80 protein-coding genes and 3 pseudogenes (1 of these 83 running past the window's edge) are annotated in these 87,820 nt (G+C 61.5%); 41 read left to right on the forward strand and 42 right to left on the reverse strand.

Annotated features, from left to right (window positions below):
• Positions 1–46 carry the beginning of a hypothetical protein gene (locus AC07RO_RS10835; protein WP_282371993.1) on the reverse strand. 155 nt of this gene lie to the left of the window's left edge, so only the first 46 of its 201 coding nucleotides appear in the window; it begins with the start codon at positions 44–46; its stop codon lies off the left edge, out of view.
• Between the two features lie 35 nt (positions 47–81).
• Here AC07RO_RS10835 and AC07RO_RS10840 point away from each other — a divergent pair, with 35 nt between their 5' ends.
• Entirely contained in the window at positions 82–381 is a 300-nt protein-coding gene (locus AC07RO_RS10840; RefSeq protein WP_495085992.1) for a hypothetical protein, read from the forward strand.
• Positions 382–428: 47 nt separating this feature from the next.
• Here AC07RO_RS10840 and AC07RO_RS10845 read toward each other — a convergent pair whose 3' ends face one another.
• Positions 429–833: a DoxX-like family protein gene (locus tag AC07RO_RS10845; RefSeq protein ID WP_495085993.1), complete on the reverse strand. Its 405-nt coding sequence runs from the start codon at positions 831–833 to the stop codon at positions 429–431.
• The gene (locus tag AC07RO_RS10850) at positions 830–1,282 is read right to left on the reverse strand and encodes a thiol-disulfide oxidoreductase DCC family protein (RefSeq protein WP_495085994.1); all 453 of its coding nucleotides are present in this window, start codon (positions 1,280–1,282) and stop codon (positions 830–832) included. Before AC07RO_RS10850 ends, AC07RO_RS10845 begins: the two co-directional genes overlap by 4 nt.
• A gap of 345 nt (positions 1,283–1,627) precedes the next feature.
• On the opposite strand from AC07RO_RS10850, the pseudogene blaOXA reads away from it, so the two are divergent.
• The 11 genes and pseudogenes from blaOXA to AC07RO_RS10905 form a co-directional block, all read left to right on the forward strand.
• Positions 1,628–2,389, forward strand: a pseudogene (gene blaOXA, locus AC07RO_RS10855) (class D beta-lactamase); the annotation flags it as partial.
• A gap of 72 nt (positions 2,390–2,461) precedes the next feature.
• A complete protein-coding gene (locus tag AC07RO_RS10860; protein WP_495085995.1) occupies positions 2,462–2,959 on the forward strand; it encodes an HIT family protein in 498 nt (165 codons plus the stop codon).
• Positions 2,960–3,149: 190 nt separating this feature from the next.
• Positions 3,150–4,058: a glutaminase B gene (gene glsB, locus AC07RO_RS10865; protein WP_192174060.1), complete on the forward strand. Its 909-nt coding sequence runs from the start codon at positions 3,150–3,152 to the stop codon at positions 4,056–4,058.
• A gap of 262 nt (positions 4,059–4,320) precedes the next feature.
• Positions 4,321–7,740, forward strand: a complete 3,420-nt coding sequence (locus AC07RO_RS10870; RefSeq protein WP_495086037.1) for a PAS domain S-box protein — start codon at positions 4,321–4,323, stop codon at positions 7,738–7,740.
• A gap of 192 nt (positions 7,741–7,932) precedes the next feature.
• Entirely contained in the window at positions 7,933–8,100 is a 168-nt protein-coding gene (locus AC07RO_RS10875; protein WP_463583197.1) for a hypothetical protein, read from the forward strand.
• 6 nt (positions 8,101–8,106) lie between these two features.
• Positions 8,107–8,538: a type II toxin-antitoxin system YafO family toxin gene (locus AC07RO_RS10880; protein ID WP_495085996.1), complete on the forward strand. Its 432-nt coding sequence runs from the start codon at positions 8,107–8,109 to the stop codon at positions 8,536–8,538.
• Between the two features lie 101 nt (positions 8,539–8,639).
• On the forward strand, positions 8,640–9,275 hold the full coding sequence (locus tag AC07RO_RS10885) for a CGNR zinc finger domain-containing protein (RefSeq protein ID WP_495085997.1): 636 nt from the start codon (positions 8,640–8,642) through the stop codon (positions 9,273–9,275).
• 142 nt (positions 9,276–9,417) lie between these two features.
• Entirely contained in the window at positions 9,418–10,335 is a 918-nt protein-coding gene (locus AC07RO_RS10890) for a DUF72 domain-containing protein (RefSeq protein WP_495085998.1), read from the forward strand.
• The gene (locus tag AC07RO_RS10895; protein ID WP_407073251.1) at positions 10,332–11,126 is read left to right on the forward strand and encodes an endonuclease/exonuclease/phosphatase family protein; all 795 of its coding nucleotides are present in this window, start codon (positions 10,332–10,334) and stop codon (positions 11,124–11,126) included. Before AC07RO_RS10890 ends, AC07RO_RS10895 begins: the two co-directional genes overlap by 4 nt.
• A 23-nt stretch (positions 11,127–11,149) precedes the next feature.
• The gene (clsB, locus tag AC07RO_RS10900; protein ID WP_495085999.1) at positions 11,150–12,382 is read left to right on the forward strand and encodes a cardiolipin synthase ClsB; all 1,233 of its coding nucleotides are present in this window, start codon (positions 11,150–11,152) and stop codon (positions 12,380–12,382) included.
• Positions 12,379–13,380 carry a lysylphosphatidylglycerol synthase domain-containing protein gene (locus tag AC07RO_RS10905; protein WP_346625357.1) on the forward strand — a complete coding sequence of 334 codons (1,002 nt, stop codon included), beginning with the start codon at positions 12,379–12,381 and terminating at the stop codon, positions 13,378–13,380. The genes clsB and AC07RO_RS10905 overlap by 4 nt, the downstream gene beginning before the upstream one ends.
• A 487-nt stretch (positions 13,381–13,867) precedes the next feature.
• On the opposite strand, the gene AC07RO_RS10910 is transcribed toward AC07RO_RS10905, so the two are convergent.
• The 3 genes and pseudogenes from AC07RO_RS10910 to AC07RO_RS10920 form a co-directional block, all read right to left on the reverse strand.
• Positions 13,868–14,419 carry a methyl-accepting chemotaxis protein gene (locus tag AC07RO_RS10910; protein WP_495086038.1) on the reverse strand — a complete coding sequence of 184 codons (552 nt, stop codon included), beginning with the start codon at positions 14,417–14,419 and terminating at the stop codon, positions 13,868–13,870.
• Positions 14,405–15,181: pseudogene (locus AC07RO_RS10915) on the reverse strand (PAS domain-containing protein); the annotation flags it as partial. The gene AC07RO_RS10910 and the pseudogene AC07RO_RS10915, both read right to left, overlap by 15 nt.
• Positions 15,182–15,352: 171 nt before the next feature.
• Entirely contained in the window at positions 15,353–16,279 is a 927-nt protein-coding gene (locus tag AC07RO_RS10920; protein WP_346625356.1) for a MurR/RpiR family transcriptional regulator, read from the reverse strand.
• Between the two features lie 246 nt (positions 16,280–16,525).
• On the opposite strand from AC07RO_RS10920, the gene AC07RO_RS10925 reads away from it, so the two are divergent.
• From AC07RO_RS10925 to AC07RO_RS10980, 12 genes are all read left to right on the forward strand, one after another.
• On the forward strand, positions 16,526–18,463 hold the full coding sequence (locus tag AC07RO_RS10925) for a bifunctional 5-dehydro-2-deoxygluconokinase/5-dehydro-2-deoxyphosphogluconate aldolase (protein ID WP_495086000.1): 1,938 nt from the start codon (positions 16,526–16,528) through the stop codon (positions 18,461–18,463).
• A gap of 60 nt (positions 18,464–18,523) precedes the next feature.
• Positions 18,524–19,477 (forward strand): myo-inosose-2 dehydratase, encoded by a 954-nt coding sequence (gene iolE / locus AC07RO_RS10930; RefSeq protein ID WP_495086001.1) that lies wholly within the window; start codon positions 18,524–18,526, stop codon positions 19,475–19,477.
• 2 nt (positions 19,478–19,479) lie between these two features.
• Positions 19,480–20,289: a 5-deoxy-glucuronate isomerase gene (gene iolB / locus AC07RO_RS10935; protein WP_423574969.1), complete on the forward strand. Its 810-nt coding sequence runs from the start codon at positions 19,480–19,482 to the stop codon at positions 20,287–20,289.
• Between the two features lie 26 nt (positions 20,290–20,315).
• A complete protein-coding gene (locus tag AC07RO_RS10940) occupies positions 20,316–21,815 on the forward strand; it encodes a CoA-acylating methylmalonate-semialdehyde dehydrogenase (RefSeq protein ID WP_346625352.1) in 1,500 nt (499 codons plus the stop codon).
• 223 nt (positions 21,816–22,038) lie between these two features.
• Positions 22,039–23,970 (forward strand): 3D-(3,5/4)-trihydroxycyclohexane-1,2-dione acylhydrolase (decyclizing), encoded by a 1,932-nt coding sequence (iolD, locus tag AC07RO_RS10945; RefSeq protein WP_495086002.1) that lies wholly within the window; start codon positions 22,039–22,041, stop codon positions 23,968–23,970.
• Positions 23,971–24,001: 31 nt separating this feature from the next.
• Entirely contained in the window at positions 24,002–25,021 is a 1,020-nt protein-coding gene (locus AC07RO_RS10950) for a Gfo/Idh/MocA family protein (RefSeq protein ID WP_495086003.1), read from the forward strand.
• 534 nt (positions 25,022–25,555) lie between these two features.
• The gene (locus tag AC07RO_RS10955; RefSeq protein ID WP_495009525.1) at positions 25,556–26,482 is read left to right on the forward strand and encodes a sugar ABC transporter substrate-binding protein; all 927 of its coding nucleotides are present in this window, start codon (positions 25,556–25,558) and stop codon (positions 26,480–26,482) included.
• Between the two features lie 79 nt (positions 26,483–26,561).
• On the forward strand, positions 26,562–28,124 hold the full coding sequence (locus AC07RO_RS10960; protein ID WP_495086004.1) for a sugar ABC transporter ATP-binding protein: 1,563 nt from the start codon (positions 26,562–26,564) through the stop codon (positions 28,122–28,124).
• 109 nt (positions 28,125–28,233) lie between these two features.
• Complete coding sequence (locus AC07RO_RS10965) at positions 28,234–29,256, forward strand: ABC transporter permease (protein ID WP_495086039.1); 1,023 nt, start codon at positions 28,234–28,236, stop codon at positions 29,254–29,256.
• Positions 29,257–29,604: 348 nt separating this feature from the next.
• Complete coding sequence (locus tag AC07RO_RS10970) at positions 29,605–30,009, forward strand: TraR/DksA family transcriptional regulator (RefSeq protein ID WP_122537744.1); 405 nt, start codon at positions 29,605–29,607, stop codon at positions 30,007–30,009.
• A gap of 718 nt (positions 30,010–30,727) precedes the next feature.
• Positions 30,728–31,831 (forward strand): methyl-accepting chemotaxis protein, encoded by a 1,104-nt coding sequence (locus tag AC07RO_RS10975; RefSeq protein ID WP_495086040.1) that lies wholly within the window; start codon positions 30,728–30,730, stop codon positions 31,829–31,831.
• Positions 31,832–32,097: 266 nt separating this feature from the next.
• Positions 32,098–33,561: a T6SS phospholipase effector Tle1-like catalytic domain-containing protein gene (locus AC07RO_RS10980; protein ID WP_495086005.1), complete on the forward strand. Its 1,464-nt coding sequence runs from the start codon at positions 32,098–32,100 to the stop codon at positions 33,559–33,561.
• A 96-nt stretch (positions 33,562–33,657) separates the two neighbouring features.
• On the opposite strand, the gene AC07RO_RS10985 is transcribed toward AC07RO_RS10980, so the two are convergent.
• Entirely contained in the window at positions 33,658–33,894 is a 237-nt protein-coding gene (locus tag AC07RO_RS10985) for a DUF2789 family protein (RefSeq protein ID WP_192174044.1), read from the reverse strand.
• A gap of 405 nt (positions 33,895–34,299) precedes the next feature.
• Here AC07RO_RS10985 and AC07RO_RS10990 point away from each other — a divergent pair, with 405 nt between their 5' ends.
• On the forward strand, positions 34,300–34,767 hold the full coding sequence (locus AC07RO_RS10990) for a hypothetical protein (protein ID WP_192174043.1): 468 nt from the start codon (positions 34,300–34,302) through the stop codon (positions 34,765–34,767).
• 105 nt (positions 34,768–34,872) lie between these two features.
• Here the strand turns inward: AC07RO_RS10990 and AC07RO_RS10995 are convergent, their stop codons facing one another.
• The 6 genes and pseudogenes from AC07RO_RS10995 to AC07RO_RS11020 form a co-directional block, all read right to left on the reverse strand.
• Positions 34,873–35,238, reverse strand: a complete 366-nt coding sequence (locus tag AC07RO_RS10995) for a Na+/H+ antiporter subunit G (protein WP_192174042.1) — start codon at positions 35,236–35,238, stop codon at positions 34,873–34,875.
• Positions 35,235–35,513 carry a K+/H+ antiporter subunit F gene (locus AC07RO_RS11000; RefSeq protein WP_192174041.1) on the reverse strand — a complete coding sequence of 93 codons (279 nt, stop codon included), beginning with the start codon at positions 35,511–35,513 and terminating at the stop codon, positions 35,235–35,237. Before AC07RO_RS11000 ends, AC07RO_RS10995 begins: the two co-directional genes overlap by 4 nt.
• Entirely contained in the window at positions 35,510–35,998 is a 489-nt protein-coding gene (locus AC07RO_RS11005) for a Na+/H+ antiporter subunit E (protein WP_282372397.1), read from the reverse strand. The genes AC07RO_RS11000 and AC07RO_RS11005 overlap by 4 nt, the downstream gene beginning before the upstream one ends.
• Entirely contained in the window at positions 35,995–37,674 is a 1,680-nt protein-coding gene (locus AC07RO_RS11010) for a monovalent cation/H+ antiporter subunit D (RefSeq protein ID WP_192174039.1), read from the reverse strand. The genes AC07RO_RS11005 and AC07RO_RS11010 overlap by 4 nt, the downstream gene beginning before the upstream one ends.
• On the reverse strand, positions 37,671–38,015 hold the full coding sequence (locus AC07RO_RS11015) for a Na+/H+ antiporter subunit C (protein ID WP_065986226.1): 345 nt from the start codon (positions 38,013–38,015) through the stop codon (positions 37,671–37,673). The genes AC07RO_RS11010 and AC07RO_RS11015 overlap by 4 nt, the downstream gene beginning before the upstream one ends.
• A pseudogene (locus AC07RO_RS11020) lies at positions 38,015–40,957 on the reverse strand (monovalent cation/H+ antiporter subunit A). Before AC07RO_RS11020 ends, AC07RO_RS11015 begins: the two are co-directional and overlap by 1 nt.
• Positions 40,958–41,227: 270 nt before the next feature.
• On the opposite strand from AC07RO_RS11020, the gene tusA reads away from it, so the two are divergent.
• A complete protein-coding gene (gene tusA / locus AC07RO_RS11025) occupies positions 41,228–41,482 on the forward strand; it encodes a sulfurtransferase TusA (protein ID WP_282372422.1) in 255 nt (84 codons plus the stop codon).
• Positions 41,483–41,570: 88 nt separating this feature from the next.
• Positions 41,571–42,719: a 4-phosphoerythronate dehydrogenase PdxB gene (pdxB, locus tag AC07RO_RS11030; protein ID WP_495086006.1), complete on the forward strand. Its 1,149-nt coding sequence runs from the start codon at positions 41,571–41,573 to the stop codon at positions 42,717–42,719.
• A gap of 54 nt (positions 42,720–42,773) precedes the next feature.
• On the opposite strand, the gene AC07RO_RS11035 is transcribed toward pdxB, so the two are convergent.
• Positions 42,774–42,950, reverse strand: coding sequence for a PA1571 family protein (locus tag AC07RO_RS11035; RefSeq protein ID WP_346631040.1), 177 nt, complete (start codon positions 42,948–42,950; stop codon positions 42,774–42,776).
• A gap of 172 nt (positions 42,951–43,122) precedes the next feature.
• Here AC07RO_RS11035 and AC07RO_RS11040 point away from each other — a divergent pair, with 172 nt between their 5' ends.
• Complete coding sequence (locus AC07RO_RS11040) at positions 43,123–44,901, forward strand: ABC transporter transmembrane domain-containing protein (RefSeq protein WP_495086007.1); 1,779 nt, start codon at positions 43,123–43,125, stop codon at positions 44,899–44,901.
• A 21-nt stretch (positions 44,902–44,922) separates the two neighbouring features.
• Here AC07RO_RS11040 and ppnP read toward each other — a convergent pair whose 3' ends face one another.
• Together ppnP and AC07RO_RS11050 are read right to left on the reverse strand one after the other, a co-directional pair.
• On the reverse strand, positions 44,923–45,210 hold the full coding sequence (gene ppnP / locus AC07RO_RS11045) for a pyrimidine/purine nucleoside phosphorylase (protein ID WP_192174033.1): 288 nt from the start codon (positions 45,208–45,210) through the stop codon (positions 44,923–44,925).
• 90 nt (positions 45,211–45,300) lie between these two features.
• A complete protein-coding gene (locus tag AC07RO_RS11050; protein WP_282372406.1) occupies positions 45,301–45,843 on the reverse strand; it encodes a 3'-5' exonuclease in 543 nt (180 codons plus the stop codon).
• A 547-nt stretch (positions 45,844–46,390) separates the two neighbouring features.
• On the opposite strand from AC07RO_RS11050, the gene AC07RO_RS11055 reads away from it, so the two are divergent.
• Positions 46,391–47,221, forward strand: coding sequence for a substrate-binding periplasmic protein (locus AC07RO_RS11055; protein ID WP_192174031.1), 831 nt, complete (start codon positions 46,391–46,393; stop codon positions 47,219–47,221).
• 122 nt (positions 47,222–47,343) lie between these two features.
• Here the strand turns inward: AC07RO_RS11055 and AC07RO_RS11060 are convergent, their stop codons facing one another.
• Positions 47,344–47,511 (reverse strand): DUF2897 family protein, encoded by a 168-nt coding sequence (locus AC07RO_RS11060; RefSeq protein WP_065986232.1) that lies wholly within the window; start codon positions 47,509–47,511, stop codon positions 47,344–47,346.
• A 175-nt stretch (positions 47,512–47,686) separates the two neighbouring features.
• On the opposite strand from AC07RO_RS11060, the gene pyrF reads away from it, so the two are divergent.
• Complete coding sequence (gene pyrF / locus AC07RO_RS11065; protein WP_282372423.1) at positions 47,687–48,385, forward strand: orotidine-5'-phosphate decarboxylase; 699 nt, start codon at positions 47,687–47,689, stop codon at positions 48,383–48,385.
• Positions 48,386–48,431: 46 nt separating this feature from the next.
• On the opposite strand, the gene AC07RO_RS11070 is transcribed toward pyrF, so the two are convergent.
• Positions 48,432–49,571 carry a glycerophosphodiester phosphodiesterase gene (locus AC07RO_RS11070; RefSeq protein WP_495086008.1) on the reverse strand — a complete coding sequence of 380 codons (1,140 nt, stop codon included), beginning with the start codon at positions 49,569–49,571 and terminating at the stop codon, positions 48,432–48,434.
• Positions 49,572–49,938: 367 nt separating this feature from the next.
• Here AC07RO_RS11070 and AC07RO_RS11075 point away from each other — a divergent pair, with 367 nt between their 5' ends.
• From AC07RO_RS11075 to AC07RO_RS11090, 4 genes are all read left to right on the forward strand, one after another.
• Positions 49,939–50,871, forward strand: coding sequence for a 2-hydroxyacid dehydrogenase (locus tag AC07RO_RS11075; protein ID WP_495086009.1), 933 nt, complete (start codon positions 49,939–49,941; stop codon positions 50,869–50,871).
• Between the two features lie 60 nt (positions 50,872–50,931).
• Complete coding sequence (locus AC07RO_RS11080) at positions 50,932–51,696, forward strand: SDR family oxidoreductase (RefSeq protein WP_282372411.1); 765 nt, start codon at positions 50,932–50,934, stop codon at positions 51,694–51,696.
• Positions 51,697–51,828: 132 nt separating this feature from the next.
• Positions 51,829–52,518 carry a fumarylacetoacetate hydrolase family protein gene (locus AC07RO_RS11085; RefSeq protein WP_495086010.1) on the forward strand — a complete coding sequence of 230 codons (690 nt, stop codon included), beginning with the start codon at positions 51,829–51,831 and terminating at the stop codon, positions 52,516–52,518.
• Between the two features lie 96 nt (positions 52,519–52,614).
• Positions 52,615–53,520 carry a helix-turn-helix transcriptional regulator gene (locus AC07RO_RS11090; RefSeq protein WP_495086011.1) on the forward strand — a complete coding sequence of 302 codons (906 nt, stop codon included), beginning with the start codon at positions 52,615–52,617 and terminating at the stop codon, positions 53,518–53,520.
• Positions 53,521–53,686: 166 nt separating this feature from the next.
• Here AC07RO_RS11090 and AC07RO_RS11095 read toward each other — a convergent pair whose 3' ends face one another.
• A complete protein-coding gene (locus tag AC07RO_RS11095; RefSeq protein ID WP_495086041.1) occupies positions 53,687–54,565 on the reverse strand; it encodes a LysR family transcriptional regulator in 879 nt (292 codons plus the stop codon).
• Positions 54,566–54,654: 89 nt separating this feature from the next.
• Here AC07RO_RS11095 and AC07RO_RS11100 point away from each other — a divergent pair, with 89 nt between their 5' ends.
• Entirely contained in the window at positions 54,655–55,365 is a 711-nt protein-coding gene (locus tag AC07RO_RS11100) for a CTP synthase C-terminal region-related (seleno)protein (RefSeq protein WP_495086012.1), read from the forward strand.
• A gap of 4 nt (positions 55,366–55,369) precedes the next feature.
• Positions 55,370–55,696, forward strand: a complete 327-nt coding sequence (locus tag AC07RO_RS11105; RefSeq protein ID WP_495086042.1) for an antibiotic biosynthesis monooxygenase family protein — start codon at positions 55,370–55,372, stop codon at positions 55,694–55,696.
• 232 nt (positions 55,697–55,928) lie between these two features.
• Here the strand turns inward: AC07RO_RS11105 and AC07RO_RS11110 are convergent, their stop codons facing one another.
• From AC07RO_RS11110 to AC07RO_RS11120, 3 genes are all read right to left on the reverse strand, one after another.
• On the reverse strand, positions 55,929–57,347 hold the full coding sequence (locus AC07RO_RS11110) for a short-chain fatty acid transporter (RefSeq protein ID WP_495086013.1): 1,419 nt from the start codon (positions 57,345–57,347) through the stop codon (positions 55,929–55,931).
• Between the two features lie 220 nt (positions 57,348–57,567).
• Positions 57,568–58,224: a CoA transferase subunit B gene (locus AC07RO_RS11115; RefSeq protein ID WP_192174022.1), complete on the reverse strand. Its 657-nt coding sequence runs from the start codon at positions 58,222–58,224 to the stop codon at positions 57,568–57,570.
• A gap of 90 nt (positions 58,225–58,314) precedes the next feature.
• The gene (locus tag AC07RO_RS11120) at positions 58,315–59,016 is read right to left on the reverse strand and encodes a CoA transferase subunit A (protein WP_037013408.1); all 702 of its coding nucleotides are present in this window, start codon (positions 59,014–59,016) and stop codon (positions 58,315–58,317) included.
• Positions 59,017–59,146: 130 nt separating this feature from the next.
• Between AC07RO_RS11120 and AC07RO_RS11125 the strand changes: the two genes are divergently transcribed.
• The 3 genes from AC07RO_RS11125 (at position 59,147) to AC07RO_RS11135 (ending at position 62,451) form a co-directional block, all read left to right on the forward strand.
• Complete coding sequence (locus AC07RO_RS11125; protein ID WP_495086014.1) at positions 59,147–60,070, forward strand: LysR family transcriptional regulator; 924 nt, start codon at positions 59,147–59,149, stop codon at positions 60,068–60,070.
• A 153-nt stretch (positions 60,071–60,223) separates the two neighbouring features.
• Positions 60,224–61,594, forward strand: coding sequence for a GntT/GntP/DsdX family permease (locus tag AC07RO_RS11130; protein ID WP_192174020.1), 1,371 nt, complete (start codon positions 60,224–60,226; stop codon positions 61,592–61,594).
• A 581-nt stretch (positions 61,595–62,175) separates the two neighbouring features.
• Positions 62,176–62,451, forward strand: a complete 276-nt coding sequence (locus AC07RO_RS11135) for a hypothetical protein (RefSeq protein WP_192174019.1) — start codon at positions 62,176–62,178, stop codon at positions 62,449–62,451.
• 10 nt (positions 62,452–62,461) lie between these two features.
• Here AC07RO_RS11135 and ssuE read toward each other — a convergent pair whose 3' ends face one another.
• From ssuE to AC07RO_RS11220, 17 genes are all read right to left on the reverse strand, one after another.
• The gene (ssuE, locus tag AC07RO_RS11140) at positions 62,462–63,043 is read right to left on the reverse strand and encodes an NADPH-dependent FMN reductase (RefSeq protein ID WP_192174018.1); all 582 of its coding nucleotides are present in this window, start codon (positions 63,041–63,043) and stop codon (positions 62,462–62,464) included.
• Between the two features lie 365 nt (positions 63,044–63,408).
• Complete coding sequence (locus AC07RO_RS11145) at positions 63,409–64,491, reverse strand: polysaccharide biosynthesis/export family protein (RefSeq protein ID WP_495086015.1); 1,083 nt, start codon at positions 64,489–64,491, stop codon at positions 63,409–63,411.
• Between the two features lie 166 nt (positions 64,492–64,657).
• Complete coding sequence (locus AC07RO_RS11150; RefSeq protein ID WP_495086016.1) at positions 64,658–66,070, reverse strand: undecaprenyl-phosphate glucose phosphotransferase; 1,413 nt, start codon at positions 66,068–66,070, stop codon at positions 64,658–64,660.
• 13 nt (positions 66,071–66,083) lie between these two features.
• Complete coding sequence (locus tag AC07RO_RS11155; protein ID WP_495086017.1) at positions 66,084–67,307, reverse strand: glycosyltransferase family 4 protein; 1,224 nt, start codon at positions 67,305–67,307, stop codon at positions 66,084–66,086.
• A 95-nt stretch (positions 67,308–67,402) separates the two neighbouring features.
• A complete protein-coding gene (locus AC07RO_RS11160; RefSeq protein ID WP_282372445.1) occupies positions 67,403–68,443 on the reverse strand; it encodes an acyltransferase family protein in 1,041 nt (346 codons plus the stop codon).
• A gap of 9 nt (positions 68,444–68,452) precedes the next feature.
• Positions 68,453–69,571 carry a glycosyltransferase family 4 protein gene (locus AC07RO_RS11165; RefSeq protein ID WP_423575028.1) on the reverse strand — a complete coding sequence of 373 codons (1,119 nt, stop codon included), beginning with the start codon at positions 69,569–69,571 and terminating at the stop codon, positions 68,453–68,455.
• A 150-nt stretch (positions 69,572–69,721) separates the two neighbouring features.
• Entirely contained in the window at positions 69,722–71,044 is a 1,323-nt protein-coding gene (locus AC07RO_RS11170; protein WP_192174012.1) for a hypothetical protein, read from the reverse strand.
• A 100-nt stretch (positions 71,045–71,144) separates the two neighbouring features.
• A complete protein-coding gene (locus AC07RO_RS11175; RefSeq protein ID WP_495086018.1) occupies positions 71,145–72,398 on the reverse strand; it encodes a glycosyltransferase family 4 protein in 1,254 nt (417 codons plus the stop codon).
• Positions 72,395–73,396, reverse strand: a complete 1,002-nt coding sequence (locus AC07RO_RS11180) for a glycosyltransferase (RefSeq protein ID WP_192174010.1) — start codon at positions 73,394–73,396, stop codon at positions 72,395–72,397. The genes AC07RO_RS11175 and AC07RO_RS11180 overlap by 4 nt, the downstream gene beginning before the upstream one ends.
• A gap of 106 nt (positions 73,397–73,502) precedes the next feature.
• A complete protein-coding gene (gene rfaH / locus AC07RO_RS11185; protein ID WP_192174009.1) occupies positions 73,503–74,027 on the reverse strand; it encodes a transcription/translation regulatory transformer protein RfaH in 525 nt (174 codons plus the stop codon).
• A gap of 5 nt (positions 74,028–74,032) precedes the next feature.
• A complete protein-coding gene (locus AC07RO_RS11190; RefSeq protein WP_495086019.1) occupies positions 74,033–74,833 on the reverse strand; it encodes a WbqC family protein in 801 nt (266 codons plus the stop codon).
• A gap of 27 nt (positions 74,834–74,860) precedes the next feature.
• The gene (locus tag AC07RO_RS11195) at positions 74,861–77,077 is read right to left on the reverse strand and encodes a polysaccharide biosynthesis tyrosine autokinase (RefSeq protein ID WP_495086020.1); all 2,217 of its coding nucleotides are present in this window, start codon (positions 77,075–77,077) and stop codon (positions 74,861–74,863) included.
• Positions 77,078–77,530, reverse strand: coding sequence for a low molecular weight protein-tyrosine-phosphatase (locus tag AC07RO_RS11200; protein ID WP_192174006.1), 453 nt, complete (start codon positions 77,528–77,530; stop codon positions 77,078–77,080).
• Complete coding sequence (locus AC07RO_RS11205; RefSeq protein ID WP_192174005.1) at positions 77,520–78,449, reverse strand: glycosyltransferase family 2 protein; 930 nt, start codon at positions 78,447–78,449, stop codon at positions 77,520–77,522. The genes AC07RO_RS11200 and AC07RO_RS11205 overlap by 11 nt, the downstream gene beginning before the upstream one ends.
• Positions 78,450–78,466: 17 nt before the next feature.
• Positions 78,467–79,981 (reverse strand): lipopolysaccharide biosynthesis protein, encoded by a 1,515-nt coding sequence (locus tag AC07RO_RS11210; RefSeq protein ID WP_495086021.1) that lies wholly within the window; start codon positions 79,979–79,981, stop codon positions 78,467–78,469.
• 42 nt (positions 79,982–80,023) lie between these two features.
• Positions 80,024–81,145 (reverse strand): DegT/DnrJ/EryC1/StrS family aminotransferase, encoded by a 1,122-nt coding sequence (locus AC07RO_RS11215; RefSeq protein ID WP_192174003.1) that lies wholly within the window; start codon positions 81,143–81,145, stop codon positions 80,024–80,026.
• A 104-nt stretch (positions 81,146–81,249) separates the two neighbouring features.
• Positions 81,250–82,035, reverse strand: coding sequence for a hypothetical protein (locus AC07RO_RS11220; protein ID WP_282372458.1), 786 nt, complete (start codon positions 82,033–82,035; stop codon positions 81,250–81,252).
• Positions 82,036–82,950: 915 nt separating this feature from the next.
• On the opposite strand from AC07RO_RS11220, the gene AC07RO_RS11225 reads away from it, so the two are divergent.
• The gene (locus AC07RO_RS11225) at positions 82,951–84,759 is read left to right on the forward strand and encodes an aminopeptidase P family protein (protein ID WP_495086022.1); all 1,809 of its coding nucleotides are present in this window, start codon (positions 82,951–82,953) and stop codon (positions 84,757–84,759) included.
• 43 nt (positions 84,760–84,802) lie between these two features.
• Here AC07RO_RS11225 and AC07RO_RS11230 read toward each other — a convergent pair whose 3' ends face one another.
• Both AC07RO_RS11230 and AC07RO_RS11235 read right to left on the reverse strand, forming a co-directional pair.
• Positions 84,803–85,396, reverse strand: a complete 594-nt coding sequence (locus AC07RO_RS11230) for a 2-hydroxychromene-2-carboxylate isomerase (protein ID WP_192174000.1) — start codon at positions 85,394–85,396, stop codon at positions 84,803–84,805.
• Positions 85,397–85,460: 64 nt separating this feature from the next.
• Positions 85,461–86,201: an SDR family oxidoreductase gene (locus AC07RO_RS11235; RefSeq protein ID WP_495086023.1), complete on the reverse strand. Its 741-nt coding sequence runs from the start codon at positions 86,199–86,201 to the stop codon at positions 85,461–85,463.
• Positions 86,202–86,297: 96 nt separating this feature from the next.
• Here AC07RO_RS11235 and AC07RO_RS11240 point away from each other — a divergent pair, with 96 nt between their 5' ends.
• On the forward strand, positions 86,298–86,870 hold the full coding sequence (locus AC07RO_RS11240; RefSeq protein ID WP_495086024.1) for a TetR/AcrR family transcriptional regulator: 573 nt from the start codon (positions 86,298–86,300) through the stop codon (positions 86,868–86,870).
• Here the strand turns inward: AC07RO_RS11240 and AC07RO_RS11245 are convergent.
• A complete protein-coding gene (locus AC07RO_RS11245; RefSeq protein ID WP_495086025.1) occupies positions 86,867–87,157 on the reverse strand; it encodes a hypothetical protein in 291 nt (96 codons plus the stop codon). The two genes, AC07RO_RS11240 and AC07RO_RS11245, sit on opposite strands and share 4 nt — an antisense overlap.
• Between the last annotated feature and the right edge of the window lie 663 nt (positions 87,158–87,820).

Raw genomic sequence — 87,820 nt, forward strand, 5'->3', positions numbered from 1 at the left:
AGCCTGTCTTCAGCCCATTCGCTTCAAGTAGGATGTTTCGGGGCATTTACATCGCTCGTCAACGCGCAAGGAAGCGGAAATATGACTCACGCCAGACGCAATAAAACACTCAGCGGCTCCTTCGTATTCGCTGGCTTTGCGTACGGCGTATTGCTGTTTTTCTTAGTTCTCATCTGGTTTTTGCCTGAGCGTGCGCAAGTGATCGCACATTTTCGGGCCTATATGTTGCCCGTTATTTTATTCGGGGCGACGGGGAGCATTGTGTATCGCGAGGGCAAGGGGACCGCTGAGAAAGCAGGAAAGTGCTTGATGGCATTGGCCTACTTGTCCTGTGGTGCCTTTTTCGGCTTGTTCATCTATACATTCCTGACCGGCAAGTAGTCCGCTATCGTTCCAGGCGGACAGTCGTCACCTAAAGTTCTTACTGTTCAGCAGCGTTCCCGACTTCCCCAAGTTGACTGATCCCTTGTCCTTGTAGCCCACGCGATGGCACATAACGCCATTCCCGCCACATTCAACGTGACCGGATTGAACGCGTCCAAAAGCATCGAAGGTTGCATAACGGCTACGTCCACCAGCAGCCCGAGCAGGATGAGTCCGCTGAGCAGCAGCGGCCAGTGGAGCCGAGGTAGAAGAAGCAACACTGCGGCCAGGACCAGTTCTGCCACACCCGCCGCCTGGACCACCCATGTTGCGTGTTCCAGCCCGTGAGCCTGCAACAGCATCTGCTCGCCGGGACTTAATGCGATGAGCTTCGGCACCAGGCCGTGGTAAGCGAACATGAAGGCCAGACTGCCGCGTGCCAGCCAGTGAACCTGGCGGATCCTGTTCACGAAAATTCCTTGAGGAAGCGCCGTTGATGGTCAGGTGTTGGCAGCAGGCACACCTCGTGTTTGCCAAACAGACGATAGCGGTTTAGTGCGACGCGGTCGTACGCCCAGTCGCGAAACCACTGTGGAAAAATACGCAGCACCCGAAACATTGGCCACCCTCCCGGCAACAGAGTAACCACTTCGAAGAATGCCTCCGAGCGCACCCAGTAATGTTGGTCGCGAATGACCGCCATGGTGTCGAACGCATCGACGGGCAACCCTGCCCAGGCCAGCAGAGCCTCGCCTTCGGGCGACTGCACCGATGCCAGTCGAACGCGATGATGACGGTCGTGCCGGATCAGAAACTTCGCCCAGCCGTTACACAGTTTGCAGACGCCGTCGAACAGCACCACGGTTTCACCAGGGGCCAGAAACGGCGCGGGGGCGGGGCGGACCAATGAGACAGGCATGCTGGATTCTCTGCGGGGGCGATGGAAGCATTGTATGGCGCGCTGTCGTAGCGTTTCCAGTCAAGGCAAAGGAGTCGTCTGTGCGACCACATGCCTTCGATTCGATTTTGATGCGCGGAGTAGAATTTCGCTTACCTTGCACTTGATCCGGTCTGCTATGAGTGGGCCGTCGAACAGGCTTGAGGAAAGCTGATGTTGGATAAGCGGCTCGGAGAGAGTCTGCGTGAACTGCGGAGTCATATTTCCCACGCAGGAGAGGCTCTTGCATCACCGCCTAAAGGAATAGAGTTCATGTTTATGCGCCGCGTTGCGTTAGGTTTACTGATTACGGGATTCAATATCTAGGCAGCATTAGCCGGGACTATTTGCACGATCGTCGCTGATACAAGCAGTGGTGAGCTGTTGCTTGAAGAGGGTGATTGCAGCAGTCGAGTGACCCCCGCCTCAACGTTCAAGATCGCCATCAGCCTGATGGGCTTCGACGCAGCCTTTTTGCAACACGAGCATTCCCCTAACTTGCCCTACCGTCCCGGCGATCCTGACTGGGGCGGAGCCGCCTGGCTGGAGCCGACAGATGCAGCTCGCTGGTTTCAGTATTCCGTGGTGTGGTTCTCTCAACGCGTTACGCATGCGCTTGGAGAGGCGACGGTCAAGCGATATGCCGAGTCATTCGATTACGGAAATACCGAGCTGACGGGGGATCCGGGGGAAAACAACGGCCTTGACCGTGCCTGGATCAGCTCCTCGTTGAAAATCTCTCCTCGCGAACAGATCACCTTTCTGAACAGACTGGTGAACCGTCAACTGTCCGTGAGCCCTCATGCCTACGATATGACGAGCCGCATCTCGCAAATTGCGCTGCGGCCAGATGGTTGGAATGTTCACGATAAAACAGGCACAGCATTTCCTCGGATGGGAGACGGCAAAAGCGATGAGGCTCATGGATACGGATGGTTCGTCGGTTGGGCGACGAAGGGCGAACATTCCCTGGTTTTCGCCCGTCTCGCTCAAGATGACCACGCGCAGCCGGTGCCCGCAGGACTACGGGTTCGTGATGCGTTAATGGATGAGTGGCCCGAGCTGGCCAGATCGCTGGTGAAGCGATGAGTGAAACGCGGCGGGCCGGGCGGCATCCGTCTTGACCGTTATAGAGCTGTCATCAGCGTACAGGGCCACCTTATGCATATACCCCCTAGCTTCGTCATCCACGAAACCACCCATTGGCTCATCAACCACCGCCTGGACAGCCACCTGCCGGGCTACCTGATGCTCAGCGCCAAGCAGATGACCCACTCGCTGGCAACCTTACCCATCGAAGCCCTAGCCGAGCTAGGTCCATTACAGGCGAAAATCCAGCAAGCCATCGAAACCCACCTGCACCCCAAACGCCTCTACATTGGCCGTTTCGGCCATGACGCGGGTCACTCCATTCACTTCCATTTCATCCCGATCTACCCGTGGGTCGAGGCGTTGTTCTGGCAGGACGAACGCTACAGATCGCTGCAAACCTTCGGCTCGCTTCCTGACGGTTCCAACCAAACCGACGGCGCAGAACTGACCCTGTTCGTGTGGCGAGAGTTCTGTGAGCGTCCTGATCCGCCATCCATAGAAGGCCCATCTGTTGACCTAGCCATCGCGGCGCTGCGGCAAGCATTCACTCCCGACACCTCGATCTGATGGCAGGGCAAACTTCCCAAAAAATCCGCCCCATAAGCGCTGTCGGCCGGCCAACGCTTGCCAACCCAAAAGTGCACACCCACTCGCAACAAAAACCAAAATCCTGTCCAATTGTGTGATCTCACCCCTCCAGCATTCGTCATGAACCCTAACCCCTGCTGCCGTCAGGGGATCAACGCCAGGACCTTCCATGCAAACGCTGTTGAACGAGATTCTCGACGAAGTGCGTCCCTTGATCGGCCAGGGCAAGGTGGCTGATTACATTCCCGCGCTGGCCGATGTGCCGGCGCAGCAGTTGGGCATTGCCGTGTATGGCAACGATGGCACCTATTACTGCGCCGGCGACGCGCTGGAGCCGTTTTCGGTGCAGAGCATTTCCAAGGTGTTCAGCCTGGTTCAGGCGATCGGCCATTCCGGTGAGGCCATCTGGGAGCGCCTGGGTCATGAGCCGTCGGGTCAGCCGTTCAACTCGCTGGTGCAGCTGGAGTTCGAGCGCGGACGGCCGCGTAATCCCTTTATCAATGCCGGCGCTTTGGTGATTTGCGACATCAACCAGTCTCGTTTTGCCGCCCCCACATTATCGATGCGCGATTTCGTGCGGCGGCTGTCGGGCAATCCTCACGTCTTGATCGATGCCCGGGTGGCGGATTCCGAGTATCAATTTCGCGCACGCAACGCGGCGATGGCGTACCTGATGCAGTCCTTCGGCAACTTTCATAACGAGGTCGAAACCGTGCTGCGCAGTTATTTCAGTTGCTGCGCGCTGAAGATGAGCTGCCTCGATCTGGCCCGGGCGTTCTGCTTCCTGGCGAACAACGGGTTCTGCAAACACAGCGGTGAGCAAATCCTGACGCCGCGCCAGACTCAGCAAGTGAACTCGATCATGGCCACCAGCGGGCTGTATGACGAAGCCGGCAATTTCGCCTACCGCGTGGGGTTGCCCGGCAAGAGCGGGGTAGGGGGCGGAATCGTGGCGATCGTGCCGGGGCAGTTCACTGTGTGCGTATGGTCGCCGGAGCTGAATGCCGCCGGGAATTCCCTCGCCGGAATGGCGGCGCTGGAGTTGCTGAGTTCGCGAATAGGTTGGTCTGTTTTCTGACAGCCTGCGTCGTCGTTTCACGTTTGCGGAATCATTCAAAAGAATGACCTGCGCGCGCGTTGGTCGCTTTTCCGAAAAAGCTGATTCAAGCCGTGTCGAGGGCGAAGAGTTACCCGATACAATGCCGCTTTACCCTGTCCAGTTCGAACCAGTCTGCGGGATGCCGTGGCGATGTCGGGAGATCCGTTTGACTACTGTTCCAGTCGATCCTAGCGGCGATGAGCGCCTGTCTCATGTGCTGAACGCCAGTGAGCGGCTGGTGATGGCGGAATCAGTGGACGAGGTCGTCGCCGTGCTCCGCGACGTGGCCCGTGCCACGGTCGGCGCGGATGGCGTTGCGGTCATTATTCAGGATGAGGGACGCTGTTCTTATATTGCGGATGATGCAGTCTCACCGCTCTGGCAAGGTCAGACCTATCCGGCCGACCACTGCGTTTCGGGATGGGTCATACGTCGCGGCGAGACGATTGCGATCCGTGATGTCCGGCTCGATCCACGCATCCCGCAGGACGCCTACGCGCCAACCTTCGTCCGTAGCCTGGTCATGGCACCCATCGGTCGACCCGTTCCGGTCGCGGCGCTCGGCGCTTATTGGTCGCAGGTCCGCAGTCACGACGACGACACGGTCAAGCGCCTGGAAAGCCTGGCGCGGCTGGCAACCATCGCGATCGAGAACGCACGGCTGACCCAGGCACGCAATCGCGCGGCTGCGCTCGGGGCCGCGCAGAACCGTATCCTTGAACTGGCTGTTGAAGAAACGCCGCTGAATGTTGCCCTGGACGCGATCGTCCGCGAGGTGGAGGCGCTGTCGCCGTCCCGCTTCCTGGGCAGCATCCTGCTTCTGAGCGAGGAGGGCGGTCAGCTGCAGCATTGCGCCGGACCGAGCCTGCCCCCTCCGTTTATCAACGCTGTGGAAAACATCACCGTCAGCCCAGGTGCTGGTTCAGGCAGTCGCGCGACGACCCCGAACCCACTGGCGTCCGTGTCCGACATTGCCCATGACCTGCAGTGGGCCGAGTTCCGGGCGCAGGCCATCGGCCACGGTTTGCACGTCTGCGCGTCAATCCCCATCCGGTCGGCGCAGGGCGCCATGCTCGGTACGTTTGTCATGTATCACGCCGATCTGCGCGAGCCGTTATCGGCGGATCTCGAGATCTGCGATTTCGTGGTCAAAACGGTGGGCCTCGTCGTGCACCGTGCGCGAGCCGAGGACGCAATCCGCAGCAGCGAGGCGCGCTACCGCCAGATCGTCGAAGGCGCCGAGGACTTCGCGATCATCACCTTCGACACGAAAGGTGCGGTTACCGGTTGGAACATCGGCGCCCAGCGCGTGATCGGCTACCGTGCCGACGAAGTCATGGGGCGTGGGGGCGATCTGTTCTACACCGAGTCGGACCAGGCCGAGCGAGTGTTCCAGGGCGAACTCGAACTCGCCATGGCGCGGGGGCGGGCCATCAACGAACGCTGGCACGTTGATAAGAATGGTGCGCGCTTCTGGGGCTCCGGATTGATGATGCCGCTGGCCACGGAGCAGGGCGGCTTCGTGAAAATCTTCCGCGACCGCACGGCCGAGCACCAGGCCGAAGCGGCGCTGCAAGAGAGCGCGGCGCGACTGAGCTTTTTTGATGAGCTCGACAGCCGCCTTTTCAATATTCGCCGGGCCGAAGACGCGATGCTTGTCGCCACCGAGATGCTCGGGCGCAGGCTCAACGTGTCGCGCTGCGCCTACGCGGATGTCGACGTCGACAATGACCGCTTCTGGATTCGCAGCGACTACAACGCGGCTGGCATTCAGAGCTCGGCCGGAACCTACAGCCTCGACCTTTTCGGCCCACGGGCGGCGGCGGACATGCGCGAGGGCCGCACGCTGATCGTGCGCGACGTGGGCGCAGAGCTCGGCGCCAGCGAGGGCCTGGAGATGTTTCGGGGCATTGGCATCGACGCGATCATCTGCTGCCCGCTGGTCAAGAATGGCCGGCTGACGGCCATGATGGCGGTTCATCAGGATCAGCCTCGCGACTGGTTGCCCTCGGAAGTCCTGCTGGTCAGGGAAGTCGTCGAGCGCTGCTGGGCGCATGTCGAGCGGGTGGGCGCCGAGATGCGAATGCGCGAAAGCGAAGAGCGCCTGCGCCTTGCCGTCGAACACGCCGACATCGGTTTCTGGGACGTGGACATCGTTCACGACACGCTGATCTGGCCGCCCAGAACCAAAGCGATGTTCGGCATCCAGGCTGACGTGCCAGTCACGATTCAAGACTTTTACGACGGCTTGCACCCCGAGGACCGGGACGCCACGATCGCGGCGTTCAAGGCGGCCAGCGACCCCGAACGCCGCGCGCTTTATGACGTCGACTACCGCACCGTCGGCAGGGACGATGGCGTGATTCGCTGGGTGGCCGCCAAGGGGCGTGGCGTGTTCGACGCCGCCGGCCGCTGCCTGCGTGTCACCGGCACGGTGGTTGAGATCACCGCCCGCAAGGACGTCGAGGAAGAGCTGCGCGAACTCAATGCCACGCTCGAAGGGCGGATTGCCAAGGCCATCGCCGAGCGGGAAGAAGTCCAGGAAGCGCTGCGCCAGAGTCAGAAGATGGAAGCCATGGGGCAGCTGACCGGCGGTGTGGCCCATGACTTCAATAACCTGCTCACGCCCATCGTCGGCACCCTCGATATGCTCCAGCGCCGAGGCGTGGGCGGTGAGCGTGAGCAGCGTTTGATCTCCGGCGCCGTACAATCGGCCGATCGCGCCAGGACACTTGTGCAGCGGTTGCTGGCCTTCGCGCGCCGTCAGCCGCTGCAGCCGGTGTCGGTCGACGTGGCGAAGCTGGTGAATGGCATGGGCGATCTCGTCGCCAGCACAACCGGGCCGCAAATCCGGGTCGTCGTCGATGCGCCACCTGATCTGCCAGCCGCGATCGCGGACCCGAACCAGCTTGAGATGGCGCTGCTTAATCTCTCCGTGAACGCGCGCGACGCCATGCCTGAAGGCGGGACGATGCGGATCTCGGCGAGCACCGAGTGGGTGTGCACGGGTCACCGCTCCAGGCTGCCGACCGGTGACTACCTCTGCCTGTCCGTCGCGGACACCGGCATTGGCATGGATGCCTCCACGCTCGCCCGGGCGGTGGAACCGTTCTTTTCCACCAAGGGCGTCGGCAAAGGCACGGGGCTGGGTCTGTCGATGGTGCATGGCCTGGCGTCCCAGCTGAACGGTGCACTGACGATTCAGAGCTCGCCGGGTCTGGGGACAAACGTAGAGCTGTGGCTGCCACGCGCCATGACCCTGCCGGCAGCCGCTTTGCGCATCGACGAGGCGCCGGACCGACGCTCCCTGCGCGGGATCGCACTGCTGGTCGACGATGAAGAGCTGGTGCGCGCCAGCACGTCATACATGCTGGCCGACCTGGGCTACCGCGTGATCGAAGCCTCCTCCGGCGAGGAAGCCTTGCAACTGCTGAGCACCGGGCAGCCTGTCGACCTGATCGTCACGGACCACCTCATGCCGGGCATCAGTGGTACCGACCTGGCCAGACGGGTCCGAAACGCCCGGCCCGGGACTGCAATCTTGCTGGTCTCAGGGTATGCCGAACATGAAGGGCTTGATCCGGACCTGCCGCGCCTGACCAAACCGTTCCGCAAGAGCGAGCTGGCGGCAAGTCTGGCGCAGCTTGGAGGGGCGTGCTGAGGCGGTTGTGAGATTGAGGTTGGCGGGATTTCAAGAGGTTGCAAAGTTGACCGAACGGTTCCCGATGTCTGGAGGTATCCTTTCGCAGATGGGGCATGGCCGCTGAAACATGATGATATTCGCTGCTTCATTGATCAAATTTAAGGTAGGGCGTAGCATCGGCGATGCAATTACTCATGAGGGAGAGCCGCAATGGCTACGATCCAGCAGAAGCGATCTGAACCGGTCGCCGATCGACCAAAACCCCGCGTTAGCACGAGCGGCGTGAGCCTGACCGAAGCACTGAAACAGGCGATCAAAGCCAGTGATGAAAAAAACGAATACTTTGTTCAGCATGGCAAACTGCCGCTGACTAAGTGAGGGGCTTTGTATCCACGCGTTGAAGTAACAGAGCTCTTCAGAGAGGGTGTCTCCGATTGGGGTGTCATCTACACTGCTTTCTACAACTATAAGCTTTGCGGCATTTTACCCAATGAATTCGGCCGCGACGGCTACATCCACCCCCTCCCGCTGCACCACATCCAGTTCACCGTTGACCCTGCCATCACCGCTCGATGGGCGAAGATTAGCGACCCTTTTTATCGCACTGTTCGCCGGGGCGTAGAGGCAGATCGGGACCACTGGCTCGTTTATGCGTTTGACGAGCCTGGCGGCAGATACCTCTTGGTTGATCTTTACGGCCCGGATGCTCACCAGTGTCCTGAGCGTGACCCCTACTTGCGAGATTTGAAAGTCGAAATTGTCGACCCTTGGCTCAAAGGCGTCCTTAGGTGTTATGAGCCTCCGGAAGATGACTGACCCGGTTTGCTCATTCCTCCTCCCCCACAACCGTCCGAAACACCAGCAATCCCTCACTTCTCTGTCATCATTCCCTCGTCGCTGCACACTGAGGGCATGCCATGTCTGTCGGACAACTGAAGATCAATGCCATCCGCCTCGTTGGCGGGGCCGCGGTGCTGGATTACCTCAATACCTGTGACGGCCGCCGCCCGGGCACGGGGTTGCGGGAGGTTGTCGACAAACTGAGCAACCTGGAGGACATCGTCCACTGGTTCTTCCATGCCGGGATTATCGATGCTGAAGAGCATCAGCACTGTATGGCCGTGGTGGGGCGTTCTTCCTGGCACACGCTCACGGCGTTTCAACAGTTGATCGATTTTCGCGAAGCGCTGTATCGGCTGTTGCTGCCCATGGCGCTGGACGATGACACCGACCCTGCCAGCCTTCATGGGTTGAATCAGGCGCTGGCCGACACTGCCGACCAGCGCCTGCTGGTGTTGACCCCGGCGGGTGTGATCTGGCGCTGGCGTGTCGGTGAAGACCTGAGCTCGATGACGGCCGGGTTTATCGGTCGTCTCGCGGTTCAGGCGGCGACGTTGCTCACCTCCGGCGATTTGGCCCGGCTCAAAGCCTGCGCCACGCCGGACTGCGACTGGCTGTTTCTCGATACCTCAAAAAATGGTCGCCGCCGCTGGTGCCAGATGAATATCTGCGGCGCGCGAGAAAAGATCAAAAGGGCCTCGGCCGAGTCCTGAGGGCGGGCGGTGGCGCAGCCTGCGGCAAATTGCGCCGCAACGCCGGCAAAAAGCCAGGGAACCTGCCACGGTCTCAAGCTTCTTATCTCTAGTTCACCAGTGTCGGGGCAGGTGCCGCGGCAGGACATCAGAGAGCACAGGCATGGGCGACATTCGTATCGGCATTTCAGGCTGGCGTTACACGCCATGGCGCGGGGATTTCTATCCCGACGGCCTGACGCAGAAAAACGAGTTGAAATTTGCCTCCAGAGCCGTGAACAGCATCGAAATCAATGGCTCGTTCTATTCGCTGCAATCGCCTGAGCTGTACGCGCGCTGGTACGACGACACGCCAAAGGGATTTGTTTTTAGCGTCAAGGGCCCGCGCTACATCACCCATGTCCGCCGCCTTAAAGAGATCGACGAACCCGTCGCCAATTTCTTCGCCTCCGGTGTTTTTCAGCTCAAGGAAAAACTGGGGCCGATCCTCTGGCAGTTCGCGCCCAACTTCAAATTCGACGCCGATCGCTTCGAGCATTTTCTGAAGCTGCTGCCCCACGACGGTAAAGCCGCCAAGGCCTGCGCCAGCAAATGCGCAGAGCGCTTGCAGCGGCCGGGTTATCTGGACATTCCGGCGCGCCTGAAGCTGCGTCACGCCGTTGAAATCCGCCATGAAAGCTTTCTGGTGCCTGAGTTCGTCGCGCTGCTGCGCAAATACAAGGTGGCGCTGGTGGTGGCGGACACCGCCGGCAAGTGGCCCCATGTGGAAGACCTTGCCACCGATTTTGTCTACGTGCGCCTGCATGGCGACAAGGAACTCTACGCCAGCGGCTATTCCGACGAGGCGATCAGGCACTGGGGCGACCGCATCGATGCCTGGCAACGGGGCGCGCAGCCCAAGGATGCTCAACTGATCGTGGACAAAGCCCCGCGCGCGCGGAAGTCCCGCGACGTCTTTTGCTATTTCGACAACGACATCAAGGTCCGCGCCCCCTACGACGCGCGCCGGTTACTTGAACGTTTCAATCTCACTGAAAACCTGGAAGTTGCGCCAGGCGATTTGCATGGAGCCACGTTGTGACCAGTGCCCTGATCCCCGAAGACCTCAACGGCCGACGACAAAGCGCGTCGGCCTCGGTCACCCTTAACGTGCTGACGATGAACATGCACATGGGCTTCGGTTTCCTCAACAAACGCTTCATCCTCCCGGAGCTGCGCGACGCAGTGCGCTCGGTGTCCGCCGATATCGTCTTCCTGCAGGAAGTCCACGGCGAGCATCAGGACCATGCGCAGAACGTGAAGAACTGGCCGACCACCTCGCAGTACGAATTCCTCGCCGACAGCATGTGGAAGGATTTCGCCTACGGCCGCAATGCCGTGTATCCCCACGGCCATCACGGTAACGCGTTGCTGTCCAAGTACCCGATCCTCCGTCACGACAACCTCGATATTTCGATCCACGGCACCGAAGAACGCGGCCTGCTGCATTGCGTGCTGGACGTGCCGCATTTTGGCGAGCTGCACGCGGTGTGCGTGCACCTGGGCCTGAAAGAGGTCCATCGCCAGCAGCAGCTGAAGTTGATCGCCGATCTAGTGGGGCGTCTGCCAGCCGATGCGCCGGTGATCGTCGCCGGAGATTTTAATGATTGGCGGCAGAAGGCCGATGACGTGTTGAATCCTGCCGGGCTGCGCGAGGTCTTTGTTGAATCCTTTGGTGCGCCGGCGAAAAGCTTTCCGGCGCGCTTTCCGTTGCTGCGGCTGGACCGCATTTACGTGCGCAACGCGCACATCCGGTCGCCCAGGGTGATGTCCAATCGCCCCTGGTCGCACCTTTCCGATCATGCGCCTTTGGCGGTGGAGGTAACGCTATGAGGGGTATGAGAGCGATGGGCGCCATGTGCGGCCTTTGGCGCGACGGCAACTCGGTGGAGTTGTTGATCAATGGCGAAGACTTTTTCGCCCGGGTGTTCGACGCCATTCGTGCGGCGCGCGAAGAGGTGCTGATCGAGACGTTCATCATTTTCGAAGACCGGGTGGGCGAGGGCTTGCAGCAGGCGGTGATTGCTGCCGCCAGCCGTGGCGTGCGCGTGGTCATCACGGTGGACGACTACGGCACCAGCGACCTGAGCACGGCCTTCGTCAGCAAGATGATCGAAGCCGGCGTGCAGATTCAGCTGTTCGACCCGCGCCCGAAACTGATGGGCATGCGCACCAACCTGTTCCGGCGCCTGCACCGCAAAGTGGTGGTGATCGACGGCGAGACGTCGTTCATGGGCGGGATCAACTACAGCGTCGACCACATGGCCGACACCGGCATCACTGCCAAGCAGGACTACGCCGTGCTGGTGCGCGGGCCGATTGTTGCCGACATCTATCGCTCGACGCTGAGCATGCTCGGCCCGGCCGTGCGCAAAACCTTTACGCCGCTCAAGCCGGTGACGCGTCAGGCCGGCAGCGCTCGCATGCTCCTTGCCGAACGCGACAACCGCCATCACACCACCGACATCGAAGAGCAATACCTGCTGGCGATGCGCAACGCGACTCAGCGCATCACCATTGCCAACGCCTACTTCTTCCCCAGCTACCGGTTCTTGCGTGAACTGCGCAACGCAGCCCGACGCGGGGTAAAAGTCACGCTGATTCTTCAGGGCAAACCGGACATGCCCTTCGTGCGCGTGTGCTCGCGCCTGACCTACACCTGGCTGCTGCGCGAAGGCGTGGTCATCCACGAATACAAACAACGGGCGTTGCACGGCAAGGTCGCCTTGATCGACCACGAGTGGTCAACCGTCGGTTCCAGCAATCTCGACCCGTTGAGCCTTGCGCTAAATCTGGAAGCCAACCTGTTCATCCGCGATCACGCCTTGAACCAGCGCTTGCACGAACACCTGCGCGACCTGGCCGTGGCCCACAGCAAACAAGTCAACCTCAAGGGCCTGGCGAAAGGGCAGTGGTGGCGTGCGCCGATGATTTTTCTGAGCTTCCACTTCCTGCGGCACTTCCCGGCGATTGCCGGTCTGTTCCCGGTGCACGGCCCACGCCTGAACCCCCTGCGCGCGCCGGAAACCCTGCCGGAAGCCGCTGCGCTTAAAAATGAAGTACCGGCCGATCAGGAGAAATCCCTATGACCGGTGTCTCCCAAGCTTCCACACACGAGCAGAAACCGGCCGACACGGGCAAGAATCGTCCGTGGCTGACGTGGGCCAAGCGCGCCTTCACGCTGTTCTTCTTCATCGCCGTGCCGGTGTTGTTGTTCACACTGATGAAAAACCTCGACTGGAACGAGGTGATGCACGCGCTGGAGTCCTACAAGCTCAGCACCCTGGCGCTGGGCTTCGTCATCGCTGCGGGCAGTTATCTGACGTATTGCTGCTTCGACGTCCTGGCCCGGCGCTACACCGAACACAAACTGGCGGTGAAACAGATCATCCCGGTGACCTTCGTGTGCTACGCCTTCAACCTCAACTTGAGTTCATGGGTCGGCGGCATCGCGCTTCGCTATCGGCTGTATTCGCGGCTGGGCCTGGACGTGCCGACCATCACCCGCATCCTCAGCCTGAGCCTGATCACCAACTGGCTGGGCTACATGCTGCTGGCCGGGTTTGTGTTCGCGGGTGATTTCGTTGACCTGCCCGAAGGCTGGAAGATCGGCGACACCACGCTGCAACTGATCGGCTTCGTCCTGCTGGCCGTCTGCCTGGCGTACTTCCTGGCCTGCCGCTTCTCCAAGAAACGCACCTGGACCGTTCGCAAGCAACAGTTTGTGCTGCCATCGCTGAATCAGGCCATGCGCCAGGCCTTGCTGGGCGCATTGAACTGGGGATTGATGGCGCTGCTGATCTACGTGCTGCTGCCGGAAAAAGCCTTCTACCCGGCCGTGCTCGGGATCCTGCTCATCAGCAGCATCGCCGGCGTCATCGCCCACATCCCTGCCGGCCTCGGCGTGCTCGAAACCGTCTTCATCACCCTCATGCAACACCAATTCAGCAAAGGCCAACTGCTGGCTGCGCTGATTGGCTATCGGGTGATCTATTTCCTCATCCCGCTGATGATTGCGCTGGTGGTTTACGTTGTTTTGGAAAAACGGGCGAAAGCCATGCGGCTCAGGAATGAAGAGCAGTTGTGAGTGGGAAGGGTGACGCGGGAGCTCGGGGACTGATGAATTTGCAGTGAGGCGTCGTAAATAAATGAGTCGCTCAATTCAGTCCAAAAAAAGTGTTGCCCGGACTGGCCCCTTCCCGGCTGAAGCCAGTCCTACAAAAAGCAGCGCGTGCAGTCAGTGGCATCGGCTCTGACTGTAGGACCGGCTTCAGCCGGGAAGCTTTTGCTTTTGATCTCATACAGAGAAGGTTCAAACACCGCCAATCGCGACTTGGGTGCAGGCTGAACGCAGACGACGCGGAGTGGGCCGAGCCGCATGGATGCGGCGAGAGCGCCGCTAGGACATGGATGTCCGTTCGGCGCGGGCCCACGGAGCGTCGTCGGAGTGAGGGTATTCCGACGAAGGAGGAACCCAACCAGGAGCACAAGCCCTTGGTTACTTGGGGCTTTATCAAGTAACTCGCCGAAGGCGAAACAGTCTGTCCCCAGACAGACGCTCTTGACCTTAAGGGTCAATCCCGCCCGGCAAACATCCTCACGGCATCCACCGCATCATTCGTCCCCGAACTGATCTGCACAATCGCATCCCCCGCCTGATCCGCCAGATCCACACCCTTCACCGCCGTACTCCGCGTATTGTCCATACTCACAATCGCCTGACGCGTCTCGGCCTGAATCACCTGAATCATCTCCGAAATCTCCTGCGTCGACCGGCTCGTGCGCCCCGCCAACTGCCGAACCTCATCGGCCACCACCGCAAAGCCACGGCCCTGATCACCGGCCCGGGCCGCCTCGATTGCCGCATTCAACGCCAGCAAATTCGTCTGATCCGCAATACTGCGAATCGTATTCACGATTGCCGTAATCTGCTCCGAGCGCTCACCCAACTGACCAATGATCCGCGACGAATCATCAATGTTCTGCGAAATCTGACGCATCTCACTGGCCGCCTGCTGAATCACCAGGGTGCCCTGCTCGGCGTACTTCTGCGTCTGCACCGAAATGTGATACGCCTGGGCAGCGCTGTGGGAATCCTGCTCGTGCTTTTCGATGCGCGCGGTCACGTCCGACGCAAACTTGACCACCTTCCACAGCTTGCCAGCGGCGTCGTACACCGGGTTATAGGACGCTTCCAGCCAGAGCGTCTGGCCGTGCTTGCCGACGCGCTTGAACTGATCGCTGAAAAACTCACCCTTGTTCAACCGACGCCAAAAGTCCTGATACTCGGTGCTTTTGGTGAACTCAGGGGGGCAGAGCAACTTGTGGCTTTTACCCAGCAGCTCTTGCCGGCTGTAGCCCAGCAAGCGCAACAGGTTGTCGTTGGCAGCGATGATCGTGCCGTCCAGATCGAACTCGATGACTGCCATGGCGCGGTCGATGGCCTGCAGCTTATTGTGGGCTTCGCTCTCGGCTTGAAGTTTGGCGGTGACGTCCATCGCGTATTTGACCACCCGGGTGACCTTGCCGTCCGAGTCCCTGACCGGGTTGTAATTGGCCTCCAGCCATACGGTGCTGCCATCGCCCGCCACGCGCTGGAACGTCGACGACACGAACTCTCCATTACGCAAGCGCGACCACAGCTGGGCGTACTCGGGGCTGCGCGCGTGTTCGGGGGTGCAGAACATGCGGTGCTCTTTACCGATGACCTGCTCGGGCCGGTAGCGCATGGTCTTGAAGAAGTTGTCGTTTGCCTTGAGCACCACACCGTTCAGATCGAATTCGATGCTGGCCATCGAGCGATTGATCGCCTCCAACAGACTGGCCTGATGGGCGACGGTCAGTTGCAGGTCCTGGATGATTTTATTCTTGGACGAGTCGAAAAACATGATGGCGGCTCAGGCAAGTGATTGAGGTGTGGTCCTGATCCATGACCTTGCGAGCGAGAAGCAGCTCAGATGCGTGTTCCATTTGCAGTGCACCCGATCATTACGCAGGTGATGTTAAAAAGCTATGCCGAACTTGTACAGCTCGTCGGGTTTGTACAAGGTTGTCGGTTATCAGTCATCGAAACCGGCCTGTTCGGCGATTTCGTCCACCTTCAGCTCCAGGCGATAGGCCACGGCAATGAACAGCGCCTGGCATAAACACAGCGTGGCACTGAGCGAGCGAAAGGCGAACGAGCTGCCTTCGTTGACCAGCAACACGGCATTGGCGCGCTTGGCCAGGGGAGAAAGGTTGCTGTCAGTGATGATCAACGTCTTGGCCTGATGATGCTGGGCGATGCGCAGGCAGTGCTGGGTTTCCTTGCCGTAGGGCGTGAAGCTGATGGCGATCACCAGATCGTTGGCGCGCACGCTGCGCATCTGCTCGCGGTAGCTGCCGCCGAGGCCGGAAATAAGGTGGATGCGCTTGTTGGTGTGCTGCAGGTTGTAGACCAGATAGTCGGCGACGGCGAAGGAGCGTCGCACCCCGACCACGTAGATGTTGTCGGCGTTGACCACCAGGTCCACGGCTTTCTCGAAGGCCTCGTCGTCCAGTTCCAGCGCCAGCCGCTCCAGCCCCGACAGCGTAGCGTTGACGCATTCCCGGGCCAGGTCGCCCGCGCTGGCCTTCTGGGATTTATTGGCGATCATGCTGCGAATGCGTTGCTGGTAATTCTGCACCGGCGTGGCTTTGTGGGTGTAGGCCTCGCGGAACAGCGCCTGCATTTCGCTGAACCCGCTGAAGCCGAAGCGCTGGGAAAACCGCACGATGGCCGACGGATGCACTTCGCATTCCCGGGCGATGTCGCTGATGCGGTCGACCATGATCCGGTCGCTCTGCTGGCTCATGTAACTGGCAATGCGCTTGAGCTGGCGCGGCAGGCTCTCGTATTCGGCCGTGATCAGCTTGAGCAGTGCATCGGCGGTCTCCGGCGCAGCGGTGACGGGCGTTGCGCCGTCGGCTCCGGTTTCGGGCGAGCCTGGCTGATCGAGGCTGGACATACGTGCGAATCCTTTGGCAGGTGGTGGCGTGGCGGATTGTCCGGGAGGACAGGCGGCCAGTTTTGCAGGCTGCGACCTGCAATGCAAAGTGGAATAAATATTCCACATGAAAATAATTTAGAAAAATTCATTGATCAAGCCCGGGCGCCGTTCTAGTCTGCATCCACGAACTCGCTTGCAAGCACCTCGCTTGTGGGCAAGGGCATCAGCAATCAAACCCATAACAATAAAAGAAGAGGGGCCGGCATGGGCCAGACTCGTTTTGCCACCGGGCGTCAGCTGGACGTGATTTGTCTCGGGCGCCTGGGCGTCGATCTCTATGCGCAGCAGATCGGCGCGCGCCTTGAGGACGTCAGCAGTTTCGCCAAATACCTCGGCGGCTCCTCCGCCAACATCGCGTTCGGCACCGCACGGCTGGGCGTGAAGTCAGCCATGCTGACCCGCGTCGGCGACGACCATATGGGCCGGTTCCTGGTGGAATCCCTGGCGCGGGAGGGCTGCGACGTCAGCGGCATCAAGGTCGACGCCGAACGCCTGACCGCCATGGTCCTGCTCGGCATCAAGGACCGCGAAACCTTCCCATTGGTGTTCTACCGCGAGAACTGCGCCGACATGGCGCTGCAGCCTGAAGACATCTATGAAGCGCAGATCGCCTCCAGCAAGGCGCTGTTGATCACCGGCACGCATTTCTCCACCGATCAAGTGTTCCGCGCCAGCAGTCAAGCGCTGGACTACGCCGAAAAACACAACGTTAAACGCGTCCTCGACATCGATTACCGCCCGGTGCTGTGGGGCCTGGCCGGCAAGGCTGACGGCGAAACCCGCTTCGTCGCCAACGACACTGTCAGCCAGCACGTGCAACGCATCCTGCCGCGCTTCGATCTGATCGTTGGCACCGAAGAAGAATTCCTCATCGCTGGCGGCTCGACCGATTTGCTCAGCGCCCTGCGCCGGGTTCGCGAGCTCAGTGCCGCGACGCTGGTGGTGAAGCTTGGGCCCCAGGGCTGCACGGTGATTCACGGGGCGATTCCGGCGAAGCTGGAAGACGGCGCGATTTACCCCGGCGTACGGGTGGAAGTGCTGAATGTCCTCGGCGCAGGCGATGCGTTCATGTCCGGTTTCCTGAAGGGTTGGCTCAACGACGAGAGCGACGAGCGCTGCTGCCAGTTGGCCAATGCCTGCGGCGGTCTGGTGGTGTCGCGGCATGCCTGCGCGCCAGCCATGCCGACGCTGGTCGAGCTGGAATACCTGTTTAACAGCCCGGTGCCGATCACTCGACCCGATCAGGACGCGGTGCTGCAACGTCTGCACCGGGTCAGCGTGCCCCGTCGCGAATGGCAGCCGCTGTTCATCTTCGCCTTCGATCATCGCGGGCAACTGGTCGAACTGGCGCAAAAGGCCGGGCGCGATCCGGCGTGTATCGGCCAGCTCAAGCAGCTTTTCGTGCAAGCGGTGGCGCGGGTTGAGGCCGATTTGGAGAAGCGCGGCATCGCCGCCGATGTCGGCGTGCTGGCGGACCAGCGCTTTGGTCAGGATTCACTGAATGCGGCCAGCGGGCGCGGCTGGTGGGTGGCACGTCCGGTGGAAGTGCAAGGCTCGCGCCCACTGGCGTTCGAGCACGGGCGCTCGGTGGGCAGCACTCTACTGGCCTGGCCTCAGGAACAGATCATCAAGTGCCTGGTGCAATACCACCCGGACGACGAACCGATGCTGCGCCTGGAACAGGAAGCGCAGTTGTTGGGCCTGTATCAGGCAGCGCTGGCCAGCGGTCATGAACTGCTGCTGGAAGTGATTCCGCCGAAGGATCATCCTTCGACCCATCCGGATGTCATCTACCGTTCCCTCAAGCGCCTCTACAACCTCGGCATTTACCCGGCCTGGTGGAAAATCGAATCGCAGTCCGCCGAGGTCTGGGAACAGCTCGATGCGCTGATTCATGAGCGTGATCCGTACTGCCGGGGTGTGGTGTTGCTGGGGCTGAACGCGCCCGCCGAAACCCTGGCGGTCGGCTTTCGTCAGGCGGCGAAAAGCACCACCTGCCGTGGGTTTGCCGTAGGCCGCACGATTTTTCATGAACCCAGCCGAGCCTGGCTGGAGGGCGAAATCGATGACGCGGACCTGATCACTCGGGTACAGAGCAACTTCGGTTTCCTGATCGAGTCCTGGCGCGACGCCCGGGCTTGAAGTCCGAACCCGCGGACTGTGTGTTCAGTTGAACGTGATAACAACAATAAAGGTGCAGCCATGCCCGCTTCTGCAATCCGAATTGGCATCAACCCGATTTCCTGGAGCAACGACGACCTCCCGGCCCTCGGTGGCGAAACGCCCCTGAGCACCGCGCTCAGCGAGGGCAAGGAAATCGGCTACGAAGGCTTCGAGCTCAACGGCAAATTCCCCAAGGACGCCCAAGGCGTGGCCGATGTGTTGCGCCCCTATGACCTGGCGCTGGTGTCGGGCTGGTATTCCGGTCGGCTCGCCAGCCGTTCGGCGGCCGAGGAAATCGACGCCATCGCCAGCCATGTCGAACTGCTCAAGCACAACGGCGCCACGGTGCTGGTCTACGGCGAAGTGGCCGATTCGATTCAGGGCCAGCGCATCCGACTGGTCGAACGACCGCGCTTCCACAGCGCCAGTGCCTGGCAGGCCTACGCCGACAAGCTCACCGAGCTGGCCCGGTTCACCTTGTCCCAAGGCGTGCGTCTGGCCTATCACCACCACATGGGCGCGTACGTGGAATCGCCGGAGGACATCGACACGCTGATGGCGCTGACTGGTGATGAAGTCGGCCTGCTGTTCGATTCCGGTCACTGCTACATGGGGGGCGGCGAACCGCTGCAGGTGCTGAGCACACACATCGAGCGCATCTGCCATGTGCATTTCAAGGACGTGCGCAAGCCGGTGGTGCAGCTGGCGCGCAACAACTTGTGGAGCTTTCCGGACTGCATCGTCAACGGCACCTTCACCGTGCCCGGCGATGGCGACATCGATTTCGCCGCGCTGCTGGAGGTGCTGATGCAAGCGGATTACCAAGGCTGGCTGGTGGTCGAGGCGGAACAGGACCCGGCCGTTGCGCCGAGCTATGCCTACGCGAAGAAGGGCTACGAGACCCTGCGCCATTTGCTGGCCGCCGCGCAGTTGAACAGCGCGGCTGAACAACAGAACGCACCTCAACAACCGCCTGAACAGAGGAGCCTGTGAACATGAATCTCTTGGTCAAGAGCAAGGCTGAAGGGCGCGATGTCGTCGCGCTGGCCGACGGCGTGCTGACGTACGTCGGCTTCTCCGCCCACCGATTGAGCGTCGGCGAACGTCTGCCGGTGAATGCGGGCGACAAGGAAATCTGTCTGGTGCTGCTCAGCGGTCGCATCAGCGTCAGCGGCGAGGCGCCGGGGCAGGGCGGTTTCAACTGGGAAAACCTCGGTGATCGGCAATCGGTGTTCGAGGACAAATCGCCCTTCGCGGTGTACCTGCCGCCGGGCAGTCAAGCCGAAGTCACGGCGTTGAGCGCGGTGCAGATTGCCGTGTGCGCTGCGCCGGGCGATGCCTCCAAAGACCTGCCGGCGCGCGTGATCACCCCCGACACGATGAAACGCAGCGTGCGCGGCCGGGCGGCCAACACCCGATACGTCTGCGACATCCTTCCCGATTCTGAACCGGCGCATTCGCTGCTGGTGGTAGAGGTGCGCACGCCCTCGGGCCACTCGTCGAGCTACCCGCCCCACAAGCACGACACGGATGATTTGCCGCACCAGAGCTTCCTGGAAGAAACCTATTACCATCAGGTCAACCCGCCCCAGGGCTATGTGTTCCAGCGCGTGTACACCGACGATCGCAGCATCGATCAGGCCATGGCCGTGGAGAACAACGATCTGGTCACGGTGCCCAAGGGTTACCACCCGGTCAGCGTGCCGTACGGCTATGAATCCTATTATTTGAACGTGATGGCCGGGCCAAAGCGCGCATGGCAATTCCACAACGATCCGCAGCACAGTTGGCTGCTGGATCTGTAACCCAATATTTTTTGAAGGAGCCCGTCATGAGCAATGCCCCGATCATCGGCCACTACATCAACGGCCAGATTCACGACAGCGCCGAGCGTTTCAGTGATGTGTTCAATCCGGCTACCGGCGCCGTGCAGGGCCGGGTGGCGCTGGCGGAACTGAAGACCGTCGATGAAGCCGTTGCCGCTGCCCAGGCGGCGTTTCCCGCTTGGGCGGATCAGTCGTCCCTGCGGCGTGCGCGGGTGATGTTCAAGTTCAAGGAACTGCTTGACCAGCACCACGACGAGCTGGCGGCCATCATCTGCCGCGAGCACGGCAAGGTGTTTTCCGATGCCAAGGGCGAAGTGGTGCGTGGCATCGAGATCGTCGAGTTTGCCTGTGGCGCGCCGAGCCTGCTGAAGAGCGACTACAGCGACAACATCGGTGGCGGCATCGACAACTGGAACCTGCGTCAGCCACTGGGCGTTTGCGCCGGCGTCACGCCGTTCAACTTCCCGGTGATGGTGCCGCTGTGGATGATCCCCATGGCGCTGGTCACCGGCAACTGCTTCATCCTCAAACCGTCCGAGCGCGATCCGTCGGCGAGCCTGTTGATGGCGCAGTTGCTGAAACAGGCGGGCCTGCCCGATGGCGTGTTCAACGTGGTGCAGGGCGACAAGGTGGCCGTGGACGCGCTGTTGCAGCACAAGGGCATCGAGGCGATTTCGTTTGTCGGCTCCACGCCCATCGCCGAATACATTCATCAGCAGGGCACGGCCCACGGCAAGCGGGTGCAGGCCCTCGGCGGTGCGAAAAACCACATGATCGTCATGCCCGATGCCGATCTGGATCAGGCCGCCGACGCGTTGATCGGCGCGGCCTACGGTTCGGCGGGCGAGCGCTGCATGGCGATCTCCATTGCTGTGGTGGTAGGAGACGTGGGGCAGAAACTCATCGACAAACTGCTGCCGCGCATTGATGCGCTCAAGGTCGGCAACGGCATGAACGCCGATTCGGACATGGGCCCGCTGGTCACGGCGGTGCACAAGGCCAAGGTCGAGGGCTACATCGCCCAGGGCGTGCAGGAAGGCGCCAAGCTGATCGTCGACGGGCGCAACTTCAGCGTGCCGGGCGCGGAACAGGGGTTCTTCGTCGGCGCCACGCTGTTCGATGACGTGACGCCGGAAATGACGATCTATAAGGAAGAAATCTTCGGGCCGGTGCTGGGGATCGTCCACGTGCCTGATTTTGCCTCGGCGGTGGAGCTGATCAACGCCCACGAATTCGGCAACGGCGTGTCGTGCTTCACCAGCGACGGCGGCATCGCCCGGGCCTTTGCCCGCAACATCAAGGTCGGCATGGTGGGCATCAACGTTCCGATCCCGGTGCCGATGGCCTGGCATTCCTTCGGCGGCTGGAAGCGCTCGCTGTTCGGCGATCATCATGCCTACGGCGAAGAAGGCCTGCGCTTTTACAGCCGCTACAAAAGCGTCATGCAGCGCTGGCCGGACAGCATCGCCAAGGGCGCGGAATTCAGCATGCCGACGGCGAAGTAGGGGAACAACGTTAATCGTTTGCTGAACGCGGTCAATGTGGGAGCGAGCTTGCTCGCGAAGGCGGCTGTATGGCCACTGGGAATGTGCCAGACGGACCGGCCCCTTCGTGAGCAAGCTCACTCCCACAGGGATCATCGCTGAGTCTGAATATTCAGCCCAGTCAGCCAAGTCCGCTAACCATTCCCAGGGCTTTCATCACCGCCAATAACAATAAGGTGCAAGCATGACCACGACTCGATTGACCATGGCCCAGGCCCTGGTGAAGTTTCTCGATAACCAGTACGTCGAAGTCGACGGCGTGCAGAGCAAGTTCGTCGCCGGGGTGTTCACCATTTTTGGTCACGGCAACGTGCTCGGTATGGGCCAGGCGCTGGAGCAGGACCGCGGCGACCTCATCGTTCATCAAGGCCGCAACGAACAAGGCATGTGCCACGCTGCCATGGGGTTTGCCAAGCAACACCTGCGCCGCAAGATCTACGCCTGTACCTCATCGGTCGGCCCCGGCGCCGCCAACATGATCACCGCCGCAGCCACCGCATCGGCCAACCGCATACCGCTGCTGTTGCTGCCCGGCGATGTCTACGCCAGTCGCCAGCCTGATCCGGTGCTGCAACAGATCGAACAGTTCCACGACCTCAGCATCAGCACCAACGACGCCTTCAAGGCCGTAAGCAAATACTGGGACCGCATCAACCGCCCCGAGCAACTGATGAGCGCGGCCCTCAACGCCATGCGCGTGCTCACCGACCCTGCCGAAACCGGCGCCGTCACCCTGGCGCTGCCCCAGGACGTACAAGCCGAGGCCTACGACTACCCCGATTCCTTCCTGCAAAAACGCGTGCACCGCATCGACCGTCGTCCGCCCACCGAAGCGATGCTCAGCGACGCCGTGGCGCTGCTCAAGGGCAAACGCAAACCGCTGCTGATCTGTGGCGGCGGCGTGCGTTATTCCGGCGCGGCCGCCGAGCTGCAGGCGTTTGCCGAGCGCTTCGGCATTCCGTTCAGCGAAACCCAGGCCGGCAAGAGCGCCATTGTTTCCGCCCATCCGCTGAACATGGGCGGCATCGGCGAGACGGGCACGCTGGCGGCCAATACCCTGGCGCGGGAAGCGGACCTGATCATCGGCGTCGGGACCCGTTACAGCGACTTCACCACCGGCTCGAAATCCCTGTTTCAGAACCCTGAGGTGCAGTTCCTCAACCTAAACGTCGGCGCCTTCGATGTGCAGAAGCTCGACGGCGTGCAGGTGCTGGCCGATGCGCGGCTGGCGCTTCGGTCCCTGGCGGATCAGTTGAGCGACTACCGCGCGCAGTGGGGCGATCAGCCGCGCGACGCAAGGACTGCGCTGGAGGCGGAAGTGGATCGGCTGTACGCCGTGGAATACCAGACCGAAGACTTCGAGCCGGAAGTCAGCGGCCACCTTGACCCGCAGGTGCTGCGCGACTTCATCGAGATGACCGGTTCGTGCCTGACCCAGAGCCGCGTGCTGGGCGTGCTCAACCAGCAATTGCCCGCGGACGCGGTGATCGTCGCGGCGGCCGGCAGTCTGCCCGGGGATCTGCAACGGGCGTGGCGCAGCACCAGTGTCGACAGTTATCACGTCGAGTACGGCTATTCGTGCATGGGCTATGAGGTCAACGCCGCGTTGGGCGTGAAAATGGCGGCGCCCCAGCGGGAGGTGTACGCCCTGGTGGGCGACGGCTCCTACATGATGCTGCACTCGGAACTGGCCACCTCGATTCAGGAGCGGCGCAAGATCAACGTAATACTGCTCGACAACATGGCCTTCGGTTGCATCAATAATTTGCAGATGGGCAACGGCATGGGCAGTTTCGGCACCGAGTTCCGCTACCGCAATCCCGAAACCGGTCAGCTGGATGGTGATTTCGTGCCGGTGGATTTTGCGATGAGTGCCGCGGCGTATGGCTGCAAGACCTACAAAGTCAGCAACGCTCAAGAGCTGGAAGCGGCACTGGCCGATGCGCGCAGGCAGACCGTTTCGACGCTGATCGACATCAAGGTACTGCCGAAAACCATGATCCACGGCTACCTGTCGTGGTGGCGCGTGGGCGTGGCGCAGGTGTCGACCACCGTTACCACCGCCGAGGCGTACGAGCGGCAAAAAGCGGCGTTGGCCAAGGCCCGTCAGTATTGAACACGCTTCTGCAGGGACAGGACATTCACCCATGAAAATCGGACTCATCGGCTACGGAAAGGGCGGGCGCTATTTTCACGCACCGCTGATCGCCAGCCTGCCCGGCGTGACCTTTGCCGGCGTGGTCACCCGCTCGCCGGAACGCCGGCAGGACCTGCGGAACGACTACCCCAAAGTCCCGGCCTTCGACAGCCTCGCCGATCTGGTCGCGGCCGGGGTCGATGCGGTGGTGATTTCGACGCCGCTGGCCTCCCGGCGGGCATTGATCCTTGAAGCCATCGAACTCGGCGTACCGGTCGTCAGCGACAAGCCATTTGCACCGGATGCCCGGGCGGCGCAGGAACTGGTGGACGCCGCCGAACGCCGAGGCGTGCTGTTGGGTGTGTACCAGAACCGCCGCTGGGACTCCGATTTCCTCACCGTGCGCAAACTGATTGATCAGGGCGTTCTCGGCGACATCAGCCGTTTCGAGTCCCGAGTCGAACGCTATTCGCCCACGTCGGCTGGCAAGGAAAGCGGCGGCGGCATTCTGCGGGATCTCGGCAGCCATCTGGTGGATCAGGCGCTGCTGCTGTTCGGGCCGGTGAAGCGGGTGTACGCCGAGCTTGAGTTCGCGACCCCTGGGCAGAAAGTTGATCACGGCTTCTTCATGTCACTGACCCATGCCAACGGCGTGGTTTCGCACCTCTGGGGCAACTGCCTGCAAAACGCCCAGGGCCCGCGATTTCGGGTCAACGGTTCACAGGGCTGCTATACCGTCGAGGGCCTCGACGGTCAGGAGGCTGCCGCACTGGCCGGGTTGTCACCCAAGTCCGAAGGCGAACGCTGGGGCGTGGAAGAACACCGACGCTGGGGCTGGTTTGAGCAGGGCGAGCACCGCGAGCGGGTCCCGTCGGAGCGTGGCTGCTGGACCGAGTTTTACCGGCAATGGCAGGAGGCGGTGATGAATCAGGGGCGTAATCCTGTGGATGCAAACGATGCGGTGGCCTCGGCCAGGGTGCTGGATGCCGCAAGAATCAGCGCGATGGAGGGCAGGGTGGTGGTGCTGTGAAAAGCACACGCAGATGCCTTGTGAGGCACTGCGCTACACCCACCAACAGCCCAGACGGGGCGCACCAAAACGAAAATAGAAATTAATTCTAAAAGCTGTTGAAGTAGAAATTATTTTCCAATAGAGTCATTTCCAGGTTGCCGACGATCGCCGTCAGCGCCTGGTGTCGGGTCTCCCGACAGCAGGCCGAACGAGCGACACAAAAACAAGAAAGCCAATCGCAGACAGGTACCGCCGATGAACATCTTCAGATCAGCCGCCAAGGCTTGCCGTCCCTTCTTACTCGCGCTTCCCGCCATTCCCCGAGCTGTTTCCCGCACATTCATCAACGCTGCCCCCGCGTTCGAATCCGCCCTCGAAACCATCGCCCACGTACTCTGCGTCGAAAGTCGCGGCGTTGTGGTGTGCGGGGCATCGGGCGGCTCGGTCGCGCACCTTTCAGACGCGGCGTCTTCTGCTCCGCGCTAAACGCCAGCACCTCCAGCAGTCGTTATCCCGCTATTACAACAACAAGAATCTGGAGAAAGACCGTTCATGAATACCCCACTCCGTTTCACCTCACTCGCCCTGGCCCTGATGCTGAGCAGCGGCGTCACCCTGGCGGCCGACCTGAAGATTGGCGTGTCCATGTCTCAGTTCGACGATACGTACCTGACCTACATGCGCGAGGACATGGACAAGAAAGTCAAAGCCATGGGCGGTGTCGACCTGCAGTTCGTGGATGGTCGCAATGACGTGAACAAACAGCTCGATCAGGTGCAGGAGCTGATTGGCAAGAAGGTCGACGCACTGATCGTCAACCCCGTCGACACCGAAGCCACCGTGAAGATCACCAAGGCGGCCACGGATGCTGGCATTCCGCTGGTCTACGTCAACCGCCGTCCGGACGATCCGAAGCTGCCCGCAGGCGTTGCCTCCGTGACCTCCGACGACAAGGAAGCCGGGCGCATGCAGATGGAATACCTGGCCAAGAAAATGGACGGCAAGGGCAACGTCGTCATCTTGCTCGGTGAACTGGCGAACAACTCGACCCGCGACCGCACGGCAGGCGTGAAAGAAGTCCTGAAAAACTACCCCAACATCAAGGTCACCCAGGAGCAGACCGGCGCCTGGCAGCGGCAGAAAGGCATGGACGTCACCAATGACTGGCTGACCCAGGGCCGCGACTTCAAGGCGGTCATCTCCAACAACGACGAAATGGCCATCGGTGCGGCCATGGCCCTGAAGCAGGCCGGCAAAAAAGGTGAGGTGTTTGTTGCCGGTGTCGACGGTACTCCGGACGGCCTGAGCGCGGTCAAGAAAGGCGACCTCTCGGTCTCGGTGTTTCAGGACGCCAAAGGGCAGGGCGAGGGCGCCATCGATGCGGCCGTGAAATTGGCGAAGAAGGAAACGCTGCCCGAACAGGCCATCGTGATTCCCTTCAAGCTGATCACCCCGGACAACGTCAGCACCTTCAAATAACCGCTCACCTCACACCGACTGACTCCCGGCCGAGCGCCGCCGTGCCTCTGCCGCCCTGTCACTCGAGGAGCCTGTGACCATGTTCGCTTCCGCAACCGCTTCGGCTTCAAACAATCCACCCGCTTCCGGGATGGCGAGCGACGCCGAACACCCTTATCTGCTGGAAATCACCAACATCAGCAAGGGCTTTCCCGGGGTGGTGGCGCTGGACAACGTGCAACTGCGCGTGCGGCCCGGCAGCGTGCTGGCGCTGATGGGCGAGAACGGCGCGGGGAAGTCCACGCTGATGAAAATCATCGCCGGCATCTACCAGCCCGACACCGGCGAAATCCGCCTGCGCGGCAAGCCGGTGGTGTTCCAGTCGCCGCTGGCGGCGCTGCAATCGGGCATCGCCATGATCCATCAGGAGCTCAACCTGATGCCGCACATGAGCATCGCCGAAAACATCTGGATCGGCCGCGAGCAGCTCAACGGCCTGCACATGGTCGATCACCGCGCGATGCACCGCTGCACGGCGGAATTGCTCGAACGCCTGCGCATCAACCTCGATCCGGAAGAAATGGTCGGCAACCTGAGCATCGCCGAACGGCAGATGGTCGAGATCGCCAAGGCCGTTTCCTACGACTCCGACGTCTTGATCATGGACGAGCCGACCTCCGCCATCACCGAGACGGAGGTGGCCCACCTGTTTTCGATCATTGCCGACCTGCGCGCCCAGGGTAAGGGCATCATCTACATCACCCACAAGATGAACGAAGTGTTCGCCATCGCCGATGAAGTGGCGGTGTTCCGCGACGGCGCCTACATCGGCCTGCAGCGGGCCGACAGCATGAACGGCGACAGCCTGATTTCCATGATGGTCGGCCGTGAACTGACCCAGCTGTTTCCCGAACGCGACCAGCCCGTCGGCAAGCTGCTGCTGTCGGTGCGCGACCTGGCGCTGGACGGCGTGTTCGAGGGCGTGTCGTTCGACCTGCACGCGGGCGAAGTACTCGGCATCGCCGGGCTGATGGGATCGGGGCGCACCAACGTCGCTGAAACGATCTTCGGTATCACCCCGAGCACGCGCGGGGACATTTTCCTCGACGGCACGCCGATCCGTGTCAGCGACCCGCACTTCGCCATCGAGAAAGGCTTTGCGCTGCTCACCGAAGACCGCAAGCTCAGCGGCCTGTTTCCGTGCCTGTCGGTGGGTGAAAACATGGAAATGGCCGTGCTGCCCCATTACGTCGGCAACGGTTTCGTCCATCAGAAAGCCCTGCGCGTGCTGTGCGAAGACATGTGCAAAAAACTGCGGGTGAAGACGCCGTCCCTTGAGCAGTGCATCGACACGCTGTCCGGCGGCAATCAGCAGAAAGCCCTGCTGGCGCGCTGGCTGATGACCAACCCGCGGGTGCTGATTCTCGATGAGCCGACCCGTGGCATCGACGTCGGCGCCAAGGCCGAGATTTACCGGCTGATTTCCCTGCTCGCCAGCGAAGGCATGGCGGTGATCATGATTTCTTCCGAACTGCCGGAAGTGCTGGGCATGAGCGACCGGGTCATGGTCATGCATGAAGGCGAAATGATGGGCACCCTCGACCGCGCCGAGGCCACCCAGGAACGGGTCATGCACCTGGCGTCCGGAAACCCTGTTCACTGACTCCCTATTCACACGATCGCTGGCGACAGAAGCGCCGATTCAAGCACTGCGCCACGCCCCAGTGGCATGCCCCGGTCGGGTCGAACAAGAACAAGAGGCACACATGAAGATGAACGCGATGCTGGACAACAAACCCGCGCTGGCGCCTCGCAAACACAAGCGCCGGCTGCCCACCGAACTGAGCATTTTTCTGGTGCTGATCGGCATCGGCCTGATTTTCGAGCTGTTTGGCTGGATCGTCCGCGATCAGAGCTTTCTGATGAATTCCCAGCGGCTGGTGCTGATGATTCTGCAGGTGTCGATCATTGGCCTGCTGGCCATCGGCGTGACTCAGGTCATCATCACCACCGGCATCGACTTGTCGTCAGGCTCGGTGCTGGCGCTGTCGGCGATGATTGCCGCCAGCCTGGCGCAATCGTCGGACTACACCCGGGCGGTGTTTCCGTCGCTGACCGACCTGCCGGTGTGGGCGCCGGTCATCGCCGGGCTTGGGGTGGGGCTGCTCGCGGGAGCGATCAACGGCAGCATTATCGCCATCACCGGCATCCCGCCGTTCATCGCGACGCTGGGCATGATGGTGTCGGCGCGGGGCCTGGCGCGCTATTACACCGGCGGTCAGCCGGTGAGCATGCTGAATGATTCCTACACCGCCATCGGCCAGGGCGCCATGCCGGTGATCATTTTTCTGGTGGTCGCGGTGATCTTTCACATCGCCCTGCGTTACACCAAATACGGAAAATACACCTACGCCATCGGCGGCAACATGCAGGCGGCGCGCACCTCGGGGATCAACGTCAAGCGTCATCTGGTGATCGTCTACAGCATCGCCGGTCTGCTGGCCGGGCTGGCGGGCGTTGTCGCCTCGGCGCGGGCGGCCACGGGGCAGGCCGGGATGGGCGTTTCCTACGAGCTGGACGCCATTGCGGCGGCGGTGATCGGCGGCACCAGCCTCGCCGGTGGCGTGGGGCGGATCACCGGCACGGTCATCGGCGCGCTGATTCTCGGAGTCATGGCCAGCGGCTTTACCTTCGTCGGCGTCGATGCCTACGTGCAGGACATCATCAAGGGCCTGATCATCGTCATCGCCGTGGTCATCGATCAGTACCGCAACAAGCGCAAGCTCAAGCGCTGAGTCGTTCAGGTGTCATCAAAGAGGGCCTGTTCGCAGGCCCTTTTCGTTTTTCATCGATTTGAACCGATCAGGCCACGGTCGGTCAGACACCATCTGCCTCGTTTCGAGGACGCCCGGGCTGGGCGAAGGGTGCGATCAAACCCCGGCGCGACCCAATGCCACCGGGTATTCAAACCCTTGTTGGACGAATCCTGATCAATTATGTTGCCGAGTACCGAACCCGGCCTTAGACTGCCGCCCCTCGTAAATTGAGTGCCAAGCGGCGCTTCGAGACTACGGCGCGTTTAATGCCAGGTTGAGGCGCACCTTTGAGATCGCCTTAATGCACGTTTTTTTATAGAGAAATCAATGACCAAGGAAAAGTTGCTGGCGATGCCGGCCGATGACTACATGAACGCCGAGCAGCACGCGTTCTTCGTCGACCTGTTGCAAGCCATGAAAGTCGAAATCCACGAGCGCATCGAGCAGAGCCGTATCGCGATCGAAAGCCTGGACACCCCGGCTGACCCGGCCGACGCCGCTTCCGTGGAAGAAGAGCGCCACTGGCTGGTGAACGTGATTGACCGCGATCAGCGCATGCTGCCACAGCTGGAAATGGCCTTGAGCCGTATCGCTGACGACAGTTTTGGCTGGTGCGAAGACAGCGGCGAGCCCATTGGCCTCAAGCGCCTGCTGATCAGCCCGACCACCAAGTACTGCATCGAAGCTCAGGAACGTCACGAGCAGATCGACCGCCACCAGCGTCAGGCGTGATCCCTCGGGTTCGACCGCCCGCAACGGGTGGTCGAGCCGTTCCATTGCGTACCCTTTACGCGCTGACTGCGTAAGCCCCTTCCTTCGCCGCACATTCCGACCGACTACCACCAATGACTCATGGCGCATGGCCGCTATTTGGGCGTTTAATGCTTTCACAATAATGAAAGCAGGGCAGGTCCCGGACATGGATGCGAAAGGTCGTCACGCCGCAACACCCTCTCAACCCGCTCACGGGGCTCTCGACAAGCGGACCGCCGCCGGTTCGCGCTGGCTGACGCCCGGCCTGCAAAGCCTTGGGCTGTGTCTGCTGTTCGCGGCGATGGTCTGGGGTGGTGTGTCGGTTTACGTGTGCCTGCTCATTGGGCTGTTGATCCTATGGTTGCCAATTTTGTTACCGTCGCTGTTCGCCGGCCGAACGCCGGTGGCAGCGGAAGAAGCGGGCGAAGACGGCATGACCCGTCTGACCCGCGATCTGTCCCGGAGCACCAGTCACAATGCGCTGTCTGCGGCGGCCGTGGCGTTTTCCGTCAGGCAACTGGCGGGCAAGCTGCAGTCCCAGGTCAACGCGGCCGAGCAGATCGTCAGCAGCGCCGACGTGATGATCGCCACCGAGCGCGCCACTTCCACGCTTAGCCAGCAAGCGCTGACCGCCGCCAGCCAGGCGCGGGAGAGCAGCGGCGCGGGGCTCAGCGTCCTCAATGAATCCATCGGCCTGATGCACCAACTCAGCGAACGGGCCGACAGCAGCCGTGAACTCATCGAAGCCCTCAGCCAGCGCAGCGAAGACATCCAGCGTGTCACGGCAGTGATTCAGTCCATCGCCAGCCAGACCAACCTGCTCGCCCTGAACGCCGCCATCGAAGCCGCGCGCGCCGGCGAACACGGCCGTGGCTTTGCCGTTGTGGCCGACGAAGTGCGCGGACTGGCCGGGCGCACGGCGACGGCGACCAGTGAAGTGGGGGAGATGGTCGTCGATATTCAGCAGCGCACCCGTCAGGTGGTCGAGCAGATTCGGCAGTTATCGGGCGACCTGAGTGGCGGCGTCGCCCAGGTCGAATCCACCGGGCAGCAACTGGCGAACATCGCTCAGCTGGCGGTTGGGGTAGAGCAACAGGTGGGTGAAATCGCGCGGGGCGCCCAGACCAATCAGGAGCAATTGAGCAGCCTGTTCGTGGCCGTCGAGCAAATGCGCAGCGACCTTGCGATCAGCGATGACCAGACCCGGCGCCTGGCGCAGTCGGCGTTGCAGATGGAAGAGCAGGCGGAAACCATCAGCGAGCGCCTGGCCCAGGTCGGCCTGGATGACTACCACCAGCGCATTTATGACCTCGCCCGGGAAGGCGCCAGCCAGATCGCCGCGACGTTCGAGCAGGACATCGATCAGGGCCGGGTTAGCCTGAGCGATCTGTTCGACCGCACTTACCAGCCCATCCCCAACACCTCGCCGGCCAAGTACCAGACGCGCTTCGACCGCTACACCGATCAAACGCTGCCGGCCATTCAGGAACCGCTGCTGACGCGTCATGAGGGTCTGGTTTTCGCCATCGCCTGCACGCAGCAGGGTTACGTGCCGACCCACAATCAGGTGTTCAGCCGGCCGCTGACGGGTGATACGGCGGTCGACGCGGTGAACAACCGCAGCAAGCGCAAGTTCGACGACCGCACCGGCATTCGCTGTGGCAGTCACCAGCAGCCGGTGCTGTTGCAGACCTACACCCGCGACACCGGCGAACTGATGCACGATCTTTCCGTGCCCATCGTCGTCAAGGGGCGGCATTGGGGCGGGCTGCGGCTGGGTTATAGGCCGGAGAAAAGCTGAGGATCAAGCTGCAAGCTGCAAGTGAAGAGCAGTTATCAGTGATCGCGCGTCTTGTGGCTTGCCGCTTGAAGCTTGCAGATCTTCGGGGAGCGTCAATTGTACGACTTAGGCCCTTTAATTATTTAACCGTCCGATATTGAAGTAGGACGCGTCTGAAGTGCAGTTCCATCGGTTGACGGAACGTTAACTGCGATCATCCTGTGAGTATATGTCCGAATATGTAACCGCCTGTTCGGGACTCATGTCAGTACTCACGGATGAATCAAATGACAAAAAAAACTATCAGTCACGCGTCGGTCGATTCCCGCGCCGGCGCGCAGCAGGTCACCGTTCGCTTAGGTGTGTTTTTCGACGGGACCGGCAATAACCGGGTGAATAGCCAGATCGGCGCCGACTGCCAGGCCATGGCGGAAGTCTACGGCGGCGTGCATATAAAAGAATGTGGCGGTCGGCACACTGACGCCGGCAGCAGTTACAGCAACAGCCCGACCAATATCGCGCGACTGGCCGGGTTATATAAACAACAGCGCAAGGCAATCGTTAATGCAGACGGCCTGTTTGTGTATGGCGCGGTGTATGTCAGTGGCGTTGGCACGACCTCTGGCGGGCGCGATTCCCGCTTGTCGGGCCAGGGCTTCGGTCGCGGCACCACTGGCGTGGTGGCGAAAGTGTTGCGTGGCATCAAAAAGCTTGCCGATGAACTTCACACGTTTGAAAGCGACAACCCGGGTTGTGTCATCGGGGCGCTGGAGCTGGACGTGTTTGGCTTCAGTCGAGGAGCGGCGTCGGCCCGGCATCTGGCCAACGAAGTGCTGAAAAAATCCCGTGGCGCGCTGGACCCCGTGCTCGACCCCCGCAAATTGCCGCTTTCGGACAGCTTTTCATGGGCCAGTGGCAGCGTGCGGTTGAAGGTCATCGGCCTGTTCGACACGGTCGCCGCCGTGGGCGGGATTTCCGATCTGGGCAGCGTTCGGGATGCGGTCAACAAGCGGGTCAATCTGTTTTTGCCCCCCGGGTGCGCGCAGCAAGTGCTGCACCTGGTGGCCGGCGATGAGCATCGGCGCAACTTCGTGCTCAACAGTGTCAAGCCCGACTGGCCCCAGGAAATCGTACTGCCCGGCAGCCATTCGGACATCGGTGGCGGCTATCAGCCCCAGGAAATGGAGAAAGTCTCGCTGTTCCGGCCTCGCCGCAGCCTGGTCAGCGTCAGCACGCCTTATGACACGACGGATGCCTGGCTGCAGGCCCACGCCGAGCTGTCCACTCTTGATGCGGGGCGTCTGCTCGACCCCACCGATGACAGCGCCTCGCTGGGCGTGGAATGTTTCGAACGGTTCGCCAGCAGCTCACGCGGGGTCAAGACAGTGGTGGCGACGGTGAAGCTGGAGCGACGCGTCTACAACCACCTCGCCCTTGTTTACCTGCGGCTGATGCACGCGCTCGCATGCGACGAGGGCGTGCCGTTCCTGCCCATCAAAGAATCAGCGGAAACAAGCCTGCCACCGGAGTTGCGGCCCATAGCCGCCAAGCTGATCAGCCACGCCAAAGGGGAGGGCGGTGCGTTGAGTGACGCCGAGCAGACGCTGTTGTATCGGCGCTACATCCATCGCTCGGCCCACTGGAACAATGCCCGACGCGACGCGTTGGTCGATGGGTTGTTCGTGCATGCCCCTGCGCTCAATGGCCGGCAGACGTTCACCAATCTTGGTCAACTTGCTTATCCACAGTGAGCGAAATGCATTGAAGCAACGGGTGGCGATGATGGCGAATCCGGCAAAAAAAATGGCGGCCTTGGTAGGCCGCCATTTTTTTGCACGTGCGACGGGTCAGGTCGGGGTGTGCAGCAAGACGTTCAGCTCATCGACGATGGGTGCCCAGTCATCATCCAGCTGGATTTTTTCCTTCAACAGCGCCCCTTGTTGCGGCGACCAGAACTCGGCTTCGGACACTTTCACACCTTCCGGCAGATGATGCCCGGCGACGAACGCGTCGATGCTGGCCTGATCGGACTCCAGCCCCAATTGTTCGAACAACAGCTCAAGCGACGGCGTCATGATTTCCATTTTTTCTCCCGAACGGGTCAAGGACCCGGATTGGCGTGGTCAGTGAGTAACCTTCTGTTGCATGGGAGTGCGCGGGGCAGGCAAGAGTTCTAACTGATTGCCCGAAGGGCCACTGACACACCGCGTGCTTTTAGTGGGACCGGCTTCAGCCGGGAAAGCGTCAGGTGTCACACCGAAGAATTGAGGGCGCCCAAACAGGCCTCTTCCCGGCTGAAGCCAGTCCCACTGAACATCGTCTGACAAAAACCACTTCACACCGTACGAAAGGGATATATCCCGTATAGACTCACTGCCGGTAGAATCCATGCTAACGCCAGCGTCCGGCTTCAGGACGCACCATTTCTCGTTTCTTTCCCGCCCGGTCCGCTGTCCGGGCGGGTTCCTATCTGGTTGGGAGTTTGTACATTGGCAGTAGGTAATCTGGATACCCACGCATTATTCGTGCTCGGAGACGTGCGCGCGAAGTTGGTAAAGCTGTTCCAGGCGCGATTCGTTTATGTCATCGAACAATCCCCTGAAGGCATTTACATGTCGGAGATCGACACCGAAACCGCACTGGTGGTCGATGATAAGCCCGGGCTGGAACTCAAAGTGGGTGACCACTTCCGAGCCGCCGTATTGCCCAGCCGTGAAGGCGGCAAGTTCGAAATCCGCTTCCGCGACATCAAGATGACCATCTACGGTCTGGGCGAATACGCGTTTGTCGAAGTGCCTGAAGGCCACGGCATCGTCTTCAAAGAGTCCCACAGCATTTTCATGGTGTTCGCCGCCCACGAACAGATTCAAACCGGCCTGAGCAAAGTCCTCAAAGCCGCCACCGCCAAAGCCGCCAAATGGCGCAAGGGCGAACTGACGTTCAAAGCCAGCGAGTAAGCACAGCGCTTCAATACGCCTGCACACGGATCGCGCCCACATCCCCCACGCCCAAGCGATGGGTAGCGGGCCCGTCTGCGCCCGGAAAAAACCTTTAGCCCAGGCTCAATGCCCCTGCTGTCTGCCGTCGCTGACCTCGGGTGGCACGTCGTCGCCGGCCATGCGCTTGCGGAACAGCCCGGTGCGTGCCAGCAGCAAAGTGGTCACCGGAACGGTAATGGCCAGCAGGATCGGGATCAGCCACGCGTGCAACACGGGGCCGTCCTTCAGCGCCGAGAAGTAGACGATCGAGGCCAGCGCCACACACCATGCGCCGAGGGTCGAGGCCAGTGCGGGCGGGTGCATGCGCTGAAAAAAGTCCTTCATGCGCAGCAGACCCAGCGCGCCGATCAGGCCGAACAGGCTGCTCAGCACCAGCAGCGCGGCGGTCAGGACTTCGACCCAGAACGGCAGAACCTGCAACGAATTCATTCGATCACCTCACCGCGCAACAGAAATTTGGCCAGCGCGAATGAGCCGACGAAGCCGAACAGCGCGATCAGCAGCGCCGCTTCGAAATAGGTATCACTGGCGTAGCGAATCCCCAGCACCAGCATCATCAGCATCGCCAGGATGTACAGGTAATCCAGCGCCAATACCCGGTCCTGCGCCGACGGGCCTTTGAACAGGCGAATCAGGGTCAGGACCATGGCGATGGCGAACACCGACAGCGTAAAAAGGATCGCGTTTGTGAGCAGGGCGCTCATTGGAAAATCTCCATCAGTGGCCGTTCGTACGTGCTTTTGAAGTGCTCGATGAAGGCCGCTTCGTCGTCCAGATCGAACACATGCATCAGCAGCACGCTGCGATCCAGCGCCAGTTCGGACCAGACCGTGCCCGGCACCACTGTGCAGATCATCGCCAGCGCGGCGAGTCCATGGGCGTCGTGCAGGTCCAGCGGGACTTTGACGAAGGCCGAGCGTGGCGGGCGGCGACCCGCGCGCAGCACTCCCCACGCGACCGCCAGATTGGACACCACCACATCGCGACCCACCAGCAGGAACAAGCCCAGGGCGACGCCGGGTTTGCGGATCCGCGCCGGTGAGGGGCGCAACGGCGCGAAGATGTAGGGCGCGAAAAAACCGAGCAGGGCGCCCAGCAGCAGATTGCCCGGACTCAGGGACAGGTTGAGCAACAGCCACAACCCCCACAGCGACAGTGACAACAGCGGCGCTGGAAACAGACGCTTCATGGCTGCACCTCCGGCGTCGCCGAGGCCGGCCCCGGTATCGGCCTGGCTGCCTTGACCGACAGCACGTATTGCTGTGGATCATGCAGCGCCTGGGCGGTGTCCTGGGTGTAATGCAACAGCGCCTGGGCCTTGAACGTCAGTACGACCGCGCAGCCCACCAGCAAGGCGATCGGCAGGCACTCGTTGAGCCGCAGCAGGGGCGCCGCATGTTCCTGGGGCGTCCAGAAGCGCTTGATGCCGACACGCACGAAGGCAAACAGCGACGTCAGCCCGGAAATAATCAACAGCGCCACCAGCGTCCAGCTGTCAGCTCGAATGGCTTCGGCCTTCGCCACATCAAGGCCCAACGGATTGAGCAGGGCGCTGATCAGCGTCAGCTTGCCGAGGAAGCCCGACAACGGCGGCATGCCGATGATCAACAGCGCGCAGGCAATGAAACTCAAGCCCAGAAACGCCATCGTCCAAGGGATGACGTGGCCGACCACGGCCTTTTGCTCGTCATCCAGATTGGTACCCGGCACCGGGTGCAACGACTCCAGTGCCTTGGGCAACTGGTCGGCGTCCTCGTCGAGGGCGATGTCGTTGGCCGAGCGTGAGCGCTCGATCAGCTCCGCCAGCAGGAACAGCGCACTCAGCGCCAGGGTTGAGCTGACCAGATAGAACAATGCCCCCGCCGTGAGGCTAGGCTGCGCGAAACCGACCGCCGAGAGCAGAATCCCCGCCGACACCAGAATGCTCAGACTGGCCATGCGCTCCAGGCGCTGGGCGGCGACCACGGAAATCGCCGCCACGCTGACGGTGGCCATGCCGCCCCAGATCAGCCAGTCCCCGCCGAAGAACGCCGATGCGCCGGCCTGACCGGAAAACAGCAGCGTCCACAACCGCAGCAGGGTGTAGAAGCCGACTTTGGTCATGATCGCGAACAGCGCCGCCACCGGTGCGCTGGCGGCAGAATAGGCCGGCACCAGCCAGAAATTCAGCGGCCACATGCCGGCCTTGGCCAGAAACGCGACCGCCAGAATGGCCGCGCCTGCGTGCAGCAAGCCCAAGTCGCCCTCCGGCACCTGAGGGATTTTTATCGCCAGATCCGCCAGGTTCAGCGTGCCGGTCACGCCATAGATCAACGCCGCGCCGATCAGGAACAGCGACGAGGCCAGCAGGTTGATGGTGATGTAATGCAGGCCCGCCGACACCCGCGCCCGTCCCGAACCGTGCAGCATCAGGCCATAAGACGCCGCCAGCAGCACTTCGAAGAACACGAACAGGTTGAACAGGTCAGCGGTGAGAAACGCGCCATACAACCCCATCAGTTGAATCTGAAACAGCGCGTGAAAACTCGCCCCCGCGCGATCCCAGCGGGCCAGGGCGAAGAGCAGGGCGCAGAAGGCGACGATGCCGGTCAGCACCAGCATCAGCGCCGACAGGTGATCGACCACCAGCACGATGCCGAATGGCGCCTCCCAGTTGCCCGGCAGGTACACACCGATGGAACCGGTGGTGCCGGTTTTCTGCACCCACATCATCAGCGTGATGGCGATGGCCAGGCCGAGCCCGGTGGAGAACAGGTTGATACGCGCTTTCAGCGGGCGATGTTTCTCGCCGAGCCACAGCATCAGCGCAGCGGTCAGCACCGGCAGCAGGATCGGTGCGACGATCAGTTGGTTCATCACACTCATTCACCCAGCTCCCGGCCGTCGACGTGGTCGTTGCCGGTCAGACCGCGCGACGCCAGCAGCACCACCAGAAACAGCGCGGTCATGGCGAAACTGATGACGATGGCCGTCAGCACCAGCGCCTGGGGCAGGGGATCGGTGTAATTGAGCAAATCCTGGGGCACACCGTCCTTGATGATCGGCTCCTTGCCGATGAACAGACTGCCCATGCTGAAGATGAACAGATTGACGCCGTAGGACAGCAGGCACAGGCCCATGACGACCTGAAAGGTCCGTGGACGCAGGATCAGCCACACGCCGGAGGCGGCGAGCACGCCGATGGCAATGGCAATGACTTCTTCCATCAGATGGCTCCTTGTGAAATCGGGCTGTCGGTCGGGACCGGTTCAATGGGCTGCGGCAGCGAGGTCGGGCGATGGCTGCGCACCGACTGGTGAGCCAGCGCCGTGAGGATCAGCAGGGTCGAGCCGACCACCACCGCGTACACGCCGATGTCGAAAAACAGCGCGCTGGCGATGTGCAGGTCACCCAGTATCGGCAGGACCACGTGTGCGGTGTGGGTGGTCATGAACGGATAACCCAAGGCCATCGAACCCAGCCCCGTGGCCAGCGCGAAGAACAGACCGGTCCCCATCCAGCGCAACGGCCGCAGGCTCATGTTGGCCTCGACCCACTGGGTGCCGGCGACCATGTATTGCAGGATGAACGCCACCGACATCACCAGCCCGGCGACGAAACCGCCACCCGGCTGGTTATGCCCGCGCATGAACAGGTACATCGACACCACGAAGGCCACCGGCAAGAGAAGGCGCACCAGCACCGCCGGCACCATCATGAAGCCCAGTGCCGTGTCGGCGGCATGACGCGGATTGACCAGATCGGTGACCACGTCACGGGCCAGCAAACGCTGTTGGGCCGGCAGGGCGATGCTTTCTTTCGGCGGGCGGAAGCGACGCAGCAGCGCAAAGACCGTCAGCGCCACCACGGCCAGCACGGTGATTTCGCCAAAGGTGTCGAAGCCACGGAAGTCCACGAGCATGACGTTGACGGCATTGGTGCCGCCGCCCTGGGCCAAGGCGCGGCTCAGGTAAAACTCGGAAATGGCGTTCGGCGTCGGCCGCGTCAGCATGGCGTAGGACAACAGCGCCATGCCGCCACCCACCGCCACGGCGAGGACGAAATCGCGGATCCGCCGCACCTTGGCCCGGCGTCGCGCCTGGGAAGGTGGCGGCACGTTTTCGTTGCGTCGCGGCAGCCAGCGCAGGCCCAGCAGGATCAACACCGTGGTGACGACTTCCACCGCCAGTTGGGTCAGTGCCAGGTCCGGCGCGGAAAACCAGACGAAGGTCACGCAGGTCATCAATCCGCAGACGCTGACCATGGTCACGGCCGCCAGACGATGATATTTGGCTTGCCACGCAGCGCCGATGGCGCAGGCAATCGCAATCAGCCAGAGCATCACGAACACCCCGGAGCCCGGAATCTTCGGTCGATCGCCCCAGCTCAGCCCGCTCTCGTACATCGGCACAAAGCCGGCGACCAGCGCGGCCAGCACCATCAGAAACAGCTGCGCCTGCAAGCGACGCGTGGTCAACAGCCCCACCAGTCGGCGGGCGCCGCGCATCTTCAGCACCAGCACGCGCTCGAACATGCGCTTGCCGTTCAGGCGCCAGATCAGCGGCGGCCCGTTCACCTGCTTGCGCTTGATCGGCCCGCGCAGCAGCAGGTACAGAACGATACCGCCGGCCATGGCGATCAGGCTCATGATCATCGGCGCGTTCAGCCCGTGCCAGATCGCCAGGCTGTATTCGGGCAATTCCCCCCCGGCCACTGGCTGCGCTGCGGCGGCCAGCAACGGGCCGACGGAGTGCGTGGGAAAAATGCCGACGATCAGGCAGGCCAGCACCAGCAATTCCACCGGCAGGCGCATCCAGCGCGGTGGCTCGTGGGGCGTGTGGGGCAGGCGCGTGGCTTTCGGGCCGAAGAACACATCGACGGTGAAGCGCAGGGAATAGGCCACGCTGAAAATCCCGGCGATCGTGGCGATCACCGGCAGGGCGATCTCGACCCAGTCGGTCGAGGTGATGAACACCGTTTCCGCGAAGAACATTTCCTTGGACAGGAAGCCGTTCAGCAGCGGCACCCCGGCCATTGACGCGCTGGCGACCATCGCCAGCGTCGCGGTGTAGGGCATCAGCTTGATCAGCCCGCTGAGCTTGCGGATGTCGCGGGTGCCGCTTTCGTGGTCGATGATCCCCGCCGCCATGAACAGCGACGCCTTGAACGTGGCGTGGTTGAGGATGTGAAACACCGCCGCGACGGCGGCCAGCGGGCTGTTCAGGCCCAGCAGCAGGGTGATCAGCCCCAGGTGACTGATGGTGGAATAGGCCAGCAGGCCCTTGAGGTCGTTTTGAAACATGGCCGAATAAGCGCCGATCACCAGCGTGGCGGCCCCTGCGCCGCTGACGATCCAGAACCACTGTTCGCTGCCCGAGAGCGACGGCCACAGGCGCGCCAGGAGGAACACGCCGGCCTTGACCATGGTCGCCGAGTGCAGATACGCCGACACCGGCGTCGGTGCCGCCATGGCGTGGGGCAGCCAGAAATGGAAAGGGAATTGCGCGCTCTTGCTCAGCGCGCCGATCAGAATCAGCGTCAGCAGCACCGGGTACAGGGCGTGGGCGCGAATCGCATCGCCCGAGGCCAGCACGCGATCCAGGTCATAACTGCCGACGACGTGCCCGAGCAGCATCATCCCCACCAGCAGCGCGAGGCCGCCGGCGCCGGTGACCATCAGCGCCATGTAAGCGCCGCGCCGGGCGTCGGCGCGGTGGTGCCAGTAGCCGATCAGCAGGAACGAGAAGACGCTGGTCAGCTCCCAGAAGAACACGATCTGAATGAGGTTGCCGGACATGACCAGCCCGAGCATGGCGCCCATGAACGCCAGAAAGAATGAGAAAAAACGCGGCACCGGGTCGTCCGGCGACATGTGTTAACGCGCATACAGCGACACCAGGGCGCCGATCCCCAGCACCAGCATCGAGAACAGCCAGGCAAAGCCGTCCAGACGCAGGACGAAATTCAGCCCCAGGCTGGGCAGCCAGAAAAACTCTTCTCTGATGACCCCGCCGTGGGCGATTTGCGGATACCACAATGCCACCTGCACCGCGCCGATCAAGGCGATCAGGCCGGCGAGGATGGATTCACTGTTGCGTGCATTGTGCGGCAAAAGCGCCGCCAGACAGCTGCCGACGAAGGGCAGAAGCAGTAGAACTATCAGGGACATAGGTTTCTAATCTGCGGAGAAATGTCAAGGATCATACGTGCAGGGTCCGGGATGACCAAACGCCAAGATGTCGCAGAATCCTACAAAGTTTGTAGGCAGCAGCGTAGTTGACAGTCTGTGTCGCGTAAGGTTGGCGGCTATCTGCCCTACTGTGGGAGCGAGCTTGCTCGCGAAGGGGCCGGGGCAAAGTGCCGATTGGCGACCTGTTCCGATTAGGCGACAATGCCGGCCTGTTTCCGGAGCGCCCCCATGTCTGATTCCATTGCCCCCATGTCTGATTCCATTGAAAGCCCCGCCGTCGATGCCGTGCTCGACGCCACCGGCCTCAATTGCCCCGAGCCGGTCATGATGCTGCACCAGAAGGTGCGTGACTTGCCCCCCGGCGGCTTGCTCAAGGTGATCGCCACCGATCCGTCCACCCAGCGTGATATCCCCAAATTCTGTGTCTTCCTCGGCCACGAGCTGGTGGACAAACAGGCGGGCGACGGCGAGTTCCTCTACTGGATCCGCAAGAAGCTCGACTGATTGGCTGCGTACCGGCTGACGCATTTCGCATCGCGCTGGCTCGGCAGGGCGCTGGCGCCTACACTGCGGCCACTCCAGGAGCCCTGACATGCGCATAGTTGCCGACGAAAACATTCCCCTGCTCGACGCCTTCTTCGCAGGCATCGGTGACATCCAGCGTTATCCGGGCCGCACGCTCGACCGCGCTGCCGTCGCCGACGCCGATATTTTGCTGGTGCGCTCGGTGACCCGCGTTGACCGCGCCTTGCTCGAAGGCACGCCGGTGCGCTTTGTCGGCACCTGCACCATCGGTACCGATCACCTCGACCTCGATTACTTCAAGGAAGCCGGCATTCAATGTTCCAGCGCCCCTGGCTGCAACGCCCGTGGCGTGGTGGACTACGTGCTGGGCAGCCTGCTCACCCTGGCGGAAATCGAAGGCGTCGAGCTTGCCAGCCGCACTTACGGCGTGGTCGGGGCGGGGCAGGTCGGCGGCCGCTTGATCAAGGTTTTGCGCGGCCTGGGCTGGAATGTTCTGGTCTGCGACCCGCCGCGTCAGGCCAGCGAAGGCGGCGATTACGTCAGCCTCGACGAGATCATCGCCCGCTGCGATGTGATCAGCCTGCACACACCGCTGGATAAAACCGGCAACACGCCCACCTGGCACCTGTTCGACCGCGCCCGGCTGCAGCAGCTCAAGCCGGGCGCCTGGCTGATCAACGCAGCGCGCGGCCCGGTGGTCGATAACGTCTCCCTCCGCCAGGTGCTGCTGGAACGTGAAGACCTGCAAGCGGTGCTGGACGTCTGGGAGAAAGAACCGGCGGTCGACGTCGAACTTGCCGAGCTGTGCGTCATCGGCACCCCGCACATCGCTGGCTACAGCCTCGACGGCCGGCAGCGCGGCACGGCGCAGATCTATCACGCCCTGTGTGCGCACCTTGACCAGCCGGCGAGCATCCGTCTTGAAGACCTGCTGCCCAAGCCCTGGCTGGCGCAAGTCACGCTGGACGCTGCCACCGATCCGGTCTGGGCACTGAACGCGCTGTGTCGCGGCGTTTACGATCCACGCCGCGACGACGCGGATTTTCGCCGCAGTCTGGTGGGCGATGCCCAGAGCCAACGCCTGGCCTTCGACGCCTTGCGCAAGCATTACCCGCCCCGCCGGGAAATCGACAGCCTGCAGGTGCGCATCAACGGCGAGTCGGCGGCCTTGCGTCAGATCGTCGAGGCCCTCGGCGCAACGGTTGTGGGTGACTGATCGGCGCCCATAAAAAACCCGGCGCCATGGCCGGGTTGGAATCAAATCTGCACATCAGTCTTGTTTTTCGGGCTGTACCCAGTACTTCTCGCATTCCTGACAGGCCGCCTGAACCATTTCTTCAGTGATCAGGATTTCCTGGCCGTTTCCGTCGAGAATCGCGCCGCCCAGCTGCAGCTCGGGTTGAGGGCGGAACACGGGTTCTTGATTGCTGCTGCTTTGCAAGCTCATGGCCTGTCTCCTCATCAGGTAAGTGCGCATCGATGGTAATCACGACGGCATGACCGCGCCGTGACAGCATTCCTTGACTGACGACGGCCGACGGAGTTCAGCGAAAGCTGACGAGCGTGCGCGGGGAGGGAGGTGTAGGCTCTGCGGCTGATTCGTCTTCCGGGTGTCCTCCATGGCTTCAGTCTTTTCCGGCCGTCAGCGGCATGCCATTCGTCTTGCCCTGCGCATGATCGCGCCGTACCGCAAGCAAGCCATCGGTGCGTTGCTCGCGCTGGTGGTCACCGCCGCCATCACCCTGTCGATGGGGCAGGGCATCCGGCTGATGGTCGATCAGGGTTTCATGACCCGTTCGCCGACGCTGCTCAACGAAACCATTGGCCTGTTCATGGGGCTGGTGGTCGCCCTCGCCATCGGCACCTTTGCCCGCTTCTATCTGGTTTCCTGGATCGGCGAACGGGTGGTCGCCGATCTGCGCAAGCAGGTGTTCGACCATCTCGTCAGCCTGCACCCCGGTTTCTACGAGAACAACCGCAGCTCGGAAATCCAGTCGCGCCTGACCGCCGATACCACGCTGCTGCAATCGGTGATCGGCTCGTCGCTGTCAATGTTCCTGCGCAATGCGCTGATGGTCATCGGCGGGATCATCCTGCTGTTCTTCACCAACCCCAAGCTCACCAGCATTGTGGTCGTGGCGTTGCCCCTGGTGATCGCGCCGATCCTCATTTTCGGGCGGCGCGTGCGCAGTCTGTCGCGGGAGAGTCAGGACCGCGTGGCGGATGTCGGCAGCTACGTGTCCGAGGCCCTGGGGCAGATCAAAACCGTTCAGGCCTACAACCATCAGGAGCAGGATCGGCAGCGTTTCGCGCAGACCGCCGAAGGCGCCTTCGAGACGGCACGCAAGAGGATATTGCAGCGCTCGTGGCTGATCACACTGGTGATCGTGCTGGTGCTGGGCGCGGTCGGCGTGATGCTCTGGGTCGGCGGCATGGACGTGATCGCCGGCCGCATCTCCGGCGGCGAGCTGGCGGCGTTCGTGTTCTACAGCCTGATCGTCGGCAGCGCATTCGGCACCCTCAGCGAGGTCATCGGTGAGATGCAACGGGCAGCGGGCGCGGCAGAGCGCATCACCGAATTACTGCAGGCGCGCAGCGAAATCACTGCGCCTGCCAGTGATCTGCTCACGCTGCCCGAACGCATCAGCGGTCGCCTGGCGCTGGAAAACCTGAGTTTCGCCTACCCCTCACGCCCGGAGCGCAATGCGTTGGACGGCTTGAGCCTGACCGTCGAAGCGGGTGAAACCCTGGCGCTGGTCGGGCCTTCCGGTGCGGGCAAGTCGACGCTGTTCGACCTGCTGCTGCGTTTTTACGACCCGCAGCAGGGACGCGTGCTGATCGAAGGCATCCCCGCCGAACGCTTGGACCCGCTGGACTTGCGCCGCTGCTTCGCCTGGGTGTCGCAAACCCCTGCGCTGTTTTTCGGCTCGGTGGAGGACAACATTCGCTACGGCAACCCGGCGGCCAGCGTCGAGCAAGTGGAGGCGGCGGCGCGGATTGCCCATGCCCATGAATTCATTCAGCTGCTGCCCCAGGGTTATCAAACCCACTTGGGTGACGGCGGCATGGGCTTGTCGGGCGGACAGCGTCAGCGGCTGGCCATCGCGCGAGCTTTGCTGGCCGATGCGCCGATTCTGTTGCTCGACGAAGCCACCAGCGCACTGGATGCCCAGAGTGAGTATCTGATTCAGCAGGCATTGCCGACGTTGATGAAGGGTCGCACGACCCTGGTGATCGCCCACCGACTGGCGACGGTGCAGAACGCGGACCGGATTGCGGTCATGGATCAGGGGAAACTGGTCGCGGTAGGAACCCACCGCGAGCTGATTGCCAGCAACCCGCTGTACGCGCGGTTGGCGGCCTTGCAGTTCAATGCCGGGGTGGAGCAGGTCGGCTGAGTGCCGACCTGAATCTGCGCATCAGTCTTTGCGGTATTCGCAGAGGTAAGCGGTTTCTTCGGTCGCTTCGACATCGAATTTGACGTTCGCCGGGATTTTAAAACTCTCACCGGCGTTGAAGGTTTCCCAGTCATTGGCGCCCGGTAGCAGCACTTTCAGGGAGCCCGAGATCACATGCATGATTTCGCGGTCGCTGGTGCCGAAGTTGTATTTTCCGGAAGCCATGACGCCGATGGTCGCGTCGCCTGCTGCTTGCTTGAAGGCGATGGATTTGACGGTACCGTCGAAATACTCGTTGACCTTGAACATGGCTGATCTCCTTGGGAAGGGCTGGAAAAGGCCGGACAGTATGCCGAACGTACAAAAGGCCGTCATCCGCTTTGAGAGATGCGTCACGCTTCAGCCGGGAATCACCAGCGGTAACAAACGTGCGGTATTGCGCGCGTCCGACAGTGCCCGGTGTTGCTGGCCGTTGAAATGCATTCCCGCCAGTTGCAGCGCAGTGTTCAGGCCGCAGGGTTTTTGCAGGTGACGGGCTTTGGCGAAGCGTTGTTTCAGGTTGATGTGGGGCAGGGTGGCGAGTTCGCTGGTGAGCTGGTGCTGGCGCCAGTCCTGTTGCAGCTGCTGCCGATCGTAATCGCCCCAACTGGACCAGGCGACCAGTCGCTCGCGGTGTTGAGCAATCCAGCGTTCGAACTGTGGCCATACCGCCGGCAGCGTCAAGGCACTGTCGATAAAGCTCTGCTGGATGTGCGTCAGCTCCCGGCAGAAGGGCGTGAGCAACGGGCGGCGCACGGGCCGCACGAAGCGTTCGAAATGGTCGATTTCGCGCCCGTCCTGATTGACCAGCGACGCACCGATTTCAATGATTTCCATTTCCGCCACCGGCCATCCGCCCTCTTCAGTGGTGGCCTCCAGGTCTATCACCAGCCAGTAGGGCATCTCGAACTCCTGTTTCATAACCTGCGGCAGCGCCATGGAGCGTAGCCACATCACGGCCGTCACGTCCAATTGCCCGGCGCGGATGATCCATGATTGGGACTCGCGGCAGGCGGGAAGGTTTGCAGGACCCTCTTCTTTTGTAGCGCCTGACTGGCAAATGGCCGGGACAGCCCTTGCCTGGCTGACGCGCCTCGGCATAAATTGCATGCGGACCCGCTCCTCATATAAAGCGCAGCGCGGTCGATAACGCAAAGGACAAGGACAGCTTCAGCGCTTTATGGTGGGACCGGCTTTAACCGGGAAAGCGTCGGGCGACACCCCACAAAGCGGGTGGCACTCAGTCGGGGTTCTTCCCGGCTAAAGCCGGTCCTGCAAAGACATCGCGCGCACTCAGCCGGGATGTGGGCCAAAAGGGAAAGGGGGCAGCAAGGCGCAAGGAGGGCGAGAGTTGGAACGACAGAGGCGATTTAGCTTCCGTTTGACCGTTGTCTAATTGATCGCGAACGCATAGCTTACGTACTCCGTTTCGCCTGAGGTCCTTGTCTTGATGTCCACGCCGATGCGGATGGCTTTTAAAACCCTGCTGTTCACGACCACAACGCTGTGGGCCTGGCAGGCCGGTGCGACCCAGATCGTGCGAATTGGCGCGGCGCATTTCCCGCCGTACACGATCCGCCCCGAGCGCGGTGAAGACACCGGGCTCTTGCCGCAGATGATCAGCGCACTGAACGCGATGCAGAACGACTACCGCTTTGAAGCGGTGCCCACGTCCATCCCGCGCCGGTTTCGCGATTTCCAGCAGGCGCGCTTTGACATGGCCATTTTCGAAAACCCCGACTGGGGCTGGAAAGGCATTCCCCACGAAGATGTCGACATGGGGCTGGAAGACGCCGAGGTTTTCGTGGCGCACCGCTTGCAGGGCAGGACCCAGACGTATTTCGAGGAGTTGCACGGCAAGCGCCTTGCACTGTTCAGCGGCTATCACTATGCGTTCGCGGGTTTCGACGCCGACCCTAAATTTCTCGCCGACAATTACAACGCCACGCTGACCTATTCCCACGACAGCAACCTGCTGATGGTGCTGCGTGACCGCGCGGACATTGCACTGGTAACGCGCTCCTACCTGAGCACGTTCATGTCGAACAACCCGCAGGACGCCGATCAGTTTCTGGTGTCGGACCGCGTGGATCAGGTGTATCGGCACTACGCGTTGTTGCGCCCGGACGCACCCATCAGCGGCGAACGCTTCAGCGAACTGCTGAAGAAACTCCGAGAGAACGGGGAGATGTTCAAGATCTTTCAGCCGTTTCGTATCGCCGTGACGCCGCAGGCCACTCATCACGCGGTGGCCCAGGGCGAAGGTGCGAAGAGCGACTGACGAAGGCACCTATTACCTGCCGGGAACGCGCAGCGGGTGATGGTGATAAGGCTGAGGCGATGGGGGAGCGCTGAAAACGCGCTCCCACAGCGTGCTTCAGCAGCATTGGTGGGCAGGGTGGTTCAGCGGTCTCGCGCTTCTTTTGCGTCCATCTCGGCATTGCGCTCGTGAACGCGCTTGAGCTGTTCATCGGTCAGGGGCAGTTTCTTCGCTGAATCCTTGAGCATCAGCAGACCGCCGACGATCGAGCCGATTGCAACGACCAGAATTAACCAGGCATACCAGGGCATAACGCTCTCCTTCTTGTGATAAGGCTTGGAGCAGCGGCGCTGTCCAGTGGTTCAATTGTAGGAGATGCACGACGCCTGGCGCGGGTCGGGCAGGCATTTACCGATTGCCGGGTCCCGCCCTGCGGGATGTTCGGCTACAATGCGCGCCGATTTCGACTTGCCAGAGAACCCGCTCATGTCCGCCTGCCAGACCCCCATCATCGTCGCCCTGGATTTCCCGACCCGCGAAGCCGCGTTGAATCTGGCTGATCAGCTGGACCCTAAGCTGTGCCGGGTCAAAGTGGGCAAGGAGCTGTTCACCAGCTGCGCATCGGACATCGTCGAAACCCTCAACGCCAAGGGCTTCGAAGTGTTCCTGGACCTCAAATTTCATGACATTCCCAACACCACGGCGATGGCGGTGAAGGCCGCCGCTGAAATGGGCGTGTGGATGGTCAATGTGCACTGCTCCGGCGGCCTGCGCATGATGGCGGCTTGCCGTGACGTGCTGGATCAGCGCACTGGCCCCAAGCCGCTGTTGATCGGCGTGACCGTGCTGACCAGCATGGAGCGCGAGGATCTGGCCGGGATCGGTCTGGACATCGAGCCCCAAGAGCAAGTCCTGCGGTTGGCGGCGCTGGCTGAGAAAGCCGGGATGGACGGTCTGGTGTGTTCCGCGCTGGAAGCCCAGGCGCTGAAAGCGGCGCACCCGTCACTGCAACTGGTAACCCCGGGCATTCGTCCGGCCGGCAGCGCGGTGGACGATCAGCGTCGCATTCTGACGCCGCGTCAGGCGCTGGATGCGGGTTCTGATTACTTGGTCATCGGCCGCCCGATCAGCCAGGCGGCCGATCCGGCGAAAGCGTTGGCGGCGGTGGTTGCAGAGTTGGCTTGATCCGCTCTTGCAGTTGAATCGCCGGCAAATGCCGGCGGTTCCTGGCTCAAAAACCGCTGCGTTTCAGGATTGAGTCCATGCTTTCCTTCGATGGTCGGCCGTAGAACTTCAGCAGTTCCGAAGCCCGGTTGGTGAAGAACCCGTCCACGCCTTGTTCGCTGATCGCCTTGAAATCCACGGCGTCATCCACGGTGTACGGGTGAACGATCATCCCGCGATCATGGGCCATCTTGTTCATCCACGGCTGCACCAGATCACTGTAGCTCTGGTCCCCGCCGTTCTTCAGCGCTGCCGATGGCCCGGTCCCCACCGCGCCGTGGGCTTTGGCCCAGTCCATCCAGGCGGCAAATTCCTCTTTCGATTTCACCTGCTGGCTGGCGTAGAAGCTGGCCTTGTCCTTGGCCCCCGAGTCCTTGAACGTCTTGCCCGACGCCGTTTCGATGTAGCCATCACCCAGCCACAGCAGCAGGACTTTCGGCGTATCGGGCATGCTCTTCTGCAGCAATTCCAGGCTTGGTTTTTCAAAGGTCTGCAGCACCACGCGGCCCGGCATGTGGGCGACGTTGACATAGCCTTTCTCGGCGGCAGGACGCTGGCTCAGCCAACCACGCTGATCGAGCTTCTTCTTCAAATCCTCTTCAATGCCCGGAAACTGCGCCGGCACCTTGGTTTCGATGTACAGACCGGGCTTGTTCTTGCCGCCTTCGGCGATGTCGATGACCTCGTCCAGCGTCAGAATCTTCAGCCCGACGTAGGTGGCGCGGGCGCGATCGGGGTAGGCCTTGTTGAACCACGAGCCTGCGTCCAGGCGCTTGATTTCTTCCAGCGTGAAGGTGTTCAGCGGGTCCTTGGCCCGTTGCGGGTAGACCTCGGCGATATTGGTGGTGCGCTCCAGCGTGTTGTCATGCAGCGCGATGAGCACGCCATCCCTGGTGCGCTGGATGTCCATCTCCAGGTAGTCCGCGCCCAGCTCGCGGGCCAGCGTGTAGGACGGGACCGTCTCCTCGGGCGCATTGAACGATGCACCGCGATGGGCAATGACCGCCGGCCATGGCACGCCGATCTTCGCCGCCAGCGCCCGACCCGGTTCTTTGCCGGTGTCAGTGGCCGCCAGGGCCACGGCGGATGACAACAACACACCGGCGATCGCGGCGCCGCTCAACGTTCTGGATAATCCTTTCAACATGGTTCTGACGTTCCTTATTGTGCAAGTCCGTTCATGGCGCAGCCGTTGCCGCACCGCGTGGCACATCGTTTTGTTGTGAAAAATCAGGTGCCGCAGGGCTCAAACCTTAAACAGCAACGGGCATGGCGGGCAACCGGGGTTGTCGTTTTGGGGGGAATGGCTGTCGGTTTGATGGAAATAGTTGAGGCCACAGCTGGTCCGTTGATCCGGTATTGGGTGCCTTAAAGTGTCGGCGTTCCGTGTGACGTTAATGGGTCTGCCGGGCTAATGCGCAGCGTCATAACTATGGATTTCCATGTTCGCCCCTGCCCAACCGCTCTCACTCGCGCTACTGTCAGCACCTCGAATTTCGCTTGGCGGAGGGATGATGAAAACGGTGTTGGTGCTGGTTGAAAGCGTGAACATGTATTTACCGATTCTGGAAAGCAGCGGCTTTCGCCTGATTCTGGCGCCGACGCCGGCGATGCGCGCCGAGGCGGTGGCGAATGGCGGTGAGGAGATTGATGCGGTGCTGACCCGTGGGCCGCTGGGGTTCACTGCCGAGGAAATGGCGGCGCTGCCGAACCTTGGGATCATCTGTGTGATTGGCGCGGGCTACGAGCGTGTCGACCTCGAAGCCGCCGAGGCGCGGGGCATCGTGGTGACCAATGGGGCGGGGGTGAACGCCCCGACGGTGGCGGACCACGCGATGGCCTTGCTGCTGGCAGCGGTTCGCGACATTCCCCAGGCCGACGCGTCGGTGCGCCGCAGCGAATGGCGCAAGGTCACACGGCCCTCGTTCTCCGGCAAACGCCTGGGCATTCTCGGCCTTGGTTCGGTCGGGATGGCCATCGCCAAACGCGCGCTTGGGTTTGACATGGTCATCCACTATCACAGCCGCTCACCCCGGGCGGGCGTGGATTTCAACTATTGCGCGACCCCGCTGGCGCTGGCCGAAGCGTCGGACGTTCTGGTGGTCGCGACGCCGGGCGGCGGGTCGACGCGGCACCTGATCGACAAGGCGGCCATCGATGCGTTGGGCGCGGACGGCTTCCTCGTCAACATCGCCCGGGCCAGTGTCGTCGACACCGATGCGCTGATCGACGCGCTTCAGCACGGCCGCCTGGCCGGGGCGGCGCTGGACGTATTCGATGACGAGCCCCACGTCCCCGATGCCCTGAAAGCCTTGAACAACGTGGTCCTTACGGCGCATCTGGCAGGATTGTCGCCGGAAGCATCCCGCGACACGGTGCAAATGGTCGCCGACAACCTGCTGGCGTTCTACGCGGGCAAGCCGGTGCTGACGCCTGTTCACAGCTGATACGCGGTGGGTGCGGCGATATCGACCGCAGAACGCTCTCTGACAAAAAAGGAATCGCCCATGTCTTCATCTTCTGTATTGAAAGTCGCTCTGGTCACAGGCGCCGGCAGCGGTATTGGCCGCGCCGTGGCGCTGCAACTGCTGGCTGACGGCTTTGCCGTGGTGCTGGCCGGACGTCGGCCCGAGCCGTTGCAGGCGCTGGTCGATCAGGCCGAGGCTGCCGGGCAGCAGGCGCTGGCGGTGCCGACGGATGTGCGCGATCCGGCCAGCGTCGAAGCGTTGTTCGCGACCATTGAACGCACATTCGGTCGACTGGACGTTTCGTTCAATAACGCTGGCATCGGCGCACCGGCGGTGCCAATGGATGAGCTGTCGGTGGAGCAGTGGAAGAACGTCATCGACACCAACGTCACCGGGATGTTTTTGTGCGTGCGCGCCGCCTTCGGCCTGATGCGACGCCAGGTGCCTCAGGGCGGACGAATCATCAACAACGGCTCGATTTCGGCGCACACGCCACGGCTGTTCAGCTCGCCCTATACGTCCAGCAAACACGCCGTGCTGGGCCTGACCAAAAGCACCGCGCTGGACGGTCGCCAGTTCAATATTGCCTGCGGTCAGATCGACATCGGCAATGCCCTCACCGAAATGACCGGTCGCATGACCAAAGGCGTTTTGCAGCCCAACGGTGAGCTGCAGGTCGAGCCAACCATGAACGTGCAGCACGTCGCCGAAGCGGTGAGTTACATGGCCGGGCTGCCGTTGTCGGCCAACGTGCTGAACATGACCGTCATGGCCAGTGGTATGCCGTTTGTGGGGCGTGGCTGATCTGTCGGCTCGGCTCGTTGCGTTGAGCTGCGTTGTTTTGTCCAAAACCAAATGGGATCTGTCCAACCCGGCTGAGCGATCAACCGCCACACTCAACCCCATGCCGAGCCACCTTTAATCAAGGACACTGCCATGACCGAGTTCGTTATCGCCCCCGTTGCCACACCCTCCCTGGCGGTCGCCGGGACGTCCAACCGTTTTCCGATTCGTCGGGTGTTCTGCGTCGGCCGCAATTACTCCGATCACGCCCGGGAAATGGGCCACGATCCCGACCGCGAGCCGCCTTTCTTCTTCATGAAGCCCGCTGACGCCGTGGTGCCCGCTGAAGGCCAGATTGCTTACCCGCCGCTCACCGAGGACCTGCATCACGAGATCGAACTGGTCGTGGCGATCGGCAAGGACGGCGTGAATATCGACCCGCAGGACGCCTTGACCCATGTCTGGGGCTATGGCGTCGGCCTGGACCTCACACGCCGCGACTTGCAGGCCCAGGCCAAGAAAATGGGCCGGCCATGGGAGTGGGCCAAAGCCTTCGACGCCTCCGCGCCCGCCACACCGCTGCGCCCGGTCAGCGAGATCGGCCATCCGGAAGCCGGCGCGATCTGGCTGGACGTCAATGGCGAGCGCCGTCAGCGTGGCGATCTGTCTGATCAGATCTGGGCGGTCAGGGACGTGATCGCCTACCTGTCGCAGTCGGTCGGAGTCAAGGCGGGCGACCTGATCTACACCGGCACGCCGGCCGGGGTAGGCGCTTTGCAGCGCGGTGATGTGGTCACCGCCGGGATCGAAGGCATTGCCGAGCTGAATCTGACAATCGGCTGATCCCACGTTACGCCCGCCTGAGAATCCTTTGGTTCGGCTGCCGCCGTTGCCCTACCATGGGGGCAGTCCGAACCCGCGATTTCAGGTGTTTCAGCGATGTCCCATCCCTCCCGCATCCAGACCTATGGCATGCAGCAGCGCAGCGACCGCATGGATTTCTACATCCGTGACAAGTCCGCCCGACCCGCGCTGACGGCGCCCCATCGTCATGACTATTTCCAGATCCAGATCAACCTCGGCGGCGACACCGTGCAGCACATCGGCGGCGCGGTCAGGCCGTTTCCGCGCAACACCCTGGCGTTCATCCTGCCCCATCGCCTGCATGTGATTCCGCACCCGGAAGACGGCAACTTTGTCGTCATCAACTTTTCTCAGGACTTTCTCCTGCAGCATCTGCAGTGCGATCCGATGGACCTTGAAGACGTGCCCGTCGCCGAGGCGCCTGAGCTGGCGCCGTTCCGGTTTCAGGAACATCTGGATTTCACCCTTGATGACGCCGACTTCGCCGAGGTGACCGCGCTGCTGGTGCAGATGCGCGACATGGATCGCGGCAGGCAGTTGGGCTCCGGCGCCATTCTGCGGGGCTGCCTGCTGCAGCTGATCGGCACGGTGTGCAATCGCTATGAAGCGCAGTTGCTGGCGCTGTCGGCGAACAAGGCCGAGCGGCGGGGACGGCGCGATGCGATGAGTCGGGTGATCGACTATATTCGCGCGCACATTGCCGATCCTGCCATGACCCTCACCGATGCCGCGGCGGCGGCCTTTCTGTCGCCCAATTACCTGACCCACCTGCTGCGCAAGGAAACCGGCAGCAGTTTTTCCGAACTGGTCCTGGAGCGGCGCATGCGGCTGGCGCGCACGCATTTGATGAACAGCAGCAAACCCCTGAACCACATCGCCGAGATCTGCGGGTTTACCGACGAAGCGTATTTTTCACGGCGCTTTCGCAAAGCCCACGGCATGCCGCCGGGCCAGTTTCGCCGGGAGCGGCGGGGTGGTTGAACGGGTTGGTTCCGCTCCACATCTATCTTCAGCGAACGCGGCCCTTGTGGGAGTGAGCTTGCTCGCGAAGGCTGCCTTCCATCCGCGAGTGATCTAGCGGATGTACCGGCCCCTTCGTGAGCAAGCTCACTCCCACAGGTTTTGTATCGCAGGGGCGAGACGCTTTTTACAGCTCAATCGCCTTGGTCAGCTCGCTGAACAACGCCGACACCGAGCGCAGCGCCCGGCAATCTGGCCGGGTCAGCAGCCACAGCCCGGTGTCATGGCCTGCGAGCGGATCGCTCAAAGGCTGAACTTCGCTGTCCCGGACCATGAAATCCGGCAGCGCTGCCACGCCCATGCCTGCGCGCACCAGTTGGGCCACGGCAAGCATGGAGCTGCAGCGGTAGGCGAGGTTCACGCCGGGCATATGCTCCCTACGCCACATCACGGTGGGGTGGTCGGGTAGGAAATCGTCGGGGGCGATCCAGTCCATGTCGTCGAGGGCCCGATCACCGCAGCGTCGCGCGTAGGCCTCGCTCGAGCAGACCCGATATCCGACCGTGCCCAGGCGAGTGCCGACCAGATGCTCGGGCGGCGTGTTGGTCAGACGCAGGGCAATGTCGGCATCGCGGCGGCTCAGGTTGGCAAAGGTGCTGGACGTGTTCAGTTCCAGGCGCAGACCCGGGTAGTCCGGCATGAAGCTGCTCAGGGCGGGAAGCAACAGGCTTTGCAGGACGGCTTCGGTGCAAGTCAGGCGCACGGTGCCGCTGACGACTTGCCGGCCCTGCTCGAGACTCAACTGCGCCAGGGCCAACGCGTTTTCGGCACTTTCCGCCTGTTGAGCGAGCTCCAGTGCTGCGCTGGTCGGTACGTAGCCGGCGCGGCTCTTGTCGAAGAGCGTTGTGCCCACCGCCTTCTCCATTCGCCGCACCGCACGGAACACCGTCGAGACATCGACCTTCAGCAGATCGGCGGCCTTGGCCAGCGTCCTCCCCCGCACCAGCGCGAGGATGAGGGTGAGGTCGGCATGATTGATTCGATAGTGCGCAGCTGCATTGATCACTTGCCCGGACGCCCATTCTGATTGCAGGGCCACAAGCTTATAGTCGCCTCCGGACCTCACGCAAAGCGTTTTGATATCAGGGAGCACACATGACTCAGCGGCAGAAAATCCGGATTGCATTGGTAGGTGACTACGACCCAAGCGTGCCGGCACATCAGGCCATACCCGTGGCGCTGGACAGGGTGGCGAACGAAGCGGGGCTTAGCGTGCAGGCCACATGGGTGCCGACGACGGAGGTGACAGATGGCGCGAGCCTGCAGGCGTTCGAGGGCATCTGGTGCGTGCCGGCCAGCCCTTATCGCGACATGAGCGGCGCGCTGACGGCGATTCGCTTCGCCCGGGAGCGGCAGGTTCCTTTTCTCGGGACGTGCGGCGGCTTTCAGCATGCGTTGCTGGAGTACGCGCGCAATCACCTGGGCTGGGCCGATGCCGAGCATGCCGAGACCGCGCCGGAATCGGAGAACGCAATCATCACGCCCTTGAGTTGCTCGCTGGTCGAGGCCTTCGCACCGATTCGCCTGCGCCCGGGTTCGCGAATTGCCGCCGCGTACGGCGCACTGGAAACCCACGAGCGCTACCGCTGCCGCTACGGTTTGCGCAAGGAACTGGAGGCCGACGTGTTTGCCGGGCCGCTGAAAGTATCGGGTTATGACGAAGACGGGGAGGTCCGCGCGATGGAGCTCGACGGTCATCCGTTTTTCGTCGCGACGTTGTTTCAACCGGAACGCGCCGCCCTAGAGGGCAGCACCCCGCCGCTGGTGAAGGCGTTTGTGCTGGCCTGCGCGGCGGAGTTGATTTGACATGATGATGGCAAACACCTTTGGCGTGCCGTATTACGCAGTGATCTTCACTTCAATCCGCACTGAGCTCGACGCTCAGGAATATGACGACGCCGCCCGGCGGATGCTCGAACTCGTTCGTCAGCAGCCGGGGTTCCTCTGCGTGGAATCGGCACGCAGCGACGATGGGCTGGGGATCACCGTGTCTTACTGGGCGAACGAAGCAGCGATCCTGGCCTGGAAGGAACATCCGGAACACCGGGAAATCCGCGAGCGCGGCCGGTCCACCTGGTATCGGCAATGCACGACCCGGGTTTCCAGAGTCGAGCGCGAATACAGCTTTGCAAAGTAGGACCAGCTTCAGCCGGGAAGGGGCCGGTGTTGGCACCCTCGGTTTTGCGGTGTGACCATTGACGTCTTCCCGGCTAAAGCCGGTCCTACATCCGCGTTCACCCCAATTTCACTGACTGCCCACACTGCTTTTGTAGGACCGGCTTCAGCCGGGAAGGGGCCTTCATAGGCACCCTCGATTTTGCGGTGCGGCTAATGACGCCCTCCCGGCTAAAGCCGGTCCGACTATTCAATCAAGGCAGGACCGGCGGGATGTACGCCAGCGTCGTGCCGAGCACCCACAACAGAAACAGCACCAGCGGCGTATGCACCAACAGCTGCACGAACGAGAAGCCGATCAAGTCCCGTGCCTTCAGGCCGAGCACGCCCAGCAGCGGCAGCATGTAAAACGGGTTGATCAGGTTCGGCAGGGCTTCGGCGGCGTTGTAGATTTGCACCGCCCAGCCGAGGTGGTATTTGAGATCGTTGGCGACCTGCATCACGTACGGTGCTTCGATGATCCACTTGCCGCCGCCGGACGGAATGAAGAACCCGAGAATCGCCGAGTACACGCCCATCAGCAGCGCATAGGTGTCGTGGGAGGCGATGCTGGTGAAGAACGTCGAGATGTGGTGCGCGACCGTTTGCGCGTCACTGCCCTTGACGGTTGTCAGCAGCGCGGCAATCGAGCCGTACAACGGAAACTGGATCAGCACGCCGGTGGTGGTCGGCACGGCGCGAGCCACGGCATCGAGGAAACTGCGCGGACGCCAGTGCAGCAGCGCGCCGACCATGATGAACAGGAAGTTGTAGGTGTTCAGGCCGGAAATTGCGGTGATCGCGGGCTTGGTGCTGAATTCGTTGTACAACCAGCCGGACGCCAGCGCGACCATAAGGATGATCAGCAGCGGGCTGTATTCCAGCCATTCGCCGGGTCGGGTGCGGGGAGGCAACGGCGGCAGGCTGAAGCTCGGGTCGATGCCGCATTCCTTGGCGTCGCGGGCATTGGCCGGGCCGGGCGCCGTGGCGTAGGCGACGATGATCGAGACCACCACCAGTGCGAGCAGCATCACGCCGGACTGCCAGAGGAAGATGGTCTGGGTGAACGGAATCACCCCGGTGATCGCCAGGATCGACGGCGGCAGGCTGGCCGGGTTGGCTTGCAACTGGGCGGCGGACGACGACAGGCCCAAGGCCCACACCGCGCCCAGGCCCAGATAAGCCGCGGCACCGGCGGCGCGGTAATCCATTTTCAGATCGGTCCGGCGAGCGAGGGCACGCACCAGCAAGCCACCGAAAACCAGTGACAGTCCCCAGTTGAGCAGCGACGCCACCATGCTGATCAGCGCGACCCAGGCCACCGCCGAGCGGCCGTTTTTCGGGATGCGCGCCAGGCGGTCGATCAGCTTGACCGCCGGTGGCGAACTGGCGACGACGTAACCGCCAATGACCACGAAGGCCATTTGCATCGTGAAGGGGATCAGGCTCCAGAAACCGTCACCGAAGGCTTTGGCGGTGTCCGCGGGTTTGGCGCCGATGACCAGCGTGGCAAGTGTGACGATGACCACGGCCAGGGCGGCGAACACCCACGAGTCCGGGAACCAGCGTTCCGCCCATTTGGCGCAACGCAGGGCAAAGCGGGCGGAGCGGCTTTCTTCGATGTCGGCGGCCACGTTTATTACCTCTTGGAGTTATTCTTCAGGTTTTTTGGACGGCAGTTTCAAGTGTTGGCGGTGACGCGAAAAAAACACCGGTTCAGATACAGCAAAGCCCCTTCATCGCTGAAGGGGCAGGGCGGTCTGACCAAAGGTGCGGGTGTGGCAAACGCTTACGCTGCGGCGAAAACGTGGGGCATGACGCGGATCCTGCAGAACCGCGCCATTGCCGGATCCATCAGAACGTCATTTCGACCACGTCATCCGGCACGATCAATTTGCCGGCGGTCTTGGCGATGATTTCATCGACGGTCACGCCCGGTGCGGTTTCGCGCAGCACGAAGGCGCCGTTTTCGATCTCCAGGTACGCGAGGTCGGTCAGCACTTTCTTGATGCAGCCGGCGCCGGTCAGCGGCAGGCTGCAGCGCGACAGCAACTTGGATTCGCCGTCCTTGGACGCGTGGGTCATGGTAACGATGATGTTGTCGGCGCCGGCCACCAGATCCATCGCGCCGCCCATGCCCTTGACCAGCTTGCCGGGGATCATCCACGAGGCAATGTTGCCTTCGACGTCCACTTCGAACGCGCCGAGCACGGTCAGGTCGACATGGCCGCCACGGATCATGGCGAAGGACTCGGCCGAGGAGAAAATTGACGCGCCCTTGCGCGCCGTCACGGTCTGTTTGCCGGCGTTGATCATGTCGGCGTCGATGGTTTCTTCGGTGGGAAAGGCGCCCATGCCGAGCAGGCCGTTTTCCGATTGCAGCATTACGTCGATGCCGTCCGGGACGTAGTTGGCGACCAGGGTCGGAATGCCGATGCCCAGGTTTACGTAGAAGCCGTCTTGCAGTTCGCGCGCAACGCGCTGTGCCATTTGTTCGCGGGAGAGTGCCATGGTCTTGGGTCTCTTTTATTCTGTCCGGCCTGTGGGAAGCCCCAGCGCCGGAAATACAAAGGGGAAATCGGTTCGAGGACGACGCTGATGTCAGGCTTTTCTGACGGTTCGCTGCTCGATGCGCTTCTCGAACGTGCCCAGGATCACGCGATCGACATAGATGCCGGGGGTGTGGATTTCGGTGGGCAACAGCACGCCGGGCTCGACGATTTCTTCGACCTCCACCACGGTGATCTTGCCGGCCGTGGCCACCACCGGATTGAAGTTCTGCGCGGTGTGACGGTAGACCACGTTGCCGAAGTGGTCGGCCTTCCACCCTTTGACGATGGCGAAGTCGCCGGTGATGGCTTCTTCGAGAATCACGTTGCGGCCGTTGAACTGGCGGGTTTCCTTGCCTTCCGCAACGGGGGTGCCGTAACCGGTGGCGGTATAGAACGCGGGAATGCCCGCGCCGCCAGCGCGCATTTTTTCGGCCAGGGTGCCCTGGGGGGTGAGTTCGACCTCCAGCTCGCCGCTGAGCAACTGGCGCTCGAACAGGGCGTTTTCACCGACGTAGGACGCGACCATTTTGCGGATCTGCCGGTCCTCAAGGAGGATGCCCAGGCCAAAGCCGTCGACGCCGCAGTTGTTGGACACCACTGTCAGGCCCTTCACGCCCATGCGTTTGATTTCAGCGATGAGGTTTTCAGGGATGCCGCAGAGCCCGAAGCCGCCCGACAGCACAGTCATGTTGTCGGTCAGCCCGGCAAGGGCTTCAGCGTAGGTTGCCACGCGTTTGTCGAGTCCAGCCATGGTGAGATCCCGCCTTATTTGTAGTTGTGTCCGACAATCTAAGCATCGGAGAGCGTTGGCCGCATCTTCTCTCGTAAGCACTGATTTGTTAATTTTGTTTTTTTGATCGATTGATAAGTATTCCAAATATATGAACGTGAAGCAGCTTCGGGCGTTTCTGGCAGTGGCGCAGTGCTTGAGTTTCGCTCAGGCCGGTGAACGACTGCATCTATCGCAACCGGCGTTGAGCCTGACCATCAAGGCGCTGGAGGAAGACCTGGGTGGGCAATTGCTGACCCGCACCACGCGCAACGTCAGCCTGACGCCCGAGGGCGAGGCCTTGTTGCCGCTGGCCCGGCAGTTGCTCGCCGACTGGGACAACACCGAAGAGCTGCTGCGCCAGCGTTTCACCCTGCAAATGGGCAACGTCTCGGTGGCGGCAATGCCGTCCTACGCAGGCAATCTGCTGCCGATCGCGCTGAAGGTGTTTCGCGAGCGCTACCCTCGGGTGAACGTGGCGGTGCACGACGTGATCAACGAGCAGGTGGTGGAAATGGTCGGGCATCGGCGCGTGGAGCTGGGCATCGGCTTCGAACCTGAATCTGGCAACCACCTGATTTTTACACCGTTCTACATGGACCGCTTCGTCGCCGTGGTGCCGAAGGATTCGCCATTGGCCGCGCGCAGCGAGGTGAGTTGGGACGAGCTGCTGCGTCACGACTTCATCACCCTGCAGCGCCCGTCCGCCGTGCGCTTGTTGCTGGAGCAAGACCTGCAGAGCCAGCACGGCAAACTGTCGGTGGCGTTCGAAAGCCATCAGCTGTCGACGGTGGGCCGCATGGTCGCCAACGGCCTGGGCGTCAGCGCGGTGCCGTCGCTGTGCATCGCGCAGATGGAAGAGCTCGGCGCTCGCTGCATTGCCCTGGAAGGCCCGCGCATCGAGCGTCGTATTGGCTTGATGACCCAGGCGGACCACCAATTGTCAGCCGCCGCCCAGGGGTTGCGCGAGGTGCTGATCGAGTGCGCACGTGACTCAAATGCCGCCTTCGCGAGCAAGCTTGCTCCTACAGGGTGATATCGCGCTCCAGCTTGGAGAGCGGTGGCGAAACGGCCAGATCCTGTGAAAATTTAACTGCGACGCAATGCCGCATCCGGTATGGTTCGGCCGGCTGAAACATATTGTTTCAATCCGTCCTGAAATAAAAACCGACCGATAAGGGGTTCCGCGTTGGATCTGTCATCTGCTGCCTGGGTGTTTCATGACACTCGCCTGATCATCTGCTGCCTGATCGCCATTGCCACCATCATCGTGCTGATCAGCGCGACCAAGCTCCCGCCGTTTCTGTCGATTCTGGTGGGCACATTCATCGCAGGGATAGGTGCGGGGTTGCCAGCGGAGGCAGTGGCGAAGGCGTTCAGCAAGGGCGCGGGCGGGATTCTCGGTGAGGCCGGGATCATCATTGCCCTCGGTGCCATGCTCGGTGCGCTGATGGCCGAGTCCGGCGCGGCGGATCGCATTGCCTCGACGTTGCTGGGGCTGGGCAAGGGCAAAGCCCTGCCGTGGGTCATGGCCCTGGTGGCCATGGTCATCGGCCTGCCGCTGTTCTTCGAAGTGGGTCTGGTGATGATGGTGCCGATCATCTTCGTCATGGCCCGCCAGTCGAATCAGCCGCTGCTGAAAATCGCCATTCCGGCGCTGGCCGGCATGACCACGCTGCACGCGCTGATGCCGCCGCATCCGGGGCCGCTGATCGCCGTTAGCGCCTTGCACGCGGATCTGGGCCTGACCATGTTGCTGGGTTTCTGCGTGGCGGTGCCGGCGGTGATTCTGGCCGGTCCTCTGTACGGCAACTGGCTGTCAAAGCGCATGCACATCGAGGAACCGGCAGAGCTGGGCGAGCTGTTCTCGGCCAAACCCAGTGCCTCCCGCCAACCGAGCTTCGGTATCTCGTTGCTGATCATTCTGCTGCCGGTGATCCTGATGCTCGGCAGCACCCTGGCGAAAATCGCCATGGAGCCGGAAAGCAACATCGCGCTGACGCTGAAATTCCTCGGTGAGCCGCTGGTGGCGTTGGGCATTGCGGTGCTGGCCGCAACGGTGTGTCTGGGCTGGGCCAACGGTATTTCCCGCGAACAAGTGGGCGGCACGCTGCGTAAAAGCCTGGCGCCGATTGCCGTGTTGCTGTTGACCATCGGTGCGGGCGGCGGCTTGAAGCAAACGTTGCTGGACGCCGGCGTCAGCCAGACCATCAGCAAAGTGGCCGAAGGCGCGCACATGCCGTACCTGCTGCTGGCGTGGCTGATTGCGGTCGCGCTGCGTCAAGCCACTGGTTCAGCCACCGTCGCGACGACTACCACGGCGGGCATTCTTGCGCCGATGATGGCCGGGCTGGCGCCGGTGGAAGCGTCATTGGTGGCGTTGGTGATCGGGGCAGGCTCGGTGTTCTTCTGCCACGTCAACGACGCAGGGTTCTGGATGGTCCGCGAATACTTCGGCCTGCAACTGAAGCAAACCATTTGGGTATGGTCGGTGCTGCAGACGATTGTCTCGGTGGTCGGGCTGATCGGGACGTCGCTGTTGTGGCACTTTTTGGTCTGACCATTTCCGAGAGCCAAGGCTGAAACCCTGTGGGAGTGAGCAGCCTCACAGAATGGTATTGGCCAAGAAATTGATGGCGGTCATGCGGGCCTCTTCCCGGCTGAAGCCGGTCCTACAGTGGTTACGCGGGGTCTGTAGGACCGGCTTCAGCCGGGAAGCTTTTGATCTGCTTTTGATTTTGGTACGCAAAAAGTCCAAACACCGCCAATCGCGACTTGGGTGCAGGCTGAACGCAGGTCTCGCGCAGTGGGCCGAGCCGCATGGATGCGGCGAGAGCGCCGTCAGGGCATGGATGCCCGTTCGGCGCGGGCCCACGGAGCGAGACCGGAGTGAAGGAACCCGACGAAGTCGGGCCCAACCGAGAGCAAGCACCCTTGGTTACTTGGGGTGCTTTTCCAAGTAACTCGCCGAAGGCGAAACCCGAGGCCGTTAGGCCGACGCACTCTACGCTTAGATAGATCGCCGAACAGCCAATTGCGCGCCAAACCCGATAGCCACTATCAAGACGACTGATTTCTGCTGGAAAGGCCCGGCGCGTAGCCTTGGCTTCATTCCAGAAACGAGCCGAATGGAGGCTCCCAATGAACCGTCTTCTTGCCCTCTCCCTGTTACTCTCCGCCTCCGTTCTCGCCGGTTGTGCCGCTGGCAATCATCCCGAACTGCGCCCTTACAGCGCTGAGGAAACCCACCAGCTGGCACTCGAAGACCTTAACCGTCGCGGCCTGTCCTACGACGAATTCCAGGCCCGCAAGGCGCAAATGATGGAACAGCCACAACTGCAACGCGCCCACGAGTTCGACAACCGTGGCGAATACAACGCCGAAGTCAGCGTCGCTTCGAAAGCACGTCAGGGTTAAGTCGATAGGCTTACAACGCCAGTTTCAAATGACCGCCCGCTTCCTTGTGACGCGCCTGGGTCCGGTGTTGAAGGCCCAGTAAAAAGTGATCCAGACCGTCATGCAGTCGCTGGGTCAGCAGTTCATCCAGATCACCGCCCAACGCGTTCTCGCCGTAGCTGATCTGGCTGTCGATGGCGAACACCCCGTGCAGCACTTCCTGGCATTTCAGCGCGGACAGCACCGGTTTCAGCGCGTAATCCACCGCCAGCATGTGTGCAATGCTCCCACCCGTGGCGATCGGCAAGACCACTTTGCCGTGCAGTGAACGCTCCGGGAGCAGGTCGAGCAGCGTCTTCAACGCCCCCGAAAACGATGCCTTGTACACCGGCGTGCCGATCAGCAAGCCATCCGCCTTCGCCACTGCGTCGATGAAAGCCACCACCTGTGGGCTGTCGAATCGGGCGTAGAGCAAATCCTCGGCGGCGAAATCCTGAATGCGCACACCGTTCACTTCAACGCCACGGTCCTTGAGCCAGTGCGCGGCATGTTGCAGCACCACGCCCGAGCGCGATCGGGTGGAAGGGCTACCTGAAATCGAAACTACCAACATGTGTTGTTTCCTTGGGGTCAGTCACCCGGGGTGCTTGGCACCGTGCAGGCCGCGTTCAACGCGAAGTAATGGGCGTGAAGACCCTTTGAAGGGAGTGAAGCAGCATGTGTGCCAGCCCCCTCAATCGTCCGTTGCCCCCGTGAATCCGGCGATCAGCCTCAGCTGCAATACTGCCAGACACCCCAGACTGTTGATCCAGGCGCACGTAGTTGTTGATCCGGTGTTGCCTCAGCAACACTTGCCGCTGCCAAATTCAATCCAAAAAAAATCCCCGCAGTCGGACCACTGCGAGGATTTCTCTGTTGCTCTGTTGCGCGGCTGTCAGCTTGCAGCTCCAAACGTGCAGCTTGAAGCTGCCTGCCCCATCAATTCCTGAACATCGCACCGGTCTGGATGATGTTGTTCGAACCCAGCAACTGGCTCACATAACGGCTCCAGCGGGTGATGTTGGCCGGGCCGACAAACACCACGTCCTGGGCCGCCAGCTCGAAGCCTTTCGCCAGTGCATAACTGGTCGGCTTCTTCGCAGCGAGGTGATAAACCGTCGCCCCGTGGGTGGCGTCCTGTGCACGAATCACATACACCGCATCGCCATCGGCTGCGTCAGGGCTCAAGCCGCCAGAGGTGCCGAGCGCTTCCAGCAAGCTCACGCTGGTGGTGCTGAACGAGATCACTTGCGGGCGCTGAACTTCGCCCAGCACGTAGATCTTGTTTTTCGAGTTGCTGTTGAGGTGCAGGTAGTCGCCGTCTTTCAGGAAGATCTTGCTGATCTGCGCGTCCTTGCGGTTCAGCGAGTCCACGTCGATCACGTAATCCTTGCCGTCGCGACGCAGGGTCAGGCCGGCGAGGTTGGCGTCGGTCAAGTCAAGACCGGCCTGGCTGATGGCCTGAACCAGGCTCAGCGGAATGTTGGTGATCGCTTGCGGACCAGGGGTCTTGAACGCACCCGACAGCAGGACGCGCTGGCTGTTATAGCGCAGCACTTTGACGTCGACTTTCACCTCGGTGTACTGCGGCGCCAGACCCATGCGCAGTTGCTCGCGGATCTGCGAAACAGTCTTGCCGGCGGCCTGAATACGGCCCACGTACGGGAAGAACACGCTGCCGTCGTTCAGCACTTCGCGGCTGTTGGCGTCCAGTTGTTCCTGGGAGCCCGGCGCGGTCAGTTCAGGGTGTTCGAAAACGGTCACCAGCAAGGCGTCGCCCGGGCCGACGACGTATTCAGGGGTCTTGTAGTTCAGCAGTTCCGGGGGCAGCGGTTTGGCCGCGGCGTCCGCCGTTTTCTGCTGCTGCGCAAGAGTGGCAGGGGTGATGTTGATCAGCGTGACCTGGGGACCGTCGGGGTCGTTGTCGGTGACATCGCTGTAAGACATGTACTGACCGGGGGCGAATGCGCAGCCTTGCAACACCAGACTGGAAAGCAGCACGACCGCTAACGTTACTTTCATATGAATGTTCCTTCTAATCCTAATAGGTGCGTACTGGCACCGCAGTGATTTCTTTGCATCCCTTACTTACACCGAACATCGGATCACATTCGCTCATGCACCCGTGCACCTCCCGCCGAGCTTACTAGCCCTTGGCCATATTTGTTGTTTTTGGCAGATTTTCTTTTTAGAAGGCGTTCTTGTTGACGAAGCCTTTGAAGAGCGTCAGCAGGATGATTTTCAGGTCCAGCCAGACCGACCAGTGCTCGATGTACTGCAGGTCGAATTCAACGCGTTTCTGCATCTTGTCCAGCGTGTCGGTCTCGCCGCGCCAGCCGTTGATCTGGGCCCAGCCGGTGATGCCCGGCTTGACCTTGTGCCGCAGCATGTAACCCGACACCTGCTTGCGGTATTGCTCGTTGTGCGCCACGGCGTGGGGGCGCGGGCCGACGACGGACATCTCGCCGCGCAGCACATTGAAGAACTGCGGCAGTTCGTCCAGCGAGGTACGGCGCAGGAACGCGCCCAGCGGCGTAATGCGGCTGTCGTTGCGCGTGGCCTGGGTCACCACCGAGCCGTTTTCCTGCACGCTCATGCTGCGGAATTTCCAGACCATGATCGGCCGCCCGTCCAGGCCGTAACGGCGTTGACGGAACAGCACCGGGCCGGGGGAGGTGAGCTTGATCGCCAGGGCGATGAGCATCAGCGGCAGGGCGATCATGGTCAGGATGATGCTCGACAGCACGATGTCTTCCAGACGCTTGACCACGCTCCAGGCGCCATCCATGGGCGAATCGAAAATGCTGATGCTCGGCAGGCCGTTGATGCTTTCGCTGCGGGCATGCAGCAACTCGAACATGAACACATCCGGGATCACATAGACCGACGCGGTGGTGTCGCTCAAGCCTTTGATCAGTTCCTGCAAACGCGCCTGTGCGCCCAGTTCAAGGGTGATGTACACCTTGTCGATCTTGCCGTCGCGGGCGTCCTGGATCAGTTGATCCAGATCGCCCAGCACCGGAATGCGTCGGCCGATGCGCGCCAGGTCAATCTGCTGCGGCGCTTCGTCATAGAAGCCCAGCAGGTTCAGGCCCATCCACGGCGCGCGTTCGATGGACATCGCCAGGCGTTCGCCGCAATGGCCGGTGCCGACGATCGCCACGCGCCGGGTGTTGAAACCCTGGGCGCGCAACGCGTGCAGCACGCTGCGAATCGCCAGACGATAACCACACAGCGCCACCAGCACGGCGGCAAACCAGGCCATCTGGCTGTCGTCCGCCAGATCGTCGGGCTGCAACAGCAGGTAATCGACGAACAGCAGCAGCACGAAGGCCAGGCCCCAGTAATTGGCGACCTTCAGCAGCTCGCGCAAGATGCGCTCGCCGCGCCACGAGCCGTACAGCTGGTTGTATTCGGCCAGCCAGTGAAAAGCCACCGCCGCCAGCAGAATCTGCATCCAGGCTTCGGAGCTCATTGGCGTGCCGGTGAGCAGGTTGACGCCGTAACCGCCGACCGCGATGACCGCCAGATCGAGCAGCCGGTGAGCGACGGACAGCGACGATGAATGGGCATGCAGGATGCCCCTTAATGGAGTGCGCATAGGCTGGGCTCGCTCAGACGGATTTGATCGGAACAACGCGGGCGGAGAGGTCGCTGCTGACCAGCGTCGGCGCGATCTGCATCGGCCGGATGTGCGCAGGCTGGCGGCTTTGACGCGCAGCGCTCAGGCGGGTCTCGACGAACTGGCGCATTTCCAGTTCGAAGCGGGCTTCGCTGAAGCGCTCGGCGTTGGTCCGACAGGCTTGCGCGGTGATGCGTGAACCGTTGATCTCGAACGTCTCGATGGCGGCCATCAGCGACGCCACACTCTGCTCCGGGTAGAGCACGCCGGTCGGCTGCGGATGATCCAGGCCGCAGACCGTTTCCACCACGCCACCCTTGGCGAATGCGATGACCGGCGTGCCGCAGGCCTGGGCCTCCACCGGGCTGATGCCGAAATCTTCCTCGGCAGCAAACACGAACGCCTTGGCGTTGCTCATGTGTTCCTGCAGCACCGCGAACGGCTGATAGCCCAGCAGCGTGACGTTTGGCGCGTTGGCCGCAGCGGCCTTGGCCTTGTCCATTTCCGGACCGTCGCCGATCACCACCAGCCGCTTGTTCGGCGTCGCCGCGAAGGCTTCGATGATCATCGGCATGCGCTTGTACGGGACCATGCGCGAGGCGGTGAAGTAGTAATCCTGCTTCTGTTCCTGCAGCGCGAAACCGAGGGTGTCCACCGGCGGATAGATCACCGTGGATTCGCGACGGTAGGCCTTGGTGATGCGCGCGCCGATGAAGTGCGAGTTGGCGATGAAGTCGTCGACGCCCGCGGCCGTGCGCTGATCCCACATGCGCATGTAATGCAGGATCATCCGCGCCACTTTGCCTTTCAGGCCGGTGCTCAGGTTCGCCTCTTTGAGGTACTGATGCTGCAGGTCCCAGGCGTAACGGATCGGCGAATGCACGTAGCTGACGTGCAACTGGTCCGGCCCGCACAGGACGCCTTTGGCCACGGCGTGACTGCTGCTGATGATCAGGTCGTAACCGGATAGGTCCAGTTGCTCGATGGCCATCGGCATCAGCGGCAGGTAGCGCTGATATTTGGTTTTGGCCTTGGGCAGGCGCTGGATGAACGTGGTCTTCGCGACCTTGCCGCCCAGTCGGGCGCGGTCCTCGTCGCTGAGGAAATCGATGACGGAGAACAGATCCGCCTCGGGCCAGATGTTGATCAGCGATGCCAAAACCCTTTCGGCACCGGCGTATGTCACCAACCAGTCGTGGACGATTGCAATTTTCATTGGAATTCTCTGCATTAACGGCTGAGGGACGCCCGGCACGTCGAGCCAGGCTCGCGAGGGCCATCCCATGCCTTTCCATGTGCGCAGGCGCTAAATCAGACGCTGACAGGCTGCGTCTCGGCTTTGCGGTTATTGAGGCGTTTTCCGAGCTGGATGAACGGGTGTTCGATGTAGCGGAAGCACAAATGGGCAGCGCCCAGGGTCAGGACCGTTGCGACCAGCGCCACCAGCAGGCCTGGTGCGTCGGTGCCGCGCAGCAGGAATTCGCTGAGCATGCCCATCGACGGGTGCAGCAGGTACAGCGAGTAACTCACTGCGCCTAGCCAGACCAGCGCCGGGTGGTTCAGGCGCACGCTGCGGGTCAGCAGCACGAAGCTGACGATGGCCACGGCGTAGGTGAAGCAGTAACGGCCCCAGGTTTCGCCGGTGCCCATGTCCTTGCTGTACGCCATGATCAGCGTCGGCGGCAACAGCACGGCGAAGGCTACGAACAGCATCTTCAGGTTCCGCGTCAGCGCCGGGCTGTGTTCAGCCAGCAACCACTGACGCCACACCGAGCCGAAGAACATCAGCGACAACGCCAGGGGCAGCGCCACCGGCAGTTTGTGTTCGGTCAGCGCGCGGGCAACGCTCATCGCCAGCGCGGCGAGCAGAAACACCAGCGAACAGCGCGCCCGGAAGGCCAGGTCGTACAGCTTGCCGGCGATGAACAACGCCAGGCACAGGCCGTAGAACACCAGTTCGATGAACAGCGTCCAGTACAGGCCGACCACGTCGTCGAATCCCAGTGCCGCCTGCACCATCGTCAGGTTGGCGACGATCTGCGGCCAGGACGGCAGCGGCGCGCCGGTCAACTGCAGCATCAGCACAAACAGCAGCAGTGACAGCCAGTAAGCCGGGTACAGCCGCATGAAGCGTGAGATCAGAAAGCGTCGGGCGCCGTCCGGCACCGGCTTTAGGCTGTAGGGGATCACCACGCCGCTGATCATGAAAAACCACAGCACACCCAATTTGCCGGGGTCGATCAGGTAATCCAGCACCCAGACGTGACCGATGACCGGTGCGTACAAATGGGTGAAGACCACCATCAAGGCGGCGATGCCGCGCAACGCGTCGAGATAGGCAAGGCGTTTCATGGCAGTGCCTCAGTTGCTGGAAGATTCGCGACCCAGGGCATCGCTGCCCTGGCTGCTGCGCCGGTCTCTGGCCGGACTCTGCAGCGCGTCGATGCGTTGGGAAACCTGTCGTGCCGACTCTTCCCAGGAGAACCGCGCCACGTTGTTCAGCCCCCGTCGGCGCAGGGACTGGCGCAGCGGCATGTCCGTCAGAATGCGTTCCATGGCGGCGGCCATGTGGTCAATGTCCAGCGGGTCGAAATACAACGCGCTGGCCTGCAGCACTTCGGGAATCGACGCCGCGTTCGCCGCCAGCACCGGGCAACCACAGGCCTGGGCTTCCAGGGGCGGAATGCCGAAGCCCTCGTACAGCGACGGAAACACAAAGGCCGTTGCACCCTGGTACTGGCTGATCAGTTCGTCGTCGCTCAGGCGCCCCAGAAAGCGGATGCGCGGGTCACGACTGGCCAGACGTTGCAGGTTGTCGTCGCTGAAGATCCCGCTGGCGCCACCGACGATGCGCAGTTGCAGATCATCGTGGCCGCGCAGCAGCAGAAACGCCTGAATCATCCGGCTGAAATTCTTGTGCGCGCTGGGCGAAGACACCGCCAGCAGGTAGTCCTGTTGCTCTTTAAGGGGCGGGCCCGGTTGAAACGCACCGCTCACGGCATTGGGCACCACGAAGATTTTCTTCTCCGGAAATGCGTAGAACTGCGAGATTTCACCCTTGGAGAAGGCGCTCACCGTCAGCAGCGACTTGATCCGCGACAGCATGATCGGCGTCATGGTCCGGTAGAGCAGGCGAAACGTACGCGTGTAGCTTTCCGGGTGACGCACATAAGTGACGTCGTGGTGGGTCGCGATCTGATTGCCGTACAGCAGCGGCGCGGTGCTGCACAGGGAAATCAGCAGCGGGTTGCCCTGACGGCGCAGGTACAGGGGCAGGTCCAGTTGTTCCCACAGGTGGCCGCTGTGACTGCCGATGCATTGCACGTCGAGGGCCTTGGCGCTTTCGTGCATCTGAATGCCGTGTGGAGCAACAAACACCACGTCGTCGCGCAGTTGCTTGAGGGCCAGGCAGATCTGTTCGGCGAAGCGTTGAACGCCCCGCAGTTCCTGGGTCAGAAAACGTGCATTGATCACAATCATTGTGGTCGACCTGTAGAAGAGATAAAGGGGTCGTGCGCAGGAGCCATCAGCGCCCTGAGTGAAAGGGGCATCAGCGCTCTCAGTGAAGAGCCGTCAGCGCCCTGAATGAAGGGGCGCTCGAAAGGCGGACCGGAATAAAAAAGGCAGAATTCAGGGCAAGGCAAACAGTGCCGGGCGTGTGCCCAGGCTTATTATTTTCGGGAAGTCATCGATCGGCACTTGCGCCGAGCAACGCCCGTCGTTGCAGTTCCACGGGATACCGCTGTCGACCAGGCCGCGTTGCGGCTGGCGGGTGTCGATGTATTGCACGTTGCCGCGCAGCACGCTGCTGGCGTCGACCTTGATCGAACGCGGCAGCCCGGCGGTCCAGGCGACCATGATCTGCTCCGAACCCTTGGCGAACCGCAGCAGGTATTGCGAGTCGATTTCTCGACTCTTTTCAGCGTCGTAACGGAATTGATGCAGCGTCGGGCTGATGGCCTTCAGCGTCAGGTAGGCCTGCTTGATGCTCAGGTCCTGATTGAGCAGGCCGAAGTTCTGCTCCGGATCAGTGCCGTCGGGGCCGTCGTTGAGCAGGCCGTTCCACCACATGCCCTTGACGTTGGGCATCGTCTGCGCCAAGAAGAAACTGCGTGCCAGAAACGCCGCCTGGGTCTTCTCATCACCGCCGCAGCGCCCGTCGTTGCTCGGCCAGCCCATTTCGGTGAGGTACAGCGGCACCGGGCCGTTGTTGCGGTTCTTGTCCTTCAGGTCCTCGCTGATCCGCCGCAGCCAGGCAATCCAGTTTTCCGGGGTGTTGCGCTCATCCGAACGGCAATACACATACGGATGAAGCGACAACCCGTCGACATGGTTGAGCACGCCCGATTCCACCAGCCGATCGGCAAACCCCAGGTCCATCCCCTGACTGGTGACGGCGCCGGCCAGAATCACCATCGGCCGCTGGTTGGCGCGAATGCGCTGGGCGGTTTGTTCGATGAGCAAGCTGTAGTCCCTGGCGAACCCCGGATCGACCGGGTTTTCCTTGTCCCACTCATTCCAGATCTCGTAGAAGTCCACGCTGTCGGTGAGCTGGCGGGTGACGAAGCTGGCGTAGTTGCCGTAAGCGTCGCGCACCGAGGGTTTCCGCGGTTTGGCGTAGTTCTCGTAAAACGGGTTGCCGTAGCCCAGCACCAACAGCGGTCGCAATCGGTGTTCCTGGGCGGCGCTCAGGAACGACTGCCACGAAGGCTCGATCTTCAATAACCCTCGTCGGGGCTCGGCGCTGGACCAGTAGGCATCGTCGCGCACCGAGTCGACTCCCGCCGCTTTCAGCAGTTGGAACGCGCGGACGGAGGTGCCGGGTTTGTTCATCAAGTGCGTGTCGACGCCGATGATGAATGCTTCGTCCGCTCGCGTGATGCAGCTGATCAACAAGCCCAGCAACAGGACCGCCGAGGGTCGTCGTAACCGGGTCAGGTAAGGGATGAGCATGGCTTGTCTCAGTGAAGAGGCACGGTCCGGAGCGCTTGCTCAGGTAGGTCTCGGGCCGTCGGTGGTAATGTCGGCATCGCTTGCAGGCATGCCGATGTGTTCAGACCGGGTGGGGCAGGACATGCCGGTTGCGCTGGGCGGTGTGGTCCAGCAACGTCTGGGCAAAAATGCTTTGGTAACTGTCGAGCATCAACTCCAGGTTCAGTAACGACGCCACGCTGACCCGCGCCTGGCCGCTCAGACGCGCCAGCAGTTCCGGGTTCTGGTGCAAGCGCAACATCGCCTGGCCCAGTGAGTCGGGGTCCTGTGGGTCACACAGCAAACCGTTGAGCGGGTCCTGAATGATTTCCGGCAAACCGCCCATGCGGCTCGCAATCACCGGCACCGAGTGAGCGCAGGCTTCAACGGCGACCATGCCGAACGGCTCGTTCCACAGCGAAGGCACCACGGCGACGTCGATCTGGCGGTAGAACGCTTCAGGCTTCTGGTAACCGACGAAGCTGATCTTCGACGATGTCGCCAGCGCCCTGAACGTGGCTTCGTCATCCGTATGGCCACGCCCTGCAATCTGCAGCGTGGCGTCGAAGGGCAGTCGCTGAAATTGCTCGATCAGCCAGGCCACGCCTTTCTGATGGGACAGCGTGCCCATGTAGCCGAAGCGCAACGGCGCTTTTTTCGTCGCCAGGTCCGCTTGCCGCCGCTGATGGGGCGAGGCGGTCGGCGGCGTGAACGAGCTGGCGTTGTGCACGACGTACGGGCTGGCGGCGCTGAAGTAGCCGCGCTGCTGCAGCTTGTCCAGAATGAAGCGGCTGACCCCAACCACCGCCGCGACCTGGGCCGAGCGCGAGTCGTGGCCCTTGCGAAAGGTCTGGCAACTGCCGCATTGCTGCTGGCAGCACTGGCCGCGCTTGAACATGTTGCTGCTCGGGCACATCAGGTACATGTCATGCAGCACCTGCACGATCGGCAGTTTTGCAGCGGTGATCTCGTCCCAGACGGACACCGACCAGCCGGCCAGGTTGTGGCAGACCACCAGTTGCGGCTGCTCGCTGCCGATGACCTGTTTCACGTAGCTGCGCATCGCGCCGTTGTAGCGGTCGCGCAGATGCCAGCCCAGGCGCGCCAGACGGCCAGGCCGCTGCGCACCGAAATGCCAGTAGAAGTTACGCAGGCCGGCGCGGTAGACCTTGACGCCGTTCACCGCTTCGACGCTCAGGCCCGCGTCGGGACCGGTCACCAGCACGCTGACTTCACAGCCGCGCTGCTGCAGGCCTTCGACGGTACGCTGAAGAATGATTTCCGCGCCGCCTCCAATGTGGGGGGCATACAGGCTGCTGATGAACAATATTTTCATAGTGGATACGACTGATTCAGACCCAGTACCCCGGACTCACCGTCACGGATGGCTTGTTCGATCAGGCCAAGGCGCTCCTCGGCACCGCGTCGCTTGGCGATCAGCCGCAGCAGGCGGAAGAACACCCAGCGGTTGAGGCCGTACAGCAGCGACGAATTGGCCCAGATGTTTTTGTCGAACCAGGCCTGATTGCGCGCGCCGTAGTAGGCGCGCAAGTCCGAGCCACCGAGCAGGAAGCTCTCGTAGATGTTGTTGGTGCGTGCCTTGATGTTCCACGAGCTTTCCAGGTCGTCGAGCAAGGCGTCCGGCACCAGAAAGATCCGGCCGCCACCGGCGGTGATGCGGAAGGTGTATTCGCTGTCGTCGGCGTAGAGCATCAACGCGTCCAGCGGCAGGCCGATGCGGCGATACAGATTGCGGTGGGCGAGCAGGCCGCCGTACGTGGCGAACGGCAACTGCACCATCGGCAGTTTGCGGTGCGGGCTTTGCGGCGCGCCCCACGGCAGCCGGCGCCAGATCTTGTAGGGCAGCTGTGCGATGTGAAAACCGAAGAAACTCGAACGGCGCTGAATGGCGAAGCGGTTCGGCACGCCGGCGGCGATGTCCGCCTGATGGGTCGGCCGAAAGCCCAGTACGGCGGCCTTGTCTTCGCCGTCGACGCGTTTACGTTCTTCGAGCACCTGATGCAGCGTGGCGATGGCGTTGATGGTCGGCGCGTTGTCGTCGTCCATCAGCCAGATGTGTTCGGCCCCGGCGTCCAGTGCGGCCTGAATCCCCACCGAATAGCCTCGCGCGGAACCAGTGTTCTCGTGCATGTAGATCACGCTGACCTGATTCGGCCAGGTGCGGCGCAGGTTATCCAGCGGCGCGGTGGACGCGTTGCTGACGATGATCACGCGATCGATCAGCGGGCTTTCCAGCGAGCGGCTGACCAGCGTGTGCAGGTAGTTGAAACGATCACCATAGGTGAGCGTCACCAGTGTGGTTTTCTGGGTCATGGCGAGTTCCGGGCGAAGGGGGGTCAAGAGGCTGAAAGCATCAGCCCCGTGGGAATCAGGATGTGTGGGTCAGAATGTGTGGATCAGTATGGAAAACGCTAACGGCTCACGCCTGCGCTTGCATCCGCGACAGGCTGCTGACCGGCAGGGTGACCTTCTGCTCACGTTGCAGCAGATTGAGCAGAATCACCGCGCGTTCATCACCGTCGGCGGCGAGGAAGATCGCTTCGACGTCGTTGAAGCCCTCCGCCGTGATCCGCACCGTTTCCCCTTCTTGAAAGGTGACCCTGGCCGGCGGCGCCAGCAGACGCTGACGGATCTGCTCGATCAACGCATCCTGCACCGGAACCGGCATGCCGCCGAAGGTGACGATGCGCGCCACGCCTCGGGTCGAGCGGATCGGGTACCAGTTGTCGCTGGCCTGGTCCATGTGGATGAAGAGGTAGCCGGGGAACAGCTCTTCTTCGGCCGGAGCCCGTGAGCCGCGTTTTTTCTCGCCGTGCTTGACCGGACGGTAGCACTCGAACTGCTGACGTTGCAGGTGCTCTGCCGCACGGGCTTCCTGGCGGGGTTTGGTCTGGATCAGGTACCAGCGCGCGGAGCCACAGGCGCTATTGACGACTTCAGACATACACTTCACTCCACTGCGATCCGGTGCGACCCGGTCAGGACAACGTCAGGTTTTTGCGCCAGCCGGTGCATCATGCCTGGCCGGGCGCTGGATGGATTCTTGTCCAGCCCGTATTCGGTCAACATCTGCTGCACGTGCTCGACGCAGTTGAACATCAGCACATCGATGATCGACAGATTGGCGACGAAAGGTTGCCGGAACTGCCGGTACACCACGGGGTTCATCCGGAAGAACCGCACCAGCAAGCCGTTGCGGGCGAAGTGATCACGGTCATAGATGACCGATCCGCCTTCCGGGGTGATGAACGTCGTGGCTTCGAACGTGTGAGCGATGCGGATAATGCGCTCCTGCTTGTCCGCAGCGCTACCCAATATCAGGTCCGAGCTGCGCAGGATCGGCGTCACGATGTGCAGATAAGCACAGATTTCACGGATTGCGTGTTCGGCATACAGCGCGATGTTCTGCTGCGGGAAACGGATCAACCGCTCCAGCAAGGGCATGACCTGCGCGAAACAGGGCGCCTCTCGATAACTCTCGGCCAGCAGATCAATCAGCCGCGGCGCCTCATCGCTGAAATGATCACACAGTTGGCGCTGATTGATCTGCAACTGAAAGCGGTCTTTCTTCAACGGAAAGCTGATCAGCTTCGCTTCGTCGTTGTGCAGGATGCGGTTGCGATTGACCCAGCCGGACCGAACATACTGCAGATCGTCTCCCAGGACGAAGACGTCTGCGGCAGCAATGAGCTGAAAGTAACCCAGGTACGGGAACAGATAGGGCTGCATCACTGCAAGGGTCCTGGCCATGTGTGTCTCCTTGGCGTGCATGTCGATTTACTTGCGGACCGTGGTGTAGTCGTAACCGTAAGCGGCGCAGTCGTAGTCGGCGGTCGACGCCTTGCGCAGGACACCGTTGAAGATCGCACCCTTGATCAGAATGCCGTTGTGCATCAGGCGGCGTTTGCACGCTTCGATTTCCTTGGCGGTGCTCAGGCCGAAGCGGGTCACCAGCAGGCAGGTGCCGGACTGGCGGCCGACCAGCGTGGCATCGGTCACGGCCAGAATCGGCGGGGTGTCGATGATCACCAGGTCATACAGCGGCGACAGCTCGCTGATCATTTTGTTGAAGTTGTCGTGCATCAACAGCTCGGACGGGTTCGGCGCCGCGTAACCGCAGGAGATGAAATCCAGATTGCGCACTTCGGTGTGGTTGATGACTTCCTTGCTGCCCAGACGCGCAGCGAGGGTGTCCGACAAACCGTGCTTGGGCGTCAGGTTGAACATCTTGTGCAGGTAGCCTTTGCGCATGTCCGCGTCGATCAGCAACACGCGTTTGCCGGCCTGGGCAATGATCACCGCCAGGTTGCTGGAGACGAACGACTTGCCCACGCCCGGCGTCGGGCTGGAAATCATCAGCACGTTGTTGCGGGCTTCGAGCATGGCGAAGTGCAGGCTGGTGCGCAGGCTGCGCAACGCTTCGATCGCCAGCTCCGTCGGCGCGCTGACGCTCAGCAGGCGTGGCTCCTTGCTCGCCGAACGGCTCTGGGCGGCCTTTTCCATGCGCTCCTGCAGTCGCGAATACGGCAGCGAGGCGTACACCGGCATGCCGAGGTTTTCGATGACTTCCGGGTTGTCCACGCCGCGATAGAACGCCTGGCGTACAAACACGGTGGCAACGGCCAGCAGCAGGCCGATCAGGGCGGCGACCAGCACGATGATTTTGCGCATCGGCTTGACCGGCTCTTCGACGTTGGCGTCGGCGTTGTCGATGATGCGGACGTTGCCGATGCTGCCGGCGCGCAGAATGTCCTGCTCTTGGCTCTTGTCCAGCAACAGGGTGTAGGTCTGCGAGGTGACCTGCATGTCACGGTTCAGACGCAGCAGCTCTTGTTGCGTGGCCGGCAGGGCTTCGATCTTCTTCAGCAGCGCGGCTTTCTGGGATTCAACCTGGCCGATCTGAGTCATCAGGGCGCGGTAGGTCGGATGCTCCGGCGTGTACAGACGCTCGACGTCGACGCGCTTCATTTTCAGGTCCGACAGGGTGCCTTCCAGCTTGACCACCTGATCCAGAACCGATTTGGTCTCAACGCTCAGGTCAACCGACTTAGCGCCCATCTGGAAGTTGTTCAGCGCGATTTCCGACTGTTCCAGCTGCTTGCGCACGGCAGGCAATTGCGAACGCAGGAATTCCAGACGCTGGGCGGCTTCAGCCGAACTGCGCTCGACGTTCTGGCGCACATACAGGCGGCTGACTTCGTTGAGGATGCGCTTGGCCAGTGCCGGGTCCGGGTCCTGAATCGACAGGTAGACGATCCCGGAATCCTTGCCCGCTTCCATGATTTTCAGACGGTCCTGATAATCCAGCGCGGCGGTCAGGGTGCGTTGACGCACGACGGTGAACTCGGTGCCCGGACGTGCATTGAGCGCAGCCACCTGGAGGGTGATGCCGCTGCCTTCGACGGTCTGACCGACTGGGCCGCTGAGCAGTTTGTTGCGGTCTTCGTCATACAGGGTGAAGGTGCCAGGCTTGCCCGCCACCATGGTCATCTTTTCGCCCAGCAGTGCGTCCGGCACCTCCAGCTGGAAGATGTCGATTTTCTCGCCGCCCCAGGCGTAGCTGTTCAGGCCGAACATCGGATCGGCCAGCGCGCCTTCACGCTCCGGCTTGAACCGACGCGCCATGTAGCTGCCCAGCCCCGGGATGTATTTGGGCTTCTGCACGATGTACAGCTTGAGGTCATCAACGACCTTGCCCAGCACTGCGCGGGATTTGATCAGCTCGATTTCGGTGGTCGCCTGGGAAACCGACAGCGGCTTGCTGGAGACTTCGGTGCGGCCCTCGATGCCGACTTTGCGCGGCTCGATCTGAATCATCGCGTTGGCCTGGAAGATCGGCGTGGCGAGAATGGCGTAGGTGGCGCCGAGCAGGACGCAGATGCCGACAATCGACGCAATCAATCCTTTGTGATCGAAAAGTGTGCGCAAGATAGTCGCCAAATCGATCCGGGAGTCCTGGACCTCGTCCAGAGAAGTACGGTTCATAGCGGTCATTTATCTTGGATCTCCTGACTGAAGATAAGGAAGCCAGTCGTCGACACAACGCGAAAGCTGCTCGTAGGTCTGTTCAAAGGCTAGTTTCGGGCGCCGATAGGGGTCGGCGATTTCCAGCGCTTGTTGCCATTTGCCAATCAGAAACGTCTTGCCGCGTACCTCGGGGGCCAGCTTGAGGACGCTCTGGGTCTGACGATGCTCCATGACCAGAATCAGCTCTGCTTCATGGAGCATCTGCCGATCGATCTGACGGCTTCGATGTTTGTGGGCGAGGACGCCGTTGACCTGCAGCACGGCTTGGGCCAGCGGATCGATAGTGGAGCTGAGCATGGCGTGGGTGCCGGCCGACGAGATCTGGATGCGCGCGTTCGGCACGCGTTGTCGGAACAGGGCTTCGGCCATGGGGCTGCGACAGATATTGCCGACGCAGACCACCAGTACGTTATTGAACATGACCTTTGCTGAGGGTCGTCATCAGTCTCTTGCTGATGTTGGAGCTGAAGTTCTGCCCGACCGCCAGGAGCGTCTGCATCTTGCGTTTCGGGGTGATCGCCGACAGCGAGTACTCGACCAGCTCCATCAGGAAATGCTCATAGAGTTCCTGATGACCGAGCCGGTTGTAGTAGTTGGCCAGGGCGCCCGAGGTCTGCAGCGCCATGTGCAATTTGCGTTTGTTGGAGCGCATGGAAAACACGCCGCCCGGGTGCAACCGGTACATGGCCGGCTTGACCTCACCCATGAATTTGCCCTTGCCGTAGGCACCGAGCAGCGACCACCAGACCAGATCGTTGAGCGGCGCGGCGCGCAGCTCGGGCGGCAACGAATCGAAGACGTTGCGGAACACCGTGGTCAGCGTCGACACCGGCCGCGCTTTCTGCAGCTCCAGCGCCGTGGCATCCCCGCGCAGCTTGCCTTGCAGCTGAATCGGGTATTGGCCGCTGATGTCGAAGGGGATCGCGTCGTGGTAGGTCAGCACGTAATCCGGGTTGTTCTCGAGAAAATCCACCTGAATCTGCAGCTTGCGCGGGTCAGTCCAGTAATCGTCGCCCTCGCAGTAGGCGATGTAGCGGCCCCGGGCTTCGCCGAACAGACCCGGCACCGGCGGGTTGTTCTGCGAGTACTGATTCGTCTCGTGATAGAAGGGGCGGATCAGCGTCGGGAAGCGTTTGACGTAATCGGCAATGATGCGAGCGGTGCCGTCCGTGGAGGCATCGTCGTTCACCAGGATTTCGAAGGCGAACGTGGTTTGCTGCATCAGAAAGCCTTCCAGCGTCTGCGCGACGTAGGCTTCCTGGTTGTAGGCTGGACAGACGATGCTGACCAAGGGCGCGGCGGACGGCGAAGAGCTCGTCTTATTGCTAATAGCATCCATGGCTTGGGTACTCGGAGTTAAACACTGGGTTTGCTGAACAGAACGGAAATCTTCATCACCAGCGGCTTGTAGCTGGCGGCCACAATCAGCAGCGTGAGCAGGCCGCTGACGGCCAGCCCCAGGAAGATGCTGATGCGGTTGTCAGTGGCGATCAGCCGCAGCAACGGCTCGGTGATCGCCAGACCCACGCCGGTCATCACGCTGATGCGGATGATGTCGCGCAGCCATTGGCTGTGAATGCCCGGGGCCAGGCGCTGGTGCACGATGACCGGCCAGATGGCGAAGGACACGACGCGCAACACGAACCAGGCAATCGCCGCGCCGTAAGCGCCATAGCCGCGAATCGCCAGAAACATTACCGGCACCGTGATCAGCGCCGAAACAATGCTGTACCAGACATGCAGGTGCATGCGCCCGTAGGCGTACTGCAGATAAAACTGGAATGCGCTGACTGCCATGATGGCGCTGCCCAGGGAGTACCACGGCAGAATCGTCCGGCTCCACTCGGCGGCAGGGCGATCACCCGACCAGGCAAACACCATCTCGTCGGCGTGCAGCGCGATCAGTGCCGCGAGGGGAAACAGGAACGTGCACACAAACCGGTTGGCCGCCAGGTACAGCTGATGCATGTCATCCCGGCGCCCTTCGGCCATCAACACCGTGAGGCGCGGCAGTAGCGTCTGCGCCAGCGGGTTGGAGAGCATCATGATCCCGGTGGTGATCAGTGCCACCAGCGAGAAATAACCGTATTCATTGAGCGGCAGCAGCTCGGACAGCAGCACCTTGTCGATCTGGGTCAGCACGATCCACAGCACCGCGGTGCCGGACATGCTGGCCGCGAACGGGATGATCGGCTTGACCAGATCCCAGTCGAAACCGGTCAGCGGCGACGGCCTCGGCATCTGCTGATAGGCACGGGCGGCGAAGATCAACGCTTCGATCAAGCCCACCAGCGCCTGGAATTCGAAGAAGTGCACCGGGTCGTTGGAGATCGTGCTCACCAGCAGCAGCCCGCCGAAGTAGCGCAGCGTGGCGATGATCACGTTGGCGATGTTCAGCCATGCATGCTGCTCAAGGCCTTGAATCCCGCTTTTATAGAGCGTCGAAAACAAGCGCAGGGCGATGACGATGCCCATCAGCGCGATGCACTGCACCACGGTCTGCGTCGACAGCTCCTGGGCATTGAGCCAGTGCACGGCAATCCATTCGCTGCCGGCATACATCGCCACGCAGCAGAAACCCGCCAGTGGCAGGAAGATGATCTCGAACGAACGCAGCAGGCGACCGGTGTAGCGGTCCTGTCCGTCGCTGCCTTGTCGATGCGCCACCGCCCTGACCAGACTCGGCGACAACCCTGCGTCCAGCAATTGCAGCCAGGCTTGCAGCACCGAGAAGAACCCGATCAGCCCGTATGCCTCGGCGCCCATGTGGCCGAGGTAGAACGGCATGATCAGGATCCCCACAAGCAGCGTGTAGGCCTGGCCTGCATAGCTCAACGCAGTGTTGCGTATGACTGAGCGCTTGGTTGGCATCGAAAGTCCTTCCGGCGAATCTAGGTGAATGGCGCGATGGCGTTACATGACCTGCGCGAGGGACGGCACACGGTACGGCGAGTGGGCGGTGCTGGTTTCGGCGATCACCGTCTGAATGACGCGGTCCTGATCGTCGCGCAGCAGGCCCGGGTAAATCGGCAGGCACAACACGCGCTCGCTCAGTGAACGCGAGGCGGTTTGTGCCGCTTGCGGCTGCAGGTATTCAAGGGTGTCCAGCGACGGATAGAAGTAGCGGCGCGGGTTGATCCCGTTGGTGTTCAGCGCCGAACGCAAACGCAGCAGTTGTTGTTCGTCGCGCAGGGCGATCGGGTAATAGCTGTGGTTGAGTTCGCTGTTGCTTTCCGGCCGCTGCAGGTCGACGTAATCGCCCAGGCGGGTGGTATAGCGGTCAGCGATTTCAGCGCGTTCCTGAAGAATGTTCTCGATGTCGTCGAGAATGCACAGGCCCATCGCGGCGGAGAATTCGTTGAGCTTGGCGTTGATGCCGATGCCGTCGATCTTGTCGACGTCAACGATGCCGAAGTTGCACAGCAGGTGAACCCTGCGCGCTGTTTCGTCATCGTTGGTGATGATCGCGCCGCCTTCGATGGTGTGAAACAACTTGGTGGCGTGAAAACTCAGTGTGCTGACGTCGCCCCAGTTGAGCACCGACTGGCCGGCGTGACGCACGGCGAAGGCATGGGCGCCGTCGTACACGACCTTCAGATTGCGCCGACGGGCGATTTCTTCGATGCGTTCAACGGCGCACGGGTTGCCGAAGACGTGGGTGCCGACAATGGCGGTGGTGTCGGAGACGATGCGGCTCTCGATGTGGTCGGGCGAAATATTCCAGGTCTGCGCGTCGATGTCGGCGAAGATCGGGCGAATGCCTTCCCACTGCAGCGAACTGCTGGTGGCGACAAAGCTGAACGGGGTGGTCACTGCGCTGCCGCTCAGGCCCAGTGCGCGATAGGCGACCTGCAGGGCGAGGGTGCCGTTGTTGGTAAGAATGACGTGCTTGACGCCCAGGTAGTCTTTCAGGCGTTGTTCGAGCTCGCACACCAGCGGCCCGTGGTTGGTCAGCCAGCCGCGCGCATAAATGCCTTCGACGTAGCCCTTGAACTTGTCGATATCGCCCAGGTAAGTCTTGGTGACGTTGATCATCGAATTCTCCATTTCAGATGCAAAGCTTTTGAAAAATGCTTTCTGGGCAGTGATGCGGTTGCGCCGGTCTGAGGCCAGGCCGCCAACGCCAGGTTCGAGCGAAATCAATTGGGGGTGGATGCCGGCGGCGGGCTGCCTGCCTTGCTACTCATCCGTCGCGCACGGCCCTGATTGATTTTCAGGATCAACCGGGTGGCCAGGCTGCCTGCATGGGGGTCGCCGAAGTGGAAGAGGGCAGTGGCGCGCTTCACGTCCGGTCGGCAGGCCTGATTGGCGTGCAGGCTGCGATAGCCCCAGAAGAAGTAAACGCTGCCCGGCTCCAGGCGCAGGACATACGGCTTGAGCCAGTTGCGCTGCATGCCCTTGATGATCCAGCCGCGGGTGATCTTGTTCTGCAGCAGGGCCTTCTCGATCACGTTGAACAGCACCCATGAGCGCACCCGGCGGATATTCGGAAACAGCATCAGATCGCCGCGTCCTTCGCCTTCACTGGGGATGAACACCGGGATCAGTGCGGTCACCAGGCTGGCGTCGTAGTGGAAACTGTTGGACTCGCGCTTGCCCTGATTGCCCTGCACGCAGCGCAGCACCGGGAAAATGCGGTCACTGGCAGCGTCGCGGCGGGCTGCATGCTTGTAGAGGCGACCGAGCAGCGTCTTGAAACGCGGGTCGGACCAGTAACTCGCCAGCAGGCTTTCGCTCAGTGCCGCTTCACCGTGGTAGGCAAAGTATTCGCCCTGGTGTTTCTGCGCTTGTTCGTCAGTCCAGGCCCGCAACTGCTGCAGGTCCGTGTCAGGCACGGCCGCGTTCAGTTTTGCAAAGCCGTTGGTATCGATTTCGTCAGCCAGTCGCTGAACCAGCTGCTCATCCATGTCGAAAGATAAAGGCATTGCATCAGGCCCTCGTAGAGAGTGAGGAGTGCAGGGCAGCGGAGTGAATTGTGCTTCAGGCACGCTACCGCCCGAATCTGCAGATCCTGCCGTTGTACTAATTAGGCGTGCATTCAAACGGTGACTTCATTCAGCACTGGCTGACAAAAGCGTTGGGCAAAGCTACCGCCCCACCGAGCACATTCAGTAATTCGAAAAAACCTTTCTTTGAACCAAAAACTGCCCACCGGCGCTGATTTCACACCGTTTGAATCGTCAACTTTTTGGGCAGTCTCAGGGTAATTAAGTCGGAATGCTCTCGGCGCACGGCTCTAGGGCCGCACTGCAAAAACAGGAAAACATTGGACGTGCCTATATATCGGCGGAGGCAGAGTTTCTGTCAAATTATTTCGCCATCATTCTGTTAATTTTTTGATAAGCGGATCGTTGGCATGCGTAACTGATTGATTTTAAACAGAGTCAATAAAACATCACTGCCCTGTCGTGGTGCGCGACGCTTTTTAGGCACTGCCGGAGACCCCCTGTTTGGCTATTGAAAATTACCGGGAAGACGTTTTTCCAACGTCAGAACCTGGGCGCGGATGGGGGGTAACGGTTTTATGGCGCTCGATTATTGAATCCCGTCATACACGCGTACTTATGCGGAGGGGTAACTAATCAAGTGAGAGGTAAGTTTGTAATTGAGCGATCACGGTGGTGTTGCGGTTTTATAGATAGAACTGTGTTCGGTTATATATACATCAATGTGGGTGAGGTGGTTGATATGACCGAAGACTTCATCAGTGCGCCATGCAGTGGCCCCGGCGCGTCATTACTGCGGCCAAGGGTGGATACGGCGCTGCGGTTGCTCAGCCTTGATCGCTGCTCCATTATCCGGGTCTGCGACGCAAACAATTCGGGTCACCAGGAGATTCAATGAATACGCAGTCGAAAACCACTGGAGTGGCGATGCAACGCCTCGCGCAGGCGCGCGCCCTGATGAGCCGTGAGGGCATCGACGCCTGGCTGGTGCCGTCGGCCGACCCTCATCTCTCTGAATATCTGCCGGGTTACTGGCAAGGGCGGCAGTGGCTGTCCGGCTTCCACGGTTCTGTCGGCACCTTGATCATCACCCAGGACTTCGCCGGCCTCTGGGCAGACAGCCGTTACTGGGAGCAGGCGAGCAAGGAACTGGCAGGCAGCGGTATCGAACTGGTCAAGTTGCAGCCCGGCCAGACCGGCCCACTTGAATGGCTCGCCGAGCAGGCCAAAGCGGATTCCGTCGTCGCGGTGGATGGCGCGGTGCTGGCCGTGGCGTCCTCGCGCACGCTGGCTGCCAATCTGTACGAAAAAGGCGCGCGCCTTCGCACCGACCTCGACCCTCTGACGGAGTTGTGGAACGACCGCCCTTCGTTGCCGGCCCAGGCAATCTATGAGCACGCCGCGCCCCACGCCACCGAAAGCCGCACCGACAAACTCACTCGATTGCGCACGGTGATGGCCGAGCGCGGCGCGGATTGGCATTTTCTCGCCACCCTGGACGACATCGCCTGGCTGTTTAATCTGCGTGGCGCCGACGTTTCCTACAACCCGGTGTTCATCTCCTTCGCCCTGATCGGCCCGAACAGCATCAACCTGTTTGTCGCATCAGAGAAAGTCGACGCCGGACTTCGCAGCACCCTGGAGCAAAACGGCATCACCCTGCATGAATACACCCGCATTGGCACTGCGCTGCGCAACGTGCCCAAGGACGCGCGGTTGCTGGTGGATCCGGCGCGGGTCACCTGTGGCCTGCTGGACTATCTCGACAGCGAAGTGACGTTGGTCGAAGGCCTCAACCCGACGACCCTGTTCAAATCGCAGAAAAGCGCTGCTGATACCCGGCACATCCGTCAGGCGATGGAGCAGGATGGCGCGGCGCTGTGCGAATTCTTCGCCTGGCTGGATTCAGCGCTGGGCAAAGAGCCCGTCAGCGAGCTGACCATCGACGAGAAACTCAGCGCGGCGCGGGCCCGTCGGCCGGGCTACGTGTCCCAGAGTTTCGCCACCATTGCCGGCTTCAACGGTAACGGGGCGATGCCTCACTACCGCGCCACCGAAGAAGAGCACGCGCAAATTGAGGGTGACGGCTTGCTGCTGATCGACTCCGGCGGCCAATACCTGGGCGGCACGACCGATATCACCCGCATGGTGCCCATCGGCACGCCGACCGCTGAACAGAAGCGTGACTGCACGCGCGTTTTGAAGGGCGTCATCGCGTTGTCCCGTGCGCACTTTCCGCGGGGCATTCTTTCGCCGCTGCTCGACTCCATCGCTCGCGCCCCGATCTGGGCCGAGGGCGTCAATTACGGGCACGGCACCGGTCACGGCGTCGGCTATTTCCTGAACGTGCACGAAGGCCCGCAGGTGATTGCCTATCAAGCCGCCGCCACGCCGCAAACCGCGATGCAGCCGGGGATGATCACGTCGATCGAGCCGGGGACGTATCGGCCGGGGCAGTGGGGCGTGCGCATTGAAAACCTGGTGATCAATCAGGAGGCGGGCAAGACCGAGTTCGGCGAGTTTCTCAAGTTCGAGACACTCACGCTTTGTCCGATAGACACGCGCTGCCTGGAAATCGGCCTGCTGACCCAAGAGGAGCGTGAATGGCTGAACGAATACCACGCCCAGGTCAGGCAGCGCCTCAGTCCACTCGTGGAGGGCGCTGCGTTGGCCTGGCTGGAAGGTCGGACAGCGGCGGTTTGACCCTGAACGCCACCGTCCTGTTTGGCGGTGGCATTACAGGCGGTTACTCGGTTAGCGCTTCCCGGACGAAATCGAGTCGGTCCTGACCGAAATAGAGCTCGTCGTCGACGAACATGCTCGGGGCGCCAAACACGCCTCGTGCAACAGCTTCTTCGGTATTGATTTTCAGCTGGCCCTTGACGCTGGGGTTGCTGACCCAGCCAAGGATTTCTGCCGGATCAAAGCCAGATCTTGTGAGGGCCGCTGACATCACCCCAGGGTCGTTCAAGTCCAGCGCTTCTACCCATATCGCCCTGAAAGTGATTTCCAGCAATTCAATGAACCGTTGTGGCTGGAGCATCTGCGCAGCAGTCAACGCGCGCATCAGGCTGAGCGTGTTGATCGGGAAGTGAGGGTTGAAGGTGAGGGGAACCTGATAGCGCTTGGCGAAGCGCGCCAGATCCTTGATGGAGTAACGCGCTTTGGCAGGCACGTCGTTGGGCGACGCATTGCCTGTCGCCTTGAACACTGCGCCCAGCAAGATGGGCCGATGGATCAGGGTCGCTGACGTCTCGTCGCAGATCTTCCGCAACTGGGTGTAGGCCAGGTAACTGGTCGGGCTGCCCACATCGAAGTAAAACTCCACGCTTCGGCTCATCGTTGCATTCCTTCTTCTTATATAGATGCGGGCGTGCGCCCATGTGATTCGCTGACGCAGGGGCTTACCAGCGTTCGTTCCAGGGGCGCAGATCCAGCTCGAACGTCCATGCGTCCCGGGGCTGCCTGTGCAGATACCAGTAATTTTCTGCGATGTGTTCAGGGTCGAGAATGCCGTCCTCATCCTTGAGCGCGTAACGTTCGGGAAACTGTGTGCGGATGAAGTCAGTGTCGATCGCGCCATCCACCACCACATGAGCCACGTGGATGTTCATCGGCCCCAGTTCACGGGCCATGCTTTGCGCCAGTGCCCGTAGCCCGTGCTTGGCGCCGGCGAAGGCCGCGAAATTGGCAGCGCCGCGTAGACCTGCAGTCGCCCCGGTGAACAGAAGGGTGCCGCGTTTGCGTTTGGCCATACGAAGGGCGACCTCCCGGGCGTTCAGAAATCCGGAGAAGCACGCCATCTCCCAAATCTTGAAGTACTTGCGCGCCGTCTCTTCGAGAATGCTGCAGGGCACGTTGGCGCCGATATTGAAAACGAAGGCCTCGATCGGGCCGATCTCAGTCTCGATCTGCTCAATCAGCGCCACCACGTCATCTTCCTTGCGCGCGTCCGAGGCGAACCCGTGGGCTTCGCCGCCGCTCTGCCGAATCGAGTCCACCAGAGGCTGAAGTTTGTCGGCGCTCCTGCGAGTGACACACGCCACGTAACCCTCCCGGGCGAAGCGTCTGGCAATCGCGCCTCCTGTCGCGTCGCCTGCACCCACAACCAGAACGACCTTCTTGTTATTCAATGTAATGGTCATCACGATACCTTTATTAAACGATCGTTTACTCAACGGACGTTATGCTAGGGTCGCGAGGGCGTCAAGGCACTTACTTAAGTAAACGGGGGGGAAACAATGCGCTACTCGGTCGACCATAAAGAGCAAACCCGGCGCGCCATGCTCGACAGCAGCGCCGCTCTGGTGAAAGAGAAAGGCTTCGCGCCCATGGGGGTGGACCGTCTGATGAAAGCCGTCGGCCTCACCGGAGGGGCTTTCTATAGCCACTTCTCTTCGAAGGATGCTTTGTTTCAGGCGGTGGTTGAGCGCGAGTTGACCCGCAGCCTGGCGTTACTCGGTGGCGATGAGTCGCTGACCAGGGACCGAATCAAGCAGTGCCTGCGGCATTACCTGACACTGGCGCATGTACAGAATCCTGCGGGTGGATGTGTCATTCCTGCATTGGGCGCCGAAATTGCCCGCGCAGAAGGACCGGCTCGTCTGCGCGCCGAGCACTGGTTGTGCGAATTACAAAAGGCATGGGCTGAAGTGCTGGGGGACGAAGATCTGGCGTGGGCAGCCATTGCTCAGTGCGTTGGTGCTCTGACGATCGCGCGAATGATGGCGACGCCCGAGCTCCAGCAACGCGTGGTGGACGCCAGCCATGACCTGCTGTGTCAGCAGGTGGATGCGCTGTCGGTAGCCGACTAGGGGTTAGCCGGCTTCTTGCAGATGATGATCATGCTGCGGCTGGTATAGCCGGCCGGATTCAGACCGAGCGGATAGCCCCCCGTGTCTTCGGCGCCGTCACCGGACTTGGCGATCACACGATACTGCTTGGATACGCAGGAGTTGGTTGCCATGTCATAGCACTGCTCCCACGAGGACGACAGGCCCGAGCAATTGATGTGGATGCCGCGTTTACCCATGACCGGTTTAGACGTCGCTGCGCATCCAGCGATTGCCAATGCTGCCAGTGCCATTAAAAAGTACTTCATTCATATCCTTACCTGACCAACACGTTGCGGTCAGTGACTATCCAGAATTCGCATGCTGCCACCAACCGTCACGTCCATGTGGAGGGGCGGCACCATGTCAAGGCGCGCCGGCTAAACATCGCTCAATAGTGAGACAAATGCCAGTGACATCGTGTATCACGCCGATGGCCGTGCGAGCGGCTGCTTCCTGGATCCCTATAGAGAGCGGTTAAAGAAGCGCACGCTCCTATAAGAACCCATGGATAGCAGTCTGTTAAGCAGCAAAGGCGCCAAATATCAGTGATTGTTCTGTCTGTTGAAATAAGTGCTTGACGCTCCTCTGGATCTGTCTATAATTCGCCCCACTTCCGGCGCAGACGAAACGGAAAACTCCTTGATAATCAAAGAGTTGGACGAAGTAGGCAGCGGGGAATGCTTCGGTTCAGATGCTTGAATCGACAGCGGTGAAAAAGGCAGTTGACAGCAGATTGTAACGCTGTAGAATTCGCCTCCCGCTGGCGTGAGACGTTAAGTCGAACTAAGCGCAAGTGGTTGAAGTTGATAAGGAAACTTTGAAAACTTCTTAAAATAACCGCTTGACAGAAACAAGAGGCGCTGTAGAATGCGCGCCTCGGTTGAGACGAAAGATCTTAACCACCCGCTCTTTAACAACTGAATCAAGCA

The sequence above is a fragment of the Pseudomonas sp. GW821-FHT07F05 genome (assembly GCF_059418765.1).

Bases quoted from the DNA above. Each gene is read 5' to 3' on its own strand.
- AC07RO_RS11170 (WP_192174012.1), bottom strand. From the start codon at position 71,044: ATGCTCATCCCTTACCTGACCCGGTTACGACGACCCTCGGCGGTCCTG.
- AC07RO_RS11090 (WP_495086011.1), top strand. From the start codon at position 52,615: ATGTCCCATCCCTCCCGCATCCAGACCTATGGCATGCAGCAGCGCAGC.
- AC07RO_RS10980 (WP_495086005.1), top strand. From the start codon at position 32,098: ATGACAAAAAAAACTATCAGTCACGCGTCGGTCGATTCCCGCGCCGGC.
- AC07RO_RS10960 (WP_495086004.1), top strand. From the start codon at position 26,562: ATGTTCGCTTCCGCAACCGCTTCGGCTTCAAACAATCCACCCGCTTCC.
- AC07RO_RS10955 (WP_495009525.1), top strand. From the start codon at position 25,556: ATGAATACCCCACTCCGTTTCACCTCACTCGCCCTGGCCCTGATGCTG.
- AC07RO_RS10860 (WP_495085995.1), top strand. From the start codon at position 2,462: ATGCATATACCCCCTAGCTTCGTCATCCACGAAACCACCCATTGGCTC.
- AC07RO_RS11215 (WP_192174003.1), bottom strand. From the start codon at position 81,145: ATGATCAACGTCACCAAGACTTACCTGGGCGATATCGACAAGTTCAAG.
- AC07RO_RS11115 (WP_192174022.1), bottom strand. From the start codon at position 58,224: ATGGCACTCTCCCGCGAACAAATGGCACAGCGCGTTGCGCGCGAACTG.
- iolD (WP_495086002.1), top strand. From the start codon at position 22,039: ATGACCACGACTCGATTGACCATGGCCCAGGCCCTGGTGAAGTTTCTC.
- AC07RO_RS11075 (WP_495086009.1), top strand. From the start codon at position 49,939: ATGAAAACGGTGTTGGTGCTGGTTGAAAGCGTGAACATGTATTTACCG.
- AC07RO_RS11125 (WP_495086014.1), top strand. From the start codon at position 59,147: ATGAACGTGAAGCAGCTTCGGGCGTTTCTGGCAGTGGCGCAGTGCTTG.
- AC07RO_RS11230 (WP_192174000.1), bottom strand. From the start codon at position 85,396: ATGAGCCGAAGCGTGGAGTTTTACTTCGATGTGGGCAGCCCGACCAGT.
- AC07RO_RS11235 (WP_495086023.1), bottom strand. From the start codon at position 86,201: ATGACCATTACATTGAATAACAAGAAGGTCGTTCTGGTTGTGGGTGCA.
- AC07RO_RS11040 (WP_495086007.1), top strand. From the start codon at position 43,123: ATGGCTTCAGTCTTTTCCGGCCGTCAGCGGCATGCCATTCGTCTTGCC.
- AC07RO_RS10875 (WP_463583197.1), top strand. From the start codon at position 7,933: ATGGCTACGATCCAGCAGAAGCGATCTGAACCGGTCGCCGATCGACCA.
- AC07RO_RS11180 (WP_192174010.1), bottom strand. From the start codon at position 73,396: ATGACCCAGAAAACCACACTGGTGACGCTCACCTATGGTGATCGTTTC.
- iolE (WP_495086001.1), top strand. From the start codon at position 18,524: ATGCCCGCTTCTGCAATCCGAATTGGCATCAACCCGATTTCCTGGAGC.
- AC07RO_RS10890 (WP_495085998.1), top strand. From the start codon at position 9,418: ATGGGCGACATTCGTATCGGCATTTCAGGCTGGCGTTACACGCCATGG.
- glsB (WP_192174060.1), top strand. From the start codon at position 3,150: ATGCAAACGCTGTTGAACGAGATTCTCGACGAAGTGCGTCCCTTGATC.
- AC07RO_RS10850 (WP_495085994.1), bottom strand. From the start codon at position 1,282: ATGCCTGTCTCATTGGTCCGCCCCGCCCCCGCGCCGTTTCTGGCCCCT.
- AC07RO_RS11195 (WP_495086020.1), bottom strand. From the start codon at position 77,077: ATGACCGCTATGAACCGTACTTCTCTGGACGAGGTCCAGGACTCCCGG.
- AC07RO_RS11210 (WP_495086021.1), bottom strand. From the start codon at position 79,981: ATGCCAACCAAGCGCTCAGTCATACGCAACACTGCGTTGAGCTATGCA.
- AC07RO_RS10995 (WP_192174042.1), bottom strand. From the start codon at position 35,238: ATGAATTCGTTGCAGGTTCTGCCGTTCTGGGTCGAAGTCCTGACCGCC.
- AC07RO_RS10905 (WP_346625357.1), top strand. From the start codon at position 12,379: ATGACCGGTGTCTCCCAAGCTTCCACACACGAGCAGAAACCGGCCGAC.
- AC07RO_RS10925 (WP_495086000.1), top strand. From the start codon at position 16,526: ATGGGCCAGACTCGTTTTGCCACCGGGCGTCAGCTGGACGTGATTTGT.
- AC07RO_RS11200 (WP_192174006.1), bottom strand. From the start codon at position 77,530: ATGTTCAATAACGTACTGGTGGTCTGCGTCGGCAATATCTGTCGCAGC.
- AC07RO_RS10975 (WP_495086040.1), top strand. From the start codon at position 30,728: ATGCACCAACTCAGCGAACGGGCCGACAGCAGCCGTGAACTCATCGAA.
- AC07RO_RS10970 (WP_122537744.1), top strand. From the start codon at position 29,605: ATGACCAAGGAAAAGTTGCTGGCGATGCCGGCCGATGACTACATGAAC.
- AC07RO_RS10985 (WP_192174044.1), bottom strand. From the start codon at position 33,894: ATGGAAATCATGACGCCGTCGCTTGAGCTGTTGTTCGAACAATTGGGG.
- AC07RO_RS11055 (WP_192174031.1), top strand. From the start codon at position 46,391: ATGTCCACGCCGATGCGGATGGCTTTTAAAACCCTGCTGTTCACGACC.
- AC07RO_RS11165 (WP_423575028.1), bottom strand. From the start codon at position 69,571: ATGATTGTGATCAATGCACGTTTTCTGACCCAGGAACTGCGGGGCGTT.
- AC07RO_RS10950 (WP_495086003.1), top strand. From the start codon at position 24,002: ATGAAAATCGGACTCATCGGCTACGGAAAGGGCGGGCGCTATTTTCAC.
- ssuE (WP_192174018.1), bottom strand. From the start codon at position 63,043: ATGTTGGTAGTTTCGATTTCAGGTAGCCCTTCCACCCGATCGCGCTCG.
- AC07RO_RS11070 (WP_495086008.1), bottom strand. From the start codon at position 49,571: ATGTTGAAAGGATTATCCAGAACGTTGAGCGGCGCCGCGATCGCCGGT.
- AC07RO_RS11245 (WP_495086025.1), bottom strand. From the start codon at position 87,157: ATGAAGTACTTTTTAATGGCACTGGCAGCATTGGCAATCGCTGGATGC.
- AC07RO_RS11135 (WP_192174019.1), top strand. From the start codon at position 62,176: ATGAACCGTCTTCTTGCCCTCTCCCTGTTACTCTCCGCCTCCGTTCTC.
- AC07RO_RS11120 (WP_037013408.1), bottom strand. From the start codon at position 59,016: ATGGCTGGACTCGACAAACGCGTGGCAACCTACGCTGAAGCCCTTGCC.
- AC07RO_RS11145 (WP_495086015.1), bottom strand. From the start codon at position 64,491: ATGAAAGTAACGTTAGCGGTCGTGCTGCTTTCCAGTCTGGTGTTGCAA.
- AC07RO_RS11160 (WP_282372445.1), bottom strand. From the start codon at position 68,443: ATGAAACGCCTTGCCTATCTCGACGCGTTGCGCGGCATCGCCGCCTTG.
- AC07RO_RS10840 (WP_495085992.1), top strand. From the start codon at position 82: ATGACTCACGCCAGACGCAATAAAACACTCAGCGGCTCCTTCGTATTC.
- AC07RO_RS11000 (WP_192174041.1), bottom strand. From the start codon at position 35,513: ATGAGCGCCCTGCTCACAAACGCGATCCTTTTTACGCTGTCGGTGTTC.
- AC07RO_RS11005 (WP_282372397.1), bottom strand. From the start codon at position 35,998: ATGAAGCGTCTGTTTCCAGCGCCGCTGTTGTCACTGTCGCTGTGGGGG.
- rfaH (WP_192174009.1), bottom strand. From the start codon at position 74,027: ATGTCTGAAGTCGTCAATAGCGCCTGTGGCTCCGCGCGCTGGTACCTG.
- AC07RO_RS11155 (WP_495086017.1), bottom strand. From the start codon at position 67,307: ATGAAAATTGCAATCGTCCACGACTGGTTGGTGACATACGCCGGTGCC.
- AC07RO_RS11105 (WP_495086042.1), top strand. From the start codon at position 55,370: ATGATGGCAAACACCTTTGGCGTGCCGTATTACGCAGTGATCTTCACT.
- AC07RO_RS11100 (WP_495086012.1), top strand. From the start codon at position 54,655: ATGACTCAGCGGCAGAAAATCCGGATTGCATTGGTAGGTGACTACGAC.
- iolB (WP_423574969.1), top strand. From the start codon at position 19,480: ATGAATCTCTTGGTCAAGAGCAAGGCTGAAGGGCGCGATGTCGTCGCG.
- AC07RO_RS11150 (WP_495086016.1), bottom strand. From the start codon at position 66,070: ATGCGCACTCCATTAAGGGGCATCCTGCATGCCCATTCATCGTCGCTG.
- AC07RO_RS11220 (WP_282372458.1), bottom strand. From the start codon at position 82,035: ATGCCTTTATCTTTCGACATGGATGAGCAGCTGGTTCAGCGACTGGCT.
- AC07RO_RS11205 (WP_192174005.1), bottom strand. From the start codon at position 78,449: ATGGATGCTATTAGCAATAAGACGAGCTCTTCGCCGTCCGCCGCGCCC.
- clsB (WP_495085999.1), top strand. From the start codon at position 11,150: ATGTGCGGCCTTTGGCGCGACGGCAACTCGGTGGAGTTGTTGATCAAT.
- AC07RO_RS11035 (WP_346631040.1), bottom strand. From the start codon at position 42,950: ATGAGCTTGCAAAGCAGCAGCAATCAAGAACCCGTGTTCCGCCCTCAA.
- AC07RO_RS11190 (WP_495086019.1), bottom strand. From the start codon at position 74,833: ATGGCCAGGACCCTTGCAGTGATGCAGCCCTATCTGTTCCCGTACCTG.
- AC07RO_RS10965 (WP_495086039.1), top strand. From the start codon at position 28,234: ATGAACGCGATGCTGGACAACAAACCCGCGCTGGCGCCTCGCAAACAC.
- AC07RO_RS10920 (WP_346625356.1), bottom strand. From the start codon at position 16,279: ATGTCCAGCCTCGATCAGCCAGGCTCGCCCGAAACCGGAGCCGACGGC.
- AC07RO_RS11080 (WP_282372411.1), top strand. From the start codon at position 50,932: ATGTCTTCATCTTCTGTATTGAAAGTCGCTCTGGTCACAGGCGCCGGC.
- AC07RO_RS11085 (WP_495086010.1), top strand. From the start codon at position 51,829: ATGACCGAGTTCGTTATCGCCCCCGTTGCCACACCCTCCCTGGCGGTC.
- AC07RO_RS11010 (WP_192174039.1), bottom strand. From the start codon at position 37,674: ATGAGTGTGATGAACCAACTGATCGTCGCACCGATCCTGCTGCCGGTG.
- AC07RO_RS11175 (WP_495086018.1), bottom strand. From the start codon at position 72,398: ATGAAAATATTGTTCATCAGCAGCCTGTATGCCCCCCACATTGGAGGC.
- tusA (WP_282372422.1), top strand. From the start codon at position 41,228: ATGTCTGATTCCATTGAAAGCCCCGCCGTCGATGCCGTGCTCGACGCC.
- ppnP (WP_192174033.1), bottom strand. From the start codon at position 45,210: ATGTTCAAGGTCAACGAGTATTTCGACGGTACCGTCAAATCCATCGCC.
- AC07RO_RS10940 (WP_346625352.1), top strand. From the start codon at position 20,316: ATGAGCAATGCCCCGATCATCGGCCACTACATCAACGGCCAGATTCAC.
- AC07RO_RS10870 (WP_495086037.1), top strand. From the start codon at position 4,321: ATGGCGGAATCAGTGGACGAGGTCGTCGCCGTGCTCCGCGACGTGGCC.
- AC07RO_RS11225 (WP_495086022.1), top strand. From the start codon at position 82,951: ATGAATACGCAGTCGAAAACCACTGGAGTGGCGATGCAACGCCTCGCG.
- pyrF (WP_282372423.1), top strand. From the start codon at position 47,687: ATGTCCGCCTGCCAGACCCCCATCATCGTCGCCCTGGATTTCCCGACC.
- AC07RO_RS11015 (WP_065986226.1), bottom strand. From the start codon at position 38,015: ATGGAAGAAGTCATTGCCATTGCCATCGGCGTGCTCGCCGCCTCCGGC.
- AC07RO_RS10885 (WP_495085997.1), top strand. From the start codon at position 8,640: ATGTCTGTCGGACAACTGAAGATCAATGCCATCCGCCTCGTTGGCGGG.
- AC07RO_RS11060 (WP_065986232.1), bottom strand. From the start codon at position 47,511: ATGCCCTGGTATGCCTGGTTAATTCTGGTCGTTGCAATCGGCTCGATC.
- AC07RO_RS11050 (WP_282372406.1), bottom strand. From the start codon at position 45,843: ATGCCCTACTGGCTGGTGATAGACCTGGAGGCCACCACTGAAGAGGGC.
- AC07RO_RS11240 (WP_495086024.1), top strand. From the start codon at position 86,298: ATGCGCTACTCGGTCGACCATAAAGAGCAAACCCGGCGCGCCATGCTC.
- pdxB (WP_495086006.1), top strand. From the start codon at position 41,571: ATGCGCATAGTTGCCGACGAAAACATTCCCCTGCTCGACGCCTTCTTC.